A 115,343-nucleotide genomic window follows, 5' to 3' on the forward strand; every position below is an offset into this window, starting at 1 on the left:
AGGAGAAAAAATGTATATTATTGAGGTTTTAAATCAGCTAAAAACAGAGATTTCAGAATATGAGTTTAAAAGCTATTTTGAACCCTTAAAATACGATGAAAACTCCAACAGAATGGACTTAATCGAGCTTTATGCACCAAATATTTTTATCGCAAGCTGGATAGAGACAAACTATATTGAAAAGCTCAAGCTTTGTGCGGAAAAAATCACAGGGATTCGGGCAGAAATTCACATACTTTTAAAAGAATCCCAACAAAATGTGAAAAGTTTAAAAAACAATAAAACACCACAAAGACAATCAAATGCTGTGATAAATTATAATGAAAGTGAAACTTTTGAAAATTTTGTGATGGGAAACTCAAATCAAAATGCTCTGCTTATTGCCAAAACTATTTGCGAGCATCAAGCAAGCTATAATCCTGTGCTAATTTATGGGCAAACAGGCGTTGGAAAAACGCATTTGCTCAATGCCATTACAAATTTTGTAGTGAAAAAAAATAAAGTTGTGATTTATGTCACAGCCGAGCAGTTTTTAAATGATTTTAATCTACGCAAAACGCAACGTTCAATGGATTTATTCCGCAAAACTTACAGGACTTGTGATTATTTACTTATTGATGATGTGCAGTTTTTTGGTGGAAAAGAATATGTGTGTGAGGAGTTTTTCCACACCTTTAATGAAGTCAAACAAAATAATGGGCAAATCGTGCTTACAAGCGATCAGCCACCAAGGAAAATCCGCGGATTAGAAGAACGCTTACGCACACGCTTTGAATCTGGCGCTATCGTGCAGATTGAAAATGCTGGACTTGATACTAAAATCCAAATCATTAAAACAAAATGCGAGATGAACTCTGTAATACTAGATTCTGAAACGATAAACTATATAGCCACAAAGATTGATAATATCCGCCAAATTGTGGGGATTTTGCATAATATTAATTTGCAATCAAACCTCAATCCAAACAGCTCAAAACTTGATATTGCAAAAAGCCTTGTAAAATCCTACCAAAAAGAAACGCAAGAAAATATCACCATTGATAAGGTTATAAATGTGGTGGCAAGGGAACTTAATGTCAAGCCAAGCGAAATCACTTCAAAAGAAAAAAGCCAGCGTGTGGCATATGCAAGACGCATTGTTATTTATATCGCGCATACACTTACGCTCAATTCTATGCCTGTACTTGCAAATAAACTCAATATGAAAGATCACAGCTCCATAAGCAAAGCACTTAAAAATATCAAAGAAAAAATTAAAGTCGATGAAAACCTTAAAAACATCGTTGAAGAAATCAAAAATAAAGTAAAAAATGACAATATTTCCGAAGTTTAAAGCAACTCACAAACAAAATAAGCTATAATGCCCGCCACATCTTTTTAAAGCATTTAATATAGAGAATCTTGAAACTAAAAAAGTGCAAGTAGGATTTAGAGAGAAGTGAATAAATGTGAAAAAAGCTCAACATTTATGTAAAAATTTTAGAAGCTAAAAACGCCTAAAATACGAAAAAGAGAGCAAGATTTCACATTTTCACTAAGCCTACTACTACTACTACTAAAGATTCTATAAATAAACCACACAAGGAGTCGCAATGAAACTTAGCGTTGAAAAAACTGCGTTTGAAAATATCATCGCAAATTGCCAAAATTTCTTAGAAAAAAGAGATATGTCCCAAATCACTGCACATATTTATTTTGAATGCTTTGCAAATAATACGCTCACTATCAAAGCCACAGATTATGAAATCGCTTTACAAGCGCAGATTCAAGCAAAAGTCGAACAAGAAGGCAAAGCAACAGCAAACGGAAGAGATGTTTTACGCTTTATTCAGAATCTCAAAGACGAGGAAATCACATTAGAAGCAAAAGATGATACACTCCTTATCAAACAAGGACGCTCAAAGCTTGATTTGCCAATGTATAATGTCGAAGAATTCCCAAGTTTGCCAGAATATGAAGCAAACCAAAAACTGCATATTGAATCTTTTAAATTCTTAGATTCTATGGATAAAATTAATTCTGCAGTGGATACAAATAACCCAAAATACGAACTTAATGGCGCTTTGATTGATATTAAAGAATATTCTTTCAACTTTGTGGCGACAGATACAAGACGTCTAGCAATTGTAAAATATGAAAGTCAAGGCATTAATACCTTAACACTTATTATTTCTAAGCGCTCAATTAATGAGATTTTAAAACTTACAAAAAAAGAAACAGAGCTTGAAATTTTTTACAATCAAACGCATATCATCACCAAATGTGAGCAATTTACTTTCTTTGGTAAGGTTATTAGTGGAAAATATCCAGATTATGAAAAAATCATTCCAAAAGAGTTCAAAAACACCATCGAACTTCCAAAAGATGCTTTCTTAGAAGCTGTGAATGTCGTCAAATCACTTTCTGATAAAATCAAAATTAATCTCCAACCAAATGAAATTCTCTTTGAATCTCTGAGTGATAAAAATCACAAAGCTTCTACGCAAATGGAATTTAACACAGGTGTTGAAGAATTTATTTTCGGGATAGATTCTAGATATTTGATTGATTTTATCAAGCAAACTGATAGTGCGAAATTTACCCTTGCACTCAATGAAACAAATATGCCAATAACACTCATTGATAATAATTTTAATACCATCATTATGCCAATTATTCTTTAAAACTCATACTTTGGGGACAATCCCCACAATTTTAAAGATTCTAAAGCTTTGAAAACTAACTAAAGGAAGCATATGCAAGATTTACCAAAAGAATATAAAGGAAGTAATATCAAGGTCCTAAAAGGACTTGAAGCTGTGCGCAAACGTCCGGGAATGTATATTGGTGATACGAATATAGGCGGGTTACACCATATGGTTTATGAAGTGGTGGATAACTCTATCGATGAAGCGATGGCAGGTTATTGCACGCATATTCGTGTAACTTTGACAGAATCTGGAAGTGCGATTATTGAAGATAATGGACGCGGAATCCCAGTAGATATGCACCCAACGGAAAATATGCCAGCAGCAACGGTTGTTTTAACCGTTTTGCACGCAGGTGGGAAATTTGACCAAGATTCTTATAAAGTTTCGGGTGGCTTGCATGGTGTGGGCGTATCAGTGGTAAATGCACTTTCAAGTAAGCTTATTATGACGATTAAAAAAGATGGCAATATTTACCGCCAAGAGTTTGCAAAGGGAATCCCACAAACTGATTTAGAAATTATCGGACAGACAAATGAGCGTGGAACAACGATAGAATTTTTTCCAGATTCTGAAATTATGGAAGTATTAGAGTTTAATAAAGAGACACTTTCACGTCGGTTTAAAGAGATTGCTTACCTTAATAAAAATGTCACAATTAGCTTTTATGATGAGCACTCTGCATTTGAGGAAATCTATCATTTTGAAGGTGGATTATTGCAATTTGTCCAAGATCTCAATCACAAGCCTTTTGTTTCACAAATCATCACTTTTGAAACTTTAGAACAAGATGTCGAGGTTGAAATCGCGCTAGCTTACAATGATGGTTATGATGAAAAAGTATTAAGCTTTGTAAATAATATTCGCACGCCAGAAGGTGGCACGCACGAAGCAGGATTCCGCGCGGGGCTTAGTAGAGCGATTATGGCATATATTGATGCCAACGCCAATGCGCGCGAGAAAGATTCCAAAATCACAGGCGATGATGTGCGTGAGGGCTTAGTGGCGATTGTTTCTACAAAAGTCATCGAACCACAATTTGAAGGACAAACAAAAGGCAAGCTTGGAAGTTCTTTTGTTAAGCCAATTGTGCAAAAGCTCACTTATGAGAAGATTTCAAAATTCTTTGAAGAGAATCCAAATGATGCAAAAGCCATAATGCAAAAAGCCATAATGGCGGCACGTGGGCGTGAAGCAGCCAAAAAAGCGCGGGATTTGACGCGTAAAAAAGAGAACTTTTCTGTCGGGACATTGCCGGGAAAATTAGCCGATTGTCAAAGTAAAGATCCGACAGAATCTGAAATTTATCTAGTAGAAGGAGATTCTGCAGGGGGTAGTGCAAAGCAAGGACGCGATAGAGGTTATCAAGCGATTTTGCCACTGCGTGGGAAGATTCTTAATGTGGAAAAATCGCGTCTTGATAAGATTCTAAAAAGTGATGAAATTAAAAATATGATTACAGCCTTTGGGTGTGGGATTGGTGAGGAATTTAACCTAGAAAAATTGCGCTATCATAAAATCATCATTATGACAGATGCTGATGTTGATGGAAGTCATATACAAACGCTTTTGATGACATTTTTTTACCGCTATTTAAAGCCGCTTATTGAAAATGGGCATATTTATATCGCGCAACCGCCACTTTACCGCTTTAAAAAGGGTAAAAAAGAGATTTATCTCAAAGATGAAAAGGCGTTAAGCGAATATCTCATTGAAAATGGCATTAGTAACTTTAGCTTTGAAGGTGTAGGAAATGCCGAACTTTTAGAGATTCTTAAATTTATCTCGCATTATCGCTTTATCTTAAAAGAACTTGAAAAGCGCCATTCTATGATAGAGGTTGTGAAATATCTTATTGAGAATCCGCATTTGCAAACTGATGATTATCAAAAACTCTACAAAGATATAGAGGAGTTTTTGCAAACAAAGCAATACAATATTCTTAATAAAGTCATTGCACAAGATTTTCTTAAACTCTATGTGCAAACGCGCACAGGCTTAGTAGAGCTAGAAGTCAATGAAAACTTATGGTGTGATAGTTTGTATGAAGAAGCGCGCTTTATTTATGAAAAAATCAAGCAAAGGGATTTAGAATTTTTAAAAGATAAGGATATGATTACCTTGCTTGAAGAGATAGAATCTAGCGCAAAAAAAGATGCCTATATTCAACGTTATAAAGGTTTGGGCGAAATGAATCCTGAGCAACTATGGGAAACAACTATGACACCGACTAATCGCACGCTTTTACGCGTAAGTTTAGAAGATGATATAAAGGCTGATGAAATTTTTACACTTTTTATGGGAGATGAGGTTGAGCCTAGAAGGGCTTATATCCAAAACCATGCAAAAGATGTCAAGCACCTTGATGTATAGCATTTTATGAAAACTATCACCATCATCGATACTTTTGGCTTTTTTTTTCGTTCATTTTTTGCCCTACCTCCGCTAAAAAATAAAAAAGGCTTTCCTACGGGTTTGCTTTTAGGATTTTGTAATTTGCTTAATTCCCTTTATAAATCTGGGCGGTGTGATTATATTATTTTTGCTCTTGAAGGAGGAGGGGTAAATCGTCGCAAAATTCTATATCCTCGCTATAAGCAGAACCGCCAACCAACACCACAAGATTTGCTTTTACAGCTACCAATTGCAATTAAGTGGATTGAGCAAATGAGCTTTTTAAATATTAGCATTGAAGGCTATGAGGCTGATGATATTATCGCTTGCGTTGCACAAAAAGCACACACAAAAGATTTAGATGTGTGTATTATCAGCCATGATAAGGATCTTTATCAACTCATAGATTCCCGCACCTACATTTATGATCCAATCAAAAAAATAGAGATTAGGGAAAATGAGTGCGAGGAAAAGTTTGGCGTGTTACCGAGTGAATTTATCGATTATCAAAGTTTGGTGGGCGATAGTAGCGATAATGTCGTGGGTGTGAAAGGTATAGGCTCAAAAAGCGCGTGCAAGCTTATCAAACATTTTGGCAGTATTGAATCTATGTATGCGCGCAGTGATGAGATTGGAAAGGTGCTAACACCGCGTTTGACTAAGATTATTTTAGATTCTAAAGAAGATGCATTTTTGTCAAAACAACTTGTCACACTTGTTAAAGATATTGATATAAATGTGGATTTTAGCGCGTGTGCGATGCCAAAGGAGAATCCACTTTTAAGGATTGTTGATGAATTGCACAAATATGATTTTAATGGCATTTTGACAAAGATACAAGGTCCAAAGTTTCATTATTTCACACCCAAAAAATCCCTTGATAAAGCGTTAAAAGAAACTGAAGAATTACGAAAAAACTTTGTGTATGAATGGGAAGTAGTGAGCTCACAAGAGCGACTTTTTACTTTGCTAGATTCTCTACAAGAGGGTCAATTACTAGGCTTTGATACAGAATCTGACGGATTAGATACAAAAGAAGCGCATATCGTCGGCTTTAGCTTTTGTATGGATTCCCAAAAAGGCTATTATGTGCCAATTGGACATACTTATTTGAGCGTTGGTCCTCAAATATCAAGAAAAGTGGCAAAAGAGGCGATTCAAAAAATATTCACTCATACCATTATCGGGCATAATCTTAAATTTGATATTTCACTCATTTGGCAAAATTTTAGGATTAAGCCAAAAGGTGAGATTATCGATACAATGGTGCTTGCGTGGCTTTTTGATAGTGCAAAGCCTGTGGGACTTGATAAGCAAATGTTGCAGTGGTTTGATTACAAAATGCTAAGTTTTGATGAAGTGGTGGATAAGAAGCAAACTTTTGCAGATATTGATTTAGAAATCGCGGGAAAATATGCCGCAGAAGATGCTGTGGCGACATTTTGTTTGTATGAAAAATTAGAATCTGAATGTAAAAGAAGAGGCTTGATAAGTATTTTAGAGCTTGCAAGGAAGCTAGAATTTCCATTTATAAATGTTTTGATGCAAATGGAGATGGAGGGCATTAAAATTGACACTTTGCTTTTTGAAGAGCTTAATATGGGCTTGACAAAGATTCTTAGCAACCTTACTTATAAGATTTATGACTATGTGGGAGAAAATTTCAATATCAATTCCCCCCAACAACTTTCAAACATTCTTTTCAATAAGCTTGGCTTGCAAAGCGGGCGCAGTGTGAAAGGAGGCTTAAGCACAGATGAGCAAACGCTCAATAATATTGTGGATTCTCACCCTGTGATTTCTTGCCTGCTTGAATATAGAGAAATGAATAAGCTTAAAAATACTTATGTAGAGCCACTGTTAAAATATGCCAAACAAAATAGCGAACATAAGATTTATACTTCGTTTTTACAAACTGGCACGGTGACGGGAAGACTAAGCTCAAAAGCACCAAATCTACAAAATATCCCTGTAAGAAGTGAATATGGGCGCAAGGTGCGTGAGGGCTTCATCGCGCAGGAAAATTGCAAGCTTATAAGCGTTGATTATTCTCAGATAGAATTGCGACTTTTGGCGCATTTTAGCGAAGATTCTCATCTTTTGGAGGCTTTTAAGGCGGATAAGGATATTCATTATGAAACCGCACTAAGGCTTTTTGGAGAATCTCAAGCCCAGCAAAAGCGATTCATTGCAAAAAGTATAAATTTCGGGCTTATCTATGGTATGGGTGCTAAGAAGCTCGCCCAGACGCTAAAAATCCAATTTAAAGAGGCACGGGCGTATATTGATAGCTATTTTGAGCTTTTTCCAACGGTGAAAGATTATCTTTCAAAACAAAAAGAATTTTTACTAGAAAATGGCTATACACAAACACTTTTAGGACGCAAGCGGTATTTTGATTTTCAAGGCGCTACGGAATTTATGAAGGCAAATTATTTGCGTGAGGGGATAAATTGTATTTTTCAGGGAAGTGCGGCGGATTTGATTAAACTTTGTATGTATAAAATTTACAAAAAATATCAGCATAGCGAACTTAAAATGTTGCTTCAAGTACATGATGAGCTGATTTTCCAAGCACCAAAAGAAAAAGCACAGAATTTTATTCCAGAGATAGAATCTTTAATGAATTCCATCTATACGCTCAAAGTTCCGTTGAAATGCTCTGTAAGCATAGGGGATAATTGGGCGGATTTGAAGTAAAATATTTTGGAGTTTTTTTTGGCAGATTCTCTAAAAATTTTTAAAAAACTCGCCGATTCTTAGGACTAAAAACTTTTTGAAAGGATACGACAATGGCAAAGCAAAATGATATTTTTACTGATGAAGAATTAGAAATTGATTTAAATGACGAAAGCAAAAGCGCGGATAAACAAAATAAAAAGACAAAAGAGGCTATGCAAAGCTTAGAATCTTTTTTCAAAGAAGAGGAGAGTAGCTATATCACTTATGAAAAAATCGCGCAGATTCTCACCAAAGCCCCAACAAGTGTGCAGGTAAAAAAAATCCGTGATATGGCAAAAAAATACAAAAAAGAATTGCTTTCTTCCTCTGAGGCGGCAAAAAAACTTAATATCGAGGACAAAATCAAATCCCAAGAAGAGCGCAAAAAGATTTTAGATGAGGAGTTGGAGGAGGAGTTTGACTTCACCAAAGAGCGCGAGTTGTTAGAATGGAGCAGAAGCGATAGCCCGGTGAGAATGTATTTGCGCGAGATGGGACAGATTCCACTTTTGACAAAGGAAGAGGAAATTGATTTGTCAAAAAAAATCGAGCTAGGCGAAAGCACGATTTTAGATGCGATTTGCTCTGTGCCATATTTGATTGATTTTATTTATGATTATAAAGATGCGCTGATTAATAGAGAACGTCGTGTCAAAGAGCTTTTCAAAAGTTTTGATGAAGAAGAAGATGAGGGCGAAGAGGAAAGTGATGAGACAGAAGAGATTGAAAATGATGAGGAAAATGTAGGAAAAAAAGTCATTAGTAAAAAAGATCAAAAGCGTATAGAAAAGGTACTTGAAAACTTCAAAGCGCTTGACAAAGCCAAAAAAGATTGGCTTAAAGTGCTAAATTCTGAGGAAGAAAATGCAAAGACTGATGAAGATGGGCTTGTGTATATTTTACTTTTGGCGCATAAAAAGCAGATTCTAAAAGATAGATTGCTTGATTTAGGACCGACAAGTAAGCTCATAAATGAGCTTGTAAAAGCAATGGAAAATACATTAAAAAGTGGCAATGGCTTTGAAAAAGAACTCAAACGTCTTGAATATAAACTTCCATTATTTAACGAAACATTGATACAAAATCACCAAAAGATTCTCGCAAATATTACAAATATGAGTCGTGATGAAATCGCTGCAAGCGTGCCAGAAACGACAATGGTAAGCGTGTATGTGGAATTAAAGAAGCTCTTTCAAACAAAAGAAGCAAGTGAGGGGGGTTTTAACCTAGAGCCTGAAAAATTGAAAGAAATTTTAGAACAAATAAAACGTGGAAAAAATATCTCTGATACAGCAAAGGCAAAAATGGCAAAGTCAAATTTGCGCCTTGTGGTGAGTATCGCAAAGCGCTATACAAATCGTGGATTGCCGTTTTTGGACTTGATACAAGAGGGAAATATTGGGCTTATGAAAGCAGTTGATAAGTTTGAATACAAAAAAGGCTTTAAATTTTCAACTTATGCTACTTGGTGGATTAGGCAGGCGATCTCACGTGCGATAGCCGATCAAGCGCGCACGATACGCATTCCGATACATATGATTGAAACGATTAATAGAATCCACAAAATTATGCGTAAATACATACAAGAAAATGGTAAAGAGCCAGATGTGGAATTTATCGCCGAGGAAGTGGGTTTGCCGGTGGATAAGGTAAAAAATGTCATTAAAATCACCAAAGAGCCTATAAGCCTTGAAGCACCTATCGGCAATGACGATGATGGGAAATTTGGGGATTTTGTGGAGGATAAAAGCTTGATGGGACCGATGGATTTTATACTCAAAGAGGATTTAAAAGTGCAAATTGATGAGGTGCTAGAGCAGCTTAATGATAGAGAAAAGGCGGTTATCCGAATGCGCTTTGGACTGCTTGATGATGAGAGCGACCGCACATTAGAAGAAATTGGCAAAGAACTCAATGTAACGCGTGAGCGTGTGCGCCAGATAGAATCCAGCGCGATTAAAAAGCTTAAACACCCAAAAGTCGGCAGAAAGCTTAAAAATTATATTGAGGAGTAGGCTTAAAAAAAGTTAAGTGGAATCTAAAGTGCTAGAAGAAAGGAGAAAGGGTTAAAATAAAAAAATGGCAAATAAAAAACATTTGGTTTTAGAATCTCTGTGGCAACATTGTCAAAAGGAAAATAATTTTATTTTTCACAATGATTTAGTGAAAGAAATATGTAAAAAACACAACTTTGGCAATCCTTTTGATGTAACAAAATTAGATTCTATTGAAAAATTACCCCGCATATTCCAAGCAAATGATATATGTGTTTTACATTTAGGCAAGGGGTATCATCAATTTATTAAGGGCATAAACAAGCTTTATCATTGCTTTGAATCCTTGCAAGATTCCAAAAAATGGCAGTATAAAAAGAGTTTGCTTAATGAATATAATGATAGTGAAAGCAATATTTTAAGCGTGGCAAATAATCAAAGGATTTTGCACCATTTTTTGTTTGGAGCAGATTTAGAATTTGAGAATCTAAGTATAGAAAACCGCCCTAAAACCTATTTTCCACACCGCACAAAAACAACTTTACATTATTATTTTGATACCCAAGAAATCATTGCACAAAACCAACAAATCGAAATTGATTTAACCCTTGAATATCAAGGTGTTATAGGAATCTTTGAAGCAAAAAACGGAACACCAAAAAATTTTAATATTTATCAAATTTATCACCCTTTTATCTCTATTATTACAATTCTGGTTTAGATTTTAAGCAAATTATTTGTGTGTATTTAGTCCGCAATGAAGATAGCCTCAAGCTTTGGGCTTATACTTTTGAAAAACCTTTGCATTTAGATTCTATAAAATTTCTCAAATCGTGTGAATATGTTTTAGTGAGGTAAAAATGATTGAGCTTAACACACTTTATAATGATGATGTTTTAAAAGTCCTAAAGTCTCTGCCTGATTCTAGCCTAGATATGATTTATGGTGATCCTGATTATAATGTAGGTATTAACTATAATGGCTCGAAATACACGCAAAAATGGGAAGATTATATCGCTTGGTATTGTGAGTTGGCACAAGAATCTATGCGGGTTTTAAAGCCTAGTGGAAATCTTTTTATGATGAATTATCCTAAGCAAAATGCGTATTTGCGCGTGAAATGTTTGGATTCTATCAGCTATGATGTGCAAGATTATGTATGGGTGTATAATACAAATGTAGGGCATAGTAAAAGGCGACTTACAACTGCACACAGAAGTATTTTGCACGCAACAAAAAGCAAAGAAAATCATTTCTATAAAGACAATATTGCCCTGCCCTATCAAAATCCAACAGATAAAAGAATCTTGCAAAGACTAGCAGATGGGCATAAGGGCAGAATGCCTTATTCGTGGTTTTATTTTGATTTAGTAAAAAATGTAAGCAAAGATAAAACTTTCCATTCTTGTCAAATCCCCTTAAAACTTGTAGAAATGCTTATCTTATCTTGCACTAATGAGGGAGATTCTGTGTTTATTTTATTTGGTGGAAGTGGTGGAGAGATTATGCTATGTGAAAACCTTAAACGACAATGGCTAAGCTGTGAATTACATAAACCTTATTATGAAATGATACTTGATAGATTAGCAAATCAAGGAAAAATCAAGGAAAAATTCAAGCTACCAAGCTTTCAAAAACACACGCAAGATAATGCGCTTTTTTGAAAATCTATGAAAATTATAAGCTTGGAATGTAATGCTATGAAACTGCTACTCCCACAAACTTTTTAGCAACGCAATAAATTCTGGTTGCTTAGTTTGCAAAACTTTAAAAGATTCTAATAGATAGCAAAACTCCTCTTTGTCTAATCCATACAGCTTAGCAATGGCAATATCTTGCTTTGCCCTTAGTTGTGCATAGGCTTTATCCGTTTTTGGAATCTCATTTTGCGCAATATTAAATTCTTCTTGCAATTCTTTAAAATGCCCTGCTTTATCATTATAAAGCTGCAAGATTAAGGCGTTTTTAGCGATAGAGAGATAAGTTGCATTTTCTAAAATTTCCTTATCACTTGGTTGAGGGAGGGGGATTCTAAGTATATAAGTTTTATCCACACTAATTTGTATCATTCCTCTTGCGATAAAATCCACCACCAAAGAATTAAAAATCCCAAGCGCAAAGCATAGGCGCAAATGACTGATTGTTTTATACGTGATTCTTGGGATTTTTGGTCGTTGAGGAGAAGCCAAAACATCTCTTTTGCGGGATTCTTCGCCTGTCGGCTCAGAATGACAAGGGGGGATGCAATCTTCTAACGCATAAGTTTTTGGTATAGAGCCATACATTGTATGTCCAAAACCTATGTTTTTTTGGTAAAGTGAGAAAATCAATGTGCGCTCATCGGTATCCCTTGCAATCGCACGGAATCCTAAGCGGTAAAATTCTCTATCGTATTTAATAAAGGAATCTTCTAAAGCCTTTTTGTCGTATTGAGGCTTTGACAAAGCCGAAATACCTCTTTTAGAATCTTTATGAGATTCTTCAGTCGCTTTGCTTCCTTCAGAATGACAAGGGGGAATGTCAGAATAAGAAGCAAGCATAGATTCTAAAAGCTTCCCATATTCTTTAGAATCTATTCCCAAATCTTGCTTTAAGCGGTAAATCTCCTTGCTCCTTAGTCGCCTATCAAAGTCCGCAATATTTAAAAAATATTGCGGATTAGTAAATTCTGCGTCAAATTGATGTATCATCTTGCCCTCATAAAGTGGCAACAATCCATTGCGGTAAGATTCTATAAATAAATCTTTATCTTGCGTCATATGTAATTCATTACGAAAATCAAGCCATTCTAGGTTAAGCGGGCTAAAGGCAGCATAGCATTTGCGCAAGATTTCTAAATCCTTTTTGCCTCGCACTTCTTGGAGGGCAAGTTGGTGTGGGCTTAGAGTTTTGATGTCTTGGAGGGTAAGCGGGATAATGTTTGATTTATCGTAAATTTCCTCAATGTTTGTTTTATAAAACATTGTTTGAATCGCGTGTGGTTTGTCATATTGAGCATTTGGAAAATGCGAAATATCTCTATTGGAAACCGCTTTGTCATGTTGAGCGTTAGCGAAACTCTTAGAATCTGCATTATGGGATTCTGCGCCTGTCGGCTCAGAATGACAAGAGGAAAGTTCGGGACGACAAGAGGAGTGTTCAGAATGATAAGGCTTCGCATTGATAATCTGCATTAAAGCAAATTTATAGCGAAAATCTACATCTCTAAATATCCCCTTTCTGTTTTCAAAACTATAAAAATACACTAAGCTTTTATTTTCCAAAATCTCTTTGCGTAAAATTTTGCTTCCCTTTTCAAGCATTAAAGCACTAGGAAGCACATAATTTAGACTTGCATTTGGAGCTAAAAGATTGAGATTGCGCTCTACAAAAAAGCGAAACAAGTTGCCATCGCCACTACCACGATTGAGTGGAAAATGCGCTTTGTAGTAGTCATTTTGCACACTTACGAAGGCTTTTGTCTCTTCATATTCTTTTGTAATATAACTTTTAGCCAAGAGATTCTCTTGCACTTCCTTTTTTTCACTATTACTTAAAGTGCGGTAGTTGCTAATAAATTGCGGGAAAAAGTCGCTATCGCTAAACTTTGTCTTATCCCAAGGGGGATTGCCCACAATAGCTTGGAATCCTATAAGGCAAATATCGTGTGTTGTGCTTCTCTGTTTGTTGTGTTGAGATTCTGCTTTGTCATGTTGAGCGTTAGCGAAACTCTTAGAATCTGCATTGCGGGATTCTTCGCCTGTTGGCTCAGAATGACAAGAAAAGCTTCCTGTAATCTCTGGAAACTCTATTTCGTAGTTAAAAAAGCCAAATTCTTTAGCGTAAGCGTGAATTACTTCCCTTAAGTTCTCATACTCTTTTGCTTCGCTTAAGTTTTCTATATTATCACTTTGTGTAAGTGCATTGAAAGCTTTAGCTTCTTTGGCATTCATAAAGTCTCTAGCATTTAGCATATTTAAGAAGAGATTGAGCTTTTCTAATGTGGGAGCAATCTCCTCTTTATAAAGCCTTTTACTCTCTTTAATCTGCGCTTCTGTGGTGTCTTTGATAGAATCTAGCTTCACAAACACTTCGCTTAAAATTTGGAATTCATCTAAAAATCTAGAAATAAAGAGATTGCCACCTTTGGCTTTTTGCAAGGCATTGAAATACTGCGTAAATTCTCTTATACTCGTGCCAATAAGGGCATTTCCGCATTTGATATGATGCTCTAAAAAGCTTAGAGGTGTGCCAAAAATAAAGCTATCAATCCACAAAGAAAGTTTAGTAAGTTCTATGCTAAAGGGGTTTAAATCCACTCCAAAAATTACGCGCTTCAATAAAAGTCGCTTTAAAATATCACTTTCATCGGCTTCATAGCCTTTGATAAAGGCGCAAATATTATTTTGTATCGTTTGCTTTTCTTGTTCGTAGATTTTTTTAAGAGCTGGAAAAGAATCAAAATCACTTTGCACAATTTGCGTGATTTGGTTTAAGGCTTCTACTAGGAAATGTCCGCTTCCACAGGCATTATCCAAAATCTTAAAATGCAAGATATTAGAATCATCTAGCCTATCTTTTAGGGCGGATTGGACGAGAAATTTGGTGATGGATTCTGGTGTGTAAAAACTCGCAGTGCTTTTGCGTGAATTACTCGTGTTTTTTAGATAGATTTGTCCCTTTTTGTAAGTGGCTTCGCGGTGGATTGTGGAATCTTTCTTAATTTTTGCATAATCATAGCTATCAAAATAGCCCTCAATAGAATCTAGTTTGCCCTTGCCCTTTTTGGGTGCATACACAAGGTAGAAAACCTCCTCTTCTGCCACTGCAAAAAAGTAAGAGAGTAGCCCCTCATAAATCGTGCCAAGATGTGCCACACTCAAGGTGCGATAATCACGTCTAAAGAGTGTATTTTGCGTATCTGTGCCTTGATAATTAAATAGAGAATCTAAAATATGAATCAAAGTCTTATCGTTAAAGATTTTGGGTGTTTTAAGTAACGGTGCGTTTGCCTCATCAAAAAGTCCGCCATTAAAGATTGGCATATCTAAGTTTGGATTGCCCTTATTGTAGATTCTAAAAATCCTCTCTAGCTCATCAATGCCAACAAAGCTTTCATTTTCCTCGCTTTCTTTTTCCTCTTGCTTTAGACGAGAAAGCAGAGAGTAGAGACTAATTTTTTTCTTAAAACTTGAATGGCTTTGAAGAACAGAATCAAATTTATCCTCAAAATAAGCGATAAAAAGGAGGCGAAAGATAAAATAAAGTGAGGATTGATAAATGTCTTTTAGCTTAGCATTTTGATTTTTGGCATAAATGCAAGAGCCAATTTCCTCAAACAAAGAATCTTTGCCATTAATCCCATAAATGAGTGATTGCAAGTCATCTTCTATATTGATTTTGGCTTGATTGTTTTTGTTAAGAATGTCTGTGATTGTAGTTTGAGATTGCGTATCGCTTGTCTTTTGCGCGAAGTTGTTTGCTTGAAAAATATAGTAAAAATAGTTAAAGCCCTCCGCGTCATTAGATTCTATAATACTTTCTAGGTTGATTTCATAAAAGACTTTTTGAGCGCTTAGCTTGGAGTTATCATAAAACCGCCATACGCGACCATTAGTAAGGAATCCAAAATCCTTTTTTAGATTGCTAAGGTAACGGAGAAGCTGGAAATGCGGATTTTCCTTTATTTTTTTATTATCCACTTCTACATTATAAGCTTTAGATTCTAAAATCACTGAAATTTGTGCATTACTTGCTTGTCGCTCATCTTTTGGGATATTTTGATAAGCTTTTTTAGAATCCAAATTGCTAAAAAGCAAAAAATCTGGTTTTTCTAGTTTGCCTTGAATGATTTTCTCATCTTGACGGACAAACTCCCACCCTAAAATCTCTAGCACTTTGGTAATAAAAGTATCTTCAAATTGATGTTCGTTTTGCTTTTCAAAGAGGGCTTTATTATAGAGAGATTGTATAGATTTTAGGGCATTTTGTGCTTGTGCTTGATTTTTTGTAAAATCATAAATCTTAGGGAAATCTACTTCCAAAGTATAAGTTGTAAAAAGGTTATTGTTTAGAAAAGGGTAGTTTTGCATTGTTGCTCACTTTGATTTATTGTCTTTGCTTAAGCAAGTTGCTAAAGCCACTTTTAGCGGTATTTCCTTGATGAAAATCTTTGATTTTCACGCCCAAATAACAATCCTCTAACTTTGAAATGCTTTTTTTGTAGTCCATATTTCGCCTTTTTTAGCCCTGAAAAGGGATTATTTTGTATTCTAGGTTGTTGTTTTCTATAAATTTTTTCACTCCATAGTCCATATTTTCACAGCTTGTTACAAACACGCGATGGATATTTCTTTTCGCAATTTTTGGATTTTGCTCTATGTATGCGGTGCAATCGCCTAAAAAGATTCTCAAATGCTCTTGTTTTATTTGTGAATTTTCCCAATTTTTACACTGAATCAAAATCGCCTCTTTATTTTTGTAGGCAATCAAATCAATCCCCTCATCTTTCCGCCCTTCATTAATGCCCTTAAAATAGACTTTATAACCCTGACTTTGATAATATTTGCCAATCTGCAATTCGTATTTATCGCCTTTTTGTTTGTTGTATATTTTGTATTTTTGTGAAATATTATTGAATCGTTTATAATCCCTATAAACATGGCTTTTTCGCCTTTTAAAGAAAAATGTAAATATTACAAATATAAAGGCAAATGCAAATATTATCTCCATAAATATCTCCCAAAACACAAGACAAAAGCTTTATTGAGAATCTAAACTAAAAGCACTTTGTATATAAATCCAACTTAAAGCCAAAGAGCGTGCGAATAAATCATATCAAAACACCAACATTTCCCTTTTTAGCTTATTGAGTGCATCGATTTCTTTTTTGAGCTTCTCCACTTCCACATCAATTTGACCAAGTAATGTGAAAGTCAATGTTTCTGGCATATCCTGCGAGCCACGTTTAATCATAATGTAATCAAGCATCGAAATTTTTGCCATAGCTAAAAGAATGTTAATATCATCGCGTATATCCTCGATATTGCGGAAAATTATATCAATGCGTTCAAACATACCCCCTCCTTAATCCCTTGCTTAAAGCCCCTTGCGTGAGCTATGATTTTATAGAATCTACGATTTAATCCCAGCAGAAATCAGCGTATGCAAGTGTATAACACCTTGTATTTTGTCTTGCTTATCTGTGATGACAAGTATTTGTATCTTGTTTTCCTCGATAAATTTTAGCGCATCAAAAGCAAGCATATCGGCATCCTTGCAGGTTTTTGGGTTTTTGGTTGCGTATTTTAACACATTCTCTTCTAGGTTAAAATCCTCCTTCAGCAGCGCACGGCGCAAGTCTCCATCGCTTAGCACCGCCACAAGTTTGCCATTTTTTGTAATAAGCGCATTTCCTAGCCTTGCTTGCGTCATTACCACAATAGATTCCTTAAGCGGTGTGTCCCATTCAATAATGGGCAGATTCTGTGTTTGCATCAAATCTCTAATTTTCACAAACAGCCTTTTACCCAAACTCCCGCCCGGGTGGAATGACGCGAAGTCGTCGTGCTTAAAATCCCTATAATACATAAGGCACACAGCCAGCACATCGCCAAGTGCGAGCGTTAGCGTTGTAGAGCTTGTAGGCGCGGTATTGAGTGGGCAGGCTTCTTTTTCTACAAAAATATTAAGAAAAAAATCCCCCATTTTTGAAAGTGAGGAGTTTTTGTCCTTGCTCATTGTGATAATCAGATTCCCAAAGCGCTTGATATGCGGGATTACATCGAGCAATTCTTGGCTTTCCCCGCTATAACTTATGGCTAAAATCACATCATCTTTTTGAATCATTCCTAAATCCCCGTGCATCGCCTCTGTGGGGTGCAAAAACGCGCTAGGCGTGCCCGTGCTAGAGAGTGTAGCAGAGATTTTCGCGCCGATATGTCCGCTTTTCCCCACACCTATGACAATGAGCTTACCCTTAGCATTTGCAATAAGCCTTACAATCTTTTCAAGTTCGTTAGAATCCAGTCTTTTAATAGAATCTAAAAGCGCGCCAGATTCTGTCTCTAGCACTCCTTTGGCAATTTTTAAAAAATCCATAAACCCTCTCCTTGTTGAAATCTTTTTAAATTCTAAAAGCCCTTTTCAATCTCGCAAAATCTAAGATTTCAGTAGCAAATATTGTGCGCTTTTTTCCTTTTCAAGTGCTTGCGTGGTGAATATCTCATCACCAATTTGCACATTATATTCCTGCCCTTGTTGTGTTTTGGCATAGCCTAGCACAATGCGTGCGCTCAAAAGCCTGTCCTCTTTTGATGCGTTTTTTTCTATCAATCCCACTGGTCCGATAGAATCTAAAAGCGTGATTTTTTCCATCAGCGGATTTGGCGCGCTTAGCTTTTGATTTTCCTCTTCATTCCTTCCAACCACACAGCGTGCGCCATTTTCTAGCACGAGGTAGCGCCCCACTTTTATCATCTCAATATCTTCAAATATCATCGTGCGGTGCGCAGACAAGTCTTTAATCTTTTGTGCGATAGAATCTTGCGTGAGCAAGCACCCACCGCCGGGCTTTTCAAAATATTTGAATCCATAAGATTCTATCATTTGTAGCTGTCTAGTTCTGCCGCGTCCGCTTATATCAAGGAGCTTGTCTCTATCCACCCAGCCCATTTTTTCTGCAAAGCTAGGCTCTAGTAGCTTTGCGCTCATCGGGCGTAAAAGAAGCTCATCAAGCGTTTTTGGCTTATTCTCGTCGCTTCCATCGCGACTTAGGATTTTGTCAAATTTAGAATCTTTGCCAATTTCGCGCACAAGCTTTCTTACTTCATCAAGTGCTTGCTTGCGTTGAGATTTTGGACGCTGTCCTAGCACCTCACCACTGATGACAAAGTCTGCGTCACACTCTAGCAGATAAGCAAATGCGTTGCCAAACATATTTGCGTGGCAGTCAATGCAGGGGTTGAAATACTTGCCATAGCCATATTTTGGCTTGAAAAGCACAGAGTTGAAAAACTGCTCGCGTATGTCAATGACTTTGAGTTCTACGGGGATTTGTGCGGTGGCATTTTTGAAATATTCCATTTTGTCCTTGTTTCCGCCAAAACCGATATTAAAATGTAGCGCGATGACCTCGATGCCTTGATCTTTAAGAAGTTTCATAGCGATGAGGCTATCACAACCCCCGCTAAAAAGTGCTAAAGCTTTTTTCATAGCTTATAAGTTCTCCTTTGTGAAGTTGTGAAATTTTTTGCTTGATTGTAGCAAGAGATTCTAATTTTTGCTTAGAATCTAGTCTAAGATTTGGCACAGCGCGCAAATCTCGCTTATAAGCTTGCGTGATAAGAATGCGTAAATGCGCTTTAAACTCTTCAAGTGTTTCTAGGCTTTTGATGTTTTCATTTAGCCAAATCGCGCGCAGATTCTCATTTTCTTGCGCGTTTTGACCGCTTAGGAGAAGTTCAAATTCTTTTTTGTAGTGTATAAACGCATCGCTATCAATGTATTCAAGCGCGATATCAAGCCAATCTCTATGCTCTAAAAGCGTGTAGATAAGCGCACTTTCAGCAATGTCGTTTTGTGTTGGCGCATAAATTTGTGTTTGTGCGCTTTGGTTTGTGCGGTGAATCTTGATAAGATTTGGTGTGATTTTGAGTTGTTGAGCGAGGAAATCAACATATTCTGCCTGCAAAAGTGGCGTGAGCGTTTTAAGAAAAGCTTGAGATTCTAAGAGAGCTTTTTGCTTGGAGAGCGGATTAGTTAAATCAAAGGTCGCGATGATTTGTGTTAGCACAAACTCGATGAAGGGAATTGGCTTTGAAAAAAGGCGCTCGAGCTCCTCTATCCCATTGGGATTTTGTCCATTTTGATTATTTTGTGCGCTACTTTGCACCATATCCGCCGGGTCTTTGCCTCCTTCAAAAATCACCACGCCACCAAGCGCGGATTTTGCACTTAGCATTTTACTCGCACGCAATGCTGCTGCAATACCTGCTTTATCGCCGTCATAGCTTAGGATAATCTCTGGATCGCCTTTTTGCAAAAGTGGTAAATGCTCGTTTGTCAAAGCCGTGCCAAGTGTCGCCACAGCGTTTTTAAAGCCTGCTTGATGCAACATAATCACATCGATATAGCCCTCGCACACGATGACTTTTTTTTTTCGGAATATGGAATCTTTGGCAAAATAGTAGCCATAGAGCAATTTTGATTTGTTGAAAATCTTGCTTTGTGGGGAATTGATATATTTTGCAGGATTGTTTAAATCTAGCGTGCGTCCGCCAAAGCCCACGACCTTGCCACTGCTTGAGTGTATGGGGAAAATGACGCGATCTCTAAAGCGCGCAAATTCCCTTGTATTGTCCCTTCCGATAATCCCAAACTCTAACGCTTCCTGTTTATCTTGCTTTGTATCATTGAGAAATTTTATCGTCTCAAAGCCCGCTGGCGCGTAGCCTAGCTGGAAAGATTCTATGTTTGCTTGAGAAATCCCGCGTGATTTTAGGTATTGCAGAATCTGCGCGTTATTTGCAAGCCGCTGCTGATAGAATCTCGTGGTGTTTTCTAACAAATTGCTTTGCTTTTTTTGCACTTTTGTGTCGTATTCAAGCGTGAAGTTAAGCATTTCTGCGATTTTTTCAACGCTTTGATGAAAGTTTAAATGCTCATACTCCATCACAAAAGAAATGCAATCTCCCCCAACACCGCAACCATAGCAATGGTAACTATTGCGCGCGGGGCTTACAATAAAGCTTGGTGTTTTTTCATTATGGAAAGGACAGCACGCACTAAAGTTACTTCCACTGCGCCTTAGCTCGATATAAGAACTAATAATTGTCACGATATCTGCTTGTTCTTTTAAGCGTTCAAGGCTTTGTTTTGTAATCATTATATTTTTATTTGCCTTTAGAGTTGCACTTGGAAATAGGCTTTAGCAAAGCTTTTGTTAAGTGTGTTTTCAGCCTCGTGTTTTTCAAGCATATATATGCCTATCGCGCCAATTTCTAGCTGCTCTGTGAAGTTATGCTTCACGCCCAAACTTAGTGCATTTTGAGTTTTTTGCGCACTCACGCTATTACGCGCGAGAATTTCAAATGAGGTATTGCGAATGTTATAATCCAAGAACGCATACCATGTGCGCGCTTTTGCCTCATACATATTTGTCGTGTGGCTTCCGTTATGCATACCGCCCGGCGCGATGACGCCAAAGCCATTATGCGCGTGATTATGTGCTTCAAAACGCATTGTTGTCCCCATATTTGCAATTTCAAAAAAATGCGTGCCAATTTGCTGGAATCCTGCGCCAAATTCTAGTTTGTTTTTGTAGGCAAAGGTTTGCTCCAGCCATACAAGATAAGTATCCCCGCGTGTGCCAATATTGTGTGTATGCCCTTCGTGACTATGAGAATGCTCGTGATGATGTGCTTCTTGCTTGAAAAGAGAATCTAAATAGGCATATTGCAACATAGTTTTTGCGTAAAAGCGCGAGCGCTTGCCAAATTCTAGCTCTGTCTTGCCTCCCAAAACGCTAAAAAATTCAGGCATTACATAGCCAAAGCCTTTTAAAGATGCGTGATAACTTGTAAGCCCTATTTCACCCATATAGAGATTCTGTCTATCATAAAGATCTCTATAAAAGTTAAAATCGCTTGAAAATTCCCTTGTGATATGTGCTTGCTCATTGACCCAAAGGGCGGAAACTTTAAGCAAGGTATCATCAAAAATATTTGCTTTTGCAAACGCGTGCGCGCCTTGCAAGGAATGCCCAACCCAATCAAATTCATCTTCAAAGCGTCCAAGTTTTAGCCCAACACTATGGCGTCCTGATTCGTTTTTGTAAGACAAATAGGCTTGATTTGCGACAAATTTTGCGCTGAGGTAGTCGTATTTTTCACCTCCAAAAGTTGTATCCATCTGAAATGGTGCAAACGCGTGCGCGCCAAGTCCTGCGTAGAGATTGGGAAACATAGTTGCTTCTAAAAACATTTTGGCATACAGCATTGAGTAATTATCGCGCCTTGCATTTTCTCTTTTCGAGCTAAGCGCGCTAGTTTTGCCAAAGATACCAACAGAGGCTTCAAAATCGTGCAAGCTTTGCGTACTATCATTGTGGTGGTGATGGTGGAAATGTTGGGAAATTTGAGAATCTAGTGCTGTTTGTGAGTGCAAGTTTTCCTCTTGTGCGAGTATATTTGCTGGGGCTAAAAATGCGGATATTGCAAGGCAAAGGGGTAGTTTATGAAACATTTTAACTCCTGTTTTGTCATTTTTTTGAAAGTAAGCTTAAGTGAGATTGTAACTGAAATATCCTTAATAAAAGAATCATTGCCTATTGGTTGCTTTTGCTCTTGCATTACGCAAGGTTTTTGCAAGCGTTTCTTTGCCTTGTAGAGAATCCAAATGCGCCACTTGTTGCAATAACCTAGAAACAGCAATAAAGAGGTCATCTGGGATATACATACCAACTTCTGTAAGCGCATAAAGTTGCCTTGCAAGGGGCGGATTCTCAATAATACGCACATTATGTTCGCGCGCGATGGCTTTGATGCGAATAGCTTGCTCATCGATGCCCTTTGCCACGATAAGCGGTGCTGCGCCTTTGTCTAATTCCTCATCGCTATATCGCACCGCCACAGCGTAGTGTGTGGGATTTGTGATGACAACTGATGCGTTTGGCACTTCTCGCATCATATTTGAGCGCGCGATTTTTTGCTGCATTTGGCGCACACGCGCTTTGATTTCTGGATTCCCCTCGTGGAGTTTGGTTTCATCTTTAAGCTCTTTAACGCTCATACGCAGGCTTTTTATATACTGATAACGCTTAATCATAAAGTCCGCCACCGCCATTACAAAAAATAAAATAAGGAGGATTCCAATCAAAATAAGTGCTTTTTCTCTAAACCACAAAACTTGCTGATACAAGCTCAGGCGCGATATTGTAGGTAGCTCACCAAAAAAACTAACAAACACCACAAAGCCCACGATAAACGCAACGCTAACCTTGAGCGTAATCATAAAGCCATCAAGGAGTTTTTTTAGGCTAAAGACATTTTTAATGCCGGTTATGGGATTGATCTTTGAGAGCTTTGGGCGCACAGCTTTTGGCGCGAGCAATAAGCCAAACTGCCCGACATTTGCCACTATGCCAATAATCATAAGCCCGATAAATACGGGTATAACCATCTTAAACACTTCAAGCAGCAGCTCTAAAAAAAGCTTTAAAAGTTCTTGTTTGTTAAATTCCTCAACTACAAAAAAGCTCGCAATATGGCGAAAAATGTTCTCACACCCGCCCACCCAAAAAGGAATCATAAAAAAAATAAGCGCCAAGCCACAAAGCATAACAAAAAAACCCACAAGCTCAACACTCTTGCTTACATTGCCTTCCTCGCGTGCTTTGGATATTTTGTGCTGGGAGGGGGCGAGGGTTTTTTCATCATCAGCCATAAGCTAGCCTTTGGGCGCAGAGATTAGTGCGCGTGTGTTTGTGTAAGCTTGTCGTAATAAGGGAAATAATCTTTTGAATCATTTGACTTAAAGCGCGAGCCTAGGCGCTTATTTGGCGCGGTAATGCGAGAGAAAAAAGGCGTTATTGCTTCTGTATGTAAAATGCTAGAATCTTGAAATTCTTGCGTGCCAAACACGGCGAAATTTTGACAATCAAAAACCTTTATACTTTGAGAATCTGCGATAAATAAAAGCCCTATGCTGTATTTAGGGCAGAATTTTTGAAATTCTTTTTTCTGCGGGTCGTTGGTGTTTTCTTGTTGTAAAAACGCGGCAAAAAGATCAATATGCATAAATTGGATGTTTGGATTACTTTTGATGATGTATTGATAAGTCTCTTGATTTGGCGCAATCGCGATAGCGCGATTATAAAAGCTTCTAAAAAGCACTTCATCTCCGACTTTTGGCTCATTAATTGGCGTTGGCAAAAATTTCTGCTTCAAAAGCTCAAATGGCTTGAATGTTGCTGTTGCCTTGCCATTGTTTATTTCTGTGATATGAGCTTGCGCGATGATGACTTCACTTGATTGATTTTTGGTGAGCACCACGCCACTTTCACCGACTTTCAAATCCCGCGCGGGAAAAGTGAGCGTGTCTTTTTCAATAGATTCTATATTTTCGCGCACAGCGTTAATGTCAAAAGCGTTCAATAATCCCAAACAGAGTGTAAAAAAAATAAAAGCTTTCATTGATGTATCCTTTAAATAATAAATTTATTTTTGCTTTGTGTGCTCCAAAAACCACAGAATCCCAAAGCCAAGTCCGGGTGTTTTGACAAAGCGAGAATCTTGCAAAAATGCCTTTAAATCTTCCCTTATGATTTCAAAGCACTCAATCACCTCTCCATCGATGCCGCCACCAGCACAAATCTTATCTTTTTGTCTAACACGCGCATAAAACAAATATTGCAACGCCCCACTTGAGCCAACGGCAGTGCGGAAAGTCGCCACTTCCATAAGTGCATCAGAATCTACCTTATACCCGCATTCTTCAAGCACCTCTTCAGCAGCGATTTGTTTTATGTTTTTGCCTTCTTTATCAACAAGTCCAGCACACAACTCATATATATAGCCTACGTTTTTTTTATCTGTATTTTCTTGCGAAGCTTGATTTTGCAGGGCTTCTTTTTCTTTATTTTCTTTTCTGCGTTCCTGCTCGCGTATAAACACCGCTGGGCGGAATTGTCGCACGACAATAAAGCTGTCATTATCTATATTATGTAAGATAATCGCCACGCTATCGTGGCTTTGGACAAAATCCCATATTTTTTTAAAGCCATTCTCGACATAGTGCATTCTTTTGGGTTTAATATAAGGAGAATCTACACAAGGTGCAAGCGTAATATCTGAAATCGTGCTTTGCTTCGCGCTTGCCAAAAGGGAGGCGAGATTGGTAGAAGTGGAATTATTGTTTGTATTCATAATGAGGAGATTCTATAATTATGATGATTTTTGTGCTAATTTTTTTGTGTTTCTTTTTCATCATTTGGGCTTAGGCGCACGATGAGCACTTGTTTTTGCTCTGTATCTGCTTGCGCGATAATGGTATCAAGCTCATCTTTATAAGTATTTGCAAGTGCCAAAAACTCTTCTTTTTCTTTGTTGGGTAGTTCTTTTACCTGTGTTTTGATATTGCCTAAAGGATTTATTGGACGATTATTTTTATACACGCCAAAATGCAAATGTGGTCCTGTGCTAAGCCCGGTAGAGCCGACTTTTGCGATGTATTGTCCTTTTTTGACACTTTTGCCAGCTTTCATTCCGGGTGCAAAGGAATCTAAATGCGCATAGATTGTTTTCAAACCATTTTCGTGGCGGATTTCTATCACATTACCATAGCCACCTTTTTTACCTACAAAGCTTATCACGCCATTTCCTGCTGATAGCACCGCGCTTCCTTTAGGTGCGGCGTAATCCACTCCATAATGCGGACGCACAAAGCCTAAAATCGGGTGTTTTCTCCCAAGTGAAAATCTCGAGCTAATGCGCGCGACTTTAATTGGTGTGTAAAGCAAAAACCCTTCAATCTCCTTGCCTTGTATATCATAGTAGCGTCTATCGTTGAAAGAAAAAAGATAATTTGGCTTTTTATTTGTTTCTATCATCGCAGCTTTTATGCGCGCATTGCCTAGCGGATTCCCAAGTCGGTATTTGCGCTCATACACAAGGGCTAATTTATCACCTTTCAACACATTGCGACTAAAATTCACGCTATTTTTATATGCGCTTAAAAACTCATTCACCAAGCCCCTATCATCTGTAAGCTCCATTAAGTCTTGGTAGGCAGATTTTTGGATTGAAAGCACGATTTGCTGCTTTGTTTCAAAATGCGCGATGGGTGTGAAGTCGATTTTATAGATTCCGTTGTGGCGTGAAATGTGGATTTGCATACCATCGCCTATGGGGATTAGTGCTTGCACGAGGTTGTTTTCAGAATCTACCGCAGTAAAGTAGCGCACACCGGCATAAATTTCGCTCATTAATTCCCTATCTTCCGGGCTTAAGTCATAATACGCACTTGTTGGGATATTGTATTTTTGGAAAAACCCAAAAAGTGTGTTGCCATTTTCCCATACAGCACTTTCTACCACCGCGCCAAAGGCACTTTGACTTAAAAATACTAGTAAAAAAACACCCTGCAAAATCTTTTTCATTGGTTTGTGCTACCTCATACTTGCAATTTTTTTGGAGTAAAAGCCTGCAATGCTAACATAAAAACTTAGAATCTAGGCTTAATGAAAGCTTTATATGAGCGTTGCTATAATGAATGCACTTTTTTGCAAAAAAACTGGAGGGCTTGGTGGAATTATGAGAATTATTGGAGTTGTGGTTGCATTGCTTGTTTTATTGGGCGTGGGCTTTGGGCTGAATGTGCTTTTATGTGAGCAAACTAAACCCACTTACTCGCTCAATCTCCCAACACATTGGAATCTAAAAGATGATTTGGTGATTGATTTTAGCGATGAGAGCGGTTTGAGAGGCTATGAGATTGAAATTTTGCTAGATTCTCAAAGCCTTTTTCAAAAAAAAGAAGTGGTGCTAGGGAAGCCAAAAAATCTTTCTATCTCTTTGCCAAAACCACCCACTGAACTAAAAAACGGCACGATTTTGCAGTATAAAATTAAAGTGCGCAATTGGAGTAATGCAAACTTTTTTATCGGCAATAGCGTAACACTTGATATGTTTCTTACCATTGATATGATTGCGCCACGCGTTGAGATTCTCGCGCATTCTCCTAAAATCTCGCGTTCAGGAAGTGCGCTTGTGGTGTTTAAAGTCGAAGATATTGCGCTAGATTCTATTGTTTTAAGTAATGGCAAGGATAAATTTGAAGCCTTTAAATACGAGCCAAAAGCCCTAGATTCTCTCACGCTTCCACCAAACACACAGCTTTTTGCCTCCATCATCGCGTGGCCCTTGAAAAACACCTTTTTTGAGGGGAGTATTACCATCACAGATAAGGCACATAATGCCACTAAAATCCCCATTTCTATCGCTAAAAATCTTTCTGCGCCTTTGCGAAAATCAAATATAAAATTGAAAGAAAATTTTTTAGAATCTAAACTTCCAATGCTTATAGAGCAGATTAGCTCGGTTAGTTTTGAGGATTTTAAAGATGACAAAGAGCGCTTTTTGTTTATCAATGAAACTATACGTAACGAGGATGAGGAAAAAATTATCGAAGCATCAAAATATATCGCCACAGACAAAAGCTATGTTGAGGAATTTGCGCCATTTTATCCGCTTAAAAACGCGCGGGCAGTGGGATTTTTTGGCGATGAGCGCAGTTATTATCTTGGTAGGGATATGGTGAGCGTTACTCATCATATGGGACTTGATTTGGCGAGCGTGAGGAATGCGCCCATTTCTGCAAGTAATGATGGTGTGGTTACACTAAGGCGACATTTAGGATTGCACGGAAATACGATAATAGTGTATCACGGATTTGGGCTTTCATCATTGTATGCACACCTTTCAGATTCTCTAGTGAAGGTTGGTGATACGATTATGCCACAAACTCTGCTAGGCTATACAGGGGAGAGTGGTTGGGCATTTGGTGATCATTTGCATTTAGAAATCTTGGTGCAGGGCTACCCTGTGAGCTTGAATGAATGGATGAGTGCAAAATGGGTGGAGGAAAACATCAATAGCGTTTTTAGGCAATCGCACGAAAAGGTGATAAAGCAGGGTTTGTATTTAATGCGCGATTATTAAGCAAGAGAATCTAAAATCACAAACTTTTTAAGAACTTCTGCAATTGTGTGGAATCTAACCACTGATTGTTTGTGTTGCTCGCGTATTCAAACTCTTCGCTCACAAGATTCCCGCGTAAATTATCGCGCGTGAGTGAGTAATCAATTGGTGTTTGAAAATTGATTGTTGGCATAAGTGTATAAAAGCTTTCAAATTCCACACACAGCCTAGAATCATCTTTTGGAATCATCACTTCGTGTAGCTTTTCTCCCGGGCGGATTCCGATGGTTTTGAGCTTTGCGTTTGGCGCGATAGCACGGGCTAAGTCTTTGATATACATACTTGGGATTTTTGGCACAAAGATTTCTCCGCCGTGCATTCTTTCTAGTGAATCTAGCACAAACTCCACGCCAGAATCTAATGTGATAAAAAATCTGCTCATTTTTTCATCAGTGATTGGAAGCTCATCTGCGCCAGATTCTATAAGCTTTTTAAAAAACGGAATGACAGAGCCTCGCGAGCCTAGCACATTCCCATAGCGCACCACGCTAAATTTACAATCCTGCGCACCTTTGATGTTGTTTGCCGCGATAAACTGCTTATCAGAACAAAGCTTTGTTGCGCCATAGAGATTGATTGGATTTGCGGCTTTGTCTGTGCTTAGGGCGATGATAAAGCGCACATTGTTTTTTAGTGCGGCGTTGATGACATTGCTTGCACCATCGATATTTGTTTTGATACACTCCATCGGGTTGTATTCCGCGATTGGCACATGTTTTAGTGCGGCAGCGTGGATACAAATATCAATGCCATTGAGCGCGACTTCTAGCCTTTTACCATCGCGCACATCTCCGATAAAAAAGCGCATACGCTTATCAGCAAAGGTCTGTGCCATTTCGTATTGTTTAAGCTCATCGCGACTATAAACGACTATTTTTTTGGGATTGTGCTTTTGCAAAATCGTTTGGATAAATTTTTTGCCAAAGCTCCCTGTCCCGCCGGTGATAAGGATATTTTTATTATCGATTATATGCATAGAATCTCCCTTACTTTATGTAGCCTAAATCAACAAGTTTATTGACAATGCTTACTAAAATCGGTCCGCCATTGCCCCCGCCACCGCCGTGTTCTAGCAAAATGGTTATAGCATATTTTGGTTTTTGATAGGGTACAAAGGCAGTAATCCACGCGTGAGAGCGCGAGAAATAATCCATTTCAGATTCTTTTAAACGCACTTTGATGTCTTGAGGGATTCCTGTCACTTGCGCAGTGCCTGTTTTACACGCAATACTAGCCTTAGCACCTCGCGTGCGCCAGTATGCCGTGCCACCATCTGGGGAATTGCACACTTGATACATACCTTTTCTTAGCACCCAAAGTTTTTGTGATTCGTGCTCGCTTAGCACTTCTTTCACTTCATATTCTTTTTCTTCGTCATTAAATGCCTTTGCAAAATGTGGCGTTACAAGTTTGCCTGTGGCGATAAGTGCGGTGTAGCGCGCCACTTGTATGGGTGTAGCGAGAAAATATCCCTGCCCAATGGAAGTGTTAATCAAATCACCACCAACCCAATTTTCACCCTTTACCTTAAGTTTCCATTCAGGTGTAGGCACGACACCACGAGATTCACTAGGAAGGTCAATCCCGCTTTTTTCTCCAAAGCCCATTTGGTGCAACATACTTGCGATATTATTAATCCCAGCCTTTAAAGAGAGTTTGTAAAAATACACATCAACAGAAGCGCGTATGGCTTTGAGCAAATCCGCGCTATTGTGCCCGCATTTCCAATCTCTATATTTACGCCCGCCAAGCTCGATAAAGCAAGGCGTCTCAATAATCGTATTTTCTGTAATATCTGTGTATTCCAAAAAGCTTAGTCCCATAGCCATTTTGATAACCGAGCCCGGAGGATACTGCCCGGAGGTAAATTTATTCACAAGTGGGAGGTGGGGATTTTCAAGCAATTCTTTCCACGCAGGGATACTAATGCCATCGACAAAATCATTCAGATTGTATTCCGGATAACTTCCAGCCGCGAGAATCTCGCCATTTTCCACATCCATTACTACCACAGCACCTTCTTTGTTTTCAAATTCAGAATCTAGCAATTCCTGCAAGTGTAAGTCAATGCTAAGGTTGAGATTATTTTGCTTTAGTGGCGCACCCTCTTCTAAAAGGCAGATTTCTTTGCGCAAGGAGTCTATTTGGCTTACTCGATAGCTTGCTTCACCTTGCAAAAACTCATTATATTGCGCTTCTATGCCGACTTTTCCGATGTTTTTTGTATGGAGAGAAAGGGGATTTTTCTCTATATCTTTTTGGTTTGCTTTTGAAATATAACCAATGATATGTGAGGCGGAAGAAAAGTTTGGATAAAAGCGCTTTTGTGCAGGTGCTATGCTAATGTAAGGGCTTTGCTTGAGATAGGTGTAAGTATGTGCAATTTGCATATAAGTGAGAAAATCCACAATCATAATTTGTGAGTGATTGTAAGAGGTGTTGGCGTGCTTGTAGGTTTTAAGCAATTTTTGAGAATCTAGAAACGGAAAATAGTTTGTGATAAGCTCAATTTGAGATTCTAAAACAGAATCTTTTAAACGCGGGGCAAGGGAGAGGGAAAATCCTAGCTCATTTGTGGCAAGTAACTTGTTGTTTCTGTCTAAAATTTCTCCGCGAATGGGCGTGAGTGTATCGATTTTGGTGGCGTTTTTTTGCGCGTATTTTTCATAATAGTCGTGGTTTATAATTGTCACAGTATAAAGGCGCACGATAACAATGAGCCACACAAGCGCAAAAAGCGCAATCATTATCCTAAATCGAATATTCATAAAAACTCACTAAAACCGTTTCAACCACGAAATAATATACAAGAATAAGTAAATTGATATCAAAATAAGGATTCCCAAAAGATTTAAATGTGATAAATACAAGATACAGTCCAAAATATACAAGCGCGATTTGCAGAATTATCAAAAAGCGTTTTGCGTTGAAAGCGCGTATATATAAAAACACCGCATGGCGCAATACCAAAAACAATATGAGCAAGATTCCAAGTGGCATATCATTGAAAATTTCCACCACAAAAAGCATACTTAGGATAATACAAAAACGCCAGAAATCGTCCTCTTTATCATAATGCACCAAAAGCAAGAAAAAAACCCCAAGTAATGGCGGTAAAAAGCCCAGCAATCCAGCCAAACTCTCATACACAAATAGAGTAATAAAAAGCGCGATATTTTTTAAACTTTGACTATAAGAGCCACCTCGTCGCATATTGGAAAATGTTTGCATTTGATACAATCCGCCCATATTTTATGATTTGGTAATGCTTTGTCTATTATAACAAAACCAAGCTTTTGAAATAATTTTTCTTTGTAGGTTAGCACTAATATTTCGTTTAAACCAAGTTCTTTCGCTTCTTTTTTGACAGATTCTATAAGTGTGCTTGCGATGCCTTTGCCTCGGTGCTTCTCATCTACGATTAAAGAACGCAACTCCCCCAAAGTGCTAGAATATACATATAGCGCACAGAATCCGATGATTTTGCCTTTTTTGTTTTGCTCGCTTGGATTCTCACGCGCGATATGATAAGAGCGGATAGCATTTGCCATCTCATCAATGCTACGCTCTAAAATCACCCCGCGTTCCACCTCCACGCTCACAAGCGCGCGCATTTCCTCAATATCGCTAAGCGTTGGCTTTTGGATACTATACATCGTTTTCCTCTTGTTGTTGGTTTGAAGGCGGCATTTTGCCTAAAACTTTTTGAAAAATCATAAACCGCAACATAGAAACACTAGAAATTTTATGCTGGATTTTTTTGGGTGGATTAATGCTAGAGAGTATCGCACCTTGCGATTTAAGCGTATTTAGCGCGCTTTTGTTTAGCTTATCGGCTTTTGTAAAAATGTTCAAAATCTCTTGGTCACCCCTTTTTATACCTTGCAAAAATTCTAGCACCGCGTCATCTTTGGCTAAATCCACGTGCCTGCTATCGCGTAAAAAGACAAAAAGCTTAATACTATTGCGCCTTTGCAAAAATTCTACCAAATCTCTCTGCCATTTTTCCTGCAAGCTTTTACTTACTTTTGCATAGCCAAATCCGGGTAAATCGATGAATACAAGTTCTTGTGTGGCTTGCGTATTTGTGGGGGATTCTCGTATTTCCCAACGTGTGGAAAAAAAGTTGATGAATTGCGTTTTGCCCGGTGTGCTTGAGCTTTTGGCAAGATTTGCGCCTAAAAGGAGATTAAGAAAGCTAGATTTTCCAACATTACTGCGTCCTAAAAAGGCGATTTCAGAATGCAAGGGGCTTGGGGCTTGTGTGATATTTTGCGCACTTAGCAAAAAATGGGGATTTATGGATAAAACTTGCATTAGGAGAGGAACTTTTGCGCTTGAGATTTTGCTATTGTGTCGCATTCTTCATTAAGCGGGATTCCCGAATGTCCTTTAATCCAATGTGCGCTTACAAAATGCCCTTTGCTTACCTGCAAATACTCGCGCCACAAATCGGGATTTTTAACCTTTACAAAGTCTTTTGCCACCCAATTTTTTAACCAAGTGTTAATCCCCTCGCACACATATTTTGAGTCGCTATAAAGTTCTATTTTGCAAGGTTCTTTGAGTGCTTTTAAGGATTGTATAACGGCTAAAAGTTCCATTCTGTTGTTTGTCGTGTGCGCAACGCCACCGCTTAGCACTTTTTTTGTGCCTTTGTATTCTAAGATTCCACACCAGCCACCAGCACCCGGATTCCCAAGTGCGGAGCCATCACAATAGAGAGTGACTGATTTCATCTTTTTGCTCGATAACCTTGCAGATAAGCTCAAAGCAAAGCAAGGTGTTGCATTTAGGACAGCGATTGCTTTCAAAAGGGAAAATACTTTTGCATTCGCTGCAACGATACTCAAAGTTTAAATCCGCTCTAAAGGCTGAAAATTCCCTTAATACTCTAATGCTTTCTAATTCAAATTTTTCGCACGGCAGACTAGATTCAATATATCCTTTTGCGCGATAAATTTCTAAGATTTTTGGATTGTTCAGTAAGCTTAGCGGGACTTCTTGTTTGGTGCATTTCCAAAAAATATCAAGTAGCTTCTCGATATTTTGCGTGTTTGAAGCCTCCTTTTGATTTAAAACCTCTTCCCAAAACAATGGAAGGTTTATTTCTTTATAGAATCCTAGTATGAGCTTTTGAAGTTGTGGGTGGTTGGAATAGATGTTTTTTAGCTTTGCAATCTTTGCTTCATAGCCTAGTGTAGTGTCATAGAAGGTATTGAGTGCTTGCAAGTAGGCGTAATTTTTTGCAATTTCTTGCAGATATTTTTCATCGCGGATTTGACTTTGATTGCAAATCTCTTCAATGCAGCCAAGCGTCTCAAGCGCGTCTTTGTAAAGCCCAAGATTCTCATAAGTTTTTAGTAAATAGCTTAAAACTTCCTTGTTGCGTGGGTAGTTTTTGATGATTTCTAAAAAGATATTTTTTGCCCTTTGTAAGAATCCTGCTTGAAAATATGCAATTCCTAACGCATAGAGAATCCGTGCCTTTTCTTTGGAATCTTCTAAATTATCAACAATACTTCCATAAATTTTAATCGCTTCTTGTATATTGCCACTTTGGATATAGGCTTGCGCGATAAATTCAAGCGTTGGGATAGGATTCATACTTAGCTTTAAAAACTCTTCCACCCCATCTTTGACGCCCAAATAATCATAAGATTTTTTGAGATTCTCAATCGCACCAAGGCGCTTTTTTTCACGAATTTTGCTACGCAAAAAATCCAAAATCCCCACACTAGCGATAATCACAAAAAGTATGACAACGCCAAAAAGCGGGTCTTTATACCACAGCATTTTTTAGCCTATTCTCGTATATATACGATTTTTGCACTTGCGCGCATTTTGTCAAAATGCTCTTTGATGATGTCTTGCTCTTTTTGCGCGAGTAATTTAGAGTTTATAAACGCTTTTGCCTGCTCAAAACTTAAAAGCGTATTGCCATTTTTTTGCAAAATAAGAAAGCTTATGAGGAGGTCACCAGAATTAAGCACAGGCGTAAATTCACCCTTTGGCGTGGTAACAAAAACTTGCTTGATTTGCGGGCTTAGCGCATCTAGTGCGATTTCTTCTTGTGTTTTTTCCACGCCATCGATGGATTTATTTGGTGCTGCTTGTGCTTTTTGCAAAAGTGTATCACTCCTTGCGCTATAACGCATCACACTTACGCTTGTTGGGATTTCAAATTCTTTTTTGTGCTTTGTGTAGTAGGCAAAAAGCTCATTTTCATCAGTGATACTTACATTTGATGAGAGAATCTTCTGCATGAGCTCGCGCGTTTGGATTTGTTTTTTGATTTCTGCGCGATAGTTTTGGTAGCTTAAGCCTTGTTTTGCGATTTGTGAAATAAGCTCGCTTTTACTCATGCCGCTACTTTGGGCGATTCTTGTGATTTCATCATCGATTTTAAATTCATCAACGCTAATTTTAAAGCGTTGGATTTCATCATCTTTCAAACGCTCATTAATAAGCATATCAATAGCTTGTTCTTTGGTGATTTTAAACTCTTTTTGCGCGGATTTGATTTCATTGAGCGTGATGGCGTGGCTATTTACGCGTATTGCCACACCCGCGATAATTTCAGCATAGCAAATCGCCCCGCACAGAAAAAAAAACAAAAAAGCTGTTTTCATTTTTTCTAAACCCTTTAAAAATAGAAAATATGGTTCGGGATTCTAGCTAATCTTTGATTAAGTAATGGCAAAATTTGCAATCTTTGCTAAAAAATAGCGCGCAAATGTGTGTTTTTAGGATCTAGACTGCTAAAGATTCTGCCACAAGCGCACACCAAGCCCCGCGCGGTTTGAGTGGATATTGTATTCATAGATATTATCGCCATAGCCGTTTGTGTATTGCGCATAAAGTCCAATGTTATGTGTGAGGCGATAGGTGTAGCCGAGTACAAAGCGTGGTTTATAAAAGCTGTAATCCGCCACAATGGGCGTGAGATAGGCTTCAAAAAGATGATTGCCATAATTTGCATAGAGCAAAATATCTGCATAGCCACGATAGCGCGCAAGGTCGGGATTATCGTGTAAAAAGCCTTCCTGATGTAAGCCTGTCCAAATCCACGCATTTATCACCGCACCGACTTTTGCACGCTCGCTAAAATCGTGCTGCAACCTTATACTGCTTAAAAGTTGGTTTTGGGTGCGTGAGCGCAAGGCGCGTTCGCCATTTGAAGTGTGCTTGAAACTGATTCGGATATGACGCAGGGTTTTAGAAGCATCTTCATACGCCCAATAGAGTTCTGGTGAGTAGTCAGTGTCCCTAAATGGGCGAGAATCCGCTTTATTGTAAAGCTGGAAAAATGAAGTTTGCGTGTAGGCAAAAAAGATAAAATATTTTTTATCAATGTTCATGATAGGGATTCTAAAGCTAAATTGATACTTTACTTCATTTGCAATGTTGTTGTCATAGGGCTTGCTTAAGCTGTGATAATAAGGTAGTGCATAGATTGGATTTTGCAAATACAAGCGTCCTAAGAAGCTCTCTGGAATATCATTGCCAAACTCGATTTGTTCTATTAGCGGTGGAGATTCTAAAAGATTTTCAGAATCTGTGCTTTTATCTTTTGTCTGGGCTTGTAAAAGGCTAAAACATAACAATAAAAGAAAGAAACCTACGCGCATACGACCTCTTAAACTATAAAAATATTCCATGTTTTGCCATTGTGGCTTAGTGTTTAAAGAGAAATTTCGTCATTATATTGTAAGATAGCAAATTTTATGTTGAAAAATTTGCATAGAATATCAGAATTCTGTAAGGCTTAAAAAATATTACAGAATCTTAGAGAAATAAAAAAAGGCGGTGTATGCGCACCAAGCGGAGCTAAAGAGAAATTTGCTTTCGCGAAAGTGGTGCATCACAAGATAAGAATTAGGAGCTACAAAATGTGTGGAATCATCGGCTACATAGGTAATAATGAAAAAAAACAAATTATTCTAAATGGTTTAAAAGAGCTTGAATATAGAGGCTATGATAGTGCTGGGCTGGCTATTTTGGCACAAAATGAGATACATAATTTTAAGGCTGTGGGGAAAATTGTCAATTTAGAAAATAAATGTAAAGATTTTAGCTCGCAAGGCTTTGGCATAGGTATAGGACATACACGCTGGGCGACACACGGTAAACCAAGTGAATCTAATGCCCACCCGCATTTCGCGGAATTTAGCAGCGTGGTGCATAATGGAATCATCGAAAACTATATGCAAATCAAACAGGAGCTTGAATCTAGTGGGCATAAATTTGTGAGTCAAACAGATACTGAAGTCATCGTCCATCTTTTTGAGGAGAATCTAAAAGCACATAAAACGCCTATGCAAGCCTTTGAAAAGACTATCGCACGTTTAAGTGGGGCGTATGCGATTTTACTTATCACAAAGGCGGCACCAGATTCTGTCTTTTACGCTAAAAAAGGCTCGCCACTTATCATTGGCAAGGGTGAGGGTACAAATGGGGGGATTTATTTTTCAAGCTCTGATGCGCCACTTATTGGGTTTGCGCAAAGAGTGTGCTATTTGGAAGATGGTGTGGTTGGCTGCATTGATAGTGATGGATTTGAAAGCCTTCAGGGTATTGTCGCGCTCAATGCGACAAAGTCATACGCGCAAAAAGATGGCTTTAGATTCTTTATGGAGAAAGAAATTTACGAACAGCACAAAGTTTTGCTTGAAACAATGATGGGACGCGTGAGCGATGAATTTATCGGATTTGAAGAGGTAGAAAAAGAGTTTTTTGAAGGCATTGATGAAATTACGATTTGCGCGTGTGGGACGAGTTATCATGCGGGCTTGAGCGCGAAATATCTGCTTGAGCGAGAATCAAAGATTAAATGTAATGTGGTGTTTGCGAGTGAATACCGCTATGCAGAACCTGTAATGCGCCGAAATGAACTATTTGTATGTGTTTCACAAAGTGGCGAGACAGCTGATACACTCGAAGCACTCAAACTTGCAAAAAAGAATGGGCTAAAGAGTTTGGCAATTTGCAATGTAGATAATAGCTCGATTGTGCGGGAATCTGATAGGTGTATTCTCACGCGTGCGGGGATTGAAAAAGGTGTGGCAAGTACGAAAGCCTTTGCTACGCAGGTTATGACATTATGGATTCTTAGCGTGTATGTGGGATTTGTGCGTGGAGTGATAAAAAAAGAGGCGTTTATGTCTTATGCGCAGACAATGCTAAAGGCTAGCAAACTCACAAAGGTAGATTCTAAATTGCACGATAGACTAAAGCGCCTATCAAAGCGTTATTTGCATGGGCACGGGTTTTTCTTTATCGGGCGCGATGTGTTTTATCCGCTCGCGCTTGAGGGTGCATTGAAGCTTAAGGAGATTAGCTATTTGCACGCAGAGGGCTATCCGAGTGGAGAGATGAAGCATGGACCGATTGCGCTTGCAGATTCTGAGCTTTTTTGCCTAGCACTTATGCCAAAGCATATTTTGTTTGAAAAGATTAAAAGCAATGTCGAGGAGTTGGGTGCGCGCGATAGCACGATTTGTGCAATTTGTACTGATGAAGTGGAGGGTGCTGATGATATGATTTATATCCCGCACACCGCGCATTATATGGAGGAATTTTATGCGATGATGGTAGTGTTACAACTTTTGGCGTTGGAAATTTCTATTAAGCTTGGCAATGATGTGGATATGCCGAGGAATCTAGCAAAATCTGTGACGGTTGAATGATGCAATTTTGGGATTTTGTTTAGAATCTTGAAAAAATCCCAAAATTCCCTCCTTTCCATAAGCCAATTTTAAGCCTTCCATTTGTAGTATTGCGTTTCCCAAATTCGTTTGGTGTTCTTTTACTTCAAAGTTTAAGTGTTATATAACCTTAATATTTTGGGTAATGATCTTTGAAATCTAAGCAAGAAATAAAGAAGTGAAAACTGAAAGTAACTTTATTATCAAGTTTTTCAATTCTTGTTTCTTAGTAAATCTATTCTCATTTTATGACTTTGAGCTTTTAAGCAAAAAAGTTTGTGATTTAAGAGTGAAACTAAGAGATTAGGACAAATAATCCAAAAAGAGAATCTGAAGTTGTTTTTGTAATTTAAGATTCTAAAAGCTAAGTATTGGGCTTGCTTTTTAGAGTATTGAGATTCTATAAATTGAACTAAGTTTAATTTTAAAGAATTTCAAATACTTTTTAAATTTTTATGGAGAGTTTGCTTACTATAATGATTTAGTTTGTCAAACTCCCCGCTTTTATGGAGAGTTTGATCCTGGCTCAGAGTGAACGCTGGCGGCGTGCCTAATACATGCAAGTCGAACGATGAAGCTTTTAGCTTGCTAGAAGTGGATTAGTGGCGCACGGGTGAGTAACACATAGATAACATGCCCTTTAGTCTGGGATAGCCACTGGAAACGGTGATTAATACTAGATACTCCCTACGGGGGAAAGAATTTCGCTAAAGGATTGGTCTATGTCCTATCAGCTTGTTGGTGAGGTAATGGCTCACCAAGGCTATGACGGGTATCCGGCCTGAGAGGGTGAACGGACACACTGGAACTGAGACACGGTCCAGACTCCTACGGGAGGCAGCAGTAGGGAATATTGCTCAATGGGGGAAACCCTGAAGCAGCAACGCCGCGTGGAGGATGAAGGTTTTAGGATTGTAAACTCCTTTTGTTAGAGAAGATAATGACGGTATCTAACGAATAAGCACCGGCTAACTCCGTGCCAGCAGCCGCGGTAATACGGAGGGTGCAAGCGTTACTCGGAATCACTGGGCGTAAAGAGTGCGCAGGCGGGGTAGCAAGTCAGATGTGAAATGCTAAGGCTTAACCATAGAACTGCATTTGAAACTGCTATTCTAGAGTGTGGGAGAGGTAGGTGGAATTCTTGGTGTAGGGGTAAAATCCGTAGAGATCAAGAGGAATACTCATTGCGAAGGCGACCTACTGGAACATTACTGACGCTCATGCACGAAAGCGTGGGGAGCAAACAGGATTAGATACCCTGGTAGTCCACGCCCTAAACGATGAATGCTAGTTGTTGCCTTGCTTAGACTTGGCAGTAATGCAGCTAACGCATTAAGCATTCCGCCTGGGGAGTACGGTCGCAAGATTAAAACTCAAAGGAATAGACGGGGACCCGCACAAGCGGTGGAGCATGTGGTTTAATTCGAAGATACGCGAAGAACCTTACCTAGGCTTGACATTGATAGAATCTGCTAGAGATAGTGGAGTGCCACTTTTGTGGAGCTTGAAAACAGGTGCTGCACGGCTGTCGTCAGCTCGTGTCGTGAGATGTTGGGTTAAGTCCCGCAACGAGCGCAACCCTCGTCCTTAGTTGCTAGCAGTTCGGCTGAGCACTCTAAGGAGACTGCCTTCGTAAGGAGGAGGAAGGTGAGGATGACGTCAAGTCATCATGGCCCTTACGCCTAGGGCTACACACGTGCTACAATGGGATGTACAAAGAGATGCAATAGTGTGAGCTGGAGCCAATCTCTAAAACATCTCTCAGTTCGGATTGTAGTCTGCAACTCGACTACATGAAGCTGGAATCGCTAGTAATCGCAAATCAGCAATGTTGCGGTGAATACGTTCCCGGGTCTTGTACTCACCGCCCGTCACACCATGGGAGTTGTATTTGCCTTAAGTCGGAATGCTAAACTGGCTACCGCCCACGGCAGATGCAGCGACTGGGGTGAAGTCGTAACAAGGTAACCGTAGGTGAACCTGCGGTTGGATCACCTCCTTTCTAGAGATATGTTTGGCTAATTCGTTTTATCCAAACCATAACCTAAAATATCAATGAGAAAGAGTTATGAGGTTAGAGCTTCTTTATTCTTGCTTAGTTTTCAGAGATCACCAAAATACAAAGTGTTTGAAACTTAGATAAAAGATTGTTAAAAGTGTATAAGCAAGGTAGATTCTTAAAAATCGATTGAACTCACTTAACTGTGTGATTGAGATTTATAAGAATCTAAGAGACCAACACAAATAAAGTGTAAGATTGCGATTCTATTTTTCTTTAGAGGAAATTTTCTTTGTAGTGAGGGGAAATTTTAAAAACTGCTAGGAGTTACCCAAGCAGTAAGGGCTAAAATTTTAAAATTCTAGTGTAGAGCTAGTATAGAGAAAGAATAGTTTGCAAAAAAAGTCCTTGCAGATGAGAGATTGAGGCTATGATTTGCGAATAAGGAGATAAGACATAAAGTCTATCGATGTGGTGAGCAAGAAATTCCTTGATGTATCGCTGTAAGTTAGATTTTAGAGGGGCTTATAGCTCAGGTGGTTAGAGCGCACCCCTGATAAGGGTGAGGTCGGAGGTTCAAGTCCTCCTAAGCCCACCAAAAATTGTTCTTTTTGATGCTTTTGCAGAGCATTAGAAATTTTTTCGGTCATTGCCTATTAGGCAACTCCTTTCAAAAATTTCTAATAACAACTACAAATGTCATTCAAAAATAACTAATTTTATTTCTTATCTTAAATTTGGGGAATTAGCTCAGCTGGTAGAGCGCCTGCTTTGCACGCAGGAGGTCAGCGGTTCGATCCCGCTATTCTCCACCATAGGTTTTTATTTTACTTTGTATCAAACCTTGCTTTAATAATCTTTTATTGCTAAAGTTTTGAATACTTTACAAAAAGGTCTTTATGCAAAGACTTAGGTTTTATGTAAGGTTGCACTCTTTAAATATGAAGTTGTTTGGTTTTTAAAGTTTAATGAGAGACTTAACTTGAATATAAGCTTCTCATTAGACTTTAAGTCTAGTGTTATTTGAAAATTTATTGTTAATAGCCTAAGTAATAAAGACTACAATATACTCCTTATTTTATGTGTGCAACATACATTCAATAAGGTAGTTCTTTTAGGATACATTCATTTATCTAAAAGGTAAGTAAGCTTTTAAGGGCAAATGGTGGATGCCTTGGGTGATAGAGGCGATGAAGGACGTACTAGACTGCGATAAGCTACGGGGAGCTGTCAAGAAGCTTTGATCCGTAGATTTCCGAATGGGGCAACCCAACATATAGTAATATATGTTACCTTTAATGGAGCGAACCTAGCGAAGTGAAACATCTCAGTAGCTAGAGGAAAAGAAATCAACAGAGATTCTCTTAGTAGTGGCGAGCGAACGGGGAATAGGGCAAACCGAATGCTTGCATTCGGGGTTGTGGACTGCAATATCCACTTAGAGAATCTAGCAGAAGTGTTTGGAAAGACATATCATAGAGGGTGATAATCCCGTATGCGAAAGATTCTTTATAGGTAGCAGTATCCAGAGTAAGCCAGGACACGTGAAATCCGGGCTGAAGCAGGGGAGACCACTCTCCAACCCTAAATACTACTATCACACCGATAGCGAACCAGTACCGTGAGGGAAAGGTGAAAAGAACCGCAGTGAGCGGAGTGAAATAGAACCTGAAACCATTTGCCTACAATCATTCAGAGCCCTATGATTTATCAGGGTGATGGACTGCCTTTTGCATAATGATCCTGCGAGTTGTGGTATCTGGCAAGGTTAAGCAAACGCGAAGCCGTAGCGAAAGCGAGTCTGAAAGGGCGTTTAGTCAGATGCTGCAGACCCGAAGCGAAGTGATCTATCCATGGCCAAGTTGAAGTAAGTGTAATAGCTTATGGAGGACTGAACTCGTACCCATTGAAACGGGTTGGGATGAGCTGTGGATAGGGGTGAAAGGCCAAACAAACTTCGTGATAGCTGGTTCTCTTCGAAATATATTTAGGTATAGCCTCAAGTGATAGTAATAGGGGGTAGAGCTCTGATTGGGCTAGGGCTGCTCACCGCGGTACCAACCCCTGTCAAACTTCAAATACCTATTGCCGTATCTTGGGAGTCAGGCGGTGGGTGATAAAATCAATCGTCTAAAGGGGAACAACCCAGACTACCAACTAAGGTCCCAAAGTTCTATTCTAAGTGGAAAATGATGTGAAGTTACTCAGACAACCAGGAGGTTGGCTTAGAAGCAGCCATCCTTTAAAGAAAGCGTAACAGCTCACTGGTCTAGTGATTTTGCGCAGAAAATATAACGGGGCTAAGATAGACACCGAAGTTGTAGATTGTGCTGATGCACAGTGGTAGAAGAGCGTTCGTATTGCGTTGAAGGTATATCGGTAAGAAGTGCTGGAGCGATGCGAAGTGAGCATGCAGGAATGAGTAGCGATAAAAGTGGTGAGAATCCGCTTCGCCGAAAGTCTAAGGTTTCCTACGCGATGCTCGTCATCGTAGGGTTAGTCGGGTCCTAAGCCGAGTCCGAAAGGGGTAGGCGATGGAAAATAGGTTAATATTCCTATACCAATAGTAGTGTGCGATGGAAGGACGCATAGGGTTAGGTGAGCCAACTGATGGAAGTGTTGGTCTAAGAGCGTAGATTGGGGGAGAGGCAAATCCACCCCTGTATTCGAAACTTGAAAGGCTCTTTGAAGTCTTCGGATGGAAAGGAGAATCACTGATACCGTCGTGCCAAGAAAAGTTTCTAAGTTTAGCTACTATTGCCCGTACCGCAAACCGACACAGGTAGATGAGATGAGTATTCTAAGGCGCGTGAAAGAACTCTGGTTAAGGAACTCTGCAAACTAGCACCGTAAGTTCGCGATAAGGTGTGCCACAGCAATGTGGTCTCAGCAAAGAGTCCCTCCCGACTGTTTACCAAAAACACAGCACTTTGCAAACTCGTAAGAGGAAGTATAAGGTGTGACGCCTGCCCGGTGCTCGAAGGTTAAGAGGATTAGTCAGCCGCAAGGTGAAGCTTTGAATTGAAGCCCGAGTAAACGGCGGCCGTAACTATAACGGTCCTAAGGTAGCGAAATTCCTTGTCGGTTAAATACCGACCTGCATGAATGGCGTAACGAGATGGGAGCTGTCTCAACCAGGGATTCAGTGAAATTGTAGTGGAGGTGAAAATTCCTCCTACCCGCGGCAAGACGGAAAGACCCCGTGGACCTTTACTACAGCTTGGCACTGCCGATGGGAGCATTATGCGCAGGATAGGTGGGAGGCTTTGAAATCTTTACTCTGGTAGAGATGGAGCCATCGTTGAGATACCACCCTTAATGTTTCTGTCTGCTAACTAGCTTGAGTTATCCTCAAGTAGGACAATGCCTGGTGGGTAGTTTGACTGGGGCGGTCGCCTCCTAAAAAGTAACGGAGGCTTGCAAAGGTTGGCTCATTGCGGTTGGAAATCGCAAGTAGAGTGTAATGGCATAAGCCAGCCTGACTGTAAGACAAACAAGTCGAGCAGAGACGAAAGTCGGTCATAGTGATCCGGTGATTCTGTGTGGAAGGGTCATCGCTCAAAGGATAAAAGGTACCCCGGGGATAACAGGCTGATCTCCCCCAAGAGCTCACATCGACGGGGAGGTTTGGCACCTCGATGTCGGCTCATCGCATCCTGGGGCTGGAGCAGGTCCCAAGGGTATGGCTGTTCGCCATTTAAAGCGGTACGCGAGCTGGGTTCAGAACGTCGTGAGACAGTTCGGTCCCTATCTGCCGTGGGCGCAGGAGAGTTGAGGAGAGCTGTCCCTAGTACGAGAGGACCGGGATGGACATGCCACTGGTGTAAGAGTTGTTCTGCCAAGAGCATCGCTCTGTAGCTACGCATGGATGTGATAACCGCTGAAAGCATCTAAGCGGGAAGCCAACTCCAAGATAAACTCTCCCTGAAGGTCGCAGCAAGACTAGCTGCTTGATAGGGTAGATGTGTAAGCATAGTAATATGTTCAGCTGACTACTACTAATAGACCGTTTGGCTTATTTGTCAAATCTTTAATAAGTGAAATCCTAAAAGACTGCCTTATTGAGTGTATGGAGTTTTTAATAACTTAAGGCTATTAGCTTGAAACTAAGTAGAACAAAACCCAATGGAAAATGGAAATAAGGGTAAATGTGCTGTATTTGCTTTGCTAAGATTCTAAAAGAAGTAGCTAAGGCTTTAAATCTTAAAGAGAGATTGTTTGAGTGTATGAGCAGCTTTATAAAGATTTAGCAGAAACTAGCGAGAATCAATCTGATTGGAAAGTAAATGTTGCGAATATTTAGCCTGAATGTTTAGATATAGATAGAGGCAAAATACACTTCTCTTTTAGAGCAAAACATAAAGCGAACTTATTATTTATCTTTATTTCCCTTTTCCTTGTGTTTATAGAGAGGAGGACACACCCAGCTCCATTCCGAACCTGGCAGTTAAGCTTCTCTTCGCTGATGATACTGCACTTTGCAAGTGTGGGAATGTAGGTCGATGCAGGGATAGGGGAAATTCTACAATATACTATCAATACACAAGAAAATAGAATACCACAAACAGAATCTTTCAAATAGAACAGAATAACAAAAAAATAGAATGTAATAGGGTTTGGATTCTGGGGGTTAGTGCGCAAAAGTTATGTAATTTCTACAATACCCAACCTATATGAGAGCACATATAAAAGCTTAAGGAGCTTTTGACTACAATCCTTGAGCAAGAAAATGAGAAATATAACCTAAAAGAATCAAGAATGAACAAGTTTTATTTTGCCGCTCTCTTTTTGTGTTTGGCTACTTATACCCACGCTTCTAGCACATTTTATGAACTTCTTAAGAAATCGTGGCAACTTATGAATGTCGATAAAGCGTGGAGCGAAAACCCAAACATAACGGGGCAGGGCGTGAAAGTGGGAATTTTAGATGGTGCGTTTAACACCACTCACCCAAGCCTACAAGGCAAAGATGTAGCCACCTTTAACAATCAATTTGATTTTAATAGATACTTTTCTCAAGACGACTATGGTGCAGCAAGGCACGGCTCACATGTGGCGGGGATTATCATAGGGGCGAAGTTAAACGACCCAACAAATCCAAATCTCCCAAATGGTATAGCATATAATGGCTCATATTATGGCATAGCTATCTTAAATGAGCAATTATACTATAACGGAAGCGTCTATGAGCAACTCCACGATAAAGATATAAAAATCATCAACAACAGCTGGGGTAAAGGCGATGAATACTACCCCCTAATCAATCGTCGCTTTACCTTTAGCGATGGATATGCAAGTATCACTGAAGAGCCAAGCACCACCGCATTAAGTGCGAATGAGTATTTTGCACTCTTAGAACACAATCGCGAGGGGTATAGGGAAAATGATGTGCTTGACTTGATAAGGCTTTCCAAAGAAAAGGGAATGTTGAATATCATTGCTTCAGGTAATGATGGAAGCCTTAGTGGCGGTATCTTAACCCCAGCTGCTGCGTATGATGAGAGCATCCGCTCGTGGCTGGTAGTGGGCGCACTTGGAACACGAAGTGTGGAAAAAAACAACCTCACAGGGCAAATCACATTGAAGCAAGATGTAACGCAAAATAGCTATGTAGCTGGGGTAGCATCGTTTAGCAATCTTTTTAAAGGAAATGCGTTGTATGGGATAATGGCTACAGGAGTGGAGATAGATTCTGCAAATGCGCTTTATAACAGCACAAACACAAACATACCACAAGGTGAAAGACAATGGCGATTTGTAGAGGCAAGTGGGACTTCACAAGCTACACCTATGGTAAGCGGGGCAGCTATGCTTGTGCAGCAGAAATTTGGCTTTCTTAGTGGCGCACAAATTGCCGATGTGCTTTTAAGCACGGCAAATGACAATATAGTTTTTCCTAAGCTTATCGTGCAAAACTACAATAACGGGGGGTTTTATAATATTGTTTATATCAATATAGATCCGCCAAAAACACCAGATGGCAAAGTCGATAGAGCCCAAGTCAAGCAAGACCTTATAAACTTAGGATACGATAGCACTATGGCAGATAAGATTCTGTCAAATCTATTCAAAACACAAGTAGCTGTCAATAACAACAGTGTAGATGACGCAGAAGCGGTGGTGCGAATGGAAAGCTATGAGGTGATTGGACAGGGAATCTTAGATGTATCAAAAGCCCTCAAAGGTTTGGGACGCCTTGATGCTAATCGCTTAAACTTAGGCGATAGTGTGAATCTTAATGGCGAGATTCAAGCCTTTTATACGCTTGATACCAAGGGACATAGCGCGGAGTTTAGCAACGACATAAGCCAAAGGCTATGGGATGATAAATGGCATATCGAAAGTGCGCGAAACTCGCCTAAAGCAGAAATGCAAAATATTAAAAAAGTGGGGTTGTTAAAAGTAGGGCAAGGTCGTTTAAGTTTGAGCGGAAACAACAGCTATGAGGGGGCTACGCGCGTTTTGCAAGGTGAGCTAGAGCTTACAAGTAGCGGGAAGCTTACCAAAAGCAATGCCTATGCGGAAAATGGGGGAAAATTTTTACTCAATGGCGGAACTATCGCAAACGACGCCTATGCGCAGAATCAAGGGCAGTTTTTGCTTAGTGGTGGAGAAATTACACATAATGCCTATGTAGAAAATGGCGGAATCTTTGAAATAACACAATCTAGCCGAGTAATGGGCGCAATGCAAGCGCAAAATAACGGAATAATTATCCTAAAAGAAAACATCTCTTCTCCCGTTACGCTCACGACTGATTCTGTAACCCTAAGCAATGGAGGGATTCTCGCGGGGAGTGGGATTATTAGCAATGCTAGCAATAATGCTCAAATACACAACCAAAGCGGTGAAGTGAGGGCTGGATTTGTAACTACCACAGACTTTAGAAGCGGAGCGAGTTTAGAACTCAAAGGGACTTACAACCAAAGCGATAGCGGAGTGCTTAAAATCGCCTTTAATGGAGAAACAAATGGCAATACTCAATTTATCGCCACGACGTTTAACATCACAGGTGGAGCTTTAGAGTTTGTCCCCACTTATAGCGGTGGAGAACGGCTAAAAAATGGGCAAAGTATCAAGCTTAATTTAGGGGAGCTCAACAACCATATAGATAAGTTTGATAACGTTACAAACGAAGAAAGCAATACCTTAAAGTTTTATTACAATAGCAATACGCAGAGTTTGGAAGCGGTTTTTAAAGACAATGCTTTTATCTCAAGCACGGATAATGATGCGGGATTGGCTGCTGCGCTAAAACATATCGCCCAATCTCCTAATCTCCCGCAAAGTTATAACCAATATTTTGGCGCACTTGATACACTCTCTCCCCAAAATTATCAAGCAGGGATAGATTCTCTAGCAGAAAATACCTCACTTCCTAATGTAGAAGATACGCTCAACTCCCAGCGGCAGCTCTCTTTAGACAATATCCTTTACCTTATGGATTCAGAAAATGTCGCTCAGCCTTTTTATTCCGCAAGTTTCACGAAGCCTAAGCCTATCCGCCTCGCCTTTGCCCAAATAAACAAAAGCGATGTAATCTTAAGCGACATACTCACCAAGCTTGATAATTTTCATAAAAATCAAATGATACTTAACACCAATCATACATATTTCAATCACGCGCGTTACAAATCTCACACCACAGCCCTAAATCTCCAATACAAACATTTGCATAATTCATTTTTGCTCGGTGGGTTTGTGGATTTTGCTTATAGCAATGCCAACCACACCTATACGCAAAGAAAAACTAATCGCTTTAGTGCGGGCTTAAGCGGGATTTATGACTTTAGGGCGTTCTCACTCATTGCGCTCGCTCATTTTGGGGTGGGGCTAAATAGCACAAGTCATACGCTGCTCACCCCTAGCACAAACCAGAATCTAAACGCCACCAAACGCGATGGCGCATATAATGACTACACGTTAGGCTTAAATCTCGGCGTGTCAAAAGATTTCGCCCTGCAATCTTTTAAATTTAAGCCTATGTGGCTTATGAGCTATACAAGCGTATTTCAAGACCCTTATACGCAAAGCGGTGGGATTTTTGCGAAATCCTTTTCTGGCTCTACGCACAACACGCTTGGCTCATCATTAGGACTACACATAAACTATGTGAAAGAGTTTGAACGCATTACGCTACTTGTAGGTGGCTTTGGATTCTACAATGTGCGATTTTTAAAGCATTTAGAGCAAAATGCTGCATTCAATGACTTTAGAGACTTCAGCTTTACGCAAAGCTTTGAAACAAACGCGCAGAGCTTTTATAGTGGGCTACACGCACAGGTGCGATACGGAGACTATTTTGGTAGATTGGGCTTTAGCAACGAAGTGGGTAAAAATTACAAGTGGATAAACACAAGCCTAACCTTAGGGGTAAATTTTTAGCTATTCAAAAAGTATCTAAGCATTATTTTAACCTCTAGCTGGGCTTAAGTTCCTAGAAATGCCACTTTTACTTGTTCCTAGCTTTTTTGCGCTAAGTTATACCGCCATTGCAATGTTTGGGATTGCAAGGGTTTTTATAAAAGTTCAACGCTCTTAAAAATTTTAAAGTTTTTAAGGTTTGTAAAGCTTATTAAAGGCATTTAAATTTTGTAAATTTATAAAATTTACAAGGGCTTATATAAGTGTGCAGTTTAAAAAGCATTTTAAGCTTTTGCCTACACAAATTCTAAAACTTAAGCTTTATGCACACAAGCCTTATAAGCCTTTAGCTTTTTCTCTCCCCATAGCACTACATCTTTTATGCTTTCTTTTTCTATGGCTTTGATAAAAGATTCCATAAAATCAAAGGCGATTGTGTAGTTAGATTCTGTATTTTTGGTTTGGGTGTTTTGAGATTCTTCGGCTTTGCCCTCAGAATGACAAGAGGTGGAATCTACATTTTTAGCTTGGTTAGGATACACAGGGAGGAGAATGGAATTTTCTTTTACTTTGTTCCAAGTTGCCAAATTATCTCTAGAATATTTTGGATATAAAACTTTTTCTAAAACACATTGCAAAAATAGATTAACCTCAAAACTAACATTTATGTTTTTTAATTTTATAAAATAACTTTCAGCAAGAATTCCTGTTTTCTCCTTTTGCGCATAAACCTTTCCTGCTGCGATTGCACCATTATAAACAATAGATAAAATATTCTCATATGTTTCAAAATCGCCATTTTTAGACCAATACATAATTCCATTATTGCCAAATTTTGCATAAACAACAGGGACACAAAATTCATCTGTTTTAAACTTGGATACAGCTTCAAACTTATTCCCCTTACCTAAAAATCTAGTATTTATTTTTTCAAACAACTCCCCAATTTTAAATTCTCTCCATTCAATAGTTTTAGTTTCAATAGCTTTAGTTTTATAATCTGCATAAAATGCTAAATATTCTTCTAGCTTAAATTCTGCCCCCCCCCGCATTACAGATTCATAAGCATTTAGCTTTTCTTGCCAGAATTCATAAAGGCTTTGTATATGGGCTTTTTCTATGGCTTTGATAAAAGATTCCATTACATCAAAGGCGATTTTGGAATCTTTAATAGGAAGTAAAATTTTTCTTTGGTTAAACACTTTTTCAAAATCCCGAACTAACACGCCTTGAAATAGGCTTTGGGCTTTATTTAAACAAGCGACGAAAAACAAGGCTATTTTTGCATTGAAATTTTCAAATTTAGGATAAATCGTTTTTGTAAATTGCCCTGCGTAAAAATCCTTTTCCATATAGAAAAATTGCATTCCAAGCATACCCACAGCTATGGAATTGCCCTTGATTTTATGCTCCTCGTCCAAATACTCCACATACCCCGCTATGCCATTATTTAAACAAGTCCTTGTGAAATAAGGATAAGGTGCATTCTCTGCAAACGTAAAACTATCTTTGTTCAATTGAGGATTTGACTTTACGCTAAACAAATCCCCGATTTTAAATTCCTGCCATTTGCATTCTAAAGTTGGCATTTGATTTAAGGCTAAGGCACTTAAAGCATTGTTTGCAAAATGTGAAAATTCAAGGCTTGAATCTTCAAAATTTGAAAGCTTAGAATCTTTGCAAGATTCTAAGCTTTCAAGCGACTTTTTGCTTTTGGATTCTGTTAATGCCCCCCCCCCAAATAGCTTTGCAAAAATCTCTAAAGCTTCTTTTTCTTTAGGGCTTAAAGTAGTGTTTTTAAGCCCAGCAACTAAAAGATAAGCCTCAAGTTCTTGAATCCTCTCCTCCTCAAGTTCTTGAATCCTCTCCTCCTCAAGTTCTTGAATAAAAGATTCCATAAAGTCAAAGGCGATTTTGGAATCTTTAGTTGGTAAAATAACTTTCATTTCTTTTGCTATATTGCGATTAAATTTATTTCCATAATCAAATCTCCCAAAACTTGACTTTCTAAAAACTCCTACAAAATACAGCAAAGTATATCTATTCCAGCTTTCCTTAAATTGCAAGGGATACAAGCCCTGCACATGAGAATAACCAACAAAATCTCTAGGTTGATAAAATATACCTTCTGAGGTTGTGGTATCGCTATAAGTTATTGTATTACCCTTTTCTGTGGGTTCTAGACTCACATAACCGCTTATGCCATTATTTGCACTAGAATTTGTAACAACAGGCACATCGCCACTTGTTTCAAACAAAGTGGCATTTGTCATTTTGTAAGCTTTTGTAGGCTTGATTTCAAACAAATCCCCGATTTTAAATTCTCTCCACTCGCCCCCGTTTTGCTTGAATGTCTTTTCAAGCTCTGCTAAACGAGGGCTTTTAAGCTCCCCCGAGCCGACCTTATTTTGATTTTTAAGCACATTGCTTACTTCCCACGCTAGATACTCACTCACGCATTTTTTAAAGTCGCTTAAAGTAGGCTTGGTGTCGATTTTCTTATGCTGGGCAAAGGTCCAATCCCTACCTTCTAAGTTTATGCAATCTTGCACAAAGCAGTCTTTGTAAAAATGTAAGTTCGTATGGTTATAAACAAGTAAATTCACAAGCTCTTCATACCTTGCTTTTGCGTTGTCTGTGTCTTTTAGATTTGTGCTAGCTTTTGCTTTTTTGCGTGCGGCTCTTGTGTAGCCATCGTTGCTAAAGTCTATGAATTTTACTTGTTGTTTGGGATTGTGAGGAGTGCCTACTTCAAAGAGATAAATCGCAGTTTGCACACTGGATTTGCCTGCGAATAAATCGCTAGGCATTTTGATACTTGCTATTAGTGTGCTATGCTCTAAAATCTCTTTGGTATAGGGCAAGCCATTGCCTGAACCTGCATTTTCTTGGATAATCACACAAGCCCTGCCTTTGCTCATCTTTTTTAACGCCCTCTCTACAAAGATAAAGCCCTTACCCGGAGCTGAATAAGGAGGATTTAGCAAAAAGACATCTGCGGGAAATTCTTCGTCCTTTTTAGCTCCTTGCTCGTATTTGCCCTCAAAATCTGTCAAGCTGTCTTTATGCAAAAGGTTTGCTGAACCATCATCTAGCAAAATCATATTTAAAATCCCTAGCAGATAAATATCATTTCTTTTTTCTATGCCTAAGAGCTGGTAGGCTTTGATATGGGCGATTTTGCTTTCCTTTTCTTTGGGGCTTTGTATGGCTTGACAATCTTTTATCATCGCATTCATAGCACTTATCAAAAACGCCCCCGAACCTGTGGCATAGTCCCATACATAAGAATCTTTATTCACTCTGCATAATGCAACCATCAAATCCACCACATAGCGAGGTGTTAAAACCACATCGTTTTTTTCATTATCTGGCACTTCAAGCCATTTGGTTATGGAATTAAAAAGCCTACCTGCGATATCTGCGGTTTGAAGTTTGCGCACTAGGGGGAGGATATTTTGCAACACTTGCGCATAAACCTTTTTTAAAGGACTTTGGTCTTTGTTTTCTAAACTTTCTCTAACATAGCCACTTTGTTTCCAGAGATTAGAGTGGAGAAAGACAGCTTCTAAGTCATTTATTACCATTTGTGCTTTTTCTTTTGGGAGGTTTTTTTTCTCTAAAAATTCCTTGATTCTCGCTATAAATATCGTGCCATCATTAAGATTTGTGCCACTCTCTCCTTTTAAATCTTCTAGTTTCAAGGGTGCTACATTGTCTTTTACGCCTTGAGCTGCCATAATCATACCTACAAGCAAGGCTACGCGAGCGTTGGCATTGATATTTAAATCATCATGTAAGAATTGATTGAGTTTATTAAGCTTAGTTTCAATATCGCTTTCTAAATTTTCTATCAAGCTTTCACGCTCTTTTTCGCTTAAGGCAAGGGCGTCAATCTTGCTTATAAAATCTTGCAAATACTTTTTTGAAAAGCTTGAGAGGTCTGTGTAATCGGCTATTTTTTTAGGCAAAGAAAGGTTTTTGCGGTTGAGATAATAAAAGGCGTATTCTAGGCTTAAATCCTGTGTTTTGTCATCTTTATAAAAGCCATTTATGCCTAAGGCTATCACCTCATCATAACTATGGGCATAATCTAAAATAGCATTAGCATAATGCACTGCACCATTTAGGGCGTATTCGCTAATGTTTTTATAATGTGCTTCGCCTTTATCGTTGCGATTTTCTACTTCGCCATTTTTAAGCTTTGCTAATTTGCCTTTCGTGCCTTTAACTTCAATCATCACAGGGATTTTTCTAAGCTCAGGCGTTTGCAAAAAAAGCTTAATATCGGGGTAATTCTTGCCCCCGCCTCCGCTTTTGCTCGGATATGCGCTAAGGGCTTGGTCTATTTCATCATTGATAGACTGCGTTTTGTAATAATAAGCTATGTTAAGTCTAGTTAAATCTTGCTTGATTTTATCCTCTACTAATTCCTCAACACTTTTTGCCATTTGTCCTCCTTAGTTTGATTTATACATTAAATGCAAATCGTGGCAGTTGATTTTGTAAGAGTTTTTGTGCGAAATTCTACAAAAATTCTTTTTGTTTGGCGCACTTTGCGTTCTTTAATATTAAACGTCTTGAAAAATTTCACAAAGTCGCATATAAGCATTTATCGCCCAAATCACAGCTCTGTTTTAAGAACTGCGCTTTGCAGTAGTTTAGCATTATCTCACTCATTATCTTTTTGCTTCTTTATCTTTTTACATTTTTCTCCCGCACAGAGCTATTTTTTAGAATTTCTGCGTGTTCGTTTTTAATATCAAGTGGCCAATCTAAGCCTTGCTCTTGCACATTCCAATCGGGGTGTTTGCCATTCTCCACACTCAAGTAATCCTCCACGCAACATTGCTCTATAAGTTTATAAGAAATATAAGCATTTCTTATGTTTTTAAGCCCAAAAAGTCCTTTGATGTCTTTTTCAAAATTTTCTTGGTAAATCATATAAAATTCAATTTTCGCACCGCTTAAAATTGTATGGTATAAAAAATACCATATCCCAAAACTCCTTATGCTTGGTCGTCCCTTTGTCCCACCATCGCGATAAATAGACAAAGTGTTTTTAATGCCTCCCTCACTTTGACTTCCACCAATCTTTTTAATCTCACCATTGACAACAATCAAATACACCCTAGCGACATTTTCGGTAAGAATCTTTTGAGGCAGAGGGTTACCATTCTCATCTTTTAAGTTTTTAAGATAGTTAAAATTAAGTCTTGTGCTACCCTCTACAAATTCCACATCAGCAATTTTAAAGGCAGTTTTAACTTCATCTATTTTCATTCTCACTCCTTTATAATCAGTAGCTCGTGGCTTTGTTTGATATTATCCCTATCACCTAGCAGTCCATTATTGCGATTAAGGCGATTTTTACCCACTCTTGTTTCCCCTTGCCCCATAGTGTATTGCCATTTAGGCTCTAAGATTTTAAAGTCCTTATATGCCTCTCTCACAAAAGCACAATCATTGTAACTTAAAATAAATTTGCCCTTGTGATTTTTAAGGCATTTACTCAAAAGTGCGTGATTAAAGCCATTATGATGGATAGGAAAATTCCGCATAGGATAGATTCCTTTAAACATTTGAGAATCTCCCTCTAAAAAATAAGGCGGGTCGCAGTAGAAAAAATCATTTGGGTATTTTTCAAACACTTTTTCAAAACTTACACACTCTACACTTAGATTTTGCAACTTAGAATCTTGCCCCAGATTTTTAAGCTTCTCTAAAGCGTTTAAATAGCGACTTTTATCCTCATAAATCTTACTCATCCAGCCCAAAAATCCGGGTCCATAAGAGAGATTAAAATTAAAATAATAATCTCGTGCAAGGGTTAGAGAATCTAAATTCTTTTGCGGAATGTTTTTTGCATTTTTATGCCTTTCATTCCAAAAGGATTTCAACTCTGCTTTTATATTAGCGTAAGTCTCTTTTGTGGGTTCAAGCCTCAATAATGCTTCATAAAGTCCCTTAGAATCCGCAATCAAAACTTGCCAAAAATTCACCAAAATATCAAAAATATCAAAGGCTTTCACTTCTAAGTTAAGCTCCAAAGCACTCGCAATTTCTACGCTACCCCCGCCCATAAATGGCGAAACAAGCCTTGTTATATCATTAGGAAAATGTTCTAGGATTAACCCAACCGCTAAGGATTTACCGCCCCCATAACGCAAGGGGCTTTTGGTGTAACGTTTGTAATGTAAATTTTTAGCTTTAAGATTCTGTAAAAAATGCTCTTTAGAAGTGAAATTTGGTTTTGTAGATTTTTCTTGTTGTAATTCTCTTAAATCAAATAAAGAATGCTGCTGTGTCAATGGATTACCTTAAAATTGTTTTAAAAAATTATAACACATTGAGCATAAATCAACTCTTTTAGCGCACCTTTTTAAAAGTTTTATAAATTCACTCAAGGCTAAAAAAGCCTTTATTTCTATCAAGTTGTTTTACTTGCTTTAGAATCTAGCACAAAATCAAAAATTCTAAATTTTCTTTTAAATGCTCTAGAGGTTTTAGGAATCACGCTCACACCAAGCTGTGTTAAAAATCTCAAAATCACAGCTCTGTTTTAAGAACCGCGCCATTTGCGGCATTACTTACAAGTAAAGAGTAACGTTTAAGCCATTTGCTTTGTATCTCTTTTTTGATTGGCTTGTATTGCGCCTTGCGTGATTCTAGAGTTTTAGAATCTACAAGCAATTCTAAGCTCCCTTTTGAGACTGAAATGGCGATTTTATCGCCATCTTCAACAAGCGCGATTAGCCCACCTTCAGCAGCCTCCGGGCTTACATGCCCAATGCATGCCCCACGCGTCGCCCCGCTAAATCTGCCATCTGTGATAAGTGCTACACTCTCCCCTAAGCCCATACCCATAATAAGGCTTGTAGGACTTAGCATTTCTTGCATTCCCGGTCCCCCCTTTGGTCCTTCATAGCGGATAACTACGACATTTCCGGGCTTGACCTTGCCCCCTGCGATACCTTTAATCGCTTCATCTTGAGAGTTAAAGCATACTGCTACACCTTCAAATTCTTTCATAGATTCTGCCACAGCGGCGACTTTTAGCACCGAGCCTTGCTCACAGAGATTTCCAAAGAGGATTTTAAGCCCACCTACTTGTGAATAGGCGTTTTCGTTAGTGTGGATAATCTCAGTATCCGTGATTTTCGCGTTTTTAATCCGCTCACCGAGTGTCTCGCCGGTGATAGTGAGGGCGTCTAGGTGCAGAATAGATTCTGTATTTGTTTCATCATTCCCACAAATATTTTCTAATTGCTTAGAATCTTGTGTTTTTGTTGCAAGGGGGGACAAGGGGGCTTGAATTGCGAAGTCGCTCCCCTTATCCCCCCGCTTAGCCACTTCATGCATTACCGCTGAGACTCCACCCGCTCTATTAATATCCTCCATATGCACACTACTTAAAGCAGGGGCGATTTTAGCTATGTGTGCGACATTTGCAGCGATTTTGTTGATAGATTCTAGATTAAATTCCACTTCCGCTTCCTTAGCAATAGCAAGCATGTGTAAAATCGTATTTGTGCTTCCACCCATTGCCATATCTACGACAAAAGCATTATGCACAGCTTTTGCGTTTAAAATATTGCGGAATCTAAATTTCTCACTTTGCTTCTCATCGCATGTTATTTCAACAATTCTTCGCGCAGCTTTGCGTAATAGTTCTTCGCGCTCAGGAGTTAGGGCTAAAATCGTCCCATTCCCCTCTAATGCCACGCCCATAGCTTCACAAAGCGTATTCATAGAGTTTGCAGTAAACATACCGCTACAACTTCCACCTCCCGGACAAGCTTGGCATTCTATCGCGTGCAATTGCTTTTCATCTATCTTGCCACTCTCAAATGCTCCCACCGCTTCAAATGCGGAATTTAAATCCAAAATCGTGCCATCTTCTAGCCTGCCTGCTTTCATAGGACCGCCACTTACAAAGATTGTTGGCACATTCACGCGCAATGCTCCCATAAGCATACCCGGCACGATTTTATCGCAGTTTGGGATACAAATCATCGCATCAAGGGCGTGGGCGTTCATCACAGATTCTATTGCATCAGCGATTAGCTCACGACTTGGCAAGGAGTAAAGCATACCACTATGCCCCATAGCAATGCCATCATCTACGCCAATTGTGTTAAACTCAAAAGGCACGCCTCCAGCTTTTCTAATTTCTTCTTTGACAATTTGAGCATATTTATTTAAGAAAAAATGCCCCGGAATAATATCTATGTAACTATTTGCCACGCCAATAAAGGGCTTATTAAAATCCTCATCTTTAAGCCCTGTGGCACGCAATAAACTCCTATGAGGAGCCCTTTGGTAACCTTTCTTAATAATATCACTTCGCATAAAAGTCCTTATTGTGGTGTTGTTTAGAATCCGGCATTATAACCCAAAAACAAGCACGATACTCTCCTTTTAAAGATTATGCAAGATTCTATAAAGTAAAATAACTTTTTTTTACAATACTATTTTTATACTATAAAATAGCAGAAATGGCTTACAGGGGGGAAATATGTTTGAAGAATCCATACTTTTTACCTGTGCTAAACTCGCGCATTATATGAAATATAAATCAAAAGAAGTCGTGCAGATGACGGGCTTTAGCGATGGGCGTGAGATAGGGTTGCTTATGATTGTGGCAGAAAAGCAGGTTTCACAAATTAAAATTGCAGAAATGGTTGATACGGATAAAAACACCGTGCGCTTTTTTGTTGATAGGCTAGAATCTCTAGGGCTTGTTAAGCGACAAAAAAACCCAAACAATCGCAAGGAAAATCTTATCATTCTTACAGAACAGGGCAAGCAAAAGGTTGATGAGATTCTTCTGATGATGTTGGAGAATGAGCGCAAATTGCTCTATATGTATAGTGATGAGGAGATTAAGGAACTTTCAAAACTGCTAGCGAAGTTTTATAAAAGTATGGAAGAAAGTTGCGGGTGTAAATAAAACACAGGGCTTCTTAAGCGCGCGAATAGATTCTTAAAATTTGGCATTTTGAAAGTTTGCAATGAGATTCTTAAGATTTATACGAAGAATAATAAAAATAAAATATTTATTAATAAAAAAAGCTATATAATAATTTTTCTCTTTTATAAAATTTACAACTTCACGACTTAAGGAGCAACAATGAAAAAGAAATACTTACTAGCAGGCGCATTGGCGTTTTCTCTTGCCCCATTTTCTATCGTTCTAGGAGAGAATCTACCAGATGACGTAGCACTTAGGAAAATGGTATTAGATAATGGTATCAAGCCTTTTCCAAAAACAGCTCAAGAATTAAGCGCATTGGCTGAAAAAAGCGCGCCAGAATCTAAGACAAACAAAAGCACACCAGCAAAAGTCGAACTTGGCAAAAAGCTTTATTTCGACCCGCGCCTTTCTCGCAGTAACCTAATCTCTTGTAATACCTGCCATAATTTGGGGCTAGGTGGCGTGGATTTGGTCCCAGCGGCTATCGGGCATAAATGGCAGCCAAACCCAGAACATCTCAATTCTCCAAGCGTCTATAACAGCGTGTTTAATGAAGTGCAGTTTTGGAATGGTAGAGCCACGCATCTTTCTGAGCAAGCACAAGGACCTATGGAAAATCCGGTCGAAATGGCGTACGCAAAAAAAGAGATTGAAAAGCGTATAAACTCAATTCCAGCGTATGTTGATGAATTTAAAAAAGCATATGGAGCTAATACGAAAATAAGTTTTGAGCTTATCGCGGAGACTATCGGCGTATTTGAGCGCACACTTGTTACACCTTCACCTTTTGATGATTATATGAATGGCAACAACAACGCACTTAACAAACAGCAAAAAGAGGGCTTGGTGCTTTTCATCGATAAAGGTTGCGCGACTTGCCATAGCGGGATAAATCTTGGCGGAAGTATGCAACCATTTAATGTGGTGAAGGAATACAAATTTACTTCGCTTGGAGGCTTTAAAGGTAACGAAGATGGTATGGTAAAAACGCCTACATTGCGTAACATTGCGCAGACTGCACCATATTTCCATAATGGTGCGATTTGGAAGCTTACCGATGCGATTAAGGAAATGGGAAGCGTGCAGCTTGGCACTGATATAGATGATACTCAAGCGCAGAGTATTGCGGCTTTCTTGCGCTCACTCACAGGACGCAAGCCAACAATTGAGTATCCACAGCTTCCGGATTCTACGGATAACACCTCTATACCGACTTTTGATTGATTTTTGCAAAGCCCCTTTTGCTTGGGGCAAAGCCTACAAAATCCTATGCATAAAAAAATACAAGATTTTCTCTCCAAGCAATACACCTTGCATTTAAGCGTATGCGCTTCTTTCCAAGATTCTAAACTTAACAAAGATTGTAAATCTAAAAAAAAATGTGAATCTAGCGGAGATTCTAGTGTGCAAATCCCCTACACTGCGTGCTGTTTTTATGCTTTTGATGCAAGTGAATATGCACTTATTTTTAAAAGCGATTCTGAGACAAAGCATATCATTTATGCTAAAAATGCTCCAATAGTGGGCGTGAGTATCGCATATAGCAGTTTAAAGATCACGCATATCAAAGGCGCGCAAATCCGCGCGGAATTTTTGAGTGCCACGCAATCTCAAGAAGAGTTGTATTACAAAAAATTCCCTTTTGCTAAGGCACATCAAGGCTCACTTTGGCAACTTAGAATCGTATGGCTCAAATACACGGACAATACCCTTTTTGGTGCAAAGAAAATGGAATTCGTGAGAGAGAAAAATTAAAGTAAATCTTGGCTAGCGCACTCGCGGTTTTAGTTTGTTTGCCTTACTAAATTCTACGATTTTGCCGTGAAATCGCGCGAAAACTTGTGCTAAAGAAATATCAAAATCATAAGATTCTTTTCCTCGCTCCATTCCGCTTGTTACAAAGCTTTGCAGTCCTTCATAATCGTAAAATTCAAAGCCAAGCAATCCCAAAAGCCTTTGCGTGTAGGAATCCACAACCATTTCCTCGCGTTTAAGCGCGTAGTTTAGGATACTAGAGGCACTTTCCTGCCCTATGCCTTTTTGGGCGAGCAGCCACTCTTTTTCTACCTGCGCGCTAAAGGTTGCAAAATCCCCAAAATCCGCGATGAGGTTACGTGCAAAGAGTGTGATTCTCTGTGCTTTTTGATTGTGAAAGCCTGCCTTGTGGGTGTATTGCGCGAGCACATCAAGGGGCGTGTGAGTAAGAATTTCTAAAATCTTATCAGCAAAAATTTCTTGTGAAGTGTAGGCTAAATGTGGATATTGACACTGCGAAAATTGCGCCATATCAGGCGTAGAAATATCGTGCGCAATAATTTTGTAAAAATACTCATAAAGTGCAAGTTGTGCGCTGTGTGCGTTTTCATATTTTGTATTTTGTCCTAAAAAGCTTGCAATGCAATGCTCAAGGCTTGGAGCTTGAGAATCTTGTGCGCCTTTTAGCTCTATGCCGTTTTTTACCTCAAGCGAGCGCAAACTCGGCCACCACCAGCTATTTTCATCACCAACATAAAAATGTGCTTTGAGAATCTCAAACAAATCAAAGCCATTTGTAAGCGTTAGATTTTTTAAAATATCTTGCAAATTGAAAAACTCCTAAATTTTCACAAATTCAAAAAGTCCAGTGGTGCCGTTATTGTCGTATTCTGGTATAGAATCGAGTGCGTTTTGATTGATTTTAAGCTCATTAGATTCATAGCGCATAACATTTTTTACATCAAATCCATCAATGTAGCCAAACTCCAAAAGCTGCATAGAATCTAGTGTTTGGATAATGATTTCAGGGTGAAACACACGATGAGCATTAAAACACACCTTGCTTGTTTGTCCCACAGGCACGCTAAAATACAGCTTCCCGCCTTTTTTCAACACGCGTTGAAAGCTTTTGAGTGCTTGCTCCCACGCATTTGGATTGATAGGATCGCCATAACGTCCTAAACCAAAATGCTCTACGCTGCAAAGGGCTGAAAGGGATTCTATGCTTTCATCTGCGATGTTTTCGAGATTTGTCGCATCAGCGCAAATATATTCGATTCCGCCTTGGAATCTCTGTTTTGCCCCCCCCCCCCATTTACGCTTCTAGGCTCTTTGAGGAAGTTTGTATCAAAGTTATTATTCATCTTGCGAATATCAATAAGCACGATTTTTTGCTTCATTCCTAGTAAATGCGCGATAAATCCCGCCACATACGAACCTACATCATAATGCACGCTTGGCATATTTTCATACACCTTGCGCGCACCCCAAATATCTTGGATAAAGTATTGATTGTCTAGGCTTCCATTTGGCGCATATTTATCAAAGCGACAAATAAAATCATATTTTTTGCCAAGCTTAAAGCGTGTGTCAGTGTTGAGACACTCATACATTGCACGATCAGATTCTAGCTCGGCATCACTCATACCCTTATGCTCCTTGATAAATACTCGTTTGATTTGTCTGCCTATCCGACGCAACTCTCTTGGTATTTTATTCATTTTTGCATACTCCTTATTTTTGCGAAAGTTGGTCTGCCATTCTAGCAGATTTTGCCTCTTATGCAAGCGCGCTCGCACTCATATCCCACATAGGCACAAAAATCCCCAAAGCCAAAAGCAAAATCATTCCGCCCATAAGCAAGCTCAAAAGTGGCTCAAGCAGGTGTAAGAGGAGATCGACTTTTTCCTCATATTCATGTTTTTTGTTTTGCGCAATTTTTGAGAGAATCTCACCCAAACGCCCGCTTTTCTCGCCAACATTAAGAAGTGCGAGCGAGAGAGAATCTAAAAGTCCTAGATTTGCAAGCGCGCTATTTAGAGGTTGGGAAAGCTCGAGCAGGGGAAGCAGTTTTTCATAATGTTTTTTAAGCGCGCTATTTTGCACACATTCAATGCTTGGGCGCAGAGACTGCCCCAGACTTAGCGCGCCTTGCAACATACAAGAAAGCCCAAAGCAAAAATTATAAGATTCTTTTAATGTGATGAGTTCCCCAAAAAGTGGCAAGCGCAAAAGAAATGTATCGATATGATTTTTTACGTGGGTGTTTTTTTCATACGCTATACGCACACCAAGAATCCCACCTAGCGCAAAAATCGCGCTTAAAAGCCCAAAAGATTCAATAAAATTTGCCACCCAAATAAGAATTCTTGTGTAAATTGGCAATTCCACGCGTAGCTCATTAAAAAGCTCCAAAAATGGTGGCATCACAAAATAAATAATCGCTACAAACGCCCCAATGAGCGAGAAAAGAAGCATTGCAGGATATAAAAGCGCTTTTTTGGTTTTGGTGTTAAGCTCGGCTTTTGCACTAAATTCAAGCGCAAGCATTGAAGCGATAGCTTGCAAATCGCCACTTTTTTCACCAAGTCCTAGACTCACGCAGGCAAGATTCCCAAATATTTCCATATGGCGCGCAAATGCCATTTCAAGGCTTAGTCCATCTTGTAGCCTTTGGCAAATATCTTTCATAGTCGCCTGCAAGCGCGCACTTTGCACTTGTAACGCCTTCATACACTCCATCAAATCCACGCCAGAATCTAGCATCAAAGCCATTTGGTAAAACAGCGCACTAAGCTCCTTGTTTGAGACTTTTTGCAAGGAATAAGTGCGTTTCTTTAGAAATGAAAAAAAATCCTGCATATCCTATCCCCAAATGCGATAGAGCTCTTCTACGCTTGAAATACCCTCTTGCAAGAGCCTTTTCATCGAGTGCTCTTTGTCAAAAATCGCCCCCGCGCACTCTTTCATCTCATAGCTAGGCGCGTGGGGCAAAATCTCATAAAGTATCGTGCGCCCTGAAAATCCTAGATTTTTGCAATACGCGCAACCTTTTTGGCGATGCATTTTCCTAACACCCAAATGTGCCACAAACTCCGCATACAGCGCGCTAGATTCATAAAATGTGCTTGAGATTTCCTCCTTGCAGCGTGCGCAAAGCTTGCGCACGAGGCGTTGAGCGATGATAAGTGAAAGTGCGGAATCTAAAACCTCCATTTTCCCCCCAAGTCCTAGGATTCTCTTCATCGCACCGCGTGTGTCATTAGCGTGCAAAGTCGCTAGCACCAAATGCCCGGTAAGTGCCGCTTGCAAGGCAAGCTCAAGCGTTTGCTCATCGCGGATTTCACCTATCATCATCACATCAGGATCTTGACGCAAGCACGCGCGCAAGGCATCTTTGAAGCCAAAATTATAATCGCGATTAAGCAAAACTTGCGTAGAAAAATCTAACTGATATTCAATCGGATCTTCAATGGTGATAATTTTTTTACTCTCGCTCTTTAGGGATTCTAGCATTGCGTGTAAAGTGGTGCTTTTCCCGCACCCTGTGGGTCCTACAAGCAAAATTACACCGCTATTTTTACAAAGACTTGGCGTAATAAGTTGCAGGGCATTTTTGCAAAATCCCAGACCTTCAAGGCTTGTAATTTGAAGGTTTTGCTCCAAAATCCTAAGCACGAGCGATTCGCCTTGCAAAGTCGGCAGAGAGGAAAGCCTAAAGTCATATTCCTTTTCATCAAATTTTTTTGAAAAGCGCCCATCAAGGGCTTTGCGCCTTTGGGTCATATCAAGGGCGCACTCAAGCTTTAAGCGCGCAGAAAGAGCGTTAAAAAGTGGAGATTCTAAACTAAAAACTTTATGCAAGATTCCATCGCAGCGCGCGCGTATAATGGCATTTGAAGCATTTTGCTCAAAATGTATATCACTACTTTTTTCCTCAATGCAAGTTTGCAAGATAAAATCTAAAAGCAAGCAGACCTCTTTGGAATCTTTGGTGGCATTTTGCGAGGTGTTGTTTTGTAATAAGGCGAGTTTTTTGGAGAGATTTTCGCATAATTCAAAAAATCGTGCCATTTTAAGTGCGCGTGTGAAATGCACTTCAAAATCACTCAAATTTTTATATGCTACTTTTGCAAACTTTTTTTCTAAGGAGAAGGCGCGCACATTGGAATTTGCGTGAGAATCTAAGGTGTTTTCACAAACTGCGATGAGCGCTTCATTTTTTTCGTTTAATGCAAGGCAAAAACAGCGGAATTTTTGCATAAAAGCAATTTCTAGCGCACAAAGCGCGTTTTTTTCAAACTCCATTTACCCTCCTTTTTGCCTTTGCCACTTTTTGAAAGCCCCCGATTCATTGTACGAAATCAATTTCAGTCATATCTTCATTAAATTCCGCTAAGGCGCTTTGCATAGAATCCTCAGCTTTTTCAAAAAGTGCTCTTTGGGTGGAATTTGCGCTAAAAGATTGTGCGGAATTTGTCGGATTTATGATACTTGGTGTGATGATAATCACCATTTCTTTGGTGAGTTGCGTGTTTTTGTTGTAGCTAAAGAGGTATTTTAGAAGCGGAATATCGCCTAGTATTGGCAGTTTTTTGGTTTGTTTGATTTGAGTTTTGTCAATCAAGCCTCCCAAAACGATTTTTTGCCCATTTTCTAACGCGACAAGAGAGGAAAGTTGTTTTGTGGATAGATTTGGCGGGGAAGAAAGCGCGGTGGTTTGGCTTTCTACTGCATTGTCTTTGGTTTTGGTGATGGAGGGATTTATCTTTAAAATCACGCGGTTATTTTCAATGCTGGGCGTGACATCAAGCAAAATCCCCGCAAAAACTGAAGGGAAAGATTCTGCTGCATTTTGGATAGAAGTACCTTGCGTGGTAGTCTGAAAAGTCGTGCTTTGCTGGTAGCGCAGGACAGAGCCTACACTGATGATTGCTGGTTGATTATTGAGTGTGAGCACACGCGGATTTGAGAGCGATTCTACCTTGCCATAAGTTTGCAAAAATTCCACAATGCGCTCAATACTCACGCCTTGCGAAAAAACATTGATACCATAGGAATTTCCCGCACTTCCTAGCACCAAAGAGCTTGCATTCTCGCTATCAAGTGGTGTAGTCGCAAAGCTAAAAAGCCCAAAAAACTGCTCCCAATCCACGCCGTTTGTCTGCACATTACTATGCTCGATATTAAAAATATTGACATCAATAAGCACTTGAGAATGGATTTTTTGCTTCAATGTCTGGAGATAGTGTTCCACGCGCTCAATTTGATTTTTGCTCCCTGTGATTGTGAGGAGTCCCGCACCCTTATTGATAATAATATCCTTGCGGTTAAAATCTTTAGTGTTTTGAGAATCTGGCAAATACCAATCACCCGGGCGGTAGGCGATATTATAAATTTCATTCTCCAGCTCACCCCAAAAATCCATTTCATCGATTGAATAGATTTTCGTCCCACTTTTGCCATTGCCTAGCGTGTGACTTGCGGCTTTATTGAGCGCCATTTTATGCGCTTGTGAGTTGTCCTCCCAGCCAAATGCGCCCATTCCTGTGGTGTAGGGATTTTGATTGAAGAGCAGGGAGCCTTGAGAATCTTGTGAGAAAAATACATCTGTATTGCTTGAACCCACGCGTGCAGTGGAAATATAGTTGATGCTAAAGGTTTTTGTTTGCAAAGTAGAGACATATAAAATATTTTCTTTCAGGTCATAATGCAAATCATTTTGCGCAAACACCACTTCTAGCGCATTTTGCAAGGGTGCTTGTTGGAGGCGGATTTGTAGTTTTTTAGAATCTAAATGCTTTTTAGAATCTTGCAAATACACAAGGCTCATCTTGCATTCTCGCGCGATTTCTTCAAGGATTTGTGAGGGAAGCGCATAGGCGTTAAGCGTGATATTTTCACAAGTAAAAAGAGGCGAGCAAAGAAGTAGCACCTGCGAAGTGTAGTTGAAAAAAAATTTATTTTTAAACATTTTCCTTCCTTAAGTGATTGTGAGGTTTTGTGAAATAACTCTGTTTAAGAATCTCGTAAATACAGCCTCTCAGTCTTTTTGCCTCTTTTAAGTAAAACAGAATCTTGCGTGATTTCAAGCAGTGTGAAGTCCTTGTGCGCGCCTATTTCATACCAGATTCCATCAATAAGTGCTTTTTTGTTAATAATAGCTTCTAAATGCAAAGGCTCTAGTTTCTTGCTCTGTGGCTTTGTGGGTGGTTGAAGTGGCGGGATAAAGGGGTTGTGAATATGTTGCGCGGAATGAGGCTTTGGGGAGAAATTTTTTAAAAGTTCTTGCCTTGTTTGCGCGCAATTTGTATCGCAAGGGATTTGTGCGTTTGCTAGGTAAAGTGATGTGAAAAGCGCGATTTGTGGAAATTTCATTGTGGCAATCGCATATCTTGAAGTAGAGTTTCAAAAGCGATGTGTCCCTCATTTGTGGATTCTAAATGCAAAAAATCTAGGCTTATAAACTGCGCGCGCAAAGATTCTAGCTTATTGATAAATTCTACAACACGTGCAAATTCCCCACTGCCTTTAAGCGTGATAATATGCAAGCCATCATCACTAAGCTTAATTTCATAAATCTGCAAATCCTGCATAAAAACCAAAACAGAATTTAGATTTTCAAAAATCCCAATATGCGCGATTTGAGACATAAGCGCTTGTAAAAGAGCGTTTGCAGAGTGAAGGTTGTTAAGATTTTCTTGCGTGGCGTTTAGATTTGCGCTTTGGGAAAGTTCAAAATCACGCTCTTGGTTTGCGTTTTGCAAAAGCTGGTGATGAAGCATTTGAGAATCTCGCAATTGCGCACGTAATGGGCTAATTACAAATGAAAAGCTTAGGAAAAATGTGATAAGTATAAGGCAGATAAAAAGTAGGAGTTTTTCGCGTGGCTGGAGCTTGCGGGAGAATTTCATAATGTTGTGCGCGCGTGTTGGGATTTGACTTGAGAATCTAGCGCGCTAGATTCCGTGCTAAAATCTTTTTTTACGAGAAGTAAAATTTCAGCATTTGCAATAGTGTCTTTGTAATCTATGCGCGAGAGCGTGGCTTGAGTATGCGCAGAAGAGAGGGATTTTAGAAGTTTTGTAATATCGGTGTGTGCCTTTGCATTTGCTTGCATTTTAAGCGCTAGCATTTTTTCACCCCTTGCGATGCTAAAGGTGTCAATCCACACGCCCTGTTTTTGCAAATGCTCAAAAACATCACGCGTAATGGATTCTAAATGTGGCGCGAAAAGGTTTGGGATAAATGCGCTTTTGTAAGCAAGCTCTTTGTTTTGTTGTAGTGTCGTATTAAGCGTGTTTTGCAGTTCTTGCAAAGTAGAATTGAGGGTAGAATCATTTGTGCGTGCGAAGAGATTTTCATTTTGCAAGGAGTTGATAGTGTTTTGCAGAGAATTGAGCGTAAAGAAAAGCATAAGCGGATACGCAACACATATTCCAAAACAAAGAGTTATGAGGCTTTTGCGCGCAAATGAAAACTCTGCTGGGGCAAAGATTCCAAAATTTGAGCGCAAAAAATAATGCGTGTTTTTGAGCCTGCAAAGATACTCTTTAAATTCGGCAACTATGCTAAAAGGGAGATTGTAAGGGGTTTTGGTGCAAAGCTTTTCCACACAAAAAGGCAAAATAAGCTCTTGCAGAGAATCTAGCGCATAAAATTCCGCCTCACCAAAAAGTTGCTTGAGTGCCTCATATTTTTGCTCCGCCTCGCTTTGTCTGCATTCTTGCGTGCTTAAAAGCTTGCCATTTTGCACCACGCATAAAATCCCAAACGCGCCCACATACACAAACGCATTTTGCAGAATTTCACCTAAAAGCACAATATCCGCGCTCACAACTTCAAATTTTTGAGAATCTTTGCTCAAAAATGTAGGCAAAAAATACGCTTCGCATTCATAGAGATTCTCATCATAAAGGTGCTGATGTAGGGAAAAATAAAGCTTGTATTCATAATTTGCGTGCAATAAATTCCTAGCTCTCGCTTCTGCGAAAAGCGTATTACAAAGTGTGGGATTTGTGTCTTGAGAATCTAAAAAGTCTTGCAAAGAGGAATTTTTAGGAAGTGGCATTTCAAGGCGTAAGCGCGATATATCTCTAAAGCTTGCAATGGCGATATTTTTGTATTTTCGCGGTAGATTCTCTATCTTTTGTTCATATTGCGTATGCTGATAAAGGATATGTAAAACGCGCGCCATTTACTTACCTTTAGGAGTTGGTTTCTGCTTTTGCCTAGAGAAACCCTCTCCAAAATTAAAGCTTTAAGTTAAGATTCTAAAGCTGTAAGCTTGCTACAAAAACTTATTTCGAAGCAAACTTTAAATTTAAATAATAGTTTTCAAATTTAGGGGCGAAGTCTATAACTCTTAAACTTAAAACAAAATTAGCCATACCCCTTCCTTTAAAAAAAATACTTTCAAGTTTAAGCTAGAAATAAAATCCGCCTTGCTTTGCCACATTTAGCCAAATATTAAGCGCAAAAACGCAATAATTGCGCGCAAAAATTTAAATAACGCGCAAAAGGAGCTTGCAAATGAGTGTGTATGCGGAGCTATTTTCCTCGCTTGGCGGGATTTTGAGTAATGTCAATGTGATTTTTTATCTCTTGGCGTATGTGCTTGGGGGTATTCCTTTTGGGCTGGTGCTTGCAAAGCTTTTTTATAAAATTGATATTCGTTTGATTGGCTCTGGGAGCATAGGTGCGACAAATGTCTATCGTGCGGTCAAAGAGATTAATCCAAAAAGTGCGAAGATTTTAGGTGCGGTGGTGATTGTGCTTGATGCGTGCAAGGGGACGATTATGATTGCGCTTGCAAAGGTCTTTGGGCTTGGGTTTGAGGCGCAGTGGTTTATTGCGTTGCTTTGTGTTTTGGGGCATTGTTATAGTCCATTTTTGGGCTTTAAGGGTGGCAAGGGTGTTTCGACTGCTATTGGTTCGACAATTTTGCTTATCCCTATTGAGGGTGCGCTCGGACTTGTGGTGTGGGGCGTGGTTGGCAAAGTGTTTAAAATCTCATCACTTTCTTCCTTGCTTGGCGTGCTAAGCGGGATTATGCTAACTTTTATCGTGCCTCATATTTTGCCATTGCCAGATTCTATAAATATCCTTTCACAAGTGCATACACACATACCTGTGGTGCTTATAGGGTTACTTATCCTTTATACACATATCCCAAATATCAAAAAGCTTCTAAGCGGACAGGAAAGCAAGGTACTTTAGGTTTTGTGGGGGATTTAGGGCGTGGATTTTTATAAAATTTCACATAATATACAAAACACAAAAGAGTTTAAAAAAGAAGGCACACTTTTATGCCTTGAGGTTGAGAATCTGCGCTTGCAGGCAATCATTGGCATACTTGACCTTGAACGTATCACTCCACAAACGTTGCTTATTGATGCAAAAATTTTTTATTATTATAATGGTGAGTTTCTTGATTACGTGCGCATTGTGGAGTTTATCAAAAATGACTTGGTGAGCCAAAAATATGGCTTGGTTGAGGAATTGCTACTTTCATTAAGCGCAAAGCTAAAGGCAGAATTTAGCGAAATCCACAAACTCCACCTTTGTGCCAAAAAGCCCGATATTTTAGAATCTTGTATCGTGGGCGCAAGCTTGTGGAAAGAGTTTTGCTAAGAGTTTATGGTAAAAATTTATGGCATTTTGCAGAAATAATTTTACTTCGCCTCTGTTACTTCGTGCGTTTTAATTTAGCAGAGATTCTTAAAAAAAGTGCGCATTCAGAGCCTTAGCGCACTTTCTCATAAATGTATGGCACAGAGTTAATGCCTGCTTGCATTACCTTGTGATTGATATTCATCACGTCTGAAACATCAAGATTCTCATACTTTTTGGGGAGTTTGTAGTCTCTTTTATACACTTCTTGCAAAAAGGCGATTTTCTCATCATTGCTCTTAAACTCACCTACGCGCTCTTTGAGCATTGCCGCCTTTAGTACAGAATCCGCACCCAAAAATCCCACAGGTAACACATACACGCTAGAATCCTGCGTGAGTTTTTTAAGCCCTAGCATTTCGCGCTGACACGAGGGGCAATTTACATCAGCCACGATGTACACAATTTTATTGCTCTTATTTTGGGAATCTAGCACGATAAAATCACTCGTTTTCAAACTTGCAAAAAGATTTGCAATCGCTTCATTTGCAGGCTTTTGCGTGGCATTTTGTGTTTGTTTGATAGTATTTGAGATATTGATTGTGTCGTTATCATTAGTTGCAAAAAACACATTGCTCGCACCTAGCACCGCCTCGCCATCGCTACTTACAAAAAGTGGCACTTGCAAATCGCCTGCTTTTATGACGACAAATTTCACTTTATCCGTGCTTTGCAAATCTTCGATTTTTAGCACCTTGATTTGCTGAGAGGTTTTTTGCGTTAAAAGCTTTGTAATCTTTTGCTCCAAATCATTATCCGCGCTAAAGGCATTCACGCACCCGATACAACAAAACGCGAACAAAAATCTCATAATTTTTTGGGATTTCATAGCTTATTTCCTTTTTGGATTCTATAATTTTAGGCTTGCAATTGTAATTCTTTTTAGCAAACAATAAAGCACATATAAGGAAGCGTCAAGTAAATGTATATTCACGCAGATTCTCTCTATCCGTGCGTATTTTCAAAGCCACAAAAAGCAAAAAGCAAAAAGCAAAATTTCGTGCTTTTGGGCATTGGTGGGAATAAGCCAAAAACATTGCACGCTTTTTTTTACCTCTTTAAAAAACTTCGTGCGCACCCAAAAATCCGCACGATTCAAAGCTCGCCGATTCTGCATAATCCTGCCTTTGGTTACATAAAGCAAGCGGATTTTGAAAACGCGTTACTTGCATTAGATACGAGTTTAAATCTCAATGAAATCTATGCACTTATTTTTTATTTAGAGCGCATTTTTGGACGAGGGCGCGTGAGGGCGTTTAAAAACGCACCTAGAATCTTGGATATTGATATCATCTTTTATAACAAAGTGATTTTAAAGCGAGCTTATCTTACAATTCCGCACAAAAATTGGAAAGAACGCATAAGCGTGTGTATTCCAATGAGTTTTTTAGATATTTCAGTGATAAAAGGCGTGTAAATGGCAAAAAAACTCCATACTTTTGCAGGCGAGACTGCCGCGCATGCGATGCAAAAGGCAAAAGATGCGTATGGTGAGAACCTCCTTATTGTAGAGACAAAAGAAATTAGAAAGCGTACTTTCACCCAGCCCGGACTTTATGAACTTGTCGTGGAAGTAGAGGGCGAGGATACTACAAATGTTAAAAATCAAAATGATGAGCAAATTTCACCAAATAAATTACAACAAAAAATCGATGAAATCGCCCTAAAAGAGCTTGCTAAAAAGAGATTGCAAAAAAATAATCCCGGTGTAAGTTTGCAAATAAGCGATGTGGCACAGATTAAAAGTATGGTGGGTGAGGTGGCAAATATCGTGCAAAATGACTTGCATATCCCGCCGCAAAAGCCACGCGTTGCGCCTAAAAAAGTTATCACGCCTGCAAACCCTTACAGAAGCGCCATTGCAGAATCCACCACAGAATCAAGTATCAATCAAAAAGAACTTGATTCTAAGATTGAGGATATGCAGAGAATGCGCATTAACCAAACGCAGGCTGAGCGTGCGGAATTGCGTGAAATCCGCCAAGAGCTGGATAAAATCAATGACAAAATGAAAATTATCCAAAATATGTTTTGGGAAGAGCGCGCACCCGAAGGGCTTTCTATCCCGCAAGAATTTGCTGAAATCTATCGCCTTGCTAAAGCAAGTGGTATGAATAAGGAGCATTTAGATTCTATTATGCGCCTAAGTTTAGAACTTATGCCTTTAAGAATGCGCGAAAACTCCGTGACAATCAAGCGTTATTTTAGAGAAGTGTTGCGTAAGATGATTTTTTGTCGTTCCGAGAATCTGCCTTTGGGGCAAAAAAAGATTCTTATGCTTGTGGGTCCCACAGGTGTTGGGAAAACGACAACTTTAGCAAAGCTTGCTGCGCGTTATAGCATTATGCTAGAAAAGCGCCATAAGGTTGGGATTATCACCCTTGATACCTATCGGCTCGCAGCAGTAGATCAGCTTATGGCGTATGCGCGTATGATGCGTCTAAGCATTGATACGGTAGTAGAGCCTGATGAATTTGGTAAAGCCATAGATTCTCTGCGCCATTGTGATGTGATTTTGATTGATACAGCCGGACATTCACAGCACGATAGGCAAAAACTAGAGGCATTAAAAAGCTATGTGGATAATGACTATAAAATCGATGTCTCGCTCGTGCTTGCGCTCAATGCCAAATACGAGGACTTGCGCGATACTTACAATGCCTTTGGCGGTATGCTTGATATTGATACGATTATTTTTAGCAAGCTTGATGAGTCAAAGAGTTTTGGGAATATGTTTTCGCTCATTTATGAGACAAAAAAGCCAATTAGCTACCTTTCAATAGGGCAGAGTGTGCCAAATGATTTGATTTTAGCGACAAATGATTATTTGGTAGATTGTTTGCTTGATGGATTTAAAAAGCCAGAGGAAAAAGGGCTGCTCTAAAAAAGTCATCTAAGGAAAATTATGCCAAAGCCTCCAAAACACCAAGCTGCCGAGCTTGAAACACTTTTTCAAAAAAACAATAAGCGCAATTTCTCACAAACGCGCTTTATTGCTATCACAAGCGGTAAAGGAGGCGTGGGGAAGTCAAGCATTAGTGCAAATCTCTCTTACGCGCTGTGGAAGCTAGGTAAAAGAGTCGCGGTTTTTGATGCGGATATTGGCTTGGCAAATTTAGATTTAATCTTTGGCGTGAAAACAAAATACAATATTTTGCACGCGCTTAAGGGCGAGGTAAATTTTAGCGAAGTATTGCACACGATAGAATCTGGATTGTATCTTGTGCCCGGTGAAAGTGGCGAGGAGATTCTCAAATATGCCAACAGCGGGGTTTTTGAACGTTTTTTAGAGGATTGCAATATTTTGCAAGACTTGGATTATATGATTATCGATACAGGTGCGGGCATTGGCGGGGTGACGCAGAGTTTTTTAGAAGCAAGTGATATGCTTGTGGTGGTTACAATGCGCGATCCTTCCGCGCTCACAGACGCATACGCGACAATTAAGCTTAACGCAAAAAGCAAAGATGACATTGCCCTTATTGTCAATATGGCACAAAATGCCAAAGAAGCGCGCGCGACTTATGAGCGCATTAATGGCGTAGCGAAAGAAAAAATTACAAATTTGCGCTTGCATTATTTAGGCTATTTAACCCAAAGCGCGACAATCTCAAAAGCCACGCGCGCCAGAGAGCTTTTTTATAAAGCAGAGCCACTAAGCCCTTCAAAATTGCAAATTGATAGCATTGTTAGGCATTTACTTAATTTAGAATCTAAACTTTTTGCATCAAATGCCTCGCGCATTATGGAACAAAATATGCTTTCAGAATCCCAAAGCGCGTTTGGCTCTTTTTTTAGGCGAATGTTGGGCTATCTGTAGGATTTGCTAACACCATAATAAAGAGGATTGCAGAAAGGAATGAAACCTGATAATTATATGAGCTTTAGCATTGTTGCTGGGTTTTTTATTGGGCTGGCATTTTCTATTGTGAAGTTTGATGAGCCCGCATTTATGGTGATTTGGACGATTATTACAACAATTGGGATTTATCTCATTGTGGCAATGTCAGTCGCGCTGTATTTTTGGTTTTTGGACCACGAGAAATCAAGGGTGAAAAAAGATAAATTAGAAAAAAACCTCGAATACTATCGCTTAGAATTTGATAGGCGTGAGAAAGAAGCGGCAAAGATTAGCACTTTCTTAAAAAGCATAGAATCCGACCAAGAAGAAGAGAGTGCAAGTGCATAAAGGAGCGGTAGTGGAACAAAATGCATATAAACAAAATATCAAATATGCTCAAGATGAGCTAGCTACGCAATATCTCCCTGCTGTTAAGGCGATGGCATTTCGCCTGAAAGAGCGCCTGCCAAGCTCTATTGATGTGATGGATTTGGTTTCTATCGGCGCAGAGGAGCTAGTCAAGCTCTCGCGTCGCTACGATAGCTCGATTAATGACTCTTTTTGGGGCTATGCCAAAACGCGCGTAAATGGCGCAATGCTTGATTATTTGCGTAGCCTTGATGTGCTTTCGCGCTCAAATAGAAAGCTTGTCAAAAACATAGATTCTGAAATTTCAAAATATTTCAATGAGTATGAAAGCGAGCCAAGCGATGAGTATCTCGCAAAAGTGCTTAATGAGGATATACAAAAAATAAAAGAAGCACGCGTGGCAAGCGATATTTACGCACTTGTGCCAATTGATGAGCAGTATAATACCATTGTTGGTGATACAATTTTAGAGGATTTAGCCCAAGAAGAGCTTATTGAAATTATCTCAAAAATCCTTAGCAAACTAAGTCAGCGCGAGCAAATGATAATCCAGCTGTATTATTTTGAAGAATTAAGCTTGAAAGAAATTAGTGAGATTCTGGGTATTACGGAATCTCGCATTTCTCAAATCGCAAAAGAAGTGATTAAAAAAATCCGCACAGGACTAGGGGAAGGCAGTGGCTGATATTCTAAGTCAAGAGGAGATTGACGCGCTACTTGAGGTAGCCGATGAGGGTGCGGACGCCGAAGCGCTAGAGAAAGAAGATGTCCTCCATCAAAAAACGGTTACACTTTATGACTTTAAACGCCCAAATCGCGTTAGCAAGGAGCAATTGCGCGCATTTAAAAGTATCCACGACAAAATGACGCGTTCGCTTTCTTCGCAGATTTCAGCGGTGATGCGCTCAATTGTTGAGATTCAGCTTCATAGCGTGGAGCAGATGACTTATGGGGAATTCCTGATGAGTTTGCCAAGTCCTACGAGCTTCAATGTTTTTTCAATGAAACCACTTGAAGGCAGTGGTGTGCTTGAGATCAATCCTAGTATCGCGTTTCCGATGATTGATAGGCTTTTAGGTGGGAAGGGCGATCCGTATGAGAGCTCGCGGGAATTTAGCGATATAGAGTTGAATTTGCTTGATACCATTTTGCGCCAAATGATGCAAAATCTCAAAGAGGCGTGGAGTTCTGTGGCAGAAATTTACCCAAGCATTGATGCTAAAGAATCTAGCCCAAATGTCGTGCAAATCGTGGCGCAAAATGAAATTGTCATTATGGTAGTGATGGAGATAATTATTGGGCATAGTAGCGGAATGATGAATATTTGCTATCCTGTGATTGCACTAGAATCTGTGCTTTCACGCCTTGCGACAAGAGATTTGATGCTAAGTGATACAAGCTCGAAAAAATCGCGCAATAAAGAATTGCAAGCGTTAATCGCTGGGGCGAATGTGGTTGTTTCAGCCTATATTGGCGATACGACAATCACATTAAAAGAATTGCTTGATTTAGAAGTGGGAAATATCGTGCGTCTGGATAGGGTGGCAGATGATAGCGTGGTGGTAACAATTGATGAGAGGGAAAAATATATTGCCACTATCGGATTGCAACGTTATCGCAAAAGCATACAGATTAAGGAAATGATTGTTACCGAAAAAGACCAAGTCAAAGAAGTGCTTGAAGTGCTTGAAGCGCAGAGAAAAAATCGCGTCATTGATGTTGGACAAGAAGAAAGCGAGTAAAAATTATGAAAAGATTCATTGATTTAATCATCACTGAAAGTATCACCACCATTGAAGGCTTGATGGGGAAAACTGCAAGTATCACGCACACACGCGATGATAATGTGAGCCTAGAATCCCTGCCTAGCTCCTATGCTATCGCCACGCTTGAAGTAAGTGGCGAAGGAAGCGGGATAATTGCTATTGTAGTGCCCTCAGTTATGGGAAGCGCGCTATCAGATATGATGCTAGGGGGTGATGGTGCGTCAAAAGATACGCTTGATAGCGATGATTTGGACGCGTTAAAAGAGATTATCTCAAATGTTTTTGGCGCAATTTCTACAAATTTGAGCTCACAAAAAGACTTACCAAGGCTTAGTTTCAAATGCACAAATATCGAGTTTGTCTCGCAAAGTATGGATTTAAGCAAGTTTCAAAAGGCATATATTTTTAGTTTTAATCTAGATTCTATCCATTCAGATTTTCTTTTGCTTTCTTCGGAATCTTTTGTCAAGCTTTTTGACGTACCACAGCCTAGTGCCCAAAACATGCAAAATACAGAATCCGCACCCGCGCTAAGTCCGACAGAATTTAAAAATATCAATATGATTTTAGATGTGCGCTTAAATGTGCGCGTGCGTATCGGGCAAAAGCGTATGCTTTTAAAAGATGTTATTTCGATGGATATAGGAAGTGTGATTGAGCTTAACCAGCTCGCAAACGACCCACTTGATATACTTGTCGATGATAAGGTGATTGCGCGCGGGGAAGTGGTGATTGTCGATGGGAACTTTGGAATCCAAATCACAGATATAGGCTCGCGCAAAGAGCGCTTAGAGCAACTTCGAGGAAGTTAAATAGAAATTTTATGCCACATTTTTATGCTACAAAATCTTTAGATTCTGAAATCTTGCCCTTTCAAAGCGGGGAGTTTGAATTTCTCCTTTGCGCTACAAACTGCCTTTTTGAAGAAAGCTCGCTTGTTTTGGTGCGCTACAAAAACAAAGAGGAATTTTTTATCAGAATCTTATCCAAACAAAAAGACACATTAAAAAGAAAAGACGCGTTGAAGCAAAAGGATACACCCTCTTGCGCGCGCTATTTGTATAAATGCCACAAATATGCTACTCCAACGCCCATTGGCATTGCAAAAGATGCCCTGCAAATCCTTAGTGTAAAGTTAGATTCTACAATTTCGCATAATCTCTCGCCAAACACACCCGCACAAAGCACACAAAGTGAGTTTTTGCTTACACCCCAGCAAGTTTTCGCCTTTTTGCAAGATTCTAAAAATGTAGAAAATCTAAGCCTTGAAATTGGCTTTGGCAGTGGCAGACATTTGCTAAATCTCGCTACAAATGCGCAAAAAGAAAAAAGCAACGCGCGCTTTTTGGGGCTTGAGATTTATAAGCCCGCCATTGAGCAAGCCCTGCGTCAAATAAAACTTCTCAATTTAGAGAATCTCTATATTTCAAATCTCGATGTGCGTCTGCTTTTGGAGCTTATGCCACAAGATTCTTTAAGTGTTATTTACTTGCATTTCCCTGTGCCGTGGGGTAAAAAACCTCATCGCCGTGTTTTTAGTAAAACCTTCTTGCATCACGCACTGCGGGCGCTAAAAATGGGTGGATTCTTACATTTACGCACTGATGATGAGGGGTATTTTGAAGATTCTTTGAATATTCTAAAAAGCACGCATACCAAATATCGTGTGGAAAAAAATGCAAGCCTTAGTGTGGTGAGTAAATATGAAGCGCGCTGGCGAAGGCAGCAAAAAGATATTTATGATGTTTTTGTGTATAAAAATGTGCTAAGTCAAACGCCCGCGCAAACAAGTGGGGATTTTCACTTCACCAAAGCCCAACAAAGTGTGTTTTACAAAAAAGCGCAATTTTTTGCAAAAAATCCACAAAATTTACCAAAAGTGTTAAAAAAGGATTGCTTTTTGCATATTAATAGCATATACAAAAACAAAGATTGTTTTATTGTGAGTGTGAGTTTTGGGGATTTTTACCAACCTCAAAATAGTTTTGTTTTGATTCAAAATCACACAGCGCGCTATGTTGGCAAGGATTTGCTCCCTACAAATGCCGCGTTGAACGCACATAAGCTGCTTTGTGAAATCCTAACTTCAAAGGAAGAATTGTGAGCACAATCATAGAAGCAAAGAATCTGAACTTGGGCTACAAAAATGATGAAAATGTCATAAAAAATGCAAGTTTTAGTATTAATGCAAAAGAATTTGTTTTCATCACCGGGGCGAGTGGTAGCGGGAAAAGCACGATTTTAAGCTCGCTTTATGGGCATTTGCCTGTCAAAGGTGGCTCGTTAGAGGTCTATGGTATCAATATGCCTCGCGCTTCAAAGGCAAGGATTCACTATTTGCGCCAAAATATAGGCATTGTCTTTCAGGACTATAAACTTGTGAAAGAATGGAATATCGAAAAAAATGTTATGCTTCCTATGGTGATAAATGGCTATAAGAAAGAAATTTGTAAATCTCAAGTTGAGCGCCTTTTGGTGCATATCAAGCTTTCGCATAAGGCAAATAAATTCCCCTTAGAGCTTAGTGGTGGGGAACAGCAACGCGTAGCAATGGCGCGCGCACTCGCGCATAATCCTGCTATTATCCTAGCAGATGAGCCAACAGGGAATCTTGATGATTACTCAAGCGAGCTTATTTGGGGGCTTTTAAAAGGCGTGAATGAACAGCTTGGCATAACCGTGGTTGTAGTGACGCACCGCCTGCCAGAGCGCTTAAATGTTAATTACAGACGCTTACACATTGAAGAAGGGGTAGTATATGAATTCTCTTAAAAGACATCTTGCCTTAATCATTCCATTGCTCGCGCTACTTTTTGGGTTGGAGAGCATTTTACTTGTCAATCGCGCAATTGCCACACACGAGCAAAAACTCGCAGAGAGCTATTCTATCGTTATTGCTTCAAAAGAAGTGCTTACCTTACAAAAAGTGCAAAGCTTTATACGAGAAGCAAGTGAGCTTACGCCAACGGCTACAGATTCTCTAATGAATGATTTACGCAAAGATCTTAGCAAAGAAAGCGTGGAATCTATCCAAAAAGAATTGCCCTATTTTTATAAACTGCGCCTATCCGTTTTCCCAGACCAAGAGCGTTTGGATAAAATCCGCTCGACTTTGCTTAAGCTTAATGGCGTGCTAAAGGTTGAAGCCTTTGTGAAATCGCATTCTCAAGTGTATAAACTTTTGCTTATTATCAAAGGCTCGGTGGTGATTTTCTCTGTGCTCATTGCGCTTTTAAGTGCGCTTTTAATGGTGAAGCAAATTGAGGTGTGGAAATTTGAGCATAGTGAAAGAATGGAGATTATGAGCTTTTTAGGCGCGCCTTCTTGGATGCGTAATAGCATACTTTTTAAGCTTGCGATTATAGATTCTTTTGTCGCCACAGCACTAAGTGTTATCGCGCTACTTTATTTCAAAGACAGCGCGCTTGCCCTAAATATCGCCGAAGCGCTAGAAGTGACTTCAGAGATTGTGAAAGTGTGGAGTGATTTATTTGTTTTACTTTTCTCTTCTATTGTGATTTCGCTTGTATCTGTGGCATTTGTGATTTTAAAGCAAAAAGATTTGTAATGCGCGCTTTTAGTAGGCTTTTTTTCTGTGTTTTTTTTGCGACAAATGTTTTTGCAAATATCGAGCAAGACATTTCACTAAACACCCAAAAGCTTGCGCAAAACAACAAGGAAAAAACCCAACTTAGCCAAAAGCTAGAAGTACTTGGAAAAAATATTCAAGCTAAAAATAATGAGGTGATAAGGCTAGATTCTCAAATTGAAAGCTTGCAGAAAGAAATTAACCAAAATAAAAATAAATATTCCGCACAAGAGCAAGCCTTGCAGGAAAATCAAAAGCGCCACAAACAGCTTTTAGAGCGACAAAGTGCGCTAGAAAATGAGATTCTTACACTTTTTTCACAAGGGCTGGCATTTTATATGCTTAGCGAACATATAGAATCCCCCGAAGATGTGCTTTCCCGCGAGGCATATATGATACTTTTTGCTAACACAAAAAAGCGCATAAAAACGCTCAATACGCAAAAACAAAAATTAAGCAATGATATTATTGCGGTTTCAAAAAATATCACGCAGATTCAAAACTCAATCGATGAAAGCACGAAGAAAAAAAATGAGCTAGAATCTGCTAAGACGAAGCAAGAGCAGGTCCTTCTTTCCATGCAAGGCGAGCTAAAAATTTATAATCAAAAATTACAAGAAATCAACAATGAGCGCAAGAATCTAGATTCTATTTTAAACAATCTCAAAATCACACAAGCACAGAATCAGAAAAAAATCGAGGAAAAAATCAAAAAAGAAGAAGAGGATAATGCCAAAAAGCCACAACAAAAGCGCACAATCACTGCGGATAAAAATATAAAAATCGCTTCAAGCGCGTATAAAGATATTTCTACTATCGCTTATAAAGGTGCAAAGACTATCGCGCCGCTAGATTCTTTTATGGTGGAGCAGAAGTTTGGTCCGACATTTGACCCGGTGTATAAGATGAAATTTTTTTATGAAAATGTGATTCTTGTGCCAAAAAAGAGAAATGCTGATGTTAAAAGCGTGTTGGACGGCAGGATTGTCTTTGCAAAAGAAAATCCTGTGATTAAAAAAGTCATCATTATTGAGCATACAAATTCGCTCTACACCGTATATGCGTATTTGGATAAGATTTCTGCGACAATCAAACCCGGTGTGCATATCAAAAAGGGTTACATTATAGGAAAAGTCAATGAAAAGCTAAGTTTTGAAGTAACCCAAAAAGACAAGCATATCGATCCACTTCAGCTTATTAAAGTTAATTAAGAGATTTTAAAAAAGTTTTATTTAGTCGATACTGCACGCTACAATCCTTTTAGTTTAAGTTTCAAGGAGGAAGCTAGAGATGAGTATTGTTACAAATGATTTACAGGTGGCACAGCATCGTCTTGTTGATATGGTTAAATCTATGCCGCAGGTTTCAAATAAAGAGGCGCAAAAACTACAAAGTGCGCAAGAAATTGTAGATGATCAATCAGCCAAAGAAAGCAAAAAACAGCTAGAAAATGAGCTAGTCGAGCTAAGCAAAAAGCTCAATGACGAAATGAAGCGCATTGGCACGAGCATCAGCTTTGCGTATAATGAAACTTTGCCCGGGCTTACGGTTACGGTGAAGGAATATGGCGGGGAAAAGATTATCCGTGAAATTCCTAGTCAGGAGGCGATTGAGCTTATGAAGCGTATGCGGGAAGTAGTTGGCGTTATCTTTGATAAAAAAGGTTAGGCAAGATTCTTAAAATAATTCTTTATTAAAGAAGGCATACAAAGATGGCACTAGGAAAACTTAGCTCTCTAGGCATTGGGAGCAATGTTCTTAACTACGACACGATTGAAAAATTGCGCAAAGCTGATGAGGCTTCACAAATCAAGCCACTTGAAAAAAAGATGGAAAAAAACCTCGAAAAGCAAACCGAGCTTGTGGAGCTTACAAGCGCTGTGCGAGAAATCAAATCTTACACAAGCAAGCTCGCAGATTATTCTACTTATTTGGGACGTTCAAGCAATGTCGTAGGAGATGCGCTCAAAGCCACAATCACTGCTGGCGTGCCGGTGCAAGATATTAAGCTTGATATAGAATCCATCGCAAAATCTGATATAAACGAAGTTGGCGCGAAGTTTGCGGAAAGAGATTCTGTCTTTACACAAAAAGACGCAACGCTTAATTTTTTCACAAAAGGCAAGTTTTACGAGATTGAGATAAAAGCGGGAATGGCACTTGATGAGGTCGCTCAGCTTATCACTGATAAGACGGGTGGCGAAGTGATTGGCACGGTTATGAAAACCGGTGGGAGCAATCCCTATCAACTAATGATAAACTCCGGAGAAACCGGCGAATCAAATAGAATCTACTTTGGCGCACTCATCAATGGCGATACAATCAAAAAAGGCGCGCTAGATATTAAAGATGATGACTTTAGCATAACGCTTGCCACAGCAAAAGGTGTGAGCAAAACACTAAATATCAGCCTAAAAACCGGCACAGATTCTAAAACAAGCGATAACGCAGTCGCGCTCAAAGAAGCGATACTCAAAGCCATAGAGGCAGATTCTGATTTTGAAGGTTTGCTAGAAAATGGGGATATTAATATCGGGCTTGGGGCAAAGGGAGATTCTCTTATCATCAACGACAGGAGGGGGAATGAAGTCCAAGTAGGTGGCGCAAAAGCGAGGGAGCTAGGCTTTAAATCTACAACAAGCAAGGATAATCTTGAAAATAAAGATTTAGTCACCACAAAACCCATTCAAGCAGGTTTGCTAAAAGGCACAATTACTATTGGTTCTGTCCCACTTGATCTCGCAACGATTACAAAGAAAAATAACACCTCTTATGATAATGCCAAGGCTATTGCAGCAGCGATTGATAATATCGCAGGATTGCATTCAAGTGCAACGCAAGATGGCAAGGTGATTATCAACTCTGATACAGGTGAAGTCTCTATTGTGCCAGCAAATGACAGCGCGAGCAAAGAGATGCTAGAATCTTGGGGCGTGAGCAGTGGCTCAAGTATGGATTATATTAAGACGCAAAGCGATCTTTTTAAGATTAAAAATATACAATCCGCGCAAGATGCGGAGTTTAGCTACAACGGCATTAAAATGCGCCGTCCAAGCAATAATGTTGATGATGTGGCAAGTGGGATTACGCTTGAGTTACTTTCTACCACAGAGCCGGGCAAGCCAGCGATTGTTAATGTTACGCGCGATGATGAGGCGATTATTGAAAGCCTTACAAAATTTGTAGAATCTTACAATGCGCTTAGTATGAAAGTCGATGAACTTACACGTTTTGATGAAGATTCTAAAATCGCGGGTGTGTTTAATGGCGATAGTGATGTGCGTATGATACGTCCAACGCTTAATAAGATTTTTTCCTACACGATGGGTGCGGGGATTGAGCGACAATCGCTTGTCAAATATGGTATAAGTATCAATGAAAAGGGCGTTATGTCGCTTGATACCTCGACTTTACGCAATGCGCTAAATAGCGACCCAGAGGGCGCAAAAGAGTTTTTTCAAGGCAAAATAACGACAAGGGAATTTCGAGAAATTGAAGTTGATGGCGTTTTTAAAATGCTTGATAAAGAACTTGCAAAATTGGTCGATGGTAGCAACTCAAGATTGAAATTGCTCGAAGAAAGTCTTACGAGAGAAGATAAAAAACTCAAGGAAGATAGAAATAAGGCAAATGCTATGCTTGATACGCGTTATGACTTGATGGCGCAACGTTTTGTGGCTTATGACGGGCAGATTTCAAGAACAAATAATTCTTTCAATAGCGTGCAGATGATGATTGATCAATCTGTGGCAAATAACAAAAAATAAGGGGACACAATGAGAAGCACCAACGCCTACAATCTGTATCAACAAAATGCTGTAATGGTAGAATCTCCGGTTAAACTTGTGGAGATGTTGTATGAGGGGATTTTGCGTTTTTGTGCGCAGGCAAAGCGCTATATGGAAGCAGGTGATATTGAGAAAAAAATCTATTATATCAACCGCACGACTGATATTTTCACAGAGTTGCTAAATACCCTTGATTATGAAAAAGGTGGCGATGTAGCTGCGTATCTCACAGGGCTTTACACTCATCAGATTAAACTTCTCACACAAGCAAATGTCACTAATGATACAAGCAAAATTGATATTGTTATAAATGTCGCAAGAGGCTTGCTTGAAGCGTGGCGCGAAGTTAATGCGCAAGAGCTTTTGCATATGGATTAGCTTTTGAATTTGCAAACTACGCATTGGCTTGACGAGCTCAAAATCGCGCTTTTGCAAAAGGACGAAAAACGTGCCTTTGAGCTTTCAGTCAATCTCCCAGATGACCTCTCACAAACACCTTTAGAATCTAAGCTCCAAGCAAGGGAGTTGCTTTCTCAAGTTATCCAGCTTTTAGAGCAAAAAAAACAAGAAAGCAGACACACAATGGAGCAAATCCGCGCCGTGCAAGCGTTTTTACAAAACTAATACGCTTAAGAATCTTTAAGAATCCGCAATCAAAACTTGCCAAAAATTCACCAAAATATCAAAAATATCAAAGGCTTTGACTTCTAAATTAAGCTCTAAAGCACTTGCGATTTCTACGCTACCCCCGCCCATAAATGGCGAAACAAGCCTTGTTGTATCATTAGGAAAATGTTCTAGGATTAACCCAACCGCTAGACTTTTGCCTCCACCATAGCGCAAGGGGCTTTTGGTGTAACGTTTGTAATGTAAATTTTTAGCTTTAAGATTCTGTAAAAAATGCTCTTTAAAAGTAAAATTTGCTTTTGTAGATTTTTCTTGCTGTAATTCTCTTAAATCAAATAAAGAATGCTGCTGTGTCAATGGATTACCTTAAAATTGTTTTAAAAAATTTATTTATTTTGTAGTTGTTCTCTTGAATATGAAAGAGCAATTGAAAACGCATAGTGCAGTGGGTATTAGATTCTTTAAAATTTTTTTTGATGATTTCTTTGATTTTAGTAACATTATTGGTATATCCATTGGATTAATTTTATTTGTTGCTGTGGAAATGTGAGAATCTAGCAAAAAAGTTATTGAAATATTATTATAATGATTTTATCTCATTAGATTCTCTTAATATCCCCATCGCATATGTGGCAATTTCGTAAGGTGGAATAAGGTTGATTGAAAAATCATCTTTTTTGTAGCGCGCGTTTGTGTTTGCGCTTAAGGCAAGATTGCGCGCACCGATGAGCTTAAAGCGCTCCTGTGGTGTGTTGCCAAAAAGCGTTATTGAATCGCGTCCAAGCGCCCACGCAAGGTGTGTGATGCCCGTATCTCCCCCGATGAGCAAATCCGCCTTTGATACCAGTGCCTTAATACAATCAAGATTAAGCCCGCAAAGTGGCGTAAGCGTGAGCTTAGAAGCACCCATCGCATTTGCATTGTGAGCCTTACTGAGCGCCATTATTTCGCGCGCCTTGCTAGTGTTTGTGTGGGAAAGCAAAATAATTTGTGCGCCCTCATCAAAACATTCATTAAGTCTCTTATTGAAACCCTCATCGAAACCGCTTGTATCGCCACCATTAACTCCGCTATGAGCATCGCTACCCCCACAAAATCGCTCATCTAATAAATCGATAAGCTCGCTAAACCGCGCAATTCCATAGGTTTTTGAAGGGATTGATGCTTCAAGCACAAAGATGATAAGCCTTTTATTTGGTTCTAAAATTCGCTCCACAAACACACCCGCTTCAGCGCTATAAGCAAAGCCTCGCGCGCGCTTATAAAGCATTGTTTCTAGCAGCTTTTGAGAATCCTCGCCCTTTAATTGCGTGCAAAAATCCCACGCTTTTCTAATCCCAGATTCTGCCAAAGTCTCTAAAATAAGCAATCCATTGCGCTTTAATATGTTTTCCTCATAATCAATTTTTACGCGTCTTGTGTAAAAAAGCGCACTCAAAGATTCTTTAGCGCTTGTAAAGCCAAAGCCGATAAACTTCCGCTTTTTTAGCATTGCGCCCAAAAACGCGGATTTTAGCAAGCCCTGCATATCAAGCACAATATCAAACTTTTCAAGCGCGCGCAAGTGCTTTCTTAAAGCAAACTTTTGACACAAATTTGTGTTTTTAAGCTTGACGACTTCAAGCCTATCAATTAATGGAGAATCTTGTAAAATTCCCGCAAAGCGAGAATCTACAAACCAAGTGATATACACTTTTTGCCCGCTAGATTCTAATGTTTCTCTCAAATAAGCCAAAAATGCCACGCTAACTATACAATCACCAAGCGCGGAGAGGCGGACAATGCCAATTTTCAGCAAGTTTATTCCTCGATAATGGTGATTTCTAGGCTAGAAGTTGGCTTTTGGATTTTTGGTAGAGATTCTGCGCAGAGATAGAGAGAATCTTTTGTGAAAATCTTTAGCTCGCAGCGCGTGTAATCAAACTCATAGCGTAGCTTTGGCATATTTCCACCTTTATGCAGACTTTGTGCAAGCGCGATGATAAAGCTTAGATATTGCAATTTTTCAAGACTAGGCAAATCCTCGCCTAAAAGTGCTTCCTGTCTAGGAATTTTCCTGTCGCTATATTGTATGAGAAGCTCGATAATAATACGCTGTGTGTGCGAAAAGCCATACTCTAGCCCATTTAGTAAAATATACGCGCCGTGCAAATTTGTCTGATAAAAATTAAGCACCACGCCAATTTGACTTAAATACGCGCTAATGCCTAAAAGTCTGCGCAATTCCTCGTTACATTTATGCAATGGCAGAAGTGCGTCAAAAATCTTTAGCGCGCTTTGTTTGAGTGCTTTTGCCTGCTTTTCATCTAAAGAGAATCTATCCTGCAAGCACGCGATTGAGGGATTAAAATTTGGTGGGAAATGCAGATTTTGATTTCTTAACATATCCGCCAAAAACACGCCCTCTCTCACACCCGCGCCACTTGTAATAAGACGCTTACCTTGCAAATGTTCTAAAAAAAGGCTTAAAATCAACGTCCCACTACGAATAGTATCAAGTCTATCTTGCGGGACAAACGATTCCAGCTTGTGTATAGGCGCGTGGATAATCTTATCAAAGAAATCCTTGTGCTCAGCGATTTCATACTCATAGCCGTGAATGCGATTAAAGGGGTAATTTGTCTGCTTCATTATAAGCTTTGAAAGTGCGCGTATGCTCCCACCTATGCCAAAAATCACAGAATCTTTATATTGCGCGTCTAGCTTTGAAAGCTCTTGCTTAATGTAATGAGTTGCGCCGAGGATATCGCCTTTGCTTTCATTTTTATCATTATTTTTTCCTATGTCCTTGCGCCCTTTAGATTCTGCTTTGTCAAAAAACAGCTCTTTTATGCGGATTGTGCCTACATTTAGCGAAATGGTGTCAATGATTTTCCCATCTCTTATAAGTGCGCATTCCGTGCTACCACCGCCAATATCAATGGTAATACCATTTTTTTCATACAATAAATTCGCACACGCAATTCCGCCATACAGCGCCTCACTTTTACCATCAATGACCTTGATACTAAGCCCACATTCTTTTTTTGCACGCGTGAGAAATTCCTTTGCGTTTGGTGCATCGCGTAGGGCAGAAGTCGCCACACAAAAAAGCTTGCGACTTTTATGAGCTTTTGCAATTTGTAAAAATTCTTTTAATGCGCTTAATGCGCGTTGCATCGGCGCGGGTTGCAAGATCCCATTATTTTCATAGCAACCTTCAGAAATACGCACCTTGCTTTTAACTTCATAGATTAAATGGAATCCAAAACGACTTGTCTTGCGGAAAATCGCCATTCTCGCCGAGTTTGAGCCAATATCTATGACGCTGGTGACTTTTGCCATTTATTCTGACCTTTGCAGTTGCTCAAATTTATAACGTAGCTCCTCGATATTCTCAACATTGTCAGGATCTGGTATAATCGCATCCACAGGGCAAACTGAAACACAATTAGGCTCATCATAATACCCTACACATTCCGTGCAAAGGTCTGGGTCAATCACATAAAAAGGATCTTCTGCCTCAATAGCAGTATTTGGACACTCCTCGCGGCACGCGTCGCAGGCTATACACTCATCCCCTATCAATAAAGACATTTTTTCTCCTTGAATACTGGTTGTGAAAAATAGCTGTGTTTTTAACTAAAAGCCTTTTAATCTTTCCTTAAAACGCCAAAACTTACATCAAGCCCGAGCGTCTCTGGGGTTAAATGGCTTAAAATCACGCAACTTTGTGGCAAAAGTGAAAGGAGGGAATCATAACTTTTGCTTGGCAGATAAAGTGCCTGCGTGCCCGCAAAAATCGCCTTTTTGACTTCAGCACTATCGCGCACAATGCAAATAGGCGTGAGCATAAGGCGCGAAGCAAAGAGGATGAGATTTTTTAGCTCTTTTGCGCTTAAAAGGCTAGATTCTAAAAGCACGCAATCCGCGCCATAAAGGGCAGATTCCAGAATCTCATATTCACTTACAAACGCACTTTTGTGGATAATTGGCAAGCTTGTATAACGGCGCAGATGGGAAAGAAACTCCAAATGCTCAAAAGTTAGATTCTGGAGGAGGCTTTGTTTGGGTGCGCCTTGTTCTAAAAAAAGCAGAATCCTAAGCGTATCAATGCAAAAAAACGCATTTTTATTGTCTTGGGCTTCAAGCTCTTGTGCGGATTGTATAAAGGCATACAACTCATTTGGTGGCAATTCACAAGCTTTATTTGCGTTAGAATCTTTGCGCGTGAAATCCTCCAAACTCACCCTTGAGGTAAAGGGGCAGTATGCAAGCGTGCGTCCTAGTGCTCTAAAATCAAGCAAGGATTCTCGTCGTTTTAGCGCGCTTAAATGCGTATCAAGCATATTTTGGGAATAAGGCTCAAAAGAAGTGCTAGAATGCCACATTAATTGCTCCAAAAAAAGAAATTTTGTGATTGTATCACTAAAAAGGTAGGGAAATGGCTGGTAAAAAATGTGCTGTGGTGGGCTATGGCTATTGGGGTGTGAATGTCGCGCACACGCTTTGTGAGGTTAGCGCGGCAGAGTTTTACGCGCTTTGTGAGATAGATTGCGCGCGCGTGGAATTAGCGCAAAAAACCTACCCAAACCTTAAGCATTACACGGATTTTGACGCACTTTTGGGTGATAAAAATATCGAGTGTGTTTTTCTCATCACTCCGCCACACACGCATTTTTTGCTTGCAAAAAAGGTGCTAGATTCTGGTAAGCATTGCTTTGTAGAAAAGCCTTTGTGTTTGCAATATGCGCAAGCATTGGAATTGTATGAATTAGCAGAGAAAAAAAATCTTGTGCTTTATTGCGACCATATTTTTTTGCATTCCTCTGCGGTGCAATATTTGAAAGAAAATCTTAGTGATTTTGGTAATATTATCTCAATCACTGCAAGACGCATAAATTTGGGGCTTTTTCAGGCGCAAACTGATGTTATTTGGGATTTGGCGATACACGATTTAAGCATTATTGATTATTTGGTGGGGTTAGAAATTAGACGCGCGAGCGTGTTTAGCACAAAGTATCTCAACCACCCAAATCCCGCACTTGCCAATATTAGCCTAGAGCTAGAAAATGGCGTGATTGTGCTTATCCATGTTTCGTGGCTTTCTCCTACAAAAGTGCGTGAGTTAAGCATTGGCGGGAGCAATCAGAGCGCAATTTATGATGAGACAAAGCGCGAAAAGCTTAAAATTTATAAAAGTGGTGTGGTGGTCAATGAGAATCTTACGCGTAATGACTTGTATCAAAAAATGGTGGAATACCGCCTAGGTGAGACATTAAGCCCAATGCTACCGCAAAAACTCGCACTCAATGCTTCGATAGAATGTTTTTTAACACTCATTAGCGAAATTGAAAATCGTGCAAGAGACAATCTCATCTTTTACCGCACACACACCTTACGCGTGGTAAAAGCACTAGAATCTTTAAGTGAGATTCAAAGCAGAGGAGAGAAGTGAGGTGCTTGCAGATTCTAAGAGTTAGTTGCTTTTAAGTGGCAATTGAGTAAGAATCTGCAATGTTTTTAGCGTGGCTGGATAGCCTGATTGTTCGCAAGTTTTTGAGAATCTACCTTTTGCAAAAAGCGTGAGAGTGTCTCGGCGGCTTGCAAGTAGGCTTTTGCACTTCTGCTTTGTGGCTCAAAAAATACAATTGGCTTGCCATTATCCCCGCCTTCACGCACTTTGGGCTCAAGTGGGATTTGCGCTAGAAGTGTGCTTTCATAGCTTTTGGCAAGTTCATTTGTGGTGCTTTTGCCAAAAATTTCATATTCTTCCCCGCAATTTGGGCAAATAAAACCGCTCATATTTTCAATAATGCCTGCTATTGGGATATTGAGCTTGCTAAACATATCTAGACTGCGCGCGCTATCGTCTAAACTCACTTTTTGTGGCGTAGTGACAACCACACCAGCACTCACTGGCACACTTTGGGCAAATGTCAGCTGTGCATCGCCCGTGCCCGGTGGCATATCTATCACAAGCACATCAAGCTCGCTCCACAGCACATCTGTAAGCATCTGCTCAATTGCGCGCATCACCATAGGACCGCGCCAAATAAGGCTCTGCCCCTCTTCATACAGCACGCCGATACTCATCATTTCCACGCCATAGCTTTTTAGTGGGATAAGCTTTTTTTGCGCCTCATCAACTTCTGCCTTATTTGCATTCAGTCCTAGCATACGCGGGACATTTGGTCCATAAATATCCGCATCTAAAAGCCCTACTCTCTTGCCTTGCTGGGCAAGTGCAATGGCGAGATTTACGCTTGTTGTGGATTTCCCCACACCCCCTTTGCCTGAGCTCACCATCACAAAATGTTTGATTTGTGGTGCGAGATTTTTACTCTGCGGCTCTGGTTTTGGTGCTGGCTCTGGGGTAGAGATATTTATTTTTGTATGCTCTAAGTTATGCGCCTTTAGCGCGCGTAAAATATCTTGCCCGAGTTTTGTGAGGATTTCATTTGAGCTTGAAGGAATGCTAATATCAATGCTAGGTGGCGTGCTCGTGGTGTCGATATTTTTGACAAAACCAAAGCTTACGATGTCTTTTTGAAAGTTTGGATAAATCACGCCCTTGAGAATCTCTAAAATTTCTTCTTGTGTCATAATAAACTCCGTGTTGTTGTGTTTTGGTTGTTTGTGGTTTTTAACAAAAAAAAGTAAATTAAGTTGTTCTAATTTGCGCCTAAGATATCACCAATTTGCAAACGCGCGCCTTGCAAATACGCAAATGCACTCATCGTATTTTTGCTTGGTGGCTGAATCTTAGAAATCTTTAAACTCCCGCGCTCACAGCCCACACGCACAAAATCTTTGGTAATTTCTAGAATCTCACCGGCTCTAAATTGCCCATCACTCCTAAATCCTAGTATTTCGCTAAGTTTAAGTCCATTTTCACAAAATACACTAGGCCAGATTCTAAATGCACGATAAGCGTTAAAAATCCCGCGCGCATCGTGGAATCTCACCAGCCCTTGCTCTTTTTTAATTTTCTTGCAATAAGTAGAATCTGCACCACATTGCTTCAGTGGCAGAATATTTTCTTGTAAAGTGCGTAAAAATACGCGCGCTCCGAGTTTTGCAAGGCTAGATTCTAGCTCTTGTATATCCTGCCCCGTGTTTTTTATGTAGCCAAATCCTAGCACCGCGCCAGAATCTAAGCCCTTTTCCATTTGCATAACACTTACGCCAAAAAAATCTAAATCCTCTAAAATCATTTGTTGCAACGGACTTGCGCCTCGCAAATGTGGCAAAAGCGAAGCGTGGATATTCACACAAGGTGCGAGGTTTAAAATCTCTTGGGGAATAATGCATCCATATGCCACGACAAGGATAAGGTCAATTTCAAGTCCGCGCAAGGTTTGAGAATCTACGCGTTCTGGTTGCAAAATTGGCAAATGTGGGAAATGGTGGGAAAAAAAATCCTTGCAAATTGGCGCTTTAAGTTGCATTTTGCGCCCACTTGGTTTATCTTGCTGTGTGAGAAGTCCCACAAATTCGATATTTTCATTATGCTTAGTATTTTTGTTGTGAATCTCCTCAAACACGATTTTTGCAAATTCTGGCGTGCCTGCAAGGAGGACTTTTAGAGGATTCATTACTTTTACTCCTTAAGCTCTTTAGATTCTTAAATTTTAGCAACCTTGCGCCAAATCCTCTAAAACTTGCTTTTTATATACTAAAAAGCGGTTTTGCAAGATAGCTTTGCGCGCATTTTGGGTGAGCTGATGATAAAAATAGAGATTATGGATAGTAGAAAGCCTATGATAGGTAATCTCACTACTTCTATAAAGATGATGTAAATACGCGCGCGAGTAGTTTTGGCACACATAGCACGCGCAGTTTTCATCAAGTGGCTTGGTATCTAGCCCAAAGCGCGAGGATTTAATATTGAGTTTGCCTTTGCTTGTGAAAATGCTAGCATTGCGCGCATTGCGAGAAGGCATCACACAATCAAACATATCCACCCCGCGCGCGATAGCTTCCAAAATATCTTGTGGTGTGCCTACGCCCATAAGATAGCGCGGTTTATTTTCAGGCATATAGGGCGTGGTAAATTCTATCGCCTCTTGCATTTCCTGCGCGCTTTCTCCCACAGCGAGCCCACCTATCGCATAGCCATCAAAATCGCCTAGCTCTACTAATCTTAGCGCACATTCCTTGCGCAACTTGGAATCCACCCCACCTTGAACGATTGCAAAAAGATGATTTGTGGGATTTGCGTCCTTTTTCTTTTGCTCTAGGTGGTATTGTAGGCTTGTTTGTGCCCATTGTATTGTGCGTTCAAGTGCCTTTTGTAGCCTTTCTCTTGTCGCGGGCAATCCCACAAGCTCATCTAGCACCATACAAATATCGCTATTTAGTGCGTATTGAATATCTAGCACTTTTTTGGGCGTAAAAAGATGCTTGCTCCCATCAATGTGGGATTTAAACTCCACGCCATCATCGCTAATTTTTACATTTTTCCCCAAGCTAAATGCTTGAAATCCCCCGCTATCGCTTAGATAATTTCCGCTAAAATTTGCAAATTTGTGAATCCCGCCAAAAAATCTCAAACGTTCAATCGCACCTAAGTGGGTAGATTTTACAGAATCTATACCTTGTTTTTGCAAGCGTAAATACATATGGTAGGTATTTGCAAGGATAATTTTTGAGCCAATGTGATGTGTTATATCATTGCTATCAAGTGCTTTTATGCAGCCTTGCGTGCCAACAGGCATAAACACAGGCGTTTCTACTACGCCGTGAGCCAAATGCAAACTTAGTGCGCGCGCTTTTGCATTGTTTTGAGAATCTATCTTGCTTTGGATTTGTATTTGCATCAACAAAACTCCTAAAATATACACTACTTTTTGTTATAATGCACCCTTAATTTTGCGCTTTTAAGGACTTTTTTGAAAAAAACACTCGTGCTTGCTGATGGAATTGTAGCAAAGATTTTTATCCAAAAAATTGTGACACAATACTTTAATAATAACTCTTATATCATCGTTTGTAAGGACAGCGCAATGCTCCCCGCGCAGATTCCAAGCTCGATTGAGGCTTTTGTGCTAGATTACACCTCTGCCTTTAGGCTTTCAAATATCTTTGAAGAGACTTTGCAAGATGTGTTTATTATTATTGAGAATCCAAAAGAGCGCTTTGTGCTGTATGATTTGGTGCGTGAGTTTAATCCAAAAATTAAAATCGTGCTTTTTAATAACCACGAATTTACCACACACACAGCGCAAGGCACGGATAATGCGGCGGTTACATTGCGAGAGGATTTACAAAAAAAAGGTGAAGTTGATACAAATTTAGTCGTGATAGATTCTGAAAATCTTGTCGCAAATCGCCTTACACAACGTCTCCCAAATGTCCCACTTATCCCTAGGGGCTTTGGGCTAGAACAAGGTGAGTTGATGGAAATCGCTGTGCCACCGGGAAGCATTTTTTCCTATCGCCACATAGGTTCAATCCAGCAAAAAAAATGGCGCATTGTTGGAATCTATCGCCGAGCCGAGCTTATTTTAGCCTCGCATTCTCTTGTGATTTTGCCAAATGATGTGTTGCTTGTGGCAGGTGATTCTGTCGTGCTAAGTGATGTGTATAGGCGCGCAAGAAGCGATATTGGACAGTTTCCTTCGCCTTTTGGGAAGGATATTTTTCTCTATGTTGATGCAAGTTTGTCAGAAGAGCTTTCTTTGCTTGGTGCGCTAGAAGATGCGCTTTTTTTGCACAAACATTTAAAAAACAATCAGCTTGTTATACAAGTATTAAATCCCGCAAATATGGAGCTTTTGGACAAAATCCGCGAAACTATCGCAAAAAGCAATGCGCCAAAAGTGCAGTTAAATTTTGTATATAGAATCAGTGATTTTCCCACACTTTTAGAAAGCGACACCAAAAAGCGTCCGGGGCTTATCATCATCAATCAGGATATTTTCTTCTCACGCAAAAATCGTTCAGTCCTCTATAAAAGTGGCGTGCCGGTGCTAAAGGTGGGAAATGAGCGCATAGAGCAAATAAAAAGAAGTTTTTTGATTGTGGATTCTAATTTGCAAAAGGCGGAAAATATTGCTTCCGTGATGTTTGATATTTCTAGGCAATTACAGCTTGGCACGAGATTCTATGACTTTGACCCAGATTCAAACCACCAACACACGCTTTTAAATAACATTGAGAATCTTGCAAAAATTTTCTCTCAACAGCCAGAAATAACGCTTTCAAACTCTTTTAACCCAATTTTATTTTTACAACAAAATGCAGAAGTATTTTTGCAGTTTATTCCCTTTGATAGCTCTATCACGCGCACGAAATTGCTCGCGTTTGTGTCGGTGGATTCTCATACGCTTTCTTTCCTTATAGAGAAAAATCCACAAATTTTTATTCCATATTCATAAAGGATTTTTATGCAGGAAGTTTCAATTCAAACCCCAGCCCACAGCTACAAAGTCCATATTGCAAACACATTGCCAAAAATTGCGCATAAAAGCAAGGTGCTTATTGTCTCAAATCCCAAAGTCGCGGGATTGCATTTGCAAAGCTTACTAGCAAATATCCAAGCAAAAGAAGTGTATGTGTGTGTAATCCCAGATGGCGAGCGCTACAAAACAATGCAAAGCGTGGAAAGTATTTTAGAATGCGCTTTTACACATCGCCTTGATAGAAATTCTTGTTTTGTGGCTTTTGGTGGTGGTGTAGTGGGTGATATTGTGGGTTTTGCAGCAGGGATTTTTCAACGAGGTGTAAGCTTTATGCAGATTCCCACAACGCTTTTAGCACAAGTAGATTCAAGCGTTGGCGGAAAAACGGGTATAAATAATCATTTTGGTAAGAATCTTATCGGGCTTTTTCATCAGCCAAAAGCCGTGTATGCAAATCTTTCTTTTTTGCAAACGCTAGATTCTCGCGAGTTTAGCGCGGGTGTGGCGGAGATTATCAAAATGGCGGTGTGCTTTGATGAAGTGTTTTTTGAATTTTTAGAGCAAAATGATTTGAGTGATTTTAAACATTTGCAATACGCGGTGGCAAAGAGCGTGGAGATAAAGGCTAGGGTCGTAAATGAAGATGAGAAAGAAAAGGGAATCCGTGCCGCGCTTAATTATGGGCATACTTTTGGGCATGTGATTGAAAATCTCACGCACTATAGTAGCTTTTTGCACGGGGAATGCGTGGCAATTGGTATGAATATGGCAAATAGGCTTGCTTACAAACTTAATCTCTTGCAAGATTCTCAGTGTGCGCGTATAGAGAAGCTTTTAGAGCGTTATAATTTACCGACGCGCTACAAAATTAGCAATTGCGCGGAATTTTATGAAAAATTTTTCCTTGATAAAAAGAGCAAGGATTCTCAACTCACTTTTATCCTACCACAAGGTTTAGGCGGTGTGCAGATACGCAATGACATAGACAAAGGCGTGATTATGGAAGTTTTAGGGGAATTTAGCAAGTGAAGGTGATTGTTTTTCTTTGTGGTTTATTTTTTGCAAGTGTGAGTTTTGGGCAAAATGTTGCTGAAGTAAAAGCGCTAGAATCTAAGCTTGCGCACATTGAACAAACCATTGTGCAAAGCAATAATCCGTGGCTAAAGCAGTATGAAAATATCAAAACCTATGGGAATTTGAGCGAAGAGATTGAAAGGATTGAATCTGAACTTAGTACCTTAGAATCCCACACTAAAGATATTTCACAAATTAACCAACTCAAATCCTCTCTCCAAACGCTCAAAAAGCAGCTTGAGCTTGTAGAATCTTATGCTAAAAATCCCTATGACCAACTCCTTGATACACCAGATATTAAGGACGTTCCACATATTACAAATCCAATTTTAATTGTGAGTGGATATTCTTTTATTAAAAATTTGCAACTCCATCAAAACACAATGGAACACAACCAAAAAATGCTTGATAGCTTGCTTGAAAATTTGGAGCAAAAATATGATATTTCTCAAATACTAGCCGTGCATTATCGCAGTATTCCAAATGAAGGCGCAAAAGTAAAAGAGTATGAGAAGCAACTTTTAGAGCTTAAAAAAATGATCCAAAGTCTAGGCTCGGCGCAAAAGATTCTCAAAACTTCCAATGAGATTTATTTCAAAAATATTGATGATGTGAAAAATTCATTAGAAGGCGAGATTAAAGAGCAAATTTTTAAGATGATTTCTATTGCGATTGCTATCGTGGCAATTATCCTCATCGCACTTTCAATTAAGCTTGCTTTGCGTAAATATTTAGACGATAAGCGCGTTTATACCGCAAATAAAGTGATTAATTTTTTAAATATTAGCCTTGTGGCGATTATCTTGCTCTTTTCATATTTGGAGAATGTAACTTATTTGGTGGCGATTTTGGGTTTTGCATCAGCTGGTTTGGCGATTGCGATGAAAGATTTATTTATGAGTGTGCTTGGGTGGTTTGTCATCGTGCTTGGAGGAAGCGTACATGTAGGCGATAGGGTTAAAGTCATCAAAGATGGCGCAGTGTATGTGGGCGATGTGCTTGATATTTCTGTGCTACGTCTTACGATTTATGAGGACATTACGCTTACTTCTTATATGGAAAATCGCCGTGCGGGGCGCATTATCTTTATCCCAAATAATTATGTTTTCACCACACTTCTTGCAAACTACACGCACGCTGGCATCAAAACTGTGTGGGACGGGATAGACTTCACCATTACTTTTGATAGCAATTATAAAAAAGCACTTAAAATCGCCACCGAGATTGGTAAAAAATATTCCAAAGGTTACACAGAAATCACACGCAAGCGTATGGAGCGTTTAAAGGATAGATTCTCATTACGCAATATGAATCTAGAAACGCGCGCTTTTTGTATGCTAGAGCCAAATGGCATTAGGATTTCGCTTTGGTATCAAGTCAATTCTTACGCTACACTCACGCTTAGAAGCACGATTTCTGCTGAAATCATTGAGCATATTTTGCAAGAAGATGACATACATATCGCTTACCAAACGACAAAAATTGTCACCAAAGGAGGCGATGGAATTGGCAATAAACCTTTTATGCCAGAGGATTTGCAAAATCCTAACGCGCACCACACTAGCCATTCTAGCCACCCTAATTACGTTAGCTACGCGCATAATGCTTCGCCAAAAACCCCGCCATTTGCACCAAATAACAAGGAAGATGGAATCTAATGCGTGTATTTTTTAAAACCTTTGGTTGTAGGAGCAATCTTTTTGACACACAGGTAATGATTGCGAATCTAAAGGACTTTGAGTGTGTGCAAAATGAAGAGAGCGCGGATATTATTGTGATAAATTCTTGCACCGTCACCAATGGAGCGGATTCTGGCGTGCAAAGCTACATTAATAAATTTAAAGATAGCAAAAAGCTTTATTTCACAGGTTGCGGGATAGAATCCAAAGGCAGACAAAATTTTGAAAAAAACACGACCTTTGGCACTTTCCCGCATAGTTTGAAAGAAAATATTAACGCGCTTTTACTTGAAAAAAAACGTTTTTTTTATGAGGAAAAAACGCCAGAACATATTGACAGCACGCTTGTGAGTGAATTTGTCGGCAAAAGGCGCGCGTTTGTGAAAATCCAAGAAGGCTGTGATTTTGCGTGCAGTTATTGCATTATCCCAAGTGTGCGAGGCAAGGCACGAAGTTTCCCTATGCCAAAGATTTTAGAGCAATTGCAACACTTGCTAGATTCTGGAATGAGTGAAATTATCCTAACCGGCACGAATGTCGGAAGCTATGGTCGGGATTTTGGGAGTGATATCAGCGCGCTAGTGAAAGAAATTTTCAAACTCAAGGGCTTAAAGCGCCTGCGTATAGGAAGTCTAGAGCCAAGTCAAATAACAGAGGAATTTTTAGAGCTTATCCAATCACCACTTTTTGAAAAGCATTTGCATATTGCGTTACAACACACAAGCAACACAATGTTAGAGATTATGAATCGTCAAAATCGTGTAGAAAGCGATAAGGCACTTTTTGCGCGATTACGCGAAAAAGGATTTTTCTTGGGCACAGATTTTATTGTCGCACATCCGGGGGAAAGCGCGCAAGTGTGGGAAGAGGCACTGGAGAATTTTAAAGAAATGCAAATAACGCATTTGCACCCTTTTATCTATTCTCCAAGGAATGGCACGCGCTCAAGTGGGCTGAAAAATTGCACTTTGGGCGATGAGGCAAAAAAACGCTTGCATATTCTCAAACAAATTGTAGAATCTAACAATCTCAAAGCTAGGCTAGAGTATCAAAAATGCGCAGATTCTAAGCCCTTGCAAGTGTTGATAGAATCAAGCAAAGAAAATCAATTTTTTGGGCTTGATGAGTTTTTTAATAAAATCACACTAGAAACAAATCCCAAATTAGAAGTAAATTCTGAATCTGCCCTCAAGTCCCTTGAAAATGGGCAGTGGCTGGAAGTAAGCCAATATGTCCCGCAGAAAGGAAAAAATTATGCAAAAATATAAAATGCTCACTTTTTCGCTTATTATTTTGCTTGTCGCTGCGATTATTGCGATATTTTTACTCTTTAGAGATGAAAGCGTGCTGCTTAGCCCGTATGAATTTAGTCAAAAATTAAGAGAGCTAAACCCGCAAAAAATTACCTTGCAAGATGATGAGGCAAGCTTTTTGCACGAGCACACGCGCTATAAAGTGGCGCGAGATTCTCTAAATTTAAATGAGATAGATTCAAAGATTGTTTTACAAGTGAAGCAAAAACGCAATTATTCTTTTCTTAATGAAATTGGGCTTTTTGTCGTGATTTTCATCGGATTGGCAGTGATGATTAAGGCAATCTCAATGCTTTTTACACAGGCAAAACCCCCAAAACTAGAGCCAAAAAGAGAATTTGATATTAATGCAAGCAACTTAAGCGGCACCATAGGGCAAAAGCCAACTTTTGAAGGAGGCGACTTTGCGCCATCGTTGCAAAGCCCAATACAGAGTGCTACGACTTTTAAAGATGTTGCAGGGATTGAGCTTGTTAAAGAAGAATTGATTGAAATTATTGACTACCTTAAAAATCCCAAAAAATACCAAGATTTAGGTATTAGACTACCAAAAGGCGTGCTTTTAATCGGACCGCCAGGAGTTGGGAAAACTATGATTGCAAAGGCTGTGGCAGGAGAAGCTGGCGTGCCATTTTTTTATCAAAGCGGCTCAAGTTTCGTGCAAATCTATGTCGGAATGGGCGCAAAACGCGTAAGGGAGTTGTTTTTGCGTGCTAAGGCAAAGAGTCCTAGTATTATCTTTATCGATGAAATTGACGCGGTGGGCAAGGCACGTGGAGGCACGCGCAATGATGAAAGGGAGGCGACACTCAACCAGCTTTTGACAGAAATGGACGGCTTTGAAGATTCTAGCGGAGTGATTGTTATTGGCGCGACAAATAAAATTGATGTGCTTGATGAAGCGCTTTTACGCCCTGCGCGCTTTGATAGGAGAATCTATGTCGAGTTGCCCTCGCTTAGTGAGCGTATGCAGATTTTTGAAGTGTATTTGCGGAATAAAAAATATGATTTTGATGTGCAAGAGATTGCGCGCCTTTGCGTTGGGTTTAGCGGGGCTGCGATTGCGGCACTTGTGAATGAAGCCGCGCTTTGTGCCTTTCGGCGTAAAAGTGGCGTGATACAAAAAGAGGATATTTTAAACACCAAAGACAAGGTGCTTTTAGGTAAGAAAAAAATCCTAAGTTATAGCGAGGAGGAAAAAAATATCCTCGCACTCTATCAAAGCGCAAAGGCGTTGAGTGCGTATTGGCTGGATATTGATTTTGATAAAATCTCTTTGATAAGTGAAAGTTTCAAAGAGATTGACAAAGAGCTTGTGAGTAAAGATGAAATGAACAATAAAATCAAAATACACCTCTCTGGAAGTATCGCGGTGCAAATGATTTATAATCAAAATTTTAGCAACGCAAAAGAGGATATTTCCCTTGCAAAGCTCATCGCTGCGCAAATGTGCGAGGAATATGGAATGGGAAAACGGCTTATTACCGATGATAGCGATATTGTAGAGATTTTAGAATCTGCGCGCGCGCAAATGCAGGAATTTTTGGCAGATTCTAAGGCGGTGCTGTTACGCATTGCTGAAAATCTCTTGAAAAATGAGCGTTTAAGTAAAGAAGAGATAAAGGCAATTTTAGACGAAAACTACGCATTTAATGGTTTGTGATTTTGTGTTTGATGCTTGTATTTGAACTTTTGAGAGAAAAGAAATGATTTTCGGGAATTTCGACCAAATATTTGCACCCCCGCAAGAATCCTGCAAACTAGAATCCTGCGCACTAGAGTTTTTTGCACTTTTAAAGCGCGTTGTGGTGCGTTTTGAAAATAATCCTTATGTTTTTGTTGGTATTAATGCGCAAAATTCGCGCGCCTTGCAAGAATGCAAGCAAAAAGTCGTGCAAGGATTGAGAGTGCAAAAATGTATCCTTATTGAATTAGAATCCCAAAAAGTTAGGGAAGTTTTAGCACAAGCGCTTAAAATGGAGGAGTTTTTCACCACGCATAAAATCACACTTACACTTTTTTTGCGCGCGAATTTAGCGCAATTTTCCTCACAAAAACTGCCTTCTTTTTTGCATCTTTGTGTGCTACGGGCTTAAAAGGGCTTGTAAGAAAGGCTAAAGCGTTGCAAAAAGTTGCAAGATTTGAGAATCTAGCCTTGAGTGAAAGGTAAAAATAAAATTTTTATAAGAAAATTTTAACGCGCTTGCATTAAGGCATAAATATGGCGCGCCTGTAAGTGTAATGCGCTCACTTTCACACACATTGCGCGTTTCTAAAAAATAGCGCGCGACATTTTCACTCACGCCATAAAGACTATCGCCTAAAATCGGATATCCTATGCTGTCTAAATGCACGCGGAGCTGGTGCGTGCGCCCTGTTAATGGGGTGAGCGCGACAAGCGAGGCATTTTCTTTCACGCTTAAGATTCGTAGCAAAGTTCGCGATGGCTTGCCTTGCGCACTTATAAAACTTCTTATACTTAAATCTTTTTTGGTGTTTTGATGAAAAATTGGCTTATCGATAAGAAAAGCACTCTCTCTCTCCACCAGTCCATTTTTTTGCAAAGATTGTTTTGTGAGCGCGCCTTTAAGGATGGCTGTGTAGGTTTTTTGAAATTTCTGCACATTGTTTTTTAGTGCAATCTCGCTTCTTTTGTGCAAACCACACACCACAAGTCCGCTTGTTTGGGAATCTAGTCTGTGAATTGGATTTGCGTTTTTGCCAAAGTGCATTTTAAGCGCGTCATTTAAGCTGGCGTGAGAAAACAAGCCCTTTGGGTGGGTGAGCAAATTACGAGGCTTGTCATACACGCAAAAATCTTTGTTTGAAAAAAGGAGCGTGAGATTTTTAAGCACATCCTTTTCCACTGCGTTGGAATCTGCTACAAAATGCAGCAATTCCACTTTGCCCACAATGACCTGCGCTTTTTTGATAGTTTGGCTGTTTTGTGTCAATCTACCTTTGTCGATAATGCGTTGGGCTTCTTTTGTGCCAAATCCCAAATCCTGCGTGAGAAACAAAAACGCCTTTTTTGGCTGCGGCAATACAAATTCTTGCGTGAGAAAGGGCATTAATTTTTACTTTTGTCTAATCTTTTTTGATTTTCAAACAAGGGCAATTGCAGAAAGTATCTTTTGAAAGGCTAAAAATCCATTCATTTTTTTCTTTTGGAACTTCTGAGCTAAAAAATTCAATCCCGTTTATTTGCGCGCCTTTGCTACTAAGAAATTTTAAGCCTAAATGCTCCTTTGTTTTGCCAATAATTTTAGATTCTATCAACTCCAAATCGCGACAGAGGAAAAAAGGCGTAGGATTCCCCTCGCCAAAAGGCTCGAAACGTTCTAGCATTTTTAAAAACTCTAAATCCAAATATTGCGAGCTAATCTCTCCTAGCACGCTTTCTTGCGCGTTTTCACCCAGACATAAATACTCTGAAAAAAGCTCCATAAATTCTTGTAAATTTTTAGAATCTAAACTTAGCCCAAGCGCGCCACTATGCCCGCCAAATTCCTTCAGTAAAGGTTTAATCTCTTGCACTTTTTGCGCGGTTTTTATCAAATCTACCTTGCCAAAGCTCCGCGCTGAACCCTTTAAGATTCCATCGTCGCATTCCGTGCTTAGCACAAAGGCGCATTTTTTGTGCATTTGTGCTAATTGTGAAGCGATAATCCCAATCACGCCCCTGTGCCATTCTTCCCCGCTTGCATACAAAACATCTGGCAATTGTGTGAGATTTTGCTGTGCTTGGGAGAGAATCTCTTGTTGAACGAGCTTTCTTTGCGCATTGATTTTACAGAGTTTGTTGTAAGCCTTTGAGGCGCTTGCTTGCGTTTTGGCGAGTAAAAAATCAAGTGCTAAGTTCGCATCGCCCATTCTGCCCGCGCAATTTAAAAGTGGGATAAGACTAAAAGCGATATTTTCGGCATTGATTACGCTAACTTTTTGACAAATCACCTCGCAGAATCCAAAACGCGCGCTTTGCAAGAATTCTAAGCCTTTTTTAACGAGAATCCTATTCACTCCTACAAGTGGCATTACATCTGCTAAAGTCGCAAGGGCTAAAAATGGCAAAAATGCGCCCATATCAATATTTGCTTGTAATTCCTGCTTTATCCCAGCACAGAAATACCACGCCACCACGCAACCACAAATATCTTTAAAAGGAAAAGCACAGCCCTCTTGCTTTGGGTTTATCACGCACTGCGCGCAAGGCAACGTGGTGTGTGGCGTGTGATGGTCAGTGATGATAAGCGGGAGATTATGCTCTTTGCAATATTCTGCCGCGCTAAAAGCGCTAATGCCATTATCCACGCTCACTACAAGTGCAAAATTTTGCGGTGCGTTGATACGTTCTAAAAGATTTGGCGAGATTCCATAGCCATCACTGAAGCGATTTGGCAAAATGATTTCATAATTTGTGTAGTTGATTTTGTCAAAAAACACGCTCATCACCGCACTTGCATTCACGCCATCTGCGTCATAATCCCCAACGATGAGAATCTTACCTTTTTCGCGCATTACTTTTGATACAATTTTCGCACCATCACCCACACCTTTGAGCAAATGCGGTTGTGGCAAATCCTTGAGACTCGCAATACCTTGTGTGGTATCTCGAGATTCTAAAATCTCTTCAACAAGTTGTGGCGTTAGCATTTGCACTCTCTTACGCCAAGATTATCAAACTCTAGCTCTAGCACTCTAAATTTTGGAAACGCTTCTTGCAGGACTTTGCATAAATGCGCGCTGTCCTCTTTGTAGCAGATATTAAGAAATGACGAGCCACTGCCACTTAGTGTGCTGCTTAGCGCGCCATTATTAAGACTTAGTTTTTGCAAACCAAAGAGAATAGGCAGGTTTTTCATACGCACATTTTGGTGGAGTTTATCTCTGCTTGCAAGACGGAGCTTTTCCCAATCGTGGCTTAAAAATGCCGCTGTAAGCAGGGAGGAATGAGAGAGATTAAACACGCAATCTTTGAGATTGTAGGTTTTTGGCAATGCTTTGCGCGAGAGTTTGGTTGAAATGCTTTTATTTGGCACAACCACCACTGCGCTAATATCCTTTGGAATAGGCGCTGTGATACGCAAGACATTTTGGGTAATTTCATTTTTTGTACTTTTATGAGAATATTGCAACGCCGCGACATTAAATCCCCCAAAAAGTGCTGGAGTAATATTATCTGGGTGGTTTTCGTATTTTATGGCGATATTTAGCATAGCATCTTTATCAAGTGGCTTTTTTGCATACGCATAGGCTGCATATATCGCACTCACTATTACTGCCGAGCTTGAGCCAAGCCCGCGCGAGACAGGGATATTATTTTCAAATAAAAACTTGCATTCTACTTTTTTGTCAAAAGATTGCAGAATCTCAGAAAAAATTTTGACAAAAATATTATCTGTTTTTAAACGCACATTATCTTTGCCTTCCCCTATAATCTGAATGCTTGTAATTGAAGCAGGCGTAATAGCAATGGTATTATACAAACTAAGCGCAAGCCCCAAGCTATCAAAGCCCGGACCAAGATTTGCGCTTGTGGCGGGGACGATTATTTTCAATTCCTACTCCTTATTATCAAAGTGCCGTGATGTTTTACACAGGTGGCAAAACATAGAGCGGCTCATTTGTGTTTGAAAAATCTTTTGGGCGCAAAATCTCTGGCAAACTAAGCGCGTTTTGTGGAAGAGATTCTACACTTTCCAGCATAATTTCATCATTTTTTAATACAAAATATTTATCGCTAAAGGCGTGTATGGGCGCATTTTGATTGAAGTAAAAACTAGGCGCGCTAAAAAGTGTAAAGCCTTTTATAAGGCATAAAGTATGCAAAAAAATATGTGTGGCTTTGAGTGCGCTAAAGCGCCCCGGTCCCTTTGCATAATAGATTGAATCTAGCGCAATATTTTTGCTAAAAATCTCGCTAAAAAGGCAATTGAGTGCGTGGGTGGTATGCCCTGCAAATTCCCACGATTTTTGTAAAGTTAGTATCGATTTTGCTTTGCCTGCTTGATTAGATTGTGAGATTCTCTCCAGCTGGCTAGAATCCTCATATTTGCTATATAGCCCGGCTAAAAGTGGGGAATTGACGCTTAAGATTAAAAGGGCTTGTTTAGACATTTGCGTGCTTATGGTGTGGGGGAATTTGGATTATTAGAATCTGCTAAATCTTGCGTGTTTAAATCTTGGTTTATTGTATCTTGTGCTTGAGCATTTTGCACGCCCTCATTTTGTATTTCAGCATTTTGGAATGTATCTGGTATTTGGATTTGCGCTGGGGTTGGAGTTGGGGGCAAATTTATAGAATCTTCCACTTTTGGTGCGCGGATTTTTTGCGTGATACTCGCTGCTTTTGTGGAATCCATTTTTGAAAGGATTCTGCTAACATCTTTAGAATCCATTTGAGAGAGGATTTCTACCGCCTCTTCCTCTTTCATCGTAGAGAGGATATCCGCGGATTTTGCCTCTTTCATCTGCTGATAGCTTACAACCACCTTGTCATCACTTTTTTTCTGAATCTGCTGCAAAATCTCCTCATTTTTTGCAAGCATTTCTTGCACATACTCTTCCCTTGCTTTCATTTGCAAATCTGCTTGTTCGTTTTGGGCTTTGAAATCTGCTAGGAGCTTTTCTTTATGCTTTTGGAGTTCTAGGATTTTTTCATCAATTTCTTTTTGTGCCTCTTGTAGTTTTCGCATTTTTTCATCTAAAAGCACTTGCGTGGCATTTTGCAAAACTTGCAGGGCTTGTTGTTGCTCATCAATTGTTTGAAGCTCTTGGCGGATTTCATCTTTGCGTTGTTCAAAAATTATATTGCAATCAAGGAGATTCTCTTGCGCACAAAAACTAATAGAAAGCGAGAGCGCAAAAATCCCGCTTAATAATTTCGCACGCATTACATAAGCCTTCTATGATGATGTAGTGTGAGTGCGACTTCATCACTTTGCCTTTGTTGTGCGATTTTGAGCTGTTTTAAACGTCTCTCTTTTTCTTTAGAATCAAGATATTTCATTTTTTCGTATTCGATATTTAAGATTTTATATTCCTCTTCAAGTGCCTTGCGCTGGGCTTTGAGTGAGGAAAGCTCGGAGTAGAGTTGCTCTAAATGCGCTAAAAGCATGTTTTTAACCTCTAAAACTGCCTTATAGGCAAGATAACTGCCACCTTGCGGAAGCTCAATTTCTGCAATTTGTGTCAAAAAATGATGGATTTCCTCTTGCTTACTTGCAATAAATCTATTGTGTTCTAAAATCTTGCGCTCTTGCGTGTCAAGTTCCTTTTTACGCACAAGCAAGATAGGGCTAAATTTTGTATCCATTTAAGCTAGCTTTCTAGGTTAATAATATCATCGCGTTCAGGGCTTGTAGAGACAAGCGAAATTTTTGTGCCAACGCATTGTTGCAAAAAGTCTAGGTATTTTTTTGCATTTTCCTCTAAATCCGCATATTTTCTCACACCCTGCACGCTTTCCCAACCCTGCATTTCTGTGTAGATTGGTTTTGCATTTTCATAATCAGTTGGCACATAATCAATTCTTTGTCCCTTGTATTCATATGCTGTGCAGACCTTGAGTGTTTTTAGGGAATCTAGCACATCAAGCTTCATAATGCTTAGGCTTTCGCACCCATTGAGTCTGCACGCATAGCGCACTGCCACTGCATCAAACCACCCGCATCTGCGCGCTCTGCCTGTTGTCGTGCCAAATTCAAAGCCCTTTTGGCGTAAAAATTCTCCATCTGCACTATGGTCTTCAGTTGGGAATACACCATTACCAACGCGCGTGCAGTAAGCCTTTGCAATCCCTAGCACTTTTTTAATATCTCGTGGCGCAAGTCCTGTGCCATTGCACGCACCAGAAGTGAGGGTATTTGAGCTTGTTACAAAAGGATAGGTGCCGTGGTCAATATCTAGCATACTTCCTTGTGCGCCCTCGCAGAGAATCTTTTTGCCACTATCTTGAGCTTCCCAAACCTGCAAAGTCGTATTACTCACAAATGGCAAAAGCACCTCGCTATCAGTTTTGAGCTCTTTAAGCAAAGAATTCACACTTGGCAAATCAAGCTTAAAATATTTCGCGCTTACTTCCAAATCGCGCAGGGTAGATTCAATCTTGCGCTCTAAAAGTGCAAAATCGCGCAAATCACTCATACGAATCCCGCTTCTTGCGACTTTATCCGTGTAAGCTGGTCCTATGCCTTTGCAAGTTGTGCCAATAGCACTTTTTTGCTTGCTTTGTTCCTTTGCTTTATCAAGCACTTCGTGGTAAGGCAAAATCACATGCGCCTTATCGCTAATAAAAAAGCGCCCTTCCAAGTCCTTGAATGCGCTTAGTTCCTCAATGAGTGCGCGCGTATTTATTACTACGCCATTTCCGATGATATTTTTGCAATGTGGATATAAAATACCTGAAGGCACGAGGTGAAGCGCGATTTTTTTACCATTTACGACAATGGTGTGCCCGGCATTATGCCCGCCTTGATAGCGCACGACAAAATCATACTCACGCGCCAGAGAATCTACAATTTTACCCTTTCCTTCATCTCCCCATTGAATCCCTACAACCACATCAGCCATACTCTCACACTCCCTCCAAAAGTTTCGCCACGACATTATCTGTATAAATTGCAAAGCCACACGAAGGCGTTTGTGAAATCACATAGCGCCCACCAATGACTAGCACTTCATTGCCAATAAATGCCCGATAAAATAAATCCTCATAATATCCGCCCGGCGCGTAGAAAAGCGGGGAAAAAATCGTATTTTCATACACGCAAAAAGACGCGCATTCAAGCAAGGATTCTAATTCTTTGCGTAAAAATTGTGGCATACAATCAAGGCATTTTTCTAAATCCTGCTGGCTATGCACACTAGCTAGCGTGCTTAAAAAATCTGCCTTTTTGCCAAGCGCGCTATAATCTTGAGAGATAAAAGATTCTATATTAATATCCAAATGTTGGGTGCAAAGCAGGGGGATTTTTTGGTTGCAAATTTGCAAAAATGGCTTCAAGCCAAACTCTTTTAAAAGTAGCACAGATAGGCACATCACAGGTGCTAAACTTTGAGAATCCAAAAATTCCACACCAATTTGATTAAGCTCTGTTGTCGGATAGCCATACACCGGTTGGATATAAAACCACTTTTTGTGGTTTGTTGAGCGTGCAATGCGCTTTGTGATGATACGCATCGCATCAACCGTGCTATCGTAGCGCAGGACGATTTGATGATTATCCTCCCCGCTTAGACGTATCATATCGCGGTTTGAGAAGTCGTCTTGATGGCTTAGGAAACTAAATGTTGGCGTGGCGATTTCTTTATAATCATTTTCATAGAGAATCTGCACAGCAAGAGATTCTGTATCGCGTTTGAGTTTCGCGGATTTATCAAAATAAAGTTTGCTACCTTGTGGTAATTCGTGCTCAAAAATCAATGCTATCGCCTTTAAAAATAAACTATAAATTCACAAAGCGCGGATTATAACACAAGCTAACTTAAATTTCTGTCGCTTTTTGGCGCAAGCCTTTTGAAGCGACTGAAGCTTATAGGATTGAACAAAATAAGTGTGTAGTTTTAGAAAAATAAAATACATTTCAAAGCAAAAGATTTTGTTTATTTACTTCTTATTTTTTTTTTTTTTTGTAATTTGACCTCCATTAAAGAAATAAAATGCAGTTTCAAAGGAGGCTTTAATGGGTTCTTTATCAAAAAAGTTAGTGCGAGGTTATAGAAAACTTTTGAATACACAGCATCTTAATATGTTGCCAAATATGCGTTCATCGTTGTTTCATATCCAAGCAACATTATGTGATATGCACAGAAGCCAAGTTTTACAAGAGGAACGATATTCTGACCCAAAAAGGCTAGAAAAATTTGGCTATAAAGTTTATAGTCAAAATGAAGAGGATGGAATCATTGCTGAAATCTTTAATCGTATAGGTTGCGCCAATAAATTTTTTGTGGAATTTGGCGTGCAAGATGGGCTAGAGTCCAACGCACATTTTTTGTTGTTTCAAGGTTGGAGTGGTGTTTATATAGAAGGAAGTGGAGAATATTGTGAAAAAATTAGAGAAAATTTTAGAATCCCGATTGAAAAATCACAACTTGCGATACGAAATAGCTTTATCACGGCTGAAAATATCAATGAGCTTATAGGAAGCACAATGGCAAAAGAAATCTATGAGATTGACTTGCTATCCATTGACATTGATGGCAATGATTATCATATATTTAATGCAATAGACATAATAAAGCCTCGTGTTGTTATAGTCGAATTTAACGCTAAATTTCCACCACCATCAGAATACATAATGCCATATAATCCAACTCATATTTGGGACGGGACAGATATGCAAGGAGCATCATTAGAATCTTTAAGTAAGCTTGGGGTTAAAAAGGGTTATAGACTTGTTGGAACAGATTTATGTGGCGTAAATGCCTTTTTTGTAAGAGATGATTTATGTGGGGATAAATTCCCAAATGATTGCTCTGCTAAAAATCTTTACAACCCATTTAGAGTAGCATTGAAAAGACATTCGACAGGGCATATTAGCAAATATTTTTTGCCAAATGTCGCACGATAAATCCTAGAATCTCGCAAGCTTTGTGCGTGATAATGCCCCAAATAGTATATTCTTTAAAATCTCAATACTTTTTTGAGAATCTTAAAAGGGCGCAATACAGAATAGAGTCTCTCTACTCGCGCGTCTCTTTGAAGTAGTTTTTTGCTTAAAGCTTCCATATAATCATCAAGCTCATAGCACTTTGCCTGCTCCATAACTTCGCTTAACTCCTCTCCAAAAATAGGTGTAGCACGCGCTAAATCCTGCCACATATTTCTATATGGCTCTTGCAAATATGGCTTGTAGTCAAGCCCTAATATCTTGTATTTGCTATGCCACGGCTTGTGCGCTGAAAGGTGAAAAATCTTTGGATTCTGTAAGCTTTCCTCATATTCTTGTCTGCTCCAAGAGATGAGGTTATTTTTTTGTTTCACCTAGATATGTGCGCTCTTTTTGTTTGTGGTGCATATTGAGAAATGTTTGCAGATTCCACTTTGGGGATAGGCGATAAAATTTTTCATTTATCACATAGTTCATCGCATCTTGGTCGTTGTGGGCGCATTCATATTCTGTGAGTATGTTTAGTATTTGGGATTGTATGTTTTGCTTGCGCCATTGCTTGAGATTTATTAGCATTAATCCAGAGTTGAAATAATTATTTGCAGAGATTTTAAGTCTTTTATCGGTTTTTTTAGATTTTATGAATCTTTTGTGATTTGCATACTCATCGCACACTGCTGCGCAAGGCTCATCAAAATCTATTACAAAAAGCTCTCGTATATCTGATAGCACCAATAAATCTGTATCCATATAAAGGCATTTGTCAATAGTGCTTTCTAGGATATCTCCAACTAGGATTCGATAATATCCAGCCATACTTTTTTGACTTTCAGCATCAAAATATTTTGCATTTGTTTTGAGAAATATTTGTTCATCAATATGATGGATTTTTATCTCGCAGGGATAGAGTGTGTTTAGCTTTATTTGGAAAGAAAGAAGTTTATTGGTTGTGGGCTTGTCTCTATCAGATGTAAATAGATGAAAGCAAAAAGGATTATTGCTTACCCCCCCCCATAGAAGCATTAACTAGTAGAGGCATTGATTGGTGATTTTTAGCCTGCAATACTATCCCATACATTAGCACAGCGGTGTATTTGATATAACCTTTACTAACGCCAAAAACCACATGATAGGTATTTTGTTTGGCGTCATAAGTGTGTGAATTTTTCATTTTGTAATCTCCTAAGACATAATTTAGTGGTGGCATTATACCAAAACGCCAAGACGCACAGATTAAGCAAAAGCTAAATGCCTAAAAATCGCTCCAATTGCTTCACGCTTGCAGTAATATCAAATCTTTGAGAGTGTTTGAATGCTTTTTGTGCAAAAGCTTCGCTTGTGCGTTTATCTTTATACATTATCTCCATAGCACGAGCTAGAGAATCTGCATTACCACTTTCAAAAAACATACCGCATTCTCCTAAAGTCTCATTATAAAGGATTTCTTTGCTTGTAGGGATATCACTTGCGATAATTGGCTTACCTAAGACACAGGATTCTGCTAACACCAAAGCAAAGCCCTCATAATATGAAGCGGAGATGCATACATCGCAAGTTTTGAGATAAGCATAAGGATTATCTTGGAATCCCAAAAATCTTACATTTGTGACATTTTGAGATGCTATCATTTCCTCTAGCTCTTTTTGGTGATTTTTACCCTCACCTATAAACCATATTTCATATTTATAGCCATTATCTTGGAGTATTTTGTTTGCCTTTAAAAGCACATCGCAACCTTTTTGATGGCTAAGTCTGCCTATTTGTGCAAATACAAAACCATTTTTTGGGATATCTTTAATATTTGCTTTGTGTAAAATGGCATCTTTATTAATAGGATTATATATTACCTCGATATGCTTGTGTGCAAGCTCTGGGTATAACTCCAATAAAGATTGTTTGACTCTATGGCTTACGCATATTAATCCATCTAGTGCCAAATATGCTCTACATTCATTTTCATCTCGTTTGCCACTCCTAAGTTTATCAAGCTCAATGTGGATATAGCCTAATTTTTTTCCGCCATACTTTTGAGAAATATATACGGTGCTAATCCCCTCTAAGAATCCGAGATTTATATCATAATGTGTTTTTATGAAATAGTTAATAAGCTTAGGATTGTTTAATACACGCCTTTTCCAAAATTTATTTAAAAATCGCCATTTGCCAAATATATGTGGAAAACTAAACACTTTATGGAGGTGCTCTTCACACCATTGTAGATATACATCTTGCTTCTTTTTTCGATTAAAAACAAATCTATATCACTTTTAGGATCTACCCCCCCCCTCTTTTTTTATTGCAGATTGATCACACCAGTGTGATAAAAAGTCTATAAGCACTCTCTCAGCTCCACCACCACCTATGCCTAAATTACAAATAAGAATCTTCATTTCTTCGCTCCTTTGTTCTATCAGATGTAAATAGATGAAAGCAAAGCGACATTATACCAAAACGCCAAGACGCACAGAGTTTAAGCAAACCTAAATTACAATCTTAAATTTTATTGTTCTTTTACGCTCATTCCTATAAGCACGGATTCTATAAGCTCATCGATGTCGCCATCTAGCACCGCGCTTGTATTGCTTGTGACGTAGTTTGAGCGTAGGTCTTTTACCTGCTGATAGGGGGCTAGGACATAAGAGCGGATTTGATGCCCCCAGCCTATCTCGCTTAAATCCTTAGAATCTGCCTCGCCTTGCTGTTTTGCACGCTCGAGTTCATAGAGTTTGCTTTGTAGCATTTTTAGCGCGGTGGCTTTGTTTTTGTGCTGTGAGCGGTCATTTTGGCATTGCACGACTATGCCTGAGGGCAAATGTGTAATGCGAATGGCGGATTCTGTTTTATTGATATGTTGTCCGCCCGCGCCACTTGCGCGATAGGTGTCAATTCTAATATCCTTTTCCTCGATTGTGATTTGTATGTCATCATCGAGCTCAGGGCTTACTTGCACGCTAGCAAAGCTCGTGTGGCGCTTGGCATTAGCATCAAAGGGGGAGATTCTCACAAGCCTATGCACACCATTTTCGCTTTTTGCGTAACCATAGGCATTTTCACCTTTGATGATGAATGCCACGCCTTTCATTCCCGCTTCCTCGCCATCTTGATAGTCTAGTAATTCGACTTTATACCCTCTGCGCTCTGCCCAGCGCAAATACATACGATAGAGCATACTTGCCCAATCTTGTGATTCTGTCCCGCCAGCGCCGGGCTGAATGGTAAAAATCGCATTTGCACCATCATTTTCGCCATTTAGCATCACCGCGATTTCTAGCTCGCTAATTGTGTGCCTTAGCTCGCTTGATTGAGAAAAAAGCTCTTGCAGGCTAGATTCATCATTTTCAGCGCTTAGAAGCTCAAAAAGCTCTTCAGAATCCCTCACGCTTCTATCCGCGTTTTCAAAAGATTCCAAAAGACGTGTGATTTTACGCTTTTGTCTGCCAAGCTCGCCAGCTTTTTTAGAATCTGCCCATAAATTTGGATCTAGCTCCAAGCGTGCAATTTCCTCTAGTTCCTTTCGCAATGCCGATAGATTAATCATCTTAGCGACATTTTCAACCTTCCCACTAAGCTCTTTTAATAACTCGCCATATTCGTAATTATCCATATTTTGCCCCTTGTGAGATTCTCTATTTTGTGATGCGCGTTTTCACACACCACCAAAGCGTCTTGTGCGTTTGTGGAATTTTTCGATAATTGTTTCTAGCTCATTTGAGGTGAAATCTGGAAAAAGCGTCTTTGTCCAAAAAATCTCGGCATACGCGCATTGCCAAAGTAAGAAATTTGAAAGTCGCTTTTCCCCGCCTGTGCGGATAAGTAAATCCACATCACAAGCGATTTTTGTATCCAAATGCGATTCTATCCCGCGTGCAATGCCACTAAGGCAATTTGCAGAATCTAGCGCGCTTAGACGCGCTAGCTCACCGCTTTTATAAAGTGAAAGCACACTTCGAGAGAGTTCATCTTTTGAACCATAATTAAGTGCGAGAAGTTGCGTCAATCCCGTGTTTTGCGCGGTTTGAGTTTGGGTTAGGTGGATTAAGTTTTGCAGATTCTTACTTAGCGCGCTAATATCGCCAATAGCCACAAAGCGGATATTATGCTTTTGATACACCTTAAGCTCGCTTTTTAAATATCGCTCCAAAAGGCGCATTAGAAAATCCACCTCCTGCTTTGGGCGCTGCCAATTTTCCGTAGAAAAGGCGTAAAGTGTAAGAAAAGCGATATTTTTGTTCGCACAATATTGTGTGATTTCGCGCACAACTTTTGCACCTTCTTTATGCCCAAAAGTGCGATTTTTGCCACGATTTTGCGCCCATCGCCCATTGCCGTCCATAATGATTGCAATATGTTTGAGTGTTTGCATACAAATTCCCTTAAAATCTCTTACAATTTCCGCAAAAGGCGCGCAGGATTCCCCGCATAGAATCCACTTTTTGTAATATCTTTGCTCACTACGCTTCCTGCGCCAATGACGACATTATCACAGATATTTACAGGTAGGATTGTCGCATTTGAGCCAATGCTTACATTGTTGCCAATTTTTGTGCTTTGCCACTGCGCTTTGTCTTTTGTCGGCGCACCCTCTTTAAACAAATCATTCACAAACATCACGCCGTGCCCAATAAAGCACTCCTCCCCAATCTCCACAAGCGAGCAAATAAAGCTATGGCTTTGCACGCGCGTTCTTGCGCCGATTTTTACTTCACTTTGGATTTCGCAAAATGGTCCCACGAACACATTTTCACCAAGCTCGCAACCATAAATATTGCAAGGTGTGATGATATGCACGCCTTTGGCGCAGGATTTTGGGTTGATGGCAGAATCTTGTAATTTTATAGAATCTTGTGATTTCATATTATGCCTTTTAACGCGTGGGAGCTTACTCGCGCAAAGATTCTAGCTCGGATTTGATGGATTCTAATTTTTCATTTAAATCACAAAGGCGCTGAAATTTCTCTTCGGCATTCTTTTTAAAATCAAGCGGGATTCTAAGCTCTTTAAGATTTTCCACATCGATGGTTTTAATGTAATGTGCATAAAGCTCACCAAGTGCCTTCTGTCCGCTATGTGAGTAAAAGTAGCAATAGAGTCCAAGTGCTTCAATCTTGCTTCTTGCGCGCACGATGACGATGCCCGTATTTGCCACTGCAAGGGTGGAGTTGAGATTCTCACCAAAAATACCAACCTTTGGTGTGCTTCCGCGTAAAGAAAGGCAAATATCATAGGCTTTGAGCGCGTATTTTTTTATCTTTGCTTTATCTCCTAATGTGCGCAAGGTGCTAAAGCTTTTGCTGATTCCATAATCGCTAAAATCTGCTAAACCGACATCATAATAAGTGATTTTTGTATTATTTTTCCCACCATAGACGCGCTGTCCGCGAAAAATTGTTACTAAATCACCAAGTAAAAGGCTTTTTGTCTGGGTATCTTGCTCTTTTTTTTTCACAATGGGAAGATTGTATTTTGGCAGTTCGCTATAAGGCGTGAGAAAGCAAAAGTCATTATTTTTGCGCGCAAAAAAGCATTCCAGCAGAGAATCTAAATTTATCAGGCGATTATACTTGCCATCTTTTTTCCAAAAGCGCTCATTTTTGGCATCAATGCTTAGAATCTCCTTGTTATTTGGGGAAAGCACCAACACGCAAAAATCCGCATTTTGGTGTGGAAAAATATTCTTTGGTAGCTCGATAATTGCCTCTATTAGCCCTTGCTTATAGAATCGTTGCATAAATTCGCTTTCAATGCTTGATTTTTGCAGGGTTTGCGTGCGCAAAACAAACACACCGCGCTTTTTAAGATGATAGAGCGCGTGGATTAAAAACACCCATTCAGAATAAGTCTTTGCTAGCCCGTGCAACTCGCGAAAGCGTTTATCATCTTTGAGATATTCCACGCCGATATGTGAGACATTTGGCGGATTACACATAATCTTATCAAAGCGAGAATCAAAGCAAGGTGCTTTTAAAATATCATTTACCATAAGATTTTCAAAGCTTAGATTTGAAAGTATGCAAATAAGCTTCGCCACCTTTGCCAAGCGGGGATCTAGCTCCTCGCCATAGAGCGAGACTTGCGCGTGCTTTTCTTGTGTGACTTGAGAAATTATCAAAAACAGCGAACCAATGCCATAGCAGGGATTATAAATACTCTCGCCATCTTTAATATCAAGCAAACGCACCAAAAGTTCATTGACTTCCAAAGGCGTGGAATAGTAATAGAGTTTATTTGCTGTCTTTTTTTGCGTGACAATATGCAAAAATTCCTCAATATCATTGAGCTGGGTTGAAGCACTTTGCAGCATTTTAAAGATTTTTAAAAAATTAATGTTTGGATTTATAGCGATAAATTGCTCTGCATCTATAAGTTTTTTTAGCTCTAAATCAAGCTGGGCGAAAATATTTTTCCGTTTTTGCCCTTGCGCGATAAAATCCTCTAAAATTTCTGGCGCATGGTTTTTCAAAATAAAAAGCTCTAACATAATACTTATAGAATCTAGCATATCCACATGATAGCGCTTAATGTATTCAAAGCACGCGAGAAGTTTTTCCAAGAGAATTTCCTTAAAAATAATGTTTCAAATTAATATTGCTGATTTTGGGAGATTTTAGCAAAATAAGCTTTGAAAATCCCTTATAGATTTTTTGCTTCATTATAATTCTTTTGCTCATATCATCTCGCTTGCGCTTATGCGCATACTTGGTGTTTTTTTAAATTGAGAATCTAGATTCTGCGCGCGAAGGCGCAAGTGATACTGCCTATAAAGAAATGGGTTTAAAGTTGGAATATCTTTTGCTTTTTGCCTAAAGTAAATCAAGTCAAAGGATTGAAATATGAAAAACAAAGTGCTTAGAGGATCAATAGTCGCCACGATGGTGCTTTTTGTCAGTGGTTGTGGTGGATTGTTTGATGTGGGGGGCAATGCGAACAATGCAAATGGGCTTATCCCTCCAAGCGCGCAAGGTGGGAACTACGCGCCAATAACGCCACCAACCTATCCGCCAATGCCAGCATACAATCAAAGTCCAAATTTGCTTTCCACCCAAAACACACAACGCCCACAGCGTGTAAATACAATGGTTATTGACAAAGTGGAAATTTCAGGTGTGAAAGACAATGAACCAAAGTTTGATAGAGATGATTCTATTATCTCCAGACGTAATAATCACGAAGAAGCACTTATCCCAAATTCACCAATGCTTACTGAAACAAACATTATCGAGCTAAATGCCGTAGGTATGGGAATCCCACCAGAAAATACTATTTCTCCCGGACAAGCAATGGCACTTGCAAAACGTGCGGCAATCGTAGATGCATACAGGCAAATAGGCGAAAAAATGTATGGTATCCGCTTGAATGCACAAGATACGGTAAAAGATATGGTGGTGCAAAATTCAACCGTTAGGACAAAAGTGCAAGCCCTTATTCGCAATGCTGAAATAAGCGAGAGCATTTGGAAAGATGGTGTTATGCAAGTAAGTATGCAACTAAAACTTGATGGTAGAATCTGGTATAAAGTCCTATCTGGTGGCAGATAAGACTTTGCCATTAGTAATGAGAAAGCATTTTTTTTACTCTATTATCCCTTTGATATTTTTCCTCAGCAGTTGCGCTGATGTGCTTGATAAGCTTAGCGCAACGCTTGGGGTAAATAATGAGTCTGTCGAGCAAGAAGAAGAAATTATACAACCTACAAAATTTAAGATTCTCCAAGTGCAATCTCCGCAGTTTTCTTTTTATGATTTTACCACGATACTTTACAAAAAAAAACAGACAGAAATCACGCTCTACACGCTAGGAAAGCCTGTTGGGAAAATCACTATAAAAGAGAAAGAGATTTGTTTTAACAACGACTGCGCGGGCAAATGGCGCGCGGCAAAAAACTTTTTTGGTGCGGTGAGTTATGGGGATTTGTTTGAGGATATTTTGTTTATGCGTGATATTTTTGAGGGTGAAGGCAAACGGATAGAAAAAAACAACACAACAATTCAGTGGTTTGTCAAAAATGAGCAAGAGATTTACTATGAGCGCACGCAGGATTACACGCTTTTTAGAAATTTAAGCACGGGCGTGAGCTTGGGAATCCAAGATTATAAAGTGAAAGTCAAAAAAGGCGAGTAAGATTACTTAGCAATGTGATAGAATCTAGAATTGCGTTGCGAAGATTCTGTGAAAATCTAAATCAACACACAAAAGATTCCTAAAACTTCCAATCAACTAAGAAAGGCAGAATATGGACGCAAAATGTAGCCAAGCGGAGGCAAAGTGCGATTTGACTGCACGAGATGATACCAATG

Annotated in this window: 100 protein-coding genes, 2 tRNA genes, 3 rRNA genes and 1 pseudogene (1 of these 106 running past the window's edge); 47 read left to right on the plus strand and 59 right to left on the minus strand. The window is 39.5% G+C overall.

Going from position 1 to position 115,343, the window contains the following annotated elements; genetic code table 11:
- The first annotated feature begins 10 nt into the window (after positions 1 to 10).
- From dnaA to A3217_RS00035, 8 genes are all read left to right on the plus strand, one after another.
- Positions 11 to 1,333: a chromosomal replication initiator protein DnaA gene (gene dnaA, locus A3217_RS00005; RefSeq protein ID WP_066389625.1), complete on the plus strand. Its 1,323-nt coding sequence runs from the start codon at positions 11 to 13 to the stop codon at positions 1,331 to 1,333.
- Positions 1,334 to 1,592: 259 nt separating this feature from the next.
- The gene (gene dnaN / locus A3217_RS00010) at positions 1,593 to 2,663 is read left to right on the plus strand and encodes a DNA polymerase III subunit beta (RefSeq protein ID WP_066386488.1); all 1,071 of its coding nucleotides are present in this window, start codon (positions 1,593 to 1,595) and stop codon (positions 2,661 to 2,663) included.
- A gap of 72 nt (positions 2,664 to 2,735) precedes the next feature.
- Complete coding sequence (gyrB, locus tag A3217_RS00015; RefSeq protein WP_066386491.1) at positions 2,736 to 5,060, plus strand: DNA topoisomerase (ATP-hydrolyzing) subunit B; 2,325 nt, start codon at positions 2,736 to 2,738, stop codon at positions 5,058 to 5,060.
- A 6-nt stretch (positions 5,061 to 5,066) separates the two neighbouring features.
- The gene (polA, locus tag A3217_RS00020; RefSeq protein ID WP_066386492.1) at positions 5,067 to 7,781 is read left to right on the plus strand and encodes a DNA polymerase I; all 2,715 of its coding nucleotides are present in this window, start codon (positions 5,067 to 5,069) and stop codon (positions 7,779 to 7,781) included.
- Between the two features lie 92 nt (positions 7,782 to 7,873).
- Entirely contained in the window at positions 7,874 to 9,817 is a 1,944-nt protein-coding gene (gene rpoD / locus A3217_RS00025) for an RNA polymerase sigma factor RpoD (RefSeq protein ID WP_082807815.1), read from the plus strand.
- A gap of 64 nt (positions 9,818 to 9,881) precedes the next feature.
- Positions 9,882 to 10,517, plus strand: coding sequence for a type II restriction enzyme (locus tag A3217_RS00030; protein WP_231860241.1), 636 nt, complete (start codon positions 9,882 to 9,884; stop codon positions 10,515 to 10,517).
- A 20-nt stretch (positions 10,518 to 10,537) separates the two neighbouring features.
- The gene (locus A3217_RS09635; RefSeq protein ID WP_417935350.1) at positions 10,538 to 10,654 is read left to right on the plus strand and encodes a hypothetical protein; all 117 of its coding nucleotides are present in this window, start codon (positions 10,538 to 10,540) and stop codon (positions 10,652 to 10,654) included.
- Between the two features lie 2 nt (positions 10,655 to 10,656).
- Complete coding sequence (locus A3217_RS00035; RefSeq protein ID WP_231860242.1) at positions 10,657 to 11,460, plus strand: DNA-methyltransferase; 804 nt, start codon at positions 10,657 to 10,659, stop codon at positions 11,458 to 11,460.
- Positions 11,461 to 11,505: 45 nt separating this feature from the next.
- On the opposite strand, the gene A3217_RS09240 is transcribed toward A3217_RS00035, so the two are convergent.
- The 12 genes from A3217_RS09240 to A3217_RS00090 all read right to left on the minus strand — a co-directional run bounded on the left by A3217_RS09240 (position 11,506) and on the right by A3217_RS00090 (position 25,931).
- On the minus strand, positions 11,506 to 15,867 hold the full coding sequence (locus tag A3217_RS09240) for an Eco57I restriction-modification methylase domain-containing protein (protein ID WP_066386494.1): 4,362 nt from the start codon (positions 15,865 to 15,867) through the stop codon (positions 11,506 to 11,508).
- Between the two features lie 16 nt (positions 15,868 to 15,883).
- Entirely contained in the window at positions 15,884 to 16,006 is a 123-nt protein-coding gene (locus tag A3217_RS09520; protein WP_257722272.1) for a hypothetical protein, read from the minus strand.
- A gap of 12 nt (positions 16,007 to 16,018) precedes the next feature.
- On the minus strand, positions 16,019 to 16,507 hold the full coding sequence (locus tag A3217_RS00045; RefSeq protein ID WP_066386496.1) for a restriction endonuclease: 489 nt from the start codon (positions 16,505 to 16,507) through the stop codon (positions 16,019 to 16,021).
- A gap of 105 nt (positions 16,508 to 16,612) precedes the next feature.
- The gene (locus tag A3217_RS00050; protein ID WP_066386498.1) at positions 16,613 to 16,852 is read right to left on the minus strand and encodes a DUF2443 family protein; all 240 of its coding nucleotides are present in this window, start codon (positions 16,850 to 16,852) and stop codon (positions 16,613 to 16,615) included.
- A 57-nt stretch (positions 16,853 to 16,909) separates the two neighbouring features.
- Complete coding sequence (locus tag A3217_RS00055; protein WP_066386501.1) at positions 16,910 to 17,875, minus strand: KpsF/GutQ family sugar-phosphate isomerase; 966 nt, start codon at positions 17,873 to 17,875, stop codon at positions 16,910 to 16,912.
- 60 nt (positions 17,876 to 17,935) lie between these two features.
- The gene (locus A3217_RS00060; protein ID WP_066386505.1) at positions 17,936 to 18,988 is read right to left on the minus strand and encodes a 7-cyano-7-deazaguanine synthase; all 1,053 of its coding nucleotides are present in this window, start codon (positions 18,986 to 18,988) and stop codon (positions 17,936 to 17,938) included.
- Entirely contained in the window at positions 18,963 to 20,660 is a 1,698-nt protein-coding gene (gene dnaG / locus A3217_RS00065) for a DNA primase (protein WP_066386508.1), read from the minus strand. Before dnaG ends, A3217_RS00060 begins: the two co-directional genes overlap by 26 nt.
- Before the next feature lie 17 nt (positions 20,661 to 20,677).
- Complete coding sequence (locus A3217_RS00070; protein ID WP_066386509.1) at positions 20,678 to 22,018, minus strand: outer membrane family protein; 1,341 nt, start codon at positions 22,016 to 22,018, stop codon at positions 20,678 to 20,680.
- Between the two features lie 75 nt (positions 22,019 to 22,093).
- The gene (gene flhB / locus A3217_RS00075; protein ID WP_066386511.1) at positions 22,094 to 23,218 is read right to left on the minus strand and encodes a flagellar biosynthesis protein FlhB; all 1,125 of its coding nucleotides are present in this window, start codon (positions 23,216 to 23,218) and stop codon (positions 22,094 to 22,096) included.
- A 23-nt stretch (positions 23,219 to 23,241) separates the two neighbouring features.
- Entirely contained in the window at positions 23,242 to 23,967 is a 726-nt protein-coding gene (locus A3217_RS00080) for a plasminogen-binding N-terminal domain-containing protein (protein WP_066386513.1), read from the minus strand.
- Between the two features lie 24 nt (positions 23,968 to 23,991).
- Complete coding sequence (locus A3217_RS00085) at positions 23,992 to 24,699, minus strand: NUDIX hydrolase (protein WP_066386515.1); 708 nt, start codon at positions 24,697 to 24,699, stop codon at positions 23,992 to 23,994.
- A 35-nt stretch (positions 24,700 to 24,734) separates the two neighbouring features.
- A complete protein-coding gene (locus A3217_RS00090; protein WP_066386517.1) occupies positions 24,735 to 25,931 on the minus strand; it encodes a peptidoglycan DD-metalloendopeptidase family protein in 1,197 nt (398 codons plus the stop codon).
- A 94-nt stretch (positions 25,932 to 26,025) separates the two neighbouring features.
- On the opposite strand from A3217_RS00090, the gene A3217_RS00095 reads away from it, so the two are divergent.
- The gene (locus A3217_RS00095) at positions 26,026 to 27,492 is read left to right on the plus strand and encodes a M23 family metallopeptidase (RefSeq protein WP_066386520.1); all 1,467 of its coding nucleotides are present in this window, start codon (positions 26,026 to 26,028) and stop codon (positions 27,490 to 27,492) included.
- 16 nt (positions 27,493 to 27,508) lie between these two features.
- Here the strand turns inward: A3217_RS00095 and pseB are convergent, their stop codons facing one another.
- From pseB to A3217_RS00140, 9 genes are all read right to left on the minus strand, one after another.
- Complete coding sequence (gene pseB, locus A3217_RS00100; RefSeq protein WP_066389628.1) at positions 27,509 to 28,501, minus strand: UDP-N-acetylglucosamine 4,6-dehydratase (inverting); 993 nt, start codon at positions 28,499 to 28,501, stop codon at positions 27,509 to 27,511.
- 16 nt (positions 28,502 to 28,517) lie between these two features.
- Positions 28,518 to 30,299 (minus strand): penicillin-binding protein 2, encoded by a 1,782-nt coding sequence (gene mrdA / locus A3217_RS00105; RefSeq protein ID WP_066386522.1) that lies wholly within the window; start codon positions 30,297 to 30,299, stop codon positions 28,518 to 28,520.
- Entirely contained in the window at positions 30,283 to 30,762 is a 480-nt protein-coding gene (locus tag A3217_RS00110) for a hypothetical protein (protein ID WP_197456890.1), read from the minus strand. The genes mrdA and A3217_RS00110 overlap by 17 nt, the downstream gene beginning before the upstream one ends.
- On the minus strand, positions 30,711 to 31,187 hold the full coding sequence (locus A3217_RS00115) for an N-acetyltransferase (protein WP_066386525.1): 477 nt from the start codon (positions 31,185 to 31,187) through the stop codon (positions 30,711 to 30,713). Before A3217_RS00115 ends, A3217_RS00110 begins: the two co-directional genes overlap by 52 nt.
- On the minus strand, positions 31,180 to 31,848 hold the full coding sequence (gene yihA, locus A3217_RS00120) for a ribosome biogenesis GTP-binding protein YihA/YsxC (RefSeq protein ID WP_066386527.1): 669 nt from the start codon (positions 31,846 to 31,848) through the stop codon (positions 31,180 to 31,182). The genes A3217_RS00115 and yihA overlap by 8 nt, the downstream gene beginning before the upstream one ends.
- Positions 31,848 to 32,270, minus strand: a complete 423-nt coding sequence (gene rnhA, locus A3217_RS00125) for a ribonuclease HI (RefSeq protein ID WP_066386530.1) — start codon at positions 32,268 to 32,270, stop codon at positions 31,848 to 31,850. The genes yihA and rnhA overlap by 1 nt, the downstream gene beginning before the upstream one ends.
- Entirely contained in the window at positions 32,245 to 33,327 is a 1,083-nt protein-coding gene (locus A3217_RS00130; RefSeq protein WP_066386533.1) for a tetratricopeptide repeat protein, read from the minus strand. The genes rnhA and A3217_RS00130 overlap by 26 nt, the downstream gene beginning before the upstream one ends.
- Before the next feature lie 8 nt (positions 33,328 to 33,335).
- The gene (locus tag A3217_RS00135) at positions 33,336 to 34,163 is read right to left on the minus strand and encodes a peptidylprolyl isomerase (protein ID WP_066386535.1); all 828 of its coding nucleotides are present in this window, start codon (positions 34,161 to 34,163) and stop codon (positions 33,336 to 33,338) included.
- Between the two features lie 129 nt (positions 34,164 to 34,292).
- Positions 34,293 to 35,192: a phospholipase A gene (locus tag A3217_RS00140; RefSeq protein ID WP_082807817.1), complete on the minus strand. Its 900-nt coding sequence runs from the start codon at positions 35,190 to 35,192 to the stop codon at positions 34,293 to 34,295.
- A gap of 231 nt (positions 35,193 to 35,423) precedes the next feature.
- On the opposite strand from A3217_RS00140, the gene glmS reads away from it, so the two are divergent.
- From glmS to A3217_RS00175, 7 genes are all read left to right on the plus strand, one after another.
- Positions 35,424 to 37,220, plus strand: coding sequence for a glutamine--fructose-6-phosphate transaminase (isomerizing) (glmS, locus tag A3217_RS00145; RefSeq protein ID WP_066386540.1), 1,797 nt, complete (start codon positions 35,424 to 35,426; stop codon positions 37,218 to 37,220).
- Positions 37,221 to 37,741: 521 nt separating this feature from the next.
- A 16S ribosomal RNA gene (locus tag A3217_RS00150) occupies positions 37,742 to 39,240 on the plus strand.
- 518 nt (positions 39,241 to 39,758) lie between these two features.
- Positions 39,759 to 39,835 (plus strand) — tRNA-Ile (locus A3217_RS00155).
- A gap of 141 nt (positions 39,836 to 39,976) precedes the next feature.
- A tRNA-Ala gene (locus tag A3217_RS00160) sits at positions 39,977 to 40,052 on the plus strand.
- A gap of 327 nt (positions 40,053 to 40,379) precedes the next feature.
- Positions 40,380 to 43,260: ribosomal RNA gene (locus tag A3217_RS00165) — 23S ribosomal RNA — on the plus strand.
- Between the two features lie 372 nt (positions 43,261 to 43,632).
- Positions 43,633 to 43,748, plus strand: a 5S ribosomal RNA gene (rrf, locus tag A3217_RS00170).
- Together the 16S, 23S and 5S rRNA genes with 2 tRNA genes alongside form the textbook arrangement of a ribosomal RNA operon.
- Before the next feature lie 193 nt (positions 43,749 to 43,941).
- Positions 43,942 to 47,622: an autotransporter serine protease gene (locus tag A3217_RS00175; protein ID WP_066386542.1), complete on the plus strand. Its 3,681-nt coding sequence runs from the start codon at positions 43,942 to 43,944 to the stop codon at positions 47,620 to 47,622.
- Between the two features lie 293 nt (positions 47,623 to 47,915).
- Here A3217_RS00175 and A3217_RS09245 read toward each other — a convergent pair whose 3' ends face one another.
- From A3217_RS09245 to ilvD, 4 genes are all read right to left on the minus strand, one after another.
- Complete coding sequence (locus A3217_RS09245; protein WP_082807818.1) at positions 47,916 to 52,052, minus strand: restriction endonuclease subunit S; 4,137 nt, start codon at positions 52,050 to 52,052, stop codon at positions 47,916 to 47,918.
- 244 nt (positions 52,053 to 52,296) lie between these two features.
- Positions 52,297 to 52,884: a GIY-YIG nuclease family protein gene (locus tag A3217_RS00185; RefSeq protein WP_066386546.1), complete on the minus strand. Its 588-nt coding sequence runs from the start codon at positions 52,882 to 52,884 to the stop codon at positions 52,297 to 52,299.
- A 2-nt stretch (positions 52,885 to 52,886) separates the two neighbouring features.
- Positions 52,887 to 53,912 carry a DNA adenine methylase gene (locus A3217_RS00190; RefSeq protein ID WP_082807819.1) on the minus strand — a complete coding sequence of 342 codons (1,026 nt, stop codon included), beginning with the start codon at positions 53,910 to 53,912 and terminating at the stop codon, positions 52,887 to 52,889.
- 238 nt (positions 53,913 to 54,150) lie between these two features.
- On the minus strand, positions 54,151 to 55,953 hold the full coding sequence (ilvD, locus tag A3217_RS00195) for a dihydroxy-acid dehydratase (RefSeq protein ID WP_066386549.1): 1,803 nt from the start codon (positions 55,951 to 55,953) through the stop codon (positions 54,151 to 54,153).
- Between the two features lie 166 nt (positions 55,954 to 56,119).
- On the opposite strand from ilvD, the gene A3217_RS00200 reads away from it, so the two are divergent.
- The 3 genes from A3217_RS00200 to A3217_RS00210 all read left to right on the plus strand — a co-directional run bounded on the left by A3217_RS00200 (position 56,120) and on the right by A3217_RS00210 (position 58,333).
- Complete coding sequence (locus A3217_RS00200) at positions 56,120 to 56,554, plus strand: MarR family winged helix-turn-helix transcriptional regulator (RefSeq protein WP_066386551.1); 435 nt, start codon at positions 56,120 to 56,122, stop codon at positions 56,552 to 56,554.
- 180 nt (positions 56,555 to 56,734) lie between these two features.
- Complete coding sequence (locus A3217_RS00205; RefSeq protein WP_066386553.1) at positions 56,735 to 57,802, plus strand: cytochrome-c peroxidase; 1,068 nt, start codon at positions 56,735 to 56,737, stop codon at positions 57,800 to 57,802.
- 45 nt (positions 57,803 to 57,847) lie between these two features.
- On the plus strand, positions 57,848 to 58,333 hold the full coding sequence (locus A3217_RS00210) for a hypothetical protein (RefSeq protein ID WP_156471804.1): 486 nt from the start codon (positions 57,848 to 57,850) through the stop codon (positions 58,331 to 58,333).
- 12 nt (positions 58,334 to 58,345) lie between these two features.
- Here A3217_RS00210 and A3217_RS00215 read toward each other — a convergent pair whose 3' ends face one another.
- The 9 genes from A3217_RS00215 to A3217_RS00255 are packed head-to-tail and all read right to left on the minus strand — an operon-like array spanning position 58,346 to position 66,530.
- Entirely contained in the window at positions 58,346 to 59,161 is an 816-nt protein-coding gene (locus tag A3217_RS00215) for a hypothetical protein (RefSeq protein WP_066386561.1), read from the minus strand.
- A gap of 12 nt (positions 59,162 to 59,173) precedes the next feature.
- Positions 59,174 to 59,611: a DUF268 domain-containing protein gene (locus A3217_RS09250; protein WP_335339534.1), complete on the minus strand. Its 438-nt coding sequence runs from the start codon at positions 59,609 to 59,611 to the stop codon at positions 59,174 to 59,176.
- Positions 59,554 to 60,054, minus strand: coding sequence for a hypothetical protein (locus A3217_RS09255; protein WP_231860243.1), 501 nt, complete (start codon positions 60,052 to 60,054; stop codon positions 59,554 to 59,556). The genes A3217_RS09250 and A3217_RS09255 overlap by 58 nt, the downstream gene beginning before the upstream one ends.
- A gap of 58 nt (positions 60,055 to 60,112) precedes the next feature.
- Positions 60,113 to 61,195: a type II secretion system F family protein gene (locus tag A3217_RS00230; protein ID WP_066386569.1), complete on the minus strand. Its 1,083-nt coding sequence runs from the start codon at positions 61,193 to 61,195 to the stop codon at positions 60,113 to 60,115.
- Positions 61,196 to 61,198: 3 nt separating this feature from the next.
- A complete protein-coding gene (locus A3217_RS00235; protein WP_066386571.1) occupies positions 61,199 to 62,641 on the minus strand; it encodes a GspE/PulE family protein in 1,443 nt (480 codons plus the stop codon).
- 43 nt (positions 62,642 to 62,684) lie between these two features.
- Entirely contained in the window at positions 62,685 to 64,307 is a 1,623-nt protein-coding gene (mshL, locus tag A3217_RS00240; protein WP_066386573.1) for a pilus (MSHA type) biogenesis protein MshL, read from the minus strand.
- A 44-nt stretch (positions 64,308 to 64,351) separates the two neighbouring features.
- Complete coding sequence (locus tag A3217_RS00245; RefSeq protein WP_066386580.1) at positions 64,352 to 64,711, minus strand: hypothetical protein; 360 nt, start codon at positions 64,709 to 64,711, stop codon at positions 64,352 to 64,354.
- Positions 64,708 to 65,247, minus strand: coding sequence for a hypothetical protein (locus A3217_RS00250; RefSeq protein WP_066386582.1), 540 nt, complete (start codon positions 65,245 to 65,247; stop codon positions 64,708 to 64,710). Before A3217_RS00250 ends, A3217_RS00245 begins: the two co-directional genes overlap by 4 nt.
- Positions 65,244 to 66,530 (minus strand): hypothetical protein, encoded by a 1,287-nt coding sequence (locus tag A3217_RS00255; protein ID WP_066386584.1) that lies wholly within the window; start codon positions 66,528 to 66,530, stop codon positions 65,244 to 65,246. The genes A3217_RS00250 and A3217_RS00255 overlap by 4 nt, the downstream gene beginning before the upstream one ends.
- 335 nt (positions 66,531 to 66,865) lie before the next feature.
- Here A3217_RS00255 and plsY point away from each other — a divergent pair, with 335 nt between their 5' ends.
- Complete coding sequence (plsY, locus tag A3217_RS00260) at positions 66,866 to 67,552, plus strand: glycerol-3-phosphate 1-O-acyltransferase PlsY (protein WP_066386587.1); 687 nt, start codon at positions 66,866 to 66,868, stop codon at positions 67,550 to 67,552.
- 21 nt (positions 67,553 to 67,573) lie between these two features.
- The gene (locus A3217_RS00265) at positions 67,574 to 67,966 is read left to right on the plus strand and encodes a dihydroneopterin aldolase (protein ID WP_231860244.1); all 393 of its coding nucleotides are present in this window, start codon (positions 67,574 to 67,576) and stop codon (positions 67,964 to 67,966) included.
- Positions 67,967 to 68,078: 112 nt separating this feature from the next.
- Here the strand turns inward: A3217_RS00265 and A3217_RS00270 are convergent, their stop codons facing one another.
- Positions 68,079 to 68,834, minus strand: coding sequence for a hypothetical protein (locus A3217_RS00270; protein WP_066386588.1), 756 nt, complete (start codon positions 68,832 to 68,834; stop codon positions 68,079 to 68,081).
- Positions 68,835 to 68,927: 93 nt separating this feature from the next.
- Between A3217_RS00270 and folK the strand changes: the two genes are divergently transcribed.
- From folK to A3217_RS00345, 15 genes are all read left to right on the plus strand, one after another.
- On the plus strand, positions 68,928 to 69,422 hold the full coding sequence (gene folK / locus A3217_RS00275; protein ID WP_082807820.1) for a 2-amino-4-hydroxy-6-hydroxymethyldihydropteridine diphosphokinase: 495 nt from the start codon (positions 68,928 to 68,930) through the stop codon (positions 69,420 to 69,422).
- Positions 69,423 to 70,889 (plus strand): flagellar biosynthesis protein FlhF, encoded by a 1,467-nt coding sequence (flhF, locus tag A3217_RS00280; protein ID WP_066386589.1) that lies wholly within the window; start codon positions 69,423 to 69,425, stop codon positions 70,887 to 70,889.
- Positions 70,890 to 70,910: 21 nt separating this feature from the next.
- Positions 70,911 to 71,825 carry a MinD/ParA family protein gene (locus A3217_RS00285; RefSeq protein ID WP_066386591.1) on the plus strand — a complete coding sequence of 305 codons (915 nt, stop codon included), beginning with the start codon at positions 70,911 to 70,913 and terminating at the stop codon, positions 71,823 to 71,825.
- 39 nt (positions 71,826 to 71,864) lie between these two features.
- The gene (locus tag A3217_RS00290; protein WP_066386593.1) at positions 71,865 to 72,194 is read left to right on the plus strand and encodes a hypothetical protein; all 330 of its coding nucleotides are present in this window, start codon (positions 71,865 to 71,867) and stop codon (positions 72,192 to 72,194) included.
- Between the two features lie 10 nt (positions 72,195 to 72,204).
- Positions 72,205 to 72,900 carry an RNA polymerase sigma factor FliA gene (locus A3217_RS00295; protein ID WP_082807821.1) on the plus strand — a complete coding sequence of 232 codons (696 nt, stop codon included), beginning with the start codon at positions 72,205 to 72,207 and terminating at the stop codon, positions 72,898 to 72,900.
- Positions 72,893 to 73,957, plus strand: a complete 1,065-nt coding sequence (gene fliM, locus A3217_RS00300) for a flagellar motor switch protein FliM (protein ID WP_066386594.1) — start codon at positions 72,893 to 72,895, stop codon at positions 73,955 to 73,957. The genes A3217_RS00295 and fliM overlap by 8 nt, the downstream gene beginning before the upstream one ends.
- A gap of 5 nt (positions 73,958 to 73,962) precedes the next feature.
- Positions 73,963 to 74,793, plus strand: coding sequence for a flagellar motor switch protein FliY (gene fliY, locus A3217_RS00305; protein ID WP_066386597.1), 831 nt, complete (start codon positions 73,963 to 73,965; stop codon positions 74,791 to 74,793).
- Between the two features lie 11 nt (positions 74,794 to 74,804).
- Complete coding sequence (gene trmB / locus A3217_RS00310; RefSeq protein WP_066386598.1) at positions 74,805 to 76,085, plus strand: tRNA (guanosine(46)-N7)-methyltransferase TrmB; 1,281 nt, start codon at positions 74,805 to 74,807, stop codon at positions 76,083 to 76,085.
- Positions 76,082 to 76,753 carry a cell division ATP-binding protein FtsE gene (locus A3217_RS00315; protein WP_066386599.1) on the plus strand — a complete coding sequence of 224 codons (672 nt, stop codon included), beginning with the start codon at positions 76,082 to 76,084 and terminating at the stop codon, positions 76,751 to 76,753. The genes trmB and A3217_RS00315 overlap by 4 nt, the downstream gene beginning before the upstream one ends.
- Positions 76,740 to 77,549, plus strand: coding sequence for an FtsX-like permease family protein (locus A3217_RS00320; protein WP_066386603.1), 810 nt, complete (start codon positions 76,740 to 76,742; stop codon positions 77,547 to 77,549). The genes A3217_RS00315 and A3217_RS00320 overlap by 14 nt, the downstream gene beginning before the upstream one ends.
- Complete coding sequence (locus A3217_RS00325) at positions 77,549 to 78,781, plus strand: murein hydrolase activator EnvC family protein (RefSeq protein WP_066386605.1); 1,233 nt, start codon at positions 77,549 to 77,551, stop codon at positions 78,779 to 78,781. Before A3217_RS00320 ends, A3217_RS00325 begins: the two co-directional genes overlap by 1 nt.
- A gap of 79 nt (positions 78,782 to 78,860) precedes the next feature.
- Positions 78,861 to 79,238, plus strand: a complete 378-nt coding sequence (locus tag A3217_RS00330; RefSeq protein WP_066386609.1) for a FlaG family protein — start codon at positions 78,861 to 78,863, stop codon at positions 79,236 to 79,238.
- Positions 79,239 to 79,282: 44 nt separating this feature from the next.
- A complete protein-coding gene (gene fliD / locus A3217_RS00335; protein ID WP_066386611.1) occupies positions 79,283 to 81,337 on the plus strand; it encodes a flagellar filament capping protein FliD in 2,055 nt (684 codons plus the stop codon).
- A 9-nt stretch (positions 81,338 to 81,346) separates the two neighbouring features.
- A complete protein-coding gene (gene fliS, locus A3217_RS00340) occupies positions 81,347 to 81,736 on the plus strand; it encodes a flagellar export chaperone FliS (protein WP_066386612.1) in 390 nt (129 codons plus the stop codon).
- Between the two features lie 3 nt (positions 81,737 to 81,739).
- On the plus strand, positions 81,740 to 81,982 hold the full coding sequence (locus tag A3217_RS00345; RefSeq protein ID WP_231860245.1) for a hypothetical protein: 243 nt from the start codon (positions 81,740 to 81,742) through the stop codon (positions 81,980 to 81,982).
- Positions 81,983 to 82,003: 21 nt separating this feature from the next.
- On the opposite strand, the pseudogene A3217_RS00350 reads toward A3217_RS00345, so the two are convergent.
- The 5 genes and pseudogenes from A3217_RS00350 to A3217_RS00370 all read right to left on the minus strand — a co-directional run.
- Positions 82,004 to 82,267 (minus strand): annotated as a pseudogene (locus tag A3217_RS00350) (DNA adenine methylase); the annotation flags it as partial.
- Positions 82,268 to 82,565: 298 nt separating this feature from the next.
- Positions 82,566 to 83,783 (minus strand): glycosyltransferase family 9 protein, encoded by a 1,218-nt coding sequence (locus A3217_RS08885; RefSeq protein WP_066386613.1) that lies wholly within the window; start codon positions 83,781 to 83,783, stop codon positions 82,566 to 82,568.
- Positions 83,784 to 83,785: 2 nt separating this feature from the next.
- Positions 83,786 to 85,309 carry a Ppx/GppA phosphatase family protein gene (locus A3217_RS00360; RefSeq protein WP_066386615.1) on the minus strand — a complete coding sequence of 508 codons (1,524 nt, stop codon included), beginning with the start codon at positions 85,307 to 85,309 and terminating at the stop codon, positions 83,786 to 83,788.
- Positions 85,310 to 85,561, minus strand: a complete 252-nt coding sequence (locus A3217_RS00365) for a YfhL family 4Fe-4S dicluster ferredoxin (protein ID WP_066386617.1) — start codon at positions 85,559 to 85,561, stop codon at positions 85,310 to 85,312.
- A gap of 56 nt (positions 85,562 to 85,617) precedes the next feature.
- The gene (locus tag A3217_RS00370) at positions 85,618 to 86,355 is read right to left on the minus strand and encodes a beta/alpha barrel domain-containing protein (protein WP_066386620.1); all 738 of its coding nucleotides are present in this window, start codon (positions 86,353 to 86,355) and stop codon (positions 85,618 to 85,620) included.
- Between the two features lie 53 nt (positions 86,356 to 86,408).
- Between A3217_RS00370 and A3217_RS00375 the strand changes: the two genes are divergently transcribed.
- Positions 86,409 to 87,422 carry a Gfo/Idh/MocA family protein gene (locus A3217_RS00375; RefSeq protein WP_066386622.1) on the plus strand — a complete coding sequence of 338 codons (1,014 nt, stop codon included), beginning with the start codon at positions 86,409 to 86,411 and terminating at the stop codon, positions 87,420 to 87,422.
- A gap of 65 nt (positions 87,423 to 87,487) precedes the next feature.
- On the opposite strand, the gene A3217_RS00380 is transcribed toward A3217_RS00375, so the two are convergent.
- The 3 genes from A3217_RS00380 to tgt all read right to left on the minus strand — a co-directional run bounded on the left by A3217_RS00380 (position 87,488) and on the right by tgt (position 90,786).
- The gene (locus A3217_RS00380) at positions 87,488 to 88,570 is read right to left on the minus strand and encodes an Mrp/NBP35 family ATP-binding protein (protein ID WP_066386624.1); all 1,083 of its coding nucleotides are present in this window, start codon (positions 88,568 to 88,570) and stop codon (positions 87,488 to 87,490) included.
- Positions 88,571 to 88,638: 68 nt separating this feature from the next.
- On the minus strand, positions 88,639 to 89,562 hold the full coding sequence (locus tag A3217_RS00385; protein WP_066386626.1) for a methionyl-tRNA formyltransferase: 924 nt from the start codon (positions 89,560 to 89,562) through the stop codon (positions 88,639 to 88,641).
- Between the two features lie 36 nt (positions 89,563 to 89,598).
- On the minus strand, positions 89,599 to 90,786 hold the full coding sequence (tgt, locus tag A3217_RS00390; RefSeq protein WP_066386628.1) for a tRNA guanosine(34) transglycosylase Tgt: 1,188 nt from the start codon (positions 90,784 to 90,786) through the stop codon (positions 89,599 to 89,601).
- A 72-nt stretch (positions 90,787 to 90,858) separates the two neighbouring features.
- Here tgt and A3217_RS00395 point away from each other — a divergent pair, with 72 nt between their 5' ends.
- From A3217_RS00395 to A3217_RS00420, 6 genes are read left to right on the plus strand one after another with little or no spacing between them, the layout of a single operon-like run.
- The gene (locus A3217_RS00395; protein ID WP_066386630.1) at positions 90,859 to 92,346 is read left to right on the plus strand and encodes a COG3400 family protein; all 1,488 of its coding nucleotides are present in this window, start codon (positions 90,859 to 90,861) and stop codon (positions 92,344 to 92,346) included.
- Positions 92,347 to 92,355: 9 nt separating this feature from the next.
- The gene (gene aroB / locus A3217_RS00400; RefSeq protein WP_066386632.1) at positions 92,356 to 93,399 is read left to right on the plus strand and encodes a 3-dehydroquinate synthase; all 1,044 of its coding nucleotides are present in this window, start codon (positions 92,356 to 92,358) and stop codon (positions 93,397 to 93,399) included.
- Positions 93,396 to 95,102, plus strand: a complete 1,707-nt coding sequence (locus A3217_RS00405) for a mechanosensitive ion channel domain-containing protein (protein WP_066386635.1) — start codon at positions 93,396 to 93,398, stop codon at positions 95,100 to 95,102. The genes aroB and A3217_RS00405 overlap by 4 nt, the downstream gene beginning before the upstream one ends.
- On the plus strand, positions 95,102 to 96,391 hold the full coding sequence (gene mtaB / locus A3217_RS00410; protein WP_066386638.1) for a tRNA (N(6)-L-threonylcarbamoyladenosine(37)-C(2))-methylthiotransferase MtaB: 1,290 nt from the start codon (positions 95,102 to 95,104) through the stop codon (positions 96,389 to 96,391). The genes A3217_RS00405 and mtaB overlap by 1 nt, the downstream gene beginning before the upstream one ends.
- A complete protein-coding gene (locus tag A3217_RS00415; RefSeq protein ID WP_066386640.1) occupies positions 96,378 to 98,099 on the plus strand; it encodes an AAA family ATPase in 1,722 nt (573 codons plus the stop codon). Before mtaB ends, A3217_RS00415 begins: the two co-directional genes overlap by 14 nt.
- A gap of 43 nt (positions 98,100 to 98,142) precedes the next feature.
- Positions 98,143 to 98,532 carry a hypothetical protein gene (locus A3217_RS00420; protein ID WP_066386641.1) on the plus strand — a complete coding sequence of 130 codons (390 nt, stop codon included), beginning with the start codon at positions 98,143 to 98,145 and terminating at the stop codon, positions 98,530 to 98,532.
- An 18-nt stretch (positions 98,533 to 98,550) separates the two neighbouring features.
- On the opposite strand, the gene A3217_RS00425 is transcribed toward A3217_RS00420, so the two are convergent.
- From A3217_RS00425 to A3217_RS00460, 8 genes are read right to left on the minus strand one after another with little or no spacing between them, the layout of a single operon-like run.
- Positions 98,551 to 99,480, minus strand: a complete 930-nt coding sequence (locus A3217_RS00425; RefSeq protein WP_231860246.1) for an RluA family pseudouridine synthase — start codon at positions 99,478 to 99,480, stop codon at positions 98,551 to 98,553.
- A 43-nt stretch (positions 99,481 to 99,523) separates the two neighbouring features.
- Positions 99,524 to 101,089, minus strand: a complete 1,566-nt coding sequence (gene recJ / locus A3217_RS00430; protein WP_066386644.1) for a single-stranded-DNA-specific exonuclease RecJ — start codon at positions 101,087 to 101,089, stop codon at positions 99,524 to 99,526.
- Entirely contained in the window at positions 101,083 to 101,994 is a 912-nt protein-coding gene (thrB, locus tag A3217_RS00435; protein WP_066386649.1) for a homoserine kinase, read from the minus strand. The genes recJ and thrB overlap by 7 nt, the downstream gene beginning before the upstream one ends.
- Positions 101,995 to 102,028: 34 nt before the next feature.
- On the minus strand, positions 102,029 to 102,553 hold the full coding sequence (locus tag A3217_RS00440) for a ParB N-terminal domain-containing protein (protein WP_066386651.1): 525 nt from the start codon (positions 102,551 to 102,553) through the stop codon (positions 102,029 to 102,031).
- Positions 102,554 to 102,561: 8 nt separating this feature from the next.
- Positions 102,562 to 103,329: a MotE family protein gene (locus A3217_RS00445; protein ID WP_066386653.1), complete on the minus strand. Its 768-nt coding sequence runs from the start codon at positions 103,327 to 103,329 to the stop codon at positions 102,562 to 102,564.
- Complete coding sequence (locus A3217_RS00450; protein ID WP_066386655.1) at positions 103,329 to 103,751, minus strand: flagellar export protein FliJ; 423 nt, start codon at positions 103,749 to 103,751, stop codon at positions 103,329 to 103,331. The genes A3217_RS00445 and A3217_RS00450 overlap by 1 nt, the downstream gene beginning before the upstream one ends.
- Positions 103,752 to 103,756: 5 nt before the next feature.
- Entirely contained in the window at positions 103,757 to 105,007 is a 1,251-nt protein-coding gene (locus A3217_RS00455; protein ID WP_066386663.1) for an adenylosuccinate synthase, read from the minus strand.
- Between the two features lie 4 nt (positions 105,008 to 105,011).
- A complete protein-coding gene (locus tag A3217_RS00460) occupies positions 105,012 to 105,860 on the minus strand; it encodes an ATP phosphoribosyltransferase regulatory subunit (protein ID WP_066386667.1) in 849 nt (282 codons plus the stop codon).
- 259 nt (positions 105,861 to 106,119) lie between these two features.
- Here A3217_RS00460 and A3217_RS00465 point away from each other — a divergent pair, with 259 nt between their 5' ends.
- On the plus strand, positions 106,120 to 107,010 hold the full coding sequence (locus tag A3217_RS00465) for an FkbM family methyltransferase (protein ID WP_066386670.1): 891 nt from the start codon (positions 106,120 to 106,122) through the stop codon (positions 107,008 to 107,010).
- A 53-nt stretch (positions 107,011 to 107,063) separates the two neighbouring features.
- Here the strand turns inward: A3217_RS00465 and A3217_RS00470 are convergent, their stop codons facing one another.
- The 8 genes from A3217_RS00470 to A3217_RS00500 form a co-directional block, all read right to left on the minus strand.
- The gene (locus A3217_RS00470) at positions 107,064 to 107,423 is read right to left on the minus strand and encodes a hypothetical protein (RefSeq protein ID WP_066386672.1); all 360 of its coding nucleotides are present in this window, start codon (positions 107,421 to 107,423) and stop codon (positions 107,064 to 107,066) included.
- The gene (locus tag A3217_RS00475) at positions 107,407 to 108,072 is read right to left on the minus strand and encodes a glycosyltransferase family 8 protein (RefSeq protein WP_066386676.1); all 666 of its coding nucleotides are present in this window, start codon (positions 108,070 to 108,072) and stop codon (positions 107,407 to 107,409) included. The genes A3217_RS00470 and A3217_RS00475 overlap by 17 nt, the downstream gene beginning before the upstream one ends.
- Complete coding sequence (locus A3217_RS09155; RefSeq protein ID WP_197456891.1) at positions 108,044 to 108,220, minus strand: hypothetical protein; 177 nt, start codon at positions 108,218 to 108,220, stop codon at positions 108,044 to 108,046. The genes A3217_RS00475 and A3217_RS09155 overlap by 29 nt, the downstream gene beginning before the upstream one ends.
- Positions 108,221 to 108,293: 73 nt before the next feature.
- On the minus strand, positions 108,294 to 109,238 hold the full coding sequence (locus A3217_RS00480; RefSeq protein WP_082807823.1) for a glycosyltransferase: 945 nt from the start codon (positions 109,236 to 109,238) through the stop codon (positions 108,294 to 108,296).
- A gap of 311 nt (positions 109,239 to 109,549) precedes the next feature.
- A complete protein-coding gene (prfB, locus tag A3217_RS00485) occupies positions 109,550 to 110,653 on the minus strand; it encodes a peptide chain release factor 2 (protein ID WP_066386678.1) in 1,104 nt (367 codons plus the stop codon).
- 42 nt (positions 110,654 to 110,695) lie between these two features.
- Positions 110,696 to 111,412, minus strand: coding sequence for a di-trans,poly-cis-decaprenylcistransferase (locus A3217_RS00490; protein ID WP_066386680.1), 717 nt, complete (start codon positions 111,410 to 111,412; stop codon positions 110,696 to 110,698).
- A gap of 20 nt (positions 111,413 to 111,432) precedes the next feature.
- Positions 111,433 to 111,903, minus strand: coding sequence for an acyltransferase (locus A3217_RS00495; RefSeq protein ID WP_156471805.1), 471 nt, complete (start codon positions 111,901 to 111,903; stop codon positions 111,433 to 111,435).
- A 25-nt stretch (positions 111,904 to 111,928) separates the two neighbouring features.
- Positions 111,929 to 113,599, minus strand: a complete 1,671-nt coding sequence (locus A3217_RS00500; RefSeq protein ID WP_231860247.1) for an N-6 DNA methylase — start codon at positions 113,597 to 113,599, stop codon at positions 111,929 to 111,931.
- Positions 113,600 to 113,879: 280 nt separating this feature from the next.
- On the opposite strand from A3217_RS00500, the gene A3217_RS00505 reads away from it, so the two are divergent.
- From A3217_RS00505 to A3217_RS00515, 3 genes are all read left to right on the plus strand, one after another.
- Entirely contained in the window at positions 113,880 to 114,584 is a 705-nt protein-coding gene (locus A3217_RS00505) for an LPP20 family lipoprotein (protein ID WP_066386685.1), read from the plus strand.
- 16 nt (positions 114,585 to 114,600) lie between these two features.
- A complete protein-coding gene (locus A3217_RS00510; RefSeq protein ID WP_231860248.1) occupies positions 114,601 to 115,167 on the plus strand; it encodes an HP0838 family lipoprotein in 567 nt (188 codons plus the stop codon).
- Positions 115,168 to 115,279: 112 nt separating this feature from the next.
- On the plus strand, positions 115,280 to 115,343 hold the 5' end (the start) of the coding sequence (locus tag A3217_RS00515) for a menaquinone biosynthesis family protein (protein WP_082807824.1). The gene runs 896 nt beyond the window's last position; the window shows 64 of its 960 coding nt (coding positions 1-64); it begins with the start codon at positions 115,280 to 115,282; its stop codon lies off the right edge, out of view.

The organism is Helicobacter himalayensis (assembly GCF_001602095.1).
Lineage (GTDB): Bacteria > Campylobacterota > Campylobacteria > Campylobacterales > Helicobacteraceae > Helicobacter_F > Helicobacter_F himalayensis.

Excerpts from the sequence above, each read along its gene's own strand:
- A3217_RS00270 (WP_066386588.1), bottom strand. The coding sequence starts at position 68,834 with ATGAAATCCCAAAAAATTATGAGATTTTTGTTCGCGTTTTGTTGTATC.
- A3217_RS00230 (WP_066386569.1), bottom strand. The coding sequence starts at position 61,195 with ATGCAGGATTTTTTTTCATTTCTAAAGAAACGCACTTATTCCTTGCAA.
- mrdA (WP_066386522.1), bottom strand. The coding sequence starts at position 30,299 with ATGAATATTCGATTTAGGATAATGATTGCGCTTTTTGCGCTTGTGTGG.
- fliD (WP_066386611.1), top strand. The coding sequence starts at position 79,283 with ATGGCACTAGGAAAACTTAGCTCTCTAGGCATTGGGAGCAATGTTCTT.
- A3217_RS00330 (WP_066386609.1), top strand. The coding sequence starts at position 78,861 with ATGAGTATTGTTACAAATGATTTACAGGTGGCACAGCATCGTCTTGTT.
- aroB (WP_066386632.1), top strand. The coding sequence starts at position 92,356 with ATGCAGGAAGTTTCAATTCAAACCCCAGCCCACAGCTACAAAGTCCAT.
- A3217_RS00365 (WP_066386617.1), bottom strand. The coding sequence starts at position 85,561 with ATGTCTTTATTGATAGGGGATGAGTGTATAGCCTGCGACGCGTGCCGC.
- A3217_RS00375 (WP_066386622.1), top strand. The coding sequence starts at position 86,409 with ATGGCTGGTAAAAAATGTGCTGTGGTGGGCTATGGCTATTGGGGTGTG.
- ilvD (WP_066386549.1), bottom strand. The coding sequence starts at position 55,953 with ATGCGAAGTGATATTATTAAGAAAGGTTACCAAAGGGCTCCTCATAGG.
- A3217_RS00130 (WP_066386533.1), bottom strand. The coding sequence starts at position 33,327 with ATGCTGTGGTATAAAGACCCGCTTTTTGGCGTTGTCATACTTTTTGTG.
- fliS (WP_066386612.1), top strand. The coding sequence starts at position 81,347 with ATGAGAAGCACCAACGCCTACAATCTGTATCAACAAAATGCTGTAATG.
- A3217_RS00385 (WP_066386626.1), bottom strand. The coding sequence starts at position 89,562 with ATGAATCCTCTAAAAGTCCTCCTTGCAGGCACGCCAGAATTTGCAAAA.
- flhF (WP_066386589.1), top strand. The coding sequence starts at position 69,423 with ATGGCAAAAAAACTCCATACTTTTGCAGGCGAGACTGCCGCGCATGCG.
- dnaG (WP_066386508.1), bottom strand. The coding sequence starts at position 20,660 with ATGATTACAAAACAAAGCCTTGAACGCTTAAAAGAACAAGCAGATATC.
- rnhA (WP_066386530.1), bottom strand. The coding sequence starts at position 32,270 with ATGAAATCAGTCACTCTCTATTGTGATGGCTCCGCACTTGGGAATCCG.
- gyrB (WP_066386491.1), top strand. The coding sequence starts at position 2,736 with ATGCAAGATTTACCAAAAGAATATAAAGGAAGTAATATCAAGGTCCTA.
- A3217_RS00490 (WP_066386680.1), bottom strand. The coding sequence starts at position 111,412 with ATGCAAACACTCAAACATATTGCAATCATTATGGACGGCAATGGGCGA.
- A3217_RS00440 (WP_066386651.1), bottom strand. The coding sequence starts at position 102,553 with ATGTCTAAACAAGCCCTTTTAATCTTAAGCGTCAATTCCCCACTTTTA.
- A3217_RS00045 (WP_066386496.1), bottom strand. The coding sequence starts at position 16,507 with ATGGAGATAATATTTGCATTTGCCTTTATATTTGTAATATTTACATTT.
- A3217_RS00505 (WP_066386685.1), top strand. The coding sequence starts at position 113,880 with ATGAAAAACAAAGTGCTTAGAGGATCAATAGTCGCCACGATGGTGCTT.
- flhB (WP_066386511.1), bottom strand. The coding sequence starts at position 23,218 with ATGGCTGATGATGAAAAAACCCTCGCCCCCTCCCAGCACAAAATATCC.
- trmB (WP_066386598.1), top strand. The coding sequence starts at position 74,805 with ATGCCACATTTTTATGCTACAAAATCTTTAGATTCTGAAATCTTGCCC.
- dnaA (WP_066389625.1), top strand. The coding sequence starts at position 11 with ATGTATATTATTGAGGTTTTAAATCAGCTAAAAACAGAGATTTCAGAA.
- A3217_RS09520 (WP_257722272.1), bottom strand. The coding sequence starts at position 16,006 with ATGGACTACAAAAAAAGCATTTCAAAGTTAGAGGATTGTTATTTGGGC.
- A3217_RS00415 (WP_066386640.1), top strand. The coding sequence starts at position 96,378 with ATGCAAAAATATAAAATGCTCACTTTTTCGCTTATTATTTTGCTTGTC.
- A3217_RS00285 (WP_066386591.1), top strand. The coding sequence starts at position 70,911 with ATGCCAAAGCCTCCAAAACACCAAGCTGCCGAGCTTGAAACACTTTTT.
- A3217_RS00360 (WP_066386615.1), bottom strand. The coding sequence starts at position 85,309 with ATGGCAAAAGTCACCAGCGTCATAGATATTGGCTCAAACTCGGCGAGA.
- A3217_RS00185 (WP_066386546.1), bottom strand. The coding sequence starts at position 52,884 with ATGAAAATAGATGAAGTTAAAACTGCCTTTAAAATTGCTGATGTGGAA.
- A3217_RS00070 (WP_066386509.1), bottom strand. The coding sequence starts at position 22,018 with ATGTTTCATAAACTACCCCTTTGCCTTGCAATATCCGCATTTTTAGCC.
- A3217_RS00370 (WP_066386620.1), bottom strand. The coding sequence starts at position 86,355 with ATGTGGCATTCTAGCACTTCTTTTGAGCCTTATTCCCAAAATATGCTT.
- A3217_RS00205 (WP_066386553.1), top strand. The coding sequence starts at position 56,735 with ATGAAAAAGAAATACTTACTAGCAGGCGCATTGGCGTTTTCTCTTGCC.
- yihA (WP_066386527.1), bottom strand. The coding sequence starts at position 31,848 with ATGCAAGTTTTATCCATAAATCCCCATTTTTTGCTAAGTGCGCAAAAT.
- folK (WP_082807820.1), top strand. The coding sequence starts at position 68,928 with ATGTATATTCACGCAGATTCTCTCTATCCGTGCGTATTTTCAAAGCCA.
- A3217_RS09245 (WP_082807818.1), bottom strand. The coding sequence starts at position 52,052 with ATGGCAAAAAGTGTTGAGGAATTAGTAGAGGATAAAATCAAGCAAGAT.
- A3217_RS09240 (WP_066386494.1), bottom strand. The coding sequence starts at position 15,867 with ATGCAAAACTACCCTTTTCTAAACAATAACCTTTTTACAACTTATACT.
- A3217_RS00030 (WP_231860241.1), top strand. The coding sequence starts at position 9,882 with ATGGCAAATAAAAAACATTTGGTTTTAGAATCTCTGTGGCAACATTGT.
- A3217_RS00085 (WP_066386515.1), bottom strand. The coding sequence starts at position 24,699 with ATGAATACAAACAATAATTCCACTTCTACCAATCTCGCCTCCCTTTTG.
- A3217_RS00235 (WP_066386571.1), bottom strand. The coding sequence starts at position 62,641 with ATGGAGTTTGAAAAAAACGCGCTTTGTGCGCTAGAAATTGCTTTTATG.
- A3217_RS00055 (WP_066386501.1), bottom strand. The coding sequence starts at position 17,875 with ATGGATTTTTTAAAAATTGCCAAAGGAGTGCTAGAGACAGAATCTGGC.
- fliY (WP_066386597.1), top strand. The coding sequence starts at position 73,963 with ATGAAAAGATTCATTGATTTAATCATCACTGAAAGTATCACCACCATT.
- A3217_RS00115 (WP_066386525.1), bottom strand. The coding sequence starts at position 31,187 with ATGTATAGTATCCAAAAGCCAACGCTTAGCGATATTGAGGAAATGCGC.
- A3217_RS00110 (WP_197456890.1), bottom strand. The coding sequence starts at position 30,762 with ATGCAAACATTTTCCAATATGCGACGAGGTGGCTCTTATAGTCAAAGT.
- rpoD (WP_082807815.1), top strand. The coding sequence starts at position 7,874 with ATGGCAAAGCAAAATGATATTTTTACTGATGAAGAATTAGAAATTGAT.
- dnaN (WP_066386488.1), top strand. The coding sequence starts at position 1,593 with ATGAAACTTAGCGTTGAAAAAACTGCGTTTGAAAATATCATCGCAAAT.
- A3217_RS09155 (WP_197456891.1), bottom strand. The coding sequence starts at position 108,220 with ATGAAAAATTCACACACTTATGACGCCAAACAAAATACCTATCATGTG.
- A3217_RS00250 (WP_066386582.1), bottom strand. The coding sequence starts at position 65,247 with ATGAAATTCTCCCGCAAGCTCCAGCCACGCGAAAAACTCCTACTTTTT.
- A3217_RS00320 (WP_066386603.1), top strand. The coding sequence starts at position 76,740 with ATGAATTCTCTTAAAAGACATCTTGCCTTAATCATTCCATTGCTCGCG.
- mshL (WP_066386573.1), bottom strand. The coding sequence starts at position 64,307 with ATGTTTAAAAATAAATTTTTTTTCAACTACACTTCGCAGGTGCTACTT.
- A3217_RS00210 (WP_156471804.1), top strand. The coding sequence starts at position 57,848 with ATGCATAAAAAAATACAAGATTTTCTCTCCAAGCAATACACCTTGCAT.
- A3217_RS00095 (WP_066386520.1), top strand. The coding sequence starts at position 26,026 with ATGAGCGTTGCTATAATGAATGCACTTTTTTGCAAAAAAACTGGAGGG.
- A3217_RS00255 (WP_066386584.1), bottom strand. The coding sequence starts at position 66,530 with ATGGCGCGCGTTTTACATATCCTTTATCAGCATACGCAATATGAACAA.
- A3217_RS00060 (WP_066386505.1), bottom strand. The coding sequence starts at position 18,988 with ATGAAAAAAGCTTTAGCACTTTTTAGCGGGGGTTGTGATAGCCTCATC.
- A3217_RS00135 (WP_066386535.1), bottom strand. The coding sequence starts at position 34,163 with ATGAAAACAGCTTTTTTGTTTTTTTTTCTGTGCGGGGCGATTTGCTAT.
- A3217_RS00495 (WP_156471805.1), bottom strand. The coding sequence starts at position 111,903 with ATGAAATCACAAGATTCTATAAAATTACAAGATTCTGCCATCAACCCA.
- A3217_RS09255 (WP_231860243.1), bottom strand. The coding sequence starts at position 60,054 with ATGAATAAAATACCAAGAGAGTTGCGTCGGATAGGCAGACAAATCAAA.
- A3217_RS00290 (WP_066386593.1), top strand. The coding sequence starts at position 71,865 with ATGAAACCTGATAATTATATGAGCTTTAGCATTGTTGCTGGGTTTTTT.
- glmS (WP_066386540.1), top strand. The coding sequence starts at position 35,424 with ATGTGTGGAATCATCGGCTACATAGGTAATAATGAAAAAAAACAAATT.
- A3217_RS00200 (WP_066386551.1), top strand. The coding sequence starts at position 56,120 with ATGTTTGAAGAATCCATACTTTTTACCTGTGCTAAACTCGCGCATTAT.
- A3217_RS00245 (WP_066386580.1), bottom strand. The coding sequence starts at position 64,711 with ATGAAATTTCCACAAATCGCGCTTTTCACATCACTTTACCTAGCAAAC.
- A3217_RS00380 (WP_066386624.1), bottom strand. The coding sequence starts at position 88,570 with ATGACACAAGAAGAAATTTTAGAGATTCTCAAGGGCGTGATTTATCCA.
- A3217_RS00325 (WP_066386605.1), top strand. The coding sequence starts at position 77,549 with ATGCGCGCTTTTAGTAGGCTTTTTTTCTGTGTTTTTTTTGCGACAAAT.
- A3217_RS00445 (WP_066386653.1), bottom strand. The coding sequence starts at position 103,329 with ATGCGTGCGAAATTATTAAGCGGGATTTTTGCGCTCTCGCTTTCTATT.
- A3217_RS00035 (WP_231860242.1), top strand. The coding sequence starts at position 10,657 with ATGATTGAGCTTAACACACTTTATAATGATGATGTTTTAAAAGTCCTA.
- A3217_RS00455 (WP_066386663.1), bottom strand. The coding sequence starts at position 105,007 with ATGGCTGATGTGGTTGTAGGGATTCAATGGGGAGATGAAGGAAAGGGT.
- A3217_RS00465 (WP_066386670.1), top strand. The coding sequence starts at position 106,120 with ATGGGTTCTTTATCAAAAAAGTTAGTGCGAGGTTATAGAAAACTTTTG.
- A3217_RS00080 (WP_066386513.1), bottom strand. The coding sequence starts at position 23,967 with ATGAAAGCTTTTATTTTTTTTACACTCTGTTTGGGATTATTGAACGCT.
- A3217_RS00510 (WP_231860248.1), top strand. The coding sequence starts at position 114,601 with ATGAGAAAGCATTTTTTTTACTCTATTATCCCTTTGATATTTTTCCTC.
- tgt (WP_066386628.1), bottom strand. The coding sequence starts at position 90,786 with ATGCAAATACAAATCCAAAGCAAGATAGATTCTCAAAACAATGCAAAA.
- polA (WP_066386492.1), top strand. The coding sequence starts at position 5,067 with ATGAAAACTATCACCATCATCGATACTTTTGGCTTTTTTTTTCGTTCA.
- mtaB (WP_066386638.1), top strand. The coding sequence starts at position 95,102 with ATGCGTGTATTTTTTAAAACCTTTGGTTGTAGGAGCAATCTTTTTGAC.
- A3217_RS00090 (WP_066386517.1), bottom strand. The coding sequence starts at position 25,931 with ATGAAAAAGATTTTGCAGGGTGTTTTTTTACTAGTATTTTTAAGTCAA.
- prfB (WP_066386678.1), bottom strand. The coding sequence starts at position 110,653 with ATGGATAATTACGAATATGGCGAGTTATTAAAAGAGCTTAGTGGGAAG.
- A3217_RS00050 (WP_066386498.1), bottom strand. The coding sequence starts at position 16,852 with ATGTTTGAACGCATTGATATAATTTTCCGCAATATCGAGGATATACGC.
- A3217_RS00140 (WP_082807817.1), bottom strand. The coding sequence starts at position 35,192 with ATGGAATATTTTTATAGTTTAAGAGGTCGTATGCGCGTAGGTTTCTTT.
- A3217_RS00450 (WP_066386655.1), bottom strand. The coding sequence starts at position 103,751 with ATGGATACAAAATTTAGCCCTATCTTGCTTGTGCGTAAAAAGGAACTT.
- plsY (WP_066386587.1), top strand. The coding sequence starts at position 66,866 with ATGAGTGTGTATGCGGAGCTATTTTCCTCGCTTGGCGGGATTTTGAGT.
- recJ (WP_066386644.1), bottom strand. The coding sequence starts at position 101,089 with ATGCTAACGCCACAACTTGTTGAAGAGATTTTAGAATCTCGAGATACC.
- A3217_RS00420 (WP_066386641.1), top strand. The coding sequence starts at position 98,143 with ATGATTTTCGGGAATTTCGACCAAATATTTGCACCCCCGCAAGAATCC.
- A3217_RS00475 (WP_066386676.1), bottom strand. The coding sequence starts at position 108,072 with ATGCTTCTATGGGGGGGGGTAAGCAATAATCCTTTTTGCTTTCATCTA.